Here is a 113,311-nt window from a genome sequence, read left to right on the forward strand (position 1 = left end):
GTGGGGTTTGGGGTGTTGCTGCAGCCGCTGGGGAGCGCCAGCGATTCCAGCAAAAACCCGTGTAATTCGTCGGCAGTGGCTTCCTGTTTGACGCGCATGGCATGCGAGCGGATGCGTGTCAGCACACGGGCGGTGAGCGCCTCGTCGTCCAGCACCACGCCCAGCAGGCTGTAGGCCTGGCGCACGGCTTGTGAGCCGGAATGCTTGCCCAGCACGGTGCGCCGCTGGCGACCCAGCTCGGACGGATCAAAACTCTCATAGGTCGACGCGTTCTTCAGTAGACCGTCGATGTGAATGCCAGACTCATGGGTAAACACGCCCTCGCCGACGATGCTTTTGTTGACGGCCACCTGGCGGCCAGACGCGCGGGCCACCAGCTGCGAGATGGGCAGCAGCGCCTGGGTGTCGATGCCGGTATCGGCATGGTGCAGGTGGCGCACCCCCATGACCACTTCTTCCAGTGCCGCGTTGCCAGCGCGCTCGCCCAGGCCATTGACCGTGGTGTTGACATGGGTGGCACCGGCGCGCAGCGCAGCCAGGGTGTTGGCGGTGGCCAGGCCCAAGTCGTTGTGGGCGTGGATTTCGATCTTTATGTCCACCGCATCACGCAGCCGTGCGATGGCGTCATAGGTGGTGAACGGGTCGAGCACGCCCAGCGTGTCGGCAAAGCGGATGCGGCTGGCACCGTTGGCCTGTGCCACGCGCGCCACCTGCGCCAGAAACAGGGGGTCTGCTCGCGAGGCATCTTCGGCACCCAGTGAAATCATGCGCCCGCTGCTGGCCGCCTTGCCAATCACCCGACTCACCTGCGCCAACACCCAGTCGCGCGACTGGCGCAGCTTGTATTGCAGGTGAATGTCAGACACCGGGATCGACAGGTGAATGATGTCCGCCTCGCAGCGCAGCGCGCTATCTAGGTCAACCTCGGTCAGGCGGCCCCAGACCATCAGCTTGGCGGGTAACGCCAGCGCAGCCAGGGTATGGATGCCAGCCATCTCTTCGTCGCCCATGGCAGGAATGCCAATCTCCATCTCTGGCACCCCAGCTGCGGCCAGTGCGCAGGCAATGGCGCACTTTTCCTCAACCGTGAACGCCACGCCTGCCGTTTGCTCGCCGTCGCGCAAGGTGGTGTCGTTGATGATCGGGTTCAGGGGCATGGTGGGCATCCTTTGCCGCTGGCTGATTGCAAGCAGCGTGCCACCTGTTTTTGGGGTATTTGGGCGGGTTTGTCGGACTCCAGGCCGCCAGCGCGGTGCCGTTGTGCGGCTGGCTTGTCAGGAATGTTTTGTTTCGAACAGATCGCCCTTGCTGGGGCATTCAAAGCGGTGTTGGTGCTCTTTTGTCTGGTGTGCCATGCGCCAGAGCCGTTGTCACAAAGCTATAGAAAATATAGCTGCTAGCGCTTTATTGACAAGGGCTAGAGGCATATTTTGTATACAAAACTAATGTTCCCAGGCGTGGTTGCGGGTATGGCGCGGCAGCTCGATAGTGATGTTTGTCGTGCCCAGCTTGACGCAGCAAGCCAGCCGTGACTGCGCGTCTAGGCCCCAGGCGTTGTCCAACTGGTCGTTCTCTTCGTCGTCAGTCTCGGTGAGAGAGGCGCTGCCCTCGCGCACATGTACATGGCAGGTGGCGCAGGCGCACACCATTTCGCAGGCGTGTTCAATCGCCACACCCGCTTTGAGCAGGCCCTCGCACAGAGATTTGCCGGTTTTGATCTCGATGTCCAGACCCCGCGGGCACAGATCGGGGTGGGGCAACAGGTGGACGATGGGCATGAAAAAGCGTCCGTGTCAGGCCAAACTGTCCATGGTTTGCCCAGCCAGCGCTTGGCTGATGGACGCGTTCATGCGCCGGGCGGCAAATTCGTCGGTGGCCGAGCCGAGTGCGGCGGTGGCGCGGCGCAGGTCAGCCAGCGGGGCTTCGGTTTCCAGCATGTCGCCCACCCGGTACATGGCGTGGTGAATGGCATGGATCTCAGGCGCTGCCAGCAGCGCGGCGTCGGCGTGCAAGGCGGCCTCAGTCGCGTCCAGCATGCGCCGGGCGTCCACCTGAGCTTCGCGCAGCGAGCGCAGTTGCATGTCTTCCTGCGTGGAGCCAATCGCATCCTGCAGCATGGCCGATATTTCGGTGTCTGCCAGGGCGTAGGTGGGTTTGACCTCAATGTGCGCTTCAATCCCACTGGCCGGGTCGCGCGCTGTCACTGACAACAAGCCATCCGCGTCAATCTGAAAACTCACCCGAATGTGCACCGACCCCGCCACCGCCGGTGGAATGCCGCGCAGCTCAAACCGCGCCAGCGAGCGGCAGTGCGCCACCGACTCGCGCTCGCCCTGCACCACATGCAGCGACATGGCGGTCTGGCCGTCTTTGAAGGTGGTGAACTCTTGCGCACGCGCCACCGGCAAGGTGGAGTTGCGCGGGATGATTTTCTCCACCAGGCCGCCCATGGTCTCAATGCCCAGAGACAGCGGGCACACGTCCAGCAGCAACCAGTCGTCGCCATGGCCGTTGCCCACCAGCACATTGGCTTGCAGTGCTGCGCCGATGGCCACCACCTGGTCAGGGTCGATATCAACCAACGGGTCGCGCTTGAAAAAGTCGCTCACCGCCTCCCGTGCAATGGGCATGCGGGTGGATCCGCCCACCAGCACCACGCCGGTGATGTCGTTTATGCTGAGCTTGGCATCACGCAGGGCGCGCCGGGTAGCGGCCACGGTGCGGGCAATCAGCGGGGCGCCAAGCTCCGTAAACTGCGCGCGCGACAAGATGGCTTGCAAAGAAGTGCCCGCCACGTCCGTCAGGGCGAGTGCTGCGGACTCGTGCTGCGACAGCACTTCTTTGGCTTGGCGTGAGGCCACCAGCAGGCTGCGCTGGGAGGTGGGTGGCAAAGCTGCCAGACCGATCATGCCGTGCTGGGTGCAAAACCACTCGGCAATCGCGTGGTCAAAATCGTCGCCACCCAAAGCCGAGTCACCGCCGGTGGAGAGCACCTCAAACACGCCTTTGCTGAGGTGCAGGATGGAAATATCAAAGGTGCCGCCGCCCAGGTCGTAGATGGCAAAGGTGCCCTCGGCGGCTTTGTCCAGCCCGTAGGCGATGGCCGCAGCGGTAGGTTCATTCAGCAGGCGCAAGACCGACAGGCCGGCCAGGCGCGCTGCGTCTTTGGTGGCCTGGCGTTGGGCGTCGTCAAAATACGCCGGCACGGTGATCACCACGCCAGCCAGCGGGCCGCCCAGTGACAGTTCGGCGCGCTCGCGCAAGGCGGTCAGAATTTCAGCCGACACTTGGACTGGCGAGCGTTCGCCAGCCACGGTCTGAATGCCAACCATGCCAGGGGCATCGGTAAAGCGGTAGGGCAAGCCCGCCGCACTGCTCAGGTCGGCCAGGCTGCGGCCCATAAAGCGCTTGACCGAGACGATGGTGTTTTCGGGGTCGTCTGTCTGGCTGTTTTGCGCCTCAGCGCCCACCACAATTGCGTTTCGCGGCAGGTAGCGCACCACCGACGGCAGCAGCAACGCGCCGTCTTCGTCTGGCAGCGCCCGCGCCACGGCACTTTGCACCGTGGCAATCAGCGAGTTGGTGGTGCCCAAGTCAATCCCCGCCGCCAGCCGGTGCTGGTGCGGTGCGCCGCTTTGACCGGGCTCGGCGATTTGCAGCAGTGCCATGCGCGCCTTACAGCGTGAAACTTTCGCCGCAGCCGCAGTTGGCGCTGGCGTTGGGGTTGTTGAACTTGAAGCCTTCGTTCAGGCCTTCGCGCACAAAGTCAAGCTCGGTGCCTGCCAACATGCTCAGGCTGCGCGGGTCAATGATGACTTTCACGCCATGGCTCTCGAAGCACTCGTCATCCGGATTGGTGCTGTCGACAAACTCCAGCCCGTAGGCAAAGCCGTTGCAGCCGCTGGTTTTGACCGCCAGGCGCAGCCCAAGGCCGCTGCCGCGCTTGGTGATGGATTTGGCGACATGGCGCGCCGCTGCAGGGGTGAGTGAGATGCCCATGATGTGCCCCTACATCGAAAACGAGCTGCCGCAGCCGCAGGTGGTCTGGGCGTTGGGGTTGTGAATGACAAAGCGCGAGCCTTCCAGCCCTTCTTCAAAGTCGACCCGGGCGCCCATCACATATTGCAGGCTGATGGTGTCTACCACCAGCGACACGCCTTCGGTCACGGTTTGCGTGTCGTCCTCGGCGATTTGGTCGTCAAAAGCAAAGCCGTAAGAAAAGCCGGAGCAGCCGCCACCGGTAACGTACAGGCGCAGTTTGAGCGCGGGGTTGCCCTCTTGCACAATCAATTCAGCCACCTTGGCTGCCGCCTGGGGGGTGAACTCCAGCAGGCTGGGCATGCCGTCTTGCGCCATGGGGAGGGAACTTGGACTGGTTAAAGCTGCTTCCATAGGGTTTCCTTCGTGGGTGGTGTGGATGGGTTGTGGGGGCTTTAGCGGGTGCTGGAGGCGCAGGCGACCTGCTCTGACACCAGCGTGCCACCGCCCGCTGCCGGGTGGCGCGAGCGGAAGTCGGCCACCGCGGCCTTGATGGCGTCTTCGGCCAGAATCGAGCAATGGATCTTGACCGGCGGCAGGGCCAGTTCTTCGGAGATGTCGGCGTTTTTGATGGCCAGGGCTTCGTCCAGCGTGCGCCCGCGTACCCATTCGGTGACCAGCGAGCTTGACGCAATGGCCGAGCCGCAGCCGTAGGTTTTGAACTTGGCGTCTTCAATCACGCCTGCAGCGTTGACGCGAATCTGCAAACGCATCACGTCACCGCAGGCGGGCGCGCCCACCATGCCGGTGCCCACGCTGTCGTCCCCTGTGTCAAACGAGCCGACGTTGCGTGGGTTTTCATAGTGGTCGACGACTTTTTCGCTGTAGGCCATGGTTTTCTCCGAAGCAGATGAGGGGGGTGATCAGTGCGCAGACCATTGGATGCTGGTCAAGTCCACGCCGGCTTGCACCATGTCCCATAGCGGGCTCATGGCGCGCAATTTGTTGACCACCAGGGTGACTTGACCGATCGTGAAATCAATGTCTTTCTCGGTGGTGAAGCGGCCAATGGAAAAGCGCACCGAGCTGTGCGCCAGCTCATCACTGCGGCCCATGGCGCGCAGCACATAGCTGGGCTCCAGGCTGGCCGAGGTGCAGGCCGAGCCGGAAGACACCGCCACGCCTTTGATGCCCATCAGCAAGGATTCGCCTTCCACATAGTTGAAGCTCACATTCAGATACTGCGGTGCGCTGGCGGCCTCGTCGCCATTGAGCACCACCGCGTCGAGTTTCTGAAAACCCGCCCACAGGCGTTCACGCAAGGTTTTGATGCGCGCGTTGTCGGCGGCCATGCTTTCGCGCGCCAGCCAAAAGGCCTCGCCCATGCCAACGATCTGGTGGGTGGGCAGCGTGCCAGAGCGCATGCCGCGTTCATGGCCACCACCGTGCATTTGTGCCTCAATGCGCACGCGCGGTTTGCGCCGCACATACAGCGCGCCAATGCCCTTGGGACCGTAGATTTTGTGCGCTGACAAAGACATCATGTCGATGGGCAACTGCGCCAGATCAATCGCCACCTTGCCCGCAGCTTGCGCCGCATCGACATGAAAAAGAACCCCTTTGGCGCGGCAGATGGCACCAAGAGCGGGCATGTCCTGAACCACGCCGGTTTCGTTATTGACATACATCACGGAAGCCAGCACCGTATCGGGGCGCAGGGCTGCTTCAAACACCGCCAGGTCCAATAAACCGCTGGGCAGCACCGGCAATACAGTCACCACATAACCCTCACGTTCCAGCTCGCGCATGCTGTCGAGCACCGCTTTGTGCTCGGTGGCCACGGTTACCAGATGCCGGCCTTTGTCTTTGTAAAAGTGCGCTGCGCCTTTGATGGCGAGGTTGTTGGATTCGGTGGCACCAGAGGTCCAGGCGATTTCGCGCGGGTCAGCGTTGATCAGCGCGCAGACTTGTTCGCGTGCCAGCTCCACCGCCTCGTCTGCGGCCCAGCCATAGGCGTGCGAGCGGCTGGCCGGGTTGCCAAAAATCTCGGTCAGGTAGGGCACCATCTTCACCGCCACGCGAGGGTCGACCGGCGTGGTCGCCGCGTAGTCAAGGTACACAGGCTGTGCAGCGCGGCCAGAAACCTGGGTGGGTGTGAAGTCTGACATGCAAAGCTCCTGAAAAGACGTTGACGCCTGTCAATTAAGACGTTGACGCCTGTCAATTCGCAATTTCAGTGCCATGCGTTTAAGCCCTTGTGGCGGCCTTTTCCTGCCCGATTTGTTGCCTTTGTCGCACCACCCAACTCGGGGGTGCGGTGCTTGTCGCATTTGTCGTGAATTCCGTTGCCCAGCCACCTTTTGTGCGCAACCCCACTTTCTTGGTGCGGTTTTTGCTTTGAAGTGTTTAGGGCGGCTATATCGAATCTGCAGGGGATAACCGGAGTTCTATATGGTGAACACACAAGTTTTTGAGTCGCAGCGTGAATTGAACGCCATTTACGAGGTCAGCAAAACGCTGGCCATGTCGCTGGACGTTTCCAAGACCTTTCGCGAAGCGCTGAACTATCTGTCGCATGCCTATGACTGGCGCCGCGCCTTTGTGGTGCTGGGCGAAACAGAAGGCAGCTTGCAGGGGCTGTGCGCCGTGGGGCTCACAAAGGAGGAGCAGCAGCGCCTGCGTTTCCAGTCTGGCGAAGGCATCGTCGGGCGCGTCTATGCCAATGGCATCCAGGTGATGGTGCCCAACGTGCACACCGAGCCGCTGTTTCTGAACCGTACCGGTGGTGCCGACCAGACCCCAGACGTCCCCATTGCGATGCTGGTGACCCCGATCAGCGCTGACCGCCGTACCGTGGGTGTGCTGGCGGTGGACTGCCTGAACCCAGGTGAGGCGCACAGCTTCTCGAATGATCTGCGGCTGCTCAAAATGGTCGCCACCCTGATGGGGCAGGCGCTGCTGCTGCACCGCAGCGTCAGCGCCGCGCACGACTCGCTGCAAGACGCGGTGCGCCGAATGAGCAAGGCGCTCAAGCCCGTTCACCAGATCGACCAGGTGGTAGGTGTTTCAAAACCGATGCAGCAGGTGTTTGAGCAGGTTCACCAGGTGGCACCGTCACGCACCACGGTGCTGTTGCGTGGTGAAAGCGGCACCGGCAAAGAGGTAATTGCCCGTGCGCTACACAACCTGTCGCCACGCAAGCGCGAAGCCTTTGTGCGTGTCAATTGCGCCGCGCTGACCGAGTCGCTGCTGGAAAGCGAATTGTTCGGCCACGAGAAAGGTGCGTTCACCGGCGCGCAGGGCCAGCGCAAGGGGCGTTTTGAGCTGTCACACGGTGGCACCCTGTTTCTGGACGAAATCGGTGACATTTCGCCATCGTTTCAGGCCAAGCTGCTGCGTGTGTTGCAAGAGCGCGAGTTTGAGCGCGTGGGTGGCACGGCCAGCGTGAAGGTGGATGTGCGGCTGATTCTGGCCACCAACCGCAACCTGGAGCGCATGGTGCAGGCCGGTGAATTCCGCGCCGACCTGTATTACCGCATCAACGTGGTGAGCATCCAGCTGCCGCCGTTGCGCCAGCGCCGCGAAGACATTCCGGCCATGGCCAATCTGTTTCTGGAGCGCTTTAACAAGGAAAACGGCCGCACCACCCATTTCAGCCCCGCTGCCATGCGGGTGCTGACCAGCTGCTACTGGCCTGGCAATGTGCGTGAGCTGGAAAACTGTGTAGAGCGCACTGCCACCATGGCGCATGACGACGTCATCGGCAACCTGGCTTTCCCCTGCCAGGGCAACGGCTGCCTGACCCAGGTGCTGCACCATATCGACCGGGTGGATGCGGTCAGCCCTGGGCGCATGATCGAGATCCCGGTGGTGCAAGGCCCGGTGCCGCCACGTGCTGTACCTGAACCCGAGGTGGATGACAGCCCAGAAGCCCAAGCGCCAGCACCCGCCAGTGAACCAGCGCCGCCCGCCGACACCGACGGCAAGCCCGAAGGCGAGCGTGAACGCCTGATCTGGGCCATGGAGCGCTGCGGCTGGGTGCAGGCCAAAGCCGCACGCCTGCTGAAAATTTCACCACGGCAAATGGGTTACGCCTTGCAAAAAAACGACATTGAGGTGCGAAAGTTTTGAGGTTGGGTCGTTGACACGGGCTTTCGTGTATTTATATAAGAAATGTGCCTCTAGCCTTTTCTAATATGCGCGAGCAGCTATATTTTATATAGTAACTTTGTTGGCTGACTGGCTGACTGGCTGACTGGCTGACTGGCTGACTGGCTGACTGGCTGACTGGCTGAATGGTGCGCGCGGCGCCCATGCGGGCGGTGGGTTTGGCGTTCTCCGGCTTGTAGAGACGGACGCAGACAAGATCCCCCTGTGTCAACTTTGTCGCATCACAGACAAGCCAGCTGAAAGCTGGGTCAAATGGCGGTGTATTCGGTGTGCCACATCCGACAAAAGCCAGACAAAACCGCGCGTTTTCGCGTGGCATGGAACTCGCTAATACAGCCTGAAGCGGTCAGTGTCGACCGTACAAAGGATGTCCATGCCAACAAGCGCGCCCACCGGATCCACACCCGGCACGACCTATGTCAGCATGGGTCAGCTCAAACCGCTGAAGTTCAAGCTCGAAGTCGCCTCCAGCGGCGGCTGTAACACCCAAGGTGGCGAGGGCCAAGCCAGTTGCGGCTCATCCGACGGCCCGCAGGACATGCCTGCCGCCATCTGGGACAAGGTCAAAGACCACCCTTGCTACTCTGAAGAGGCGCACCATCACTTTGCCCGCATGCATGTGGCGGTGGCGCCGGCTTGCAACATCCAGTGCAACTATTGCAACCGCAAGTACGACTGCAGCAACGAGTCGCGCCCCGGCGTGGTGTCGCAAAAGCTTACCCCCGAGCAGGCGGTGCGCAAAGTGGTAGCGGTGGCCAGCGCTATTCCGCAGATGACGGTGCTGGGCATCGCCGGCCCGGGTGATGCGCTGGCCAACCCTGCCAAAACCTTTGACACGTTTCGCATGCTGCAAGCGCAGGCGCCTGACATCAAGCTGTGCATTTCCACCAACGGACTGGCGCTGCCTGACCTGGTGGATGAAATCTGCAAATACAACGTCGATCACGTCACCATCACCATCAACATGGTCGATCCGGTCATTGGCGCGAAGATTTACCCCTGGATTTTCTGGAACCACCGGCGTGTGACCGGCATTGAAGCTGCCACCATCTTGCACCAGCGCCAGATGCTTGGGCTGGAGATGCTCACCGCCCGTGGCGTGCTGACCAAAATCAACTCGGTGCTGATCCCCGGCATCAATGACCAGCATTTGATGGACGTGAACCGCGAGGTGAAAAAACGCGGTGCTTTCCTGCACAACATCATGCCGCTGATCAGCGAGCCAGAGCACGGCACGGTGTTTGGCCTGACCGGTCAGCGCGGCCCCAGCGCGGCAGAACTCAAAGCCGTGCAAGACGCCTGCATGGGCGGCGCCAATTTGATGCGGCATTGCCGCCAGTGCCGCGCTGATGCGGTTGGCCTGCTCGGTGAAGACCGCAGCGAGGAATTCACCCTCGACAAGCTGGACCAGATGCAAGACGTGGTTTATGACCTGAACAAGCGCCAGGCCTACCAAGCCAAAGTGGCGCTGGAGCGTACCGCCCAGCAAGCTGCCAAGCAGCAGGCGCTGGCCAGCGCTGCGGCGCTCAAATCTGCGCAAAACCTCAAAGTGATGGTTGCTGTAGCCACTAAAGGCGGCGGTCGGGTCAACGAACACTTTGGCCATGTCACCGAGTTTCAGGTGTTTGAAGTCTCGGCCACCCAGGCCAAGTTCGTGGGCCACCGCCGGGTGGACCAGTATTGCCAGGGCGGCGCCGGCGACGACGAGCCATTGCCCTCGGTGGTGCGCGCCATCAACGACTGCCACGCGGTGCTGGTTGCCAAGATTGGCGCTTGCCCCCGCGACGAGCTGATGCAGGCCGGGGTGGAGCCGGTCGATGCTTATGTCGGCGAATTCATCGAAAAAGCCGCCCTCGGCTGGTTCAACGACTACCGCGCCCGTGTGGCCAGTGGTGCCGTGGTGCACCAGGCCCGGGGCGATGCCCAGATCCGCCAGGGCGCCTACACCACGCTGGCCGCCTGACCGTATTTCCTTCACCTTAACTTGACCGGAGAACCCCCATGACCCACAAGATCAACACCGAAATCTGTACCTCCTGCGACGCCTGCGAGCCGGTGTGCCCCAACGCCGCCATCCGCGTCAAAAGTGGCATCTACACCATTGACCCGAAAAAGTGCAACGACTGCGAGAGCCACTTTGACGACCCGCAGTGCGTCGCCATCTGCCCGGTGGACGACTGCATCACCGAGGTCTGATCATGCTGCCCACCGTCACAATCACCCCCGCTGCGGCGAAGTTCATCAACCGTGTTGTTCGCTTCTCAGGCATGGGCGCGGGCGCAGGTTTGCGCCTGGCCGTCACGCCCGGCGGCTGCTCCGGCTACTCGTCAGAATTCAGCGCCCAGGCCGCCCCGGCAGCCGACGAGAAGCTGCTGGAAGTGGGCGGCGTGCGCCTGTTTCTGGCGGCTGAGAGTCGCTTGCTGCTCAATGGTCTGATCATGGATTTCACCGAGACCGCCACCGAGTCCGGCCTGAGCTTCACCGACCCCAACAAGGAGGCTTGCGCCTGCAGCAGCGCCGCTGCCGCGCCCAAGCCGGGCGTGACCCGCATCGAGATCAGCGCCATCAGCCGTGGCCGCCCGGTTGCGCCGGTGCTCGCCACCTGAACCCGGACTCACCATGCATGCGGATGGCCTTCGCTTTGCCAATGACCTGGCGGCCTTTGCCGACGGCGTTATTGGCGCAGGCCTGAGCCCGCAGGTTGAGGCCTTGATCCAAGAAGCGGGACGCCTGCACCACCTGCCACAGCAGGCCTTGCCTTTGCTGGAGCAGGCACGCGCCGCAGCGCCGCGCCATCCGGCCCCGCTGATTGCGCTGTATCGCTACTATTTTTATAGTCATGATCTAGCCCTGGCAAGGGCTACAGGCGAAAACGCCTTGGCCATTGCCCGCACCGCCCTGGGCCCGAATTTTGGCGACCAGCCGCCAAGCCATGAAGCCACCCGAACCGACCCGGCGGTGCGCTTCTATTTGTTCACGCTCAAAGGCCTGGCCTACCTCAACATGCGCCTGGACGACATGGCCGAGGCCCGGCTGCTGCTGAGCGAGCTGCGCCGCCTGGACCCGCAAGACCATGTGAGCGGGGCGCTGCTGTTGCAGGTGCTCAACCGCCATGAAAACGGTCTGCCCGAGGGTGCCCCGGCAGATGACCCGGTGCGCGGCTGGGGCAGCGCAGGCACATGAGCCAAGCCGCCGTCGTCCAAAAAACACGCCTCAAACCAGGCGTTAGTCGCGTATGCGCCCCGTGACCCTGTCTGGAGTACCCCATGGCTGACATCAATCGTGACGAAAACGAAATCGAGCTGGCCAACCCGCCGCGCTTTGACTATGGCGAGCGCGTGGCATCACGCTCGGTGGTGCGCAACGACGGCACCTACCGGGGCTATGACGTTGGCGACGTGCTGGTGCACAAGGGCGACGTGGGCTACGTGACCAGCATCGGCACCTTTTTGCAGCAGTACTACATCTACGCGGTGGAGTTTGTCGAGTCTGGTAACCGCGTCGGTATGCGCGCCAAGGAACTCTGCACGCTCGACAACCTGCCCGACGAGGTGCTGGCGCAACTGGGCGACAAGGCGGCTGCCGTCGCCCGCCTCGGAACAGGCAAACCAGCACTTTCACCCACCGATTGAGGCCCACCATGACCACACCTGCCGTCACCCCCGTAATGCCCGGTCTTGAGCCCCGCGCACCCGCCTATGCCTGGGGCCAGCGCGTGATTGCGCTGGACGATCTGATCAATGACGGTAGCCACCCCGAGCGCGAGGCCTGCGCCCTGCTGGCAGCGCGTGGCTCGCTGGGTGAAATCGTCAACATTGGCCACGCGCCAGACCTGAATGAGCCGGTGTATCTGGTGCAGTTTGACGATTGTGTGGTGGGTTGCCTTGAAATTGAACTGGTGCCGGCGCCGCCGGGCTTGCTGCCTGAGACACCGGAGCCAGCGTGAGCCCAGCTGCCGCGTTCATGCCCGTGCCCAGTGGGCAAGTGCTAGACCTGATGCAGCACCGCCTGCAGCGTGCCCTGCGGGAGCGCCTGCGTTACCGCTATGTCAAACCTGTCGTGCGGGCGCAGGGCGACAACTTTCGCATCCAGAGCCCGTGCTGCTCGCGCAATGTGGACCCGCAGGGCGGCATGATTGATATTGCGCTGCTGGTGCCGCAGGCGTGTGGCCACTGGAGCTTGTGCGCGCGTGACCACGCCAGCGGCACCTGGATCACGCGGTTTGACAACCAGCCGCTGGACGCCGCGCTGGAACTGTTGTGTGTGGACACCGAGCGCCAGTTCTGGCCATGATTTACCTCGACCACAACGCCACCACGCCCCTGGCACCTGCGGTGATCGCGGCCATGCTGCCGGTGATGTCGGGCGTGTGGGCCAACACCTCGTCACAACACGGGCCAGGGCAAGAGGCCAAACGCCGCCTGGCTGGCGCGCGCGCCACGGTGGCGCGGCTGCTGGGTTGCAAACCGGCAGAAGTGATTTTTACCAGCGGTGCCACCGAGGCAAACCACCTAGCCGTGCGTGGCTTGCTGGCGGGGGCGCCCGCCAACCGCCAGCGGGTGTTGTTTGGCAGTGTGGAGCATGCTGGCCATCTGCGCCTGGCGCGCGCCTTGGCGGCGGCAGGTGTACAGGTGGATTACCTGCCGGTGCACCCAGACGGTACGCTGGACCTGGCTGCCGCGCAGGCATTGATCGGCCCGGACGTGGCGCTGGTGTCGCTGATGGCCGCCAACAACGAAACCGGCGTATTGATGCCGGTGGCAGACGTGGCGGCATGGGCTCACGCTGCAGGTGCGGTGATGCACGTGGATGCCACCCAGTTCATTGGCAAGCAAGTCTTTGACTTTGCCACCTGCGGTGCCGATGCGGTGTCGCTCTCTGCCCACAAGTTTCAGGGCCCCAAAGGCATCGGCGCGTTGCTGCTGCGCCAAGGTGTGCCGCTGCTGCCGCAAACCCTGGGTAGCCAGGAGCGTGGCCGCCGGGGTGGTACCGAGAATTTGCCTGGCATCGTCGGTTTGGCAGCGGCGCTAGAGGCGCTGGGTGACATCACTGCACAGGCCAAGCGCATCGCCGCCTTGCGTGACCGGCTGGAACGCGGCCTGCAAGCCGCCTTGCCAGACACCCACGTCTGGTGCCAGGGGGCGGCGCGCCTGCCCGGCACCAGTTGTCTGCGTTTTGGACAGCTATCGCAGGAGGTGGTGCTGCAGCGGCTGGACCGCCTGCAGGTGGCTGCTTCCAGCGGCGCGGCCTGCTCGTCGGGCGGTAGTGCGCCGTCGCATGTGCTCACCGCCATGGGCGTGTCTGCTGACGAGGCGCTGGCCACCGTGCGCTTTTCGCTGGGGGCAGGCACCACTGTTGAGGATGTGAACTACCTGCTGCGTGAGCTGCCGCCACTGCTGGCACCGCTGCTATGTGAAGACTTGCTGAGTGCGCCTTAAAGCCAATTGACCTACCCCATTTACCCACACAGGAGCCGACGATGAAATTAATGATCCGCAAAGACAGCAAGGGTGTCTTGACTGGTTATGTGCCCAAAAAAGACCTTGAAGAACCCATCATCGCCATGGTCAAGCCTGGCATGTGGGGCGGCTTGGTCACGCTGGGCAACGGCTGGCAGTTTGATCTGCCCGACATGCCTGCTGACACCCCGTTGCCGATCACGGTTGAGGCGCGTCGCATGGCCCTGACCGAAGACGCCGGAGACTGACCGTGGCCATTTCGCAAGACGAGTTGCACAGCGCGGGTGAGTTGCTGGCGGGCGCAGCCAGCGTGCGTGAGGCCGCCGCCACCTGGCGCGCTGCCCACCCTGAGCAGCGTGTGGTGGTGGTTGACGCGATGGACATGCGCGGTGAAACCGCTGCGCTGCGCTGCGGCACACGCAGCATCTACTTGGCCACCTCTGACGGCCATTGCTGGTCCATCACCGAGCAGCCCGGCGACGCCAGCGCGCTGGTGCTGACGCAAGACGACGCCTAATTTCAAAGGAACCCGCATGGACACCCAAGACCTGATTCAAGAGATTGCCCGCCAACTCGCCACCGATGCGGTCATTGCATACATGGGCCCCGAGATGCTGTCGCTGTGCAGCGATGTGGCTGTGCCCGCCACCCCGCTGGGGCTGGCCGAGAGCATGACCGCCAAGGTCAGCGTGCCGCACAAAATCCGTAAACGCCTGACGCAAACTGCCCAGTTCATCGAGAACTTCAAACACCGCAAATCTGTGGTGCACCTGATGAACGAGGCCTTCGCGGTCTCGCCAAAGCCCTCAGAATTGCAACTGGCGCTGGCCGCAAGCGGTGCCAAACTGTGGGTCGACACCTGGTACGACGACAGTTTTGCCAGCGCGCTGGCCCAAGGCAGCGAGCCCTGGGTCCAGGTGCAGGGTTTGTCGCAGTCTGAGCACTTCGGCCAGTGGACCGGTGCTTACGCTGCGAACGGCACGCCGCTGGCCGAGCTGTCCGCCAACCCGGGACGCATGCTCTACAAACCCTGGGGCGCCCACAGCCCAGCGGGCAATTACCTGGTGTCGGACAGTGACTATGTTGAAGTGCTGACCGAGATCGACATCCAGACCCCCATTCCGCAAGCGGTGCAAGCCTGGCGCAAAGACCGCCACTTTCTGTTTCTGGGCTGCCGCTTTGACGACCAGCTCACCCGCACCTTTGCCCGGCAGATCATGAAACGCTCCAGCGACCGGCATTGGGCTGTGCTGCCGGTGAAACCCACCCGCATGGAAGCGCGCTTTCTGGCGGTGCAAAACATCACCCGCATCGACATGCCGCTGGCGGCGTTCGCACCACTGCTGATCGGCGCCATGCAGTCCAGCCTGGCCGCGTGAGCCCGGTGGGTTTTATTGCGTTTGCATATCAATAGGATCTGTTGTTGCTTCGCCTTGCCGTGCGTCTGCACTGTCTGCGGCTTCGCGCCTAAGCTCCTATCGATTTGAAAATGGAATTAGGTGCTCTAATTGCTATTTATAAAATAGCTTCTCGCGCATATTACATAAGGGCTAGAGCCACTTTTTGCATATAAGCGCGTGGTATCACGGCACGCCCGCGCTGACGATCAGGTTAAACACCTCGCGCAGCAATAGCAGCTCGCTCATCGGGCAGCTGCGCAGCAGGCTGATCGGCTTGAACTCACCGCCCAGCGCTGCAATCGCGGCTTTGGGCGCGTCGCGCGTGGTGAAGCGCAGCAGGTGGATGCGCACCGGGCCGTCCTCTGTGTGCGCCCAGTGGTTGAATTCATTGACACGCTCCAGCGTGTCGGGCGAGAAGCCGCAGATGTCAATCACCGCCTGGCGCACTGCCTGGCCCGAAAACTCAGGGGTAACGACGGCGGCTGAGCGCATCGGCGTGGCGGTGGCAGGCAGGGCTGCGGGCCACAGCAAGGTCTGCTCCCAGCGTGGGAATAAAAGTGCCGCGCTGTAACTGTCAAAGTGGGTGAGGATCACCCGGTTGTGGGTAAAGAGGTCGGGTGGTGTCATGGTGGTGGGGTTGAAGGGGTGAGCGGTTGCAGGTTGCAGACAGGCGCATGCAAGCAAGAACTGTGGCAGGGCACTTTTGTTGGTTTCGTCCGTTCTGGCCCATTGCCCCGCCGCTTGAATAGGGCATGCCAGCTCAGGAATGCGACCCACCAAGCAGCACCTTCAGACCCCCCCCGACACACTCACCGCCGAGCCACAGACCTTGCCCGCTGAGCCACTGGACCCCGATGAGTTTGCTGAAATAAGTGTTGCGGCAAATAACTATAAATTAAATAGCATTTCGCGCTTTACCTATAAGGGCTAGAGCCCATTTTGTTATAAATATGACAAGCAATGCACGGCCTATGCAGAGGAGGGCACGGATAGCGTCAAAACCACGCAGCGCTGGCTGTTGCAGCCCCACAAACCTTAGCCAATCAGCGCTACCGCCTTGATCTGCACCCACACCTTGCTGCCGGGCTGCAGGCCGAGTTCGCAGGCAGAGCGCTGCGTTAGCCGGGCGATCAGCGGTGAGGCACCCACTTGCAGGCGCAGCAGCGCCAGCGCTGGATGCTCGTCTGCGGCCAGTTGGTCCACCGTGGCACTCAGGCAATTCAAAATGCTGGTGTCCAACACCGGATGCAAGGCAATGCTGACGTCACGCGCCAAAATGCGCACCCGCACCGGGCTGCCAAGCGCATGGCCGCCATCGCGTACCCACAAACTGCCGCCAGGAAAATCCACCCGTGCCAGATGCCAGTGCGCATCCCGCTCAGCCACCCGCGCTTGCAGCACCACACCCACGTCTTCGCCCAGGCGAATCGGCAAATCCAACCGCGCCAGGGTGTCGCGAAGCGGCCCGGTGGCAATGGCACGGCCGCCTTCCATCGCCACGATGTGATCGGCCAGCCGGGCGACTTCATCGGGCGCGTGGCTGACATACAGCACTGGAACGTCCAGCTCGCGGTGCAGCCGCTCCAGGTAGGGCAGGATCTCCTGCTTGCGTTTGAGGTCCAGCGCGGCCAGTGGCTCGTCCATCAGCAAGATGCGCGGGCTCAAGGCCAGGGCGCGGGCGATGCTCACCCGCTGGCGCTCGCCGCCAGACAAATGCTCAGGCTTGCGCGCCAGCAGCGCGTCGATGCCCAGCAGTGCAATGGCCTGGTCCAGGCTCGCCTGCTGTGCAGCCGCCACGCGGCGCATGCCGTAGCGCAGGTTGCCCAGCACCGTCAGGTGCGCGAACAGGCTGGCTTCCTGAAACACATAGCCCAGCGGGCGTTTGTGGGTGGGTAGCCAGTGGCCGTCGTCTTGCCAGACGTCGCCGTTGACCACCAGTCGGCCTTGTGGCGCGCGCTGCAGCCCGGCCACGCAACGCAGCAGGGTGGTTTTGCCTGAGCCTGAGTGGCCAAACAGCGCAGTCACGCCGCGCGCGGGCAAGTCTAAATTCACATCCAGCGTGAAGCCGGGCCAGTCGATGTGAAATTGCGCCTGAATACCCGCCATGTCAGGCTCCCTGCCCAAGCTTGGGGCGCCGGGTGTATAGCGCCAGCAGCACCAGGAACGAGAAGGCCAGCATCACCGCTGAAAGGCGGTGCGCGTCCGTGTACTCCATGGCTTCAACGTGGTCGTAAATCTGCACCGAAGCCACCCGGGACACGCCGGGGATGTTGCCGCCAATCATCAGCACCACACCAAACTCGCCCACGGTATGGGCAAAGGTCAGGATGCATGCGGTCACAAAGCCGGGGCGTGCCAGCGGCACCGCTACGCTAAAAAAAGCATCCAGTGGTGAGGCACGCAAGGTGGCCGCCACCTCCAGCGGGCGCTCACCAATGGACTCAAACGCAGTTTGCAGCGGCTGCACCATGAAAGGCAGCGAGTAAAACACCGAGGCCACCACCAAGCCCCAAAAGGTGAAGGGCAAGAGCCCGATGCCCAGCGACTGGGTGAGTTGCCCCACCGGGCCATTTGGCCCCATGGTCAGCAGCAGGTAAAAACCCAGAACCGACGGCGGCAGCACCAGCGGCAGCGCCACCACCGCGCCCACCGGGCCCTTCCACCAGGCCTTGCTGCGCGCCAGCCACCAGGCGATCGGCGTGCCAATCAGCAGCAGAATCAGCGTCACGATGCTGGCCAGGCGCACGGTCAGCCACAACGCCTGCAGATCATCGGGGGTCAAAAACATTCACGCTCCTCTGTTGTTCTTCAAAATGCCTGCTGTTGGTCAAAACTATTGCTCAGGTGCGAAACATTTGGCGTGATCCGCACATTCGCCACACGACGGTGCCGGGCACACGTAGATGCTCTCGGTGCTGCAGTAATGGCGGTAGAGGAACTTCTTCCACTTCATGTCGCCAACATTCAGCGCGGCCAGCGCGGGAAAGGCCACTGTCATCAAGACAGAAAGCTCACTCCGGTTGGCTAGGCCCAGGTCTTGCCAAAGGTGGTCGCGCCCACAGCAGGCGAAGGCCACGATCTGCGCCAGCCAGACCTCAGCCGCTGACTCTGCCGCACGGTATTGCAGCAACAGGTTGCGCAGGTCTTGCAGTTCCAGCGGCGCTTGGCCGGTGCCGCTGTGCAGACTCAGCCACTCACCTGGAAAGTGCTCGGCCCAAAGGTTTTGAAAATCGGTCTCGGGCAGCGCCAAGGTATCGGTCAACACCCCCTGGTTGAGGAAGCGCCCCACCAGCAAACTGGCCAACACCGGGCGCAGCAAGTCTTGTGCGGCGTGCGCCAGCGCGGGCCGACCTAGCAATTCGACCATCAATGAGGCCCGGTCATCGTGGGCGGCCATCAGGCGACTGTCCTGAAAACAACCTGTACATCCCTGGGTGGCGCCCAGTATGGCGAAGAGGTCACCAGAAAGTCAGCCCCGGCTCTCACATAGGCTGGCGCGTTGTCGGCGTGAATGCCGCCTGCCGCAGCGAGCAGCGGGCAGGCCAGCAAGCCGCTACTGTCCAATGTCAGGCGAAGACCCGCTACCGCTTCGGGTGTGAATTTTTCCAGTTGCAGCACGTCGGCACCAGCTTGCGCCCAGGCAAGGGCTTCTGCCAAGTCCGCCACCTCCACGGCGAGCTTCTTCTCAGGCTGACCCCGGCGCAGGCGTGTGATGGTGTCGGTTGGGGACTCGCTCAAGAAAAGCCGGTGTTCGGCAAACAGGAGGATCGATTCAGACAAGCCCAGCCGGTGCATGATGGCGCCGCCTGATCTGACGGCCTTGGCCGACAGCGCTTTGGCGCCCGGCACATTTTTGCGAGTGCAAGCCACGCTCACGCCGTTGGCGGCAGCGACGATGTTGGCGGTGGCTGTTGACAAACCGCTAGCCCATTCCATGAGTGTCTGAGCGACTTTCCAGCCGCGGTGCAGGCTGGTGACTGCGCCACAGGCGCGCAGCAGCAAGTCACCGGCTTGCACCGATGTGCCTGATGGCGTCACCGGGGTGGCGCTGGCACCGGCGAGCTCAAACAGGCGGCAGGCTTCTTCGGTGGCGCACACGGTCATGGCTTGACGTGCGTGAAAGGCGATGTGCGCTGGCTGCGCATCAATACCCAGGCTGTGCGTGGTCAGGTCACCGTAGGGGGCGTCGTCCTGCAGCAGGGCTTGTAGTTGGGAGTCGTTCAGTGCAGGCATGTAAAAGAGCATGTCAATGGCGCGAAAACAGGTCACGCAACTTGCACAAGGTGGTGGTGATGTCAAAACGGGTGTCGGTCAGGGCTTCACCCGCCAGGATTTTTTTCAGGGCGGTCAGCGGGTCGGTCTCACCGGTGAGTAGCACCTGCGCTCCCCACTTGGCCATGTGGCGGATGTAGCCGTCGCCCGCGCTGGCAGCCACCACCACTTCCACCCCATGCAGAGGGTGCGGGCCATCGTCTTGAAAATAGTGCGGCAGTTGTGCCCGGGTGAGTTCTATGCGCTGCGGTTCGGGCAAAGGCACACCTGGCTGGCAGTCAAACACCAGCCAGTTGGTGGCTTGCCCGGCATGGCCGGACACCTGGGTGCCGTTGGCTTTGGTGGCGATGGCAATTTTCATGGTGCGTGGCCCTGTACAGAAGTTCTTCAACCAGACCTAGCCAGATTCGTGCCTGCCACCATGGCCTGTTCAGGGCAGCTCGTAGCCAAAGGACTTGACGACGGCTGTGGCCGTGGCGGACTGCAGGTATTTCATCAGCGCCTCGGCCGCTGGCTTGCCTTTGCCGTTTTCCAGAATGACGACGTCCTGGCGAATTGGTGTGTACAGCTTGGCAGGCACGACCCAGGAAGAGCCTTCAATTTTCCCGTTAACCAGCACCTGCGACAGCGCCACAAAACCCAGCAAGGCATTGCCGGTGCTGACAAACTGGTGCGTCTGGGTGATGTTTTCACCGGTCACAAACTTCGGGCTCAAGCTGTCATACAGACCCAGCGCCTGCAGGGTTTGCACCGCCGCTGCGCCATACGGTGCTAGTTTTGGATTGGCCAGAGCGATATGCTTGAAGTCGCCGCTTTTCAGAACCAACCCCTGAGCGTCAACAACGGCGGGCCTGGATGACCAAAGCACCAGCTTGCCAAGTGCGTAGGTGAATTGGCTGCCACTAACCGCAGCGCCTTCTTTCACCAGCTTGGCGGGGATATCGTCGTCGGCAGACAACAGCACCTCAAAAGGCGCGCCGTTTTTGATCTGGGCGTAAAACTTGCCGGTCGCCCCATACGACACAAGCAGTTTGTGGCCGGTGTTCTTTTCAAAATCCGTGGCAATTTGCTTCATCGGCGCGGTGAAGTTGGCTGCTACTGCAACGGACAGATCGTCAGCACGGGCACCCCATGAGGCGCAGACCAGGCAGGCCAGCAAGACGGACAATAGACAAGAAGGTTTCATGGGTACTCCTGTGGAAAAAGCTAAAAATCAGTCCACAGCCGCCAGAAAAACGCTGGAGGCCTTGAACACTGCGGTTAAAGGCTGGCCTACCACCAGCGTGAGTCGCCTGACGCTGTCATCGGTGATGACGGCGGTAATCACGTGTTGTCCACCGGGCATCGCCAGGGTGACTTCGGCATTGACCGGCCCCTGGTGGATGTGGGTGATGGTGCCGGCAAACCGGTTGCGGGCAGAAATCTGACCGTCTTCACCGGCCATCAGTAAAACGGACGAGGCTTTGACGAAGGCGAGCACATCGCGGCCAATCGCCAACCCCAGGTTCTCTGCCGACTCGCGGGTCACGATAGCGGTCAGCAGCAGCTCTGGGGTCAGGCGCAGGGTGACCTCGCAGTCCACCACACCTTCCTTGACAGACGCCACGGGTCCGGCAAACTGGTTGCGGGCGCTGGTTTTCATGGACATTCTCCTGAGTACTTGGCGAAAGTCGTCCACATCGCAGACGCCGCTTTGTTTGAGGTTGCTGGTGAGTTTTTCCAGCGCCAGTTGCGATTCTTTTTCGAGCGCACGGTAAAACGCGATCAGGCGCCGGGCAAATGCGGTGAGTTCGGTGCCACCGCCATGGCGACCTCCGGTCGAGCGGTTCACCAGCGGCTGCGGGGCCACGTTGTTCATGTCGTCCACCGCGTCCCACGCGGCCTTGTACGACATGGGCACGGCTTTGGCAGCCTGCGAGATGGAGCCGCATTTGTCGATGGCTTCAAGCAGACGGATGCGCTTGTCGCCCAAAAAACTGCCCAACGCTGTATCAATGTGCAGCTTGCCGGTGAGTTGAGTGGGCGTAGGCGTCATCGGGGTGTGGTCGGCGGTTTGGGCTGGGGGCAGGTGGTGTGCATTCAAATTTCTTTCGTCAGTGTCATCGTTATGGTTCTATGCAAACAACGTACCAGATGCATATTGGTCAACCCGAAATAGCCGTCGATGCACGCCAAGTTTCAAGGCATCAGGACGCCCGGCCTCTGGTTTTTGACGCCAATTGCCGCCGACGGCATTATTTACGACGTTGTGTAGTTGCTTACATAGCGTCGTCAGAAATTGTCCGGTTTGTCGCAAATGGACGGACAAACGGCATCGACTGGCGAGTCATTCAAATTGCAACGCCCCGTGTGGCTATATCTGCTTGTCTACGACGACAGGGCTAGCGCATAACGACGTCGTCACCCACAAACCCACGTCACAGTGCAAGGCCTTTACCCGTGAAAACATCTATCTGTTTAACCACCGCGCCGGCCACTCCCGGTGCCAGCGTGCCCCTTTGTTGCGCACCCCTGACCCGGCGGCGGGCTTTGGGCGGCGCGGCCGCCGTCGTTGCCACGTGGATGGGTGTAACGAATGACCTGCGGGCGCAACCCGCGTCTGCAATGCTGATCATGGCCGACGCTGGCTACAAGCGGCCCGTCGAGGCCTTGTGCGCCGGCTTTACTAAGACCACGGGTGTGGTGGTGCAGCGCAGTTATGGCAATCTGCAGCAGATTTTTGCGCAGGCCAAAGCCAGTGGCGGGGTGGATGTGCTGGTGGGTGATGCCGAATTCATCAACAAGGCGCAGAACCTGCAGTTGCCCCGGCGCATCATTCTGGGCCAAGGCATTCTGGCGCTGGCCTGGCGGCACCAGTTGTCAGTGCCAGCCAATCTGGCGGGGACGCCGGGGGTGCGCGATTTGCTGGCAACAGCGCAGTGGTCGGTGGCCATGCCCAACCCGCAGCAGGCGATTTACGGCAACGCGGCCAGGCAACTGCTGCAGGCGCAAGGGCTGTGGGGTGGCGTGCAAGACCGCCTGAAAGTGGTGGGTACGGTGCCACAGGTCAGCGCGTACCTGACTTCGGGCGATGTAGACGTCGGCTTCGTGAACCTGACCGAGGCGCTGGCCGTCAAAGACCAGTTGGGCGGGTTCATACTTCTGGCCGCCTCGTTACTGGCTTGGGCGCTGGTGTTTGGTTTCAAGCGACCAGGCTCACCAATGCAGCTGCGGCAGATATGGGTTTGACTGAGGGCACGCCAGTGACCGTGCTGTCCAAGGCCAGCCATCTGTTTGTGGGTGTGCCGGTTTAGTTGAACAACCCCGAGCGTCGGCACATGCCTGAGCGGGGTCCCCATCAAGAAAGTGGGTTGATTCAGCGTGGCATGGTCTGCGTCACAAAAAAATGGGTGTTGGTCCCGCCGGGTTCGAGGCGGTTCAGGGTGGTTTGGCGCACCAGCCAGCGTCCGTCAAGCAGGCGCCATGAGGTGCGTGACTCGGCGTACACCGGGACTTCGTAAAACACCTCATCGTCGTCCGAACGCAGATGCGTCTGGACAGAATGAAATTCGCAGTAACAGGGCCGGCTGGTCGCATCGCATCCGGTGGTGCTGCCAGCCGTCAATTCGTAGTCTTCGTGCACCCGAAAGCGCACTGGAGCCACGACTAGGCCGTTTAGCCCAGCGGGTAAATTTTCTGACCAGGCCACTGCCGACCCGCAATGAAACGGGCAGTCGGCGCTGGTACCGTTATCTAACGTTGCACATAACGCACTGAACATTGAAACCTCCCATGTGATCTGAGCAGTTCTAACTTTTCTGGAATGCCATAACAACACGAACTTCGGCGCGTCGGATCCGACAAGACTGACAAATAGCTTTACCGCTATACAGATAAGCAACTAGCGCGCTGAGCCGCCCGCCCGTTGCACTTATGTCTCAAAATGCCTTGCAGCCCTTATGGAATAAGCGCGGACAGCTATCAAAATAGTGGCGTTTCAAAAACACTCGCATTCGAGTTGATCCAGCCAGGCCAGGCCTTGCTCGTCACCTTTGGCCTCCAGCAGTTCACGGATCTGGTTGACGAAACTCGACAACAACAGCTGGTCGTCACAGCGCATGCCTTGCGTAGCGTTGCGGCGCTTGAAAAAGTAGGCCCAAAACGGGTCGTCCGAGCCTTGGGTGTGGGCTTCGATGCGCTCAATCATGCGGCTCGCCTGGCCATCGAAATCAATGCCTTTGAAGCTGCGGTAACGGTCAACGGTGTGCATATCAAATGTTTTTCTTTCCTTGCAGGAGCTTGGCTTTGTCAGCGGGGCTGTAGTGGTCAAAGTGGCCCTGTGCGGCGGCGACGCGGCGGTGCGCCATGCGGATGGCTTCTATCTTGCCGGCAGGCGCAATCGGTGACACGCATTTGTCCAGCGCGGTGCTGGCGCACTGCGGGCAAGCAGGCGTTGAGCCGGATCGCACCAGCGCTTCAAAACGGTGGCCGCAGGCCGGGCAGTGGTAGTCATAAATCGGCATGGTGATCTCCCCTTCAAATCATGGATGTGCAATGGTCTTGGGCGTCGAGCTAGTGCGCCTTTTGCAACGCGTTGCCGCCAGACAGCGCCAGCAGGCCGCAAGTCTGGTTGGTGATGGCACTCGCAATTTCTGGGCGCAGGCGTCGCAGCCAGCGTGGCGGCAGTTTGGCGGCACCGCAGCGTGCGCCTGCCAGCATGCCGACCAGAGCGCCAGTGGTGTCAGCGTCGTCACCCTGGTTGACGGTGGCCACCATCGCGGCTTCAAAGTTGTCGTGCAGCGTCAGGTAGTGCAGCACGGTTTGTACCGTGTCGACCACATAGGCGGTGGCGCGGCCACGGTAGGGTGTGAAGCGAAAGCTCGGGTTGTCCAGCACCCACTGCGCCACCCATTGCTGGCAAGTGCTGTGATCTGTACCGTCCAGCAGCAGGCGCAGCAGGTGACCCAGGCCAAGTGTGGCCGCGTCTGAAAGTGGGTGGTGGTGCGTGAGCCGCGCCTGAGCCAATGAGAGGTGCTCAAACAGCGCCGCGTCGCCCAGCGTGGCCAGCACGGCGGGCAGGTTGCGCATCAGCGCGCCGTTGCCACCATCGCCGGGGTTGGGCAACCCCTCCAGCGTGCCATCACGCATGTAGCGCATGATGCCGCGCCGGCAGGTATTGCCACAGTCCACCGGTTTGGATTTGAACCACTTGACATAAGCGTCGCCAATGCTGCGCACCAGGGCCTCGTCGCCCTGGGCATGGCGGGCAAGAAAGGGGCTGCCGCCTTGCAGCAGGGCGTCGCCCAGCGCCAGGCTCATGGTGGTGTCGTCGGTGACCTGGCCGCGCGCCAGCTTGAGCCAGCCCCCGCCAATGATCTCGCGGTGCACGCCGTACGCCAGTTCGATCTCGCGCGGGCGCATGAATTCCACCGTGGCGCCCAGCGCGTCGCCAATCGCAAAGCCCAGGTAGGCGCCCAGAGCGCGGTCAAGTTTTTCACGCATAAAGCTCACGCATAACGCGCCATCACTTCATAGTCGCCACCCAGCGCCAGCACTTCCTGCTCGCCTTGCAGCACCTGGCCGGGCAGCAAACCCGGAAAAACCAGCACCTTGCAGATGGGCACCTGCACCTCAAAAACCCAATCGCCAAAACACGAGGCATCTTCGGCCGACAGGCTAAAAGACACCAGATTGTTCAACCGCACCGTGCAACGCCGGTTTTGCAGCCGCCCGGCAATCACCTGCTCATCACAGGGGTTGCTACCGCGCCAGAGGTGCAGGTGTTTGGCCGGTGGGGCGCTGCCTGCCAGATGGCCGTGTCGCAACGCCCACTGGCAAAATTCAAACAGCAGATCGAACTGTTGGTGGATGTTGTTGTTGTTGTGTCGACTGCTGGTCTTTTCTTGGAGATAGTTCACCCAGGCAGGCGACGGAAAACGCCCCAACGGCGCTTTGTGAAAGTTGGGCACCAGGCCAAAGCGGCTTTCCGCCCAACCTTTGAGCACCGCACCGGCCAGGCCATTGGCATCCATGCCCCAGCCCTGCAGCAACTTGCGCCAGCTGCTGTGCCAGCGCCGCTGCTCCGAGGCGCCCATGCCGCGCAGCTCATCGGCATCGGGCTTGCGCAGTCCGAAGGCTATGGACAGGTAGTGCACAAACATGTCTTGCGCCTCGCTCAGGTCCTGGCTGCGCTCCAGCAGCGCGAACAGGCCGTTGTGCGACTCGCGCGTGCCAGCAATCGCCAGCGGGACCGGGTTGGTATTGAACGTGGCACTGGCGAGCACCCGCGTTGGCACGCCCACCAGGTTGGTGCCGTACCAGCGCCGTGGCTGATCGAGTTCATCTGCTGCAACGTCCATAGCCAGTCACTTGCGTTTGAGTTTCAGATTCCGTCGCGAGCAGCCCAAGGCAGCATTGAGAAGCGCAGCCCCACTCCCGTAGGGCGAGCATCGCAAATGTGAAATTGGGTTGCGCAGCAGGAAGATGGAATTCAAACAGGCCGGTTTTCGTTGGGGTTGCGTACCGGCCCCATCAGCGCCAAGCCTTGTTCGTAGCTGATGCTCTCAAAGTTAGCGCTGAACTTGAGCGCGGCGTTGGCCACCGCATCCAGCTTGCCTGCGGTGTCTTTTTTCTTCAGATCGTTCTTTTCCAGGTAAAGCAGCTCCAGCAGTTCGTTGTAAACCGTGGACTCATCGATCGGCAGCACGTAGAAGGTGGCGTCGCCGTAGGGCACCTTGTATTTTTTCGACAGGTCGATGTTGTTGCAAAACAGGAAGTATTTGCCAGTGGCGCTCAAGCCGTCGCCAAGAACCTCGGCCACGTCTTTCAGGTGCTCAAAGCTCAGCAGGTAGCCGGCAAAAAACGGAATGTCTTTCTCTCCCACATTGGCAATGGCCATGGCCTGGGGGCACATCAGTTCAGGGGGGCGAGCCTCGTCTGCCAGCTTGGGCGCAAACCGCAAGGCCAGCTCGCCGCGAAAACCCACACGGCCTGGCTTGCTGGTGAGCGCTTTGTGCAGGGGGTTCAGCAGCCGCCCTTCGCTCTCAAGGCGCTGCAGCGCGGTGTCGTCGATTTCAGGCAGGGCGAGGGTGGCGGTCATGGAAGTTCCTTGTGTGGTGATTGAACGGGCGAGACAGGCGTCAGTAGGCTTGAAAGCAAGCCACCGTCTGATTGCAATGACCGTACCAACCTGAAACGGTACCTGCCACGCTGCAAAAGCGACACAAAGCACGACGGCGGGCAGGCAGAGGCGGATTTTTTGCGACACCCGCAAACCGTTTTGTCGGGAAATGGACAAACCGGCAGTGCCAGAATGCCAGAGGCCAGCTGATCCGAAACTTTATAAGTAATCTGGCTCTAACCCAAGCCGGATATGCGTTGATTGCTATGTATTTTTATTAATCATATGCTGCCCTTTGTTGGTCAGGCGGTATCTTTACAGAGGGCTTTGGGGTTTGTCGGAAATGGGGTCTGCTTCGGGTGTGATTCAAACTATGTGCCGTTTCAATGGATGAGACCTTGGATTCTTGGTGATTTGGCGCTGTTAGCCGACTGATTCTGCGAGCGGTTTTGGAACGCCGAAAGGGGTAAGTCAAAAGTTGTCTGTGTTGGCTACAGCGCGATTTGACGTGAATTGTTTGAGGCAGAAACACTGACCCAGACAGCGCCCGGCATGCGCATCACCCAGTCGCCGTGCCGGGTTTGAAACGAAGCATCAATCTCAAGAGACACCACAGCAGTTTGAACAGCGCTTTTCCAAATGAACCCCCGGATCGTTAAAACCGGCGCGCTGCAACTGAGCTTGTTTGCGCTGTCCGAATCTTCAGCCTGGACAAACTGCAAACCCGACACAACCCACAGCCAGAGCCAACATCTGGCGAATTTTTGCGACACGCGCTTATCTTTTGTCCGATTCCCGACACAAGCCATCGCACGCCTTCAACGGGTTTCAAAAAGACACTATTACCAACAAAAACAAAGGCTTAGAACCCATTGGGCAGGTACCAACAAGTATGGCACGGAAGCTGCGTTGGACAAGGAGCGCGGACTCAAATCCGGCCATACGTGACTATAAAAAGAAGACCATCGGACACGTCAGGCAGACACAAGTCGCGGCTACGCAACCTGGTTTTTCAACCCTTCCTGATTGGAGTACTGCAATGGCTAAACTTCGGCAAATCGCCTTCTACGGCAAAGGTGGCATCGGTAAATCGACCACTTCCCAAAACACCCTGGCAGCGCTGTCTGACCTGAATCAGAAAATTCTCATCGTCGGCTGCGACCCCAAAGCTGACTCCACCCGGCTGATCCTTCACGCCAAAGCCCAAGACACCATTCTGTCGCTTGCCGCAGAAGCTGGTTCTGTGGAGGACCTGGAGCTCGAAGACGTGATGAAGATTGGTTACAAAAACATCCGCTGCGTCGAATCCGGTGGCCCGGAGCCAGGCGTTGGCTGTGCTGGGCGTGGTGTGATCACCTCAATCAACTTCCTGGAAGAAAACGGCGCTTACGACAACATGGACTATGTGTCCTACGACGTGCTGGGTGACGTGGTGTGTGGCGGCTTTGCCATGCCCATCCGCGAAAACAAGGCGCAAGAAATCTACATCGTCATGTCCGGCGAAATGATGGCCATGTACGCTGCCAACAACATCTCCAAGGGCGTGCTGAAATACGCCAACTCGGGGGGGGTGCGTCTGGGTGGCTTGGTGTGTAACGAGCGCCAGACCGACAAGGAATACGAATTGGCTGACGCATTGGCTGGCATGCTGGGTAGCAAGCTGATCCACTTTGTGCCGCGCGACAACATCGTGCAACACGCTGAGCTGCGCCGCATGACGGTGATCGAGTACGCACCTGACTCCAAGCAGGCCGCCGAGTACCGCACGCTGGCCAGCAAGATCCACAACAACGCAGGCAACGGCACGATCCCCACTCCCATCACCATGGACCAGCTCGAAGACATGCTGATGGAGTTCGGGATCATGGACGTGATCGACGAAACCCAAGTCGGCAAAGCTGCCGCAGAGCTGGCAGCATCACAACTGGCCGCCGCCTAAGAGGTGTGAATTCCGGTCGGCGTTGCGCTACGTGACCATACCGGGTTTTCACCACACGACCTCACTTTACCTACTGGAGTTACCCCATGACCGCCACCGTTGAAGAGCGCAAGGCCACCAACAAGGCCCTGATCGATGAAGTGCTGAAGGCCTATCCCGAGAAGATGGCCAAGAGGCGCGCCAAGCACTTAAGTGCTTATGAGGGCGGCAAGCCCGATTGCGGCGTCAAGTCCAACATCAAGTCCTTGCCCGGCGTGATGACCATTCGCGGCTGCGCTTACGCTGGTTCCAAAGGCGTGGTGTGGGGCCCTATCAAGGACATGGTTCACATCAGCCATGGCCCGGTCGGCTGTGGCCAGTATTCCTGGGCCAATCGCCGCAACTATTACATCGGCACCACCGGCATCGACTCCTTTGTGACGATGCAGTTCACCTCTGACTTCCAAGAGAAAGACATTGTGTTTGGCGGTGACAAGAAGCTTGAAAAAATTGTGGATGAAATCCAGGTGCTATTCCCGCTGAACAAAGGCATCTCGATCCAGTCTGAATGCCCGATCGGTCTGATCGGCGACGACATCGAAGCGGTGTCGAAGAAAAAGAGCAAGCAATACCACGGCAAGACCATCGTGCCGGTGCGCTGCGAAGGTTTCCGTGGCGTGAGCCAGTCGCTCGGACACCACCTCGCCAACGACGCGATCCGCGACTGGGTGTTTGACAAAACCGACACCGGCCACACCTCCGAGTTTGAGTCGACTCCCTATGACGTGGCCATCATTGGTGACTACAACATTGGTGGTGACGCCTGGTCTAGCCGCATCCTGCTGGAAGAAATGGGTCTGCGCGTGATTTCGCAGTGGTCCGGTGACGGCACCATCGCTGAAATCGAGAACACCCCTAAAGCCAAGCTCAATGTGCTGCACTGTTACCGCTCAATGAACTACATCAGTCGGCACATGGAAGAAAAATACGGTACTCCATGGGTGGAATACAACTTCTTTGGTCCCAGCAAAATCGAAGCCAGCCTGCGCGAGATCGCCAGCCACTTTGACGACACCATCAAGGCCAAAGCCGAAGAAGTCATCGCCAAGTACAAGCCGCTGATGCAAGCCGTCATCGACAAGTACAAGCCGCGTCTGCAAGGCAAGCGGGTCATGCTGTACGTGGGTGGTTTGCGTCCGCGCCACGTGATCGGCGCTTACGAAGACCTGGGTATGGAAATCGTGGGCACCGGCTACGAGTTCGCCCACAACGACGATTACCAGCGCACCACCCACTACATCAAAGACAGCACGCTGATCTATGACGACGTGACAGGCTACGAGTTTGAGCACTTTGTGGAAGGCATCAAGCCTGATCTGGTGGGCTCGGGCATCAAGGAAAAGTACGTGTTCCAGAAGATGGGCGTGCCGTTCCGCCAGATGCACAGCTGGGACTATTCCGGCCCGTACCACGGCTATGACGGCTTTGCCATCTTTGCCCGTGACATGGACATGGCGATCAGTTCGCCGATCTGGGGCCTGACCAAGGCCCCCTGGAAAGCTTGATCCTCCCCGTTGCGCGCTCGCAAAGCAACGCCGCCTCCCCCTCAAGGGGCGCACCCAGCGGCCCGGTTTAGCCGGTTCCGCGGGTGCCCTGGCTAGGGCGTCGCTAAGCCGCCTGCCTTTAACTATTTTTTTTGGAGCCCACCATGCCTCAAGTCGCCGAAAAAGTCATTGACCACGAAATGCTGTTTCGTGAACCCGAATACCAAAGCCTTTTTGAGAAAAAGAAGGCGTTTGAGTTCAACCATTCCGATGCCACCATTGGGCAAACGGTGCAATGGACCAAAACCGAAGACTACAAACTGAAAAACTTCGCCCGCGACTCGCTGGTCGTGAATCCGGCCAAAGCTTGCCAGCCTCTGGGTGCCGTGTTTGCCGCCAACGGCTTCGCCAAAACGCTGAGCTTTGTGCACGGCAGCCAGGGCTGCGTGGCTTACTATCGCGCGCACTTCTCACGCCATTTCAAAGAGCCGACCAGCTGCGTGTCATCTTCCATGACCGAAGACGCTGCTGTGTTTGGCGGCCTGAACAACATGGTCGACGGCCTGGCCAACGCCTATAGCCTGTACAAGCCGGACATGATTGCGGTGTCTACCACCTGCATGGCTGAAGTGATTGGCGACGACATCGACGCTTTCATCAAGACCAGCAAGCAAAAAGGCAGCGTGCCGGATGACTTTGACGTGCCGTTTGCGCACACTCCGGCGTTTGTCGGCAGCCACATCACCGGCTACGACAATGCTCTGCTGGGTGTGTTGCGCCACTTCTGGGACGGCAAGGCCAAAACCACCGAACCGCTGGTGCGTGTGCCCGATGAGTCGATCAACTTCATTGGTGGCTTTGATGGCTTTGTCGTCGGCAACATGAAGGAAATTCGCCGCATCTTTAGCCTGTTTGACGTCAAGGTGAACATCATCTGTGACCCGTCCGAGAGTTGGAATACCCCCACCGACGGCGAGTTTCGTATGTACGCCGGTGGCACCACCAAGGAAGAAGTGATTGCCGGTTTGCACGCCAAGGCGACCATCGTGTTTCAGGAGTTCTGCTGCGAAAAAACCAGCAAATTCATCGCCGAACACGGCCAGGAAGTGGTCACCCTCAACGCCCCCGTGGGCGTGGCTGGCACCGACAAGTTTCTGATGGAAATCTCCCGCCTGACCGGTAAGCCGATCCCCGCCGAGCTGGAAAAAGAGCGCGGCCAGTTGGTCGACGCTTTGGCCGACAGCCAGGCCCATTTGCACGGCAAACGCTTTGCGCTGTATGGTGACCCGGACCAACTGCTGGGCTACGCCGCCTTCCTGCTGGAACTCGGTGCCGAACCGACCCACGTGTTGTCCACCAACGGCACCAACGACTGGGCCGCCAAGGTGCAGGCGCTGTTTGACTCCACGCCCTATGGCAAGGGCTGCAAGGTGTACCCCAAGCGCGATCTGTGGCACCTGCGTTCGCTGCTGTTCACCGAGCCGGTTGACTTCCTGATTGGCAACTCCTACGGCAAGTTCCTGGAACGTGACACCAAGGTGCCGCTGGTGCGTCTGGTGTTCCCGATCCATGACCGCCACCACCACCACCGTTACCCCACCTGGGGTTATGAAGGCGGCCTGCGCGTGCTGGTGATGTTGCTCGACGAGTTCTTTGAAGCACTCGATGCCAACACCATGGGCATCGGCAAGACCGACTACAGCTACGACATCGTGCGCTAAGGGGAAAAAGACATGGCCAATGTAACGTTCAGTTCCCCGCGTATGAAGAAAGACCTGACGGTGTATGCCGTTGCGGGTGACACCAAAACCCTGCTCGCTGTGGCCAAGGCCAATGGCGTGCCGGTGGCGTCTGAGTGCGAAAACGGTGAGTGCGGCTCTTGCCAGGTGCAGGTGTCGGTGTTGTCCGGCAAGACGCCCATCGGCGTTGCCCTGACGGAGAAAGAAAAACTGGTATTAAAGCTAGCGGGCAGGATCACCGCGCAGGAGATTGCCGATGCCGAGACCAAAGACCTGCCACCACCTTGGCGGCTGGCCTGCCAGATGGTGGTGCGTGATGAGGACATCTTAGTGAAGTTCTGACCAACTTATAAGACTTTTTGGGCTCTAGCCCTTATTCAATAAGCGCAAGTAGCTATGTAGTTGATAGCATTTCCAAAAGGCCAGTCTGTTGCCAGACTGGCCTTTTGCCGTCAAACCGTCGCTTGGGTCCAAGCCGGGTCAGGGTGCCAGTGGGTCACCCAGTCTGGTATGGCGTCTGCGGGCATCGGCCGAGCGATGCCGTAACCCTGCGCCAAGTCGCAGCCGAGCTGCAGCAGCGCAGTGCCATGCGGCACGGTTTCCACGCCCTCGGCAATCACCTCTCGCTTGAAGGCAGACGCCAACCCGATAACGCCTTGCAAAATCGCCAGATCGTCGGGGTCGCCGAGCATGTCGCGCACAAAACTCTGATCAATCTTCAGCAGCGCCACGCGCAGACGCCTCAGGTAAGTCAGCGACGAGTAGCCGGTGCCAAAGTCGTCTAGCGCAAATTTCACGCCAATTTGCTCGCAGGCCTCAATCACCTTGGAGACCTGGGTCATGTCGTTCAGCGCGCTGGTCTCGAGTATTTCAAGTTCCAGGCAGGTCGGGTCAACCAGCGGGTGGGCCGCCAGAATGGTCTTGAGCTGCATCACAAAGTCGGTCTGCTGCAACTGGCGCGCACCCACATTGACGCTCACCGCCAAGTTCAGCCCGGCGCGGCGCCAGGTCTCAATCTGGCTCAGCGCGGTGTCGATGACCCACTCCCCCAGAGTCACGGCCAGCGGGTGGTCTTCCACCACCGGCAAAAACAAGCCCGGTGCCAGCAGGCCCTTGTTGGGATGCTGCCAGCGGATCAGCGCCTCGACGCCGATCACCCGGCCGGTACGCATGTTCACTTTGGGCTGGTAATGCAGCACAAATTCGCCGTGCTTCAGCGCCAGCGCAATACCTGCCAGCGTCTCATGGCGGTCACGGATGCTGCTGTCTTGCTCGGCGTCAAACAGGTGGTAGCGGTTTTTGCCAGCGAGTTTGGCTTGGTACATGGCCTGATCGGCCTGGCGCAGCAGCTGGTCGGCGTCAAGCATCTGCGTCTGCGGGAAAAAAGTCACGCCCAGGCTGGCAGACACCTGCACAGTCAGGTCGCCCAGCTGCAGCGGTTGCGAGGCGGCACCCAGCAAGCGGGTCAGCATCGGCAGGGATGCCGCCACGCTGTCCTGTTCAATCAGTACCGCGACAAACTCGTCACCGCCGATGCGCGCCAGCGAGTCGCCCTCCTGCAAAGTCTCCTTGATGCGCCGGGCCAGCGCAATCAGCAACAGATCGCCGACGTCATGGCCATAGGTGTCATTGATGGACTTGAAATCATCCAGATCCAGGAAGGCCACAGCCAGCTGCTGGCCGCTGCGTTGTGCCTGATTCATCGCCTGTTGCAGGCGGTCGGTCAGCAGCCGGCGGTTGGGCAGATTGGTTAGTGCATCAAAGTGGGCTATGCGTTCGAGTTCGCTCTGGTGTTCCTTGAGTTGGGTGATGTCTGACAGCAGGGCCACAAACTGCGCGGTGCCGCCCTGGCTGTCGCGGATGGCGCTGACAGTCATCAGCTCTGCATACTCTTCGCCATTTTTGCGACGGTTCCAGATCTCACCGCTCCAGTAGCCGCGCTCCAGCAGGTCACGCCACAGCGCGGCATAAAAGCCTTTGCCCTGGCGTCCGGAACTCAGGAGGGAAGGGCGTTGGCCAACGGCTTCCTCGTGCGCGTAGCCGGTGATGCGGCTAAAAGCTTCATTCACGTCCACGATCACCCCGCTGGGGCTGGTGACCATGATGCCTTCGCGGGCATGGTCGAAAACGCGCCCTGCGAGCAGGAGCTTTTCGTCGCTAATCTTGCGCTGAGTGATGTCACGGGCGATGAAGATAAAGTGTCTGTCCGGCTCCTCTGCGTCGCGCAGGGGCGACACCGACAGCTCAAACCAGCGCTTGCCCTGGGGCAATTGCAGCGCATAGCTCTTGCCGCCGGAAAACCCGTGCTCGTCGGCTTCCCGCATAGCAGCAAAGCAAACCTCACTCACGTCTGGCGGCATGATGTCGGCAAACAACTTGCCCACAAACAGATCTGGCGGCGCCGCCAGCAAATTGTTGCAATGCGAGTGGTAGCGGTGGATGCGCCCGCTCTGACTCACTTCAAACAGCAGGTCGGGCAAGGCGTCCAGCGTCGCCTGGAGGCGGCTCTCGCTCTGACGCAGCTCTAGTTCGTGTTGCCTGACGGCGTCCATTGAGCGGTTGAGGCCGTCCACCAGCCGCTTGATCAGGCTGAACAAAAACAGCGACGTGACCCCGACAAACACCCAGCCCTTGAGCATACTGACCCAGGTCAGGGCGGCTACATCGGTGGTCAGCCAAGCCGCCACCTTGTCGGAAAGCAGAATCCACAGGCTGGCAACCCCGGCATACGCCAGCACGATGGGCGAGGCCGACTCCGCGCTGGTCTTGTCTTTAGGCAGGGGTTGACTGGGGAGGTTGGGTTTCATAGCCGTGCGGCCATCAAGACGCAGTTGCACCCAGGCGGGTCGCGGTGCTGGCTTCTGTGAGGGCACATTTTGTAGGTCTCCTACGCTCAGAAATAAGTCGTCAACGTGGATTTTATGGCCGCAGCGCGCGACTGACACAAGTATGGTTCATGCGGGCCAGACGGGTGCTTTCTGAACGCGGTTTTGTCGCAATTGCTTCAAACCGGCCACAGTTCAGCGGTTGTGGCGGCCAGATCGTGTTCAACCTGCGCCAAAGCCCCGACTTTTTGCCTGGCACCAAAAATGCTGTGATTGAGACAACCATTCCATCAGGAGTCCGCCATGTCCGTTGCGCTCAAGGCCAAAATTGCCGACCTGTTTGAGGAACCTGCTTGTGACAAGAACCAGGCCAAAAGCGAGAAAGACCGCAAAAAAGGCTGCGGTAAACAGCTCGCACCCGGTGCCGCCGCCGGGGGCTGCGCTTTTGACGGCGCCATGATCGCCCTGCAACCCATCACTGATGTGGCGCATCTGGTGCACGGGCCGATTGCCTGCTTGGGCAACGCTTGGGACAACCGGCACAGCGCATCCAGCGGCTCGCAGCTCTACCGCACCGGCTTCACCACCGACACCAACGAGCTTGATGTGATCTATGGTGGTGAAAAGCGCCTGTTCAAGTCGATCCGCGAAATCATTGAAAAATACGATCCGCCTGCGGTATTTGTCTACCAGACCTGCGTGCCCGCGCTGGTGGGCGACGACGTTGAAGCGGTGTGCCAGCGCGCCTGCGAGAAATTTGGCAAACCGGTCATTCCGGTCAACGCTCCGGGTTTTGCAGGCATCAAGAACCTGGGCAACAAGCTCGGTGCCGAGGCGCTGCTGGACTATGTGATTGGCACGGTCGAGCCAGAGTTCACCACGCCGTATGACATCAACATCATTGGCGAGTACAACCTGGTGGGTGAGCTGTGGCAAGTCAAGCCGCTGCTGGACGCCCTGGGCATTCGTATCCTGGCCTGTATTGCCGGTGACGGGCGTTACAACGAGATCGCCAGCGCCCACCGTGCCCGGGTGAACATGATGGTGTGCTCCAAGTCGATGATCAACGTGGCCACCAAAATGCAGCAGCGCTGGGGCATTCCGTATTTTGAAGGCTCGTTTTACGGCATTGGCGACATGAGCGACAGCCTGCGCCAGATCGCCCAACTGCTGGTGCAGCAAGGTGCGCCAGATGACCTGCTGGTGCGCACCGAGCAGCTGATTGCGGTGGAAGAAGCCCGCGCTTACCAGCGCATCGAACCCTTCAAACAACGCCTCACCGGCAAACGTGTGCTGTTGATCACCGGCGGCGTCAAGTCCTGGTCGGTGGTGGCGGCATTACAAGAGGCCGGGCTGGTGATTGTGGGTACCAGCGTCAAAAAGTCTACCCGGGAAGACAAGGAAAAGATCAAGGACATCATGGGCGACGATGCCCACATGATCGACAACATGACCCCGCGCGAGATGTACGACATGCTGCGCGAGGCGCGCGCCGACATCATGCTTTCGGGTGGGCGTAGCCAGTTTGTGGCGCTCAAGGCGCGCATGCCCTGGCTGGACATCAACCAGGAGCGCTTTTACGCCTATGCCGGGTATGAGGGTGTGATCGAACTGGTGCGCCAGATTGACCGCGCACTGTCCAACCCGGTCTGGCAGCAGGTGCGCATTCCGGCGCCCTGGGGCGACGACGGTGAAACTCTGGGCATGGTGTAAACAGCATGGCCCACGTGATTGAATCCAAAAAAGCTTGCGCGGTGAATCCGCTCAAAATGAGTCAGCCGCTGGGCGCCAGCCTGGCCTTTCTGGGCTTGGACGCTTGCATGCCGGTGATGCACGGTTCGCAAGGCTGCACCTCGTTTGCCCTGGTGCTGCTGGTGCGCCACTTCAAGGAAGCGATTGCGCTGCAGACCACCGCCATGAACGAGGTCACCTCGATTTTGGGTGGGTACGACAACATTGAGGCGGCGTTGCTCAATATCCGCAAGCGCGCTGCGCCCAAAATCATTGCCATCTGCTCCACCGGCCTGACCGAAACCAAGGGCGACGATGTGCATGGCTTTGTTGCCACCGTGCGCAAGCGCAAGCCTGAGCTCGATGACACCGCCATCGTCTACGCCTGCACGCCCGACTATGTAGGTGGTTTTGAAGACGGCTACCGCAACGCGTTGACCGCCATCGTGCGCACGCTGGTCAAGCCGCTGCCGGTCAAGGCGGATCAGCTCACGCTGCTGCCGGGCAGCCATTTGTCGCCAGGCGATATTGTGGAACTGCGCGAAATGATGGAAGCCTTTGGCCTGTCGGTGATCGTGCTGCCAGACATTTCTGGCTCGCTTGACGGGCATATTCCCCCGGACTGGCGCGGCACCACCTTGGGCGGCACCACGCTCGACGAGATTCGCGCCGCCGGTGCCTCTGCGCTGACGCTGGGCGTGGGCGAGCAAACGCGTGATGCGGCGCTGGCGCTGCAAGAGATCGTCGGCACCCCGCTGGAAATTTTTGACCGCCTGACCGGGCTGGAAGTCAACGACCGCCTTTTGCAGCGGCTGGCGCAACTCTCTGGCCAGCCGGTGCCCGCCAAATACCGCCGCCAGCGCAGCCAATTGCTTGACGCCATGCTGGACGGGCATTTCTACACCGGCGGCATCAAGGTGGCGATTGCCGCCGAGCCTGACCTGCTGCTGGCCGTGGGCAGTCTGCTGCATGAGATGGGGGCCGAGCTGCGCTGCTGCGTGAGCACCACCAAATCGGCCTCGCATGCGCTGCTGCCCGCCAAGACCGTTATTTTGGGCGACCTCGAAGACCTGGAGAACGGTGCCACAGACTGCGATCTGCTGGTCACCCATTCGCACGGCCGCCAGGCTGCAGCGCGGCTGAACAAGCCCTTGCTGCGCATCGGCTTTCCGGTGTTTGACCGGGTCGGCAATGCGCACCGCTGCCAGGTGGGTTATCGCGGCACCATGGCGCTGATTTTTGAGGTAGCCAACCTGATGATCGACCAGATCAAGCACCACCACGCCACAGACTGGCCAGTGAGCCCCGAGGCATTGCATGCAGCCTCAACCGTTATCGCCGCCCCCGAAATTTCCGCTTCACCCACCCAACCCAGCCTGGTAGTCGCCAGCGCCTGACCCGCCATAGGAGTGCCTTATGAAAATCGCCTTTACCACCCAGGACAAAGAGCGCGTCGATGCGCACTTTGGCTGGGCACCCAGCATTGTTGTGTATGACGTCACGCCCACCGGGCACCAATTTGTCGAGAGCTTCGAGTTTGGCGGCGAGCTTGAAGAAGACGGTGACGAAGACAAGTTGACCCCCAAGCTGGAAGCCATCGCGGACTGTGCCATCGTCTATGTGACGGCTATAGGCGGCTCGGCCGCCGCGCGCGTGGTGGCCATGAAGATCCATCCGGTCAAGGTGCCGCAACCTGAATCAATTGTGGGCATTCTGGATAAATTGCAAACCGTGCTGCAGGGCACACCACCCCCGTGGCTGCGCAAGGCGATGGCCAAAGACGGGGTGCGCAGCTTTGACTTTGAAGAAGACACGGTGACCCCATGAACGAACAAACCACCCTCGACGCGGTGTCCACTGCGGCCCTTGACGAAGACTACCTGGCGTCCCCGTTTGTGCAAGAGCTCATCAAGCAGCTGCGCGCACAAGACATGAACGGCACCTGGGACAGCAAGACCGACCTGCAGTTGCTCAAGCCCTACATCCACACCGCCGAGGAACGCCGCGCGTTGCCGATTCTGGGCGACCCGGACCCCGAAACCCTGTGGCACCTGGAGCTGTTTTACAACGCCATTGCAGTGGCCATCGAGCGTGAAACCGGGCAGATGGTCTCGCCCATGATGAAGATGAGCCACGAAGGCTTTGGCCGCATGGTGCTGCTGGCTGGCCGCCTGGTGGTGGTCAACAAGCAACTGCGTGATGTGCACCGCTTTGGTTTTTCGTCGCTGGGCAAGTTGTCTGAGGCAGGGACCAAGTTTTTGAACGAGGCGGTCAGCATGATCCGCACTTACCCCGAAGTTGCGCAATACGGAGCATGAGCATGAACATGGACACCGACGAGCTCAAGACGCGCCTGAAAAAACTCAACGCCCGCGCCACCCAGGCCAAGATGGACCTGCATGACCTGTCTGAAGAACTGCCCACCAACTGGGAATCCATTTTGCAGGTGGCCCAGCGCTGCCATGAAGCCCACGCCATGCTGATGGATGCGCGCAAGGCTGCGGCTGCGCCCGGCATGTAACCCAAGTACCTCTCAGGAGACATCAATGACTACGCCCTTTAGCGTGACGCTGCCCAGTGGCGAAACCTGGACCCCCACTTTTGTGACCGAACTGGACGACGAAAAATGCATCGGTTGCGGCCGCTGTTTCAAGGTGTGCGGGCGCGGGGTTCTGGAACTGGTCGGGCTCACCGAAGACGGCGAGCGCATCAGCGTGAATCCGGACGATGACGACGATGACGAGGAATACGAAAAAAAGGTGATGACCATCGCCCACCAGGAGCTGTGCATTGGCTGCATGGCGTGCGCCAGCATCTGCCCGAAAAAGTGTTATTCACACGCCAAAACCATGGTGTGAGCTGGGCCTGCAATGGCCGAAAAATTTATATCAAATTGGCCTCTAGCCCATATATAACAAGCGCTAGCAGCTATCAATAGTATATTTTCATACTGCCCTTGCGCGGTGTGCTGAAGAGCACAGCGCACACCAGCCGTGGCCGCTGGCGCCAACGCTGCAGCAGCCAGAGCGCCCGTTGGCGGGTTGCAAACATTTACAAATGCCGCCCAGAAATTAACCGGGACGACGTATCAGCGGCTCGCTGAGTCTTGATAATCCGTGGCTGTTTGTACCCTGCCGCTCCTGGCAGATTTGTCAGCCGGGCCCTGTTGGCCTCCTAGACCTTGAAGCCAATCCTCTCTGCCCGCCTTCTCCAACTGCTGCTGTTGTGTGCCCTGTGCTGGCCCATGGCGTTTGCTGCCACCCCGCTGGATTTGCCCAGCCTGGAGTCCCTGACCGACTACCGCCCCAAGATTCCGCTGCGGGTGTACACCAGTGACAAAGTGCTGATTGGTGAGTTTGGCCAGGAAAGACGAGACTTTGTTGCTATCAAAGACATTCCCCTGATACAGCGTCAGGCGCTGTTGGCCATTGAAGACTCGCGCTTTTACGAGCACGGTGGGGTGGACTACAAAGGGGTGGTACGCGCGGTGCTGGCCGACCTGAGTGGTGGCCTCAAGCAGGGGGCTTCAACCATCACCATGCAGCTGGCGCGAAACTTTTTTCTGACCCGCGAGAAGCTGTTCTCGCGCAAACTCACCGAGGTCATGCTGGCCTACAAGATTGAGCGGGAGCTGAGCAAAGACCAGATTCTGGAGCTCTACATGAACCAGATTTATCTGGGCCAGCGGGCTTACGGCTTCAGCAGCGCAGCGCGCATTTACTTCGGCAAGCCACTGAAAGACCTGAGCTTGGGGCAGGCGGCCATGCTGGCAGGCCTGCCGCAGGCGCCGTCAGGCATCAACCCGATCGTCAACCCCATTCGCGCCCGGGCGCGCCAGAAACTGGTGTTGAAGCGCATGCTGGCGCTGGGTTACATCACCGACGCGCAGTACAAGGCGGCCTTGAAGGAAAACCTGGGTGTGCTGGCTGAGGGACAGTCGGTGGGCAACCATGCGCAGTACGTTGCCGAGATGGTGCGCCAGGTGATTTATGCCCAGTTCAAGGACGAGGCCTATACCCGTGGCATCAACGTCACTACGACGCTGGTCAATGCGGATCAGCAGGCGGCTTATGACGCACTGCGCCGCCAGGTGCTGGCGTATGACCAGCGCCACGGCTACCGCGGGCCGGAGGCCCATGTGGTTTTGCCCGCCAATGCCGCTGAGCGCGAGAAGCTGATCGAGACCACGCTGCAACAGCACCCAGCCAGCGACACGCTGCTGTCTGCGATGGTGCTCTCGGCCAAGCCCGCTAGCGTGCAGGCGGTGCTGGTCGATGGTGACAAGATTGAGCTGCAGGCTGACGGCCTGCGCTGGGCGGCAGCAGCACTGGCCTCCAAGGCCTCTGCTGCGTTGAAGATCAAGCCGGGCGCGGTGATCCGGGTGGTGAAAAATAGCCGGGGCCGCTGGAGCATCGCGCAGTTGCCAGTGGTGGGCGCGGCTTTTGTCGCGCTGAACAACCAGACCGGCGCCTACCGCGCTCTGGTGGGCGGCTTTGATTTCAACGCCAGCGAGTTCAACCACGTCACCCAGGCCTGGCGCCAACCCGGCTCCGCCATGAAGCCGTTCATTTACTCGGCGGCGCTGGAAAAAGGCTACTCGCCAGGCACTTTGGTGAATGACGCACCGCTGACCCTGACCTCGGCTGAGACCGGTGGCCAGCCGTGGACGCCACAAAACGACGACAACGTGTACGACGGTGCCATCACCCTGCGCACCGCGCTGGCGCAGTCCAAAAACGTGGCGGCAGTGCGCCTGCTGCGTGCCATCACGCCGCAATACGCGCATGATTTTTTACCGCGTTTCGGCTTTGACGCGGCACGCCAGCCGGTCAACTACACGCTGGCGCTGGGCACCGGCGCCGTCACTCCGTTGCAGATGGCTGGCGCCTTTTCGGTGTTTGCCAACGGTGGATACCAGATCAACCCCTACCTGATCCAGAAGGTGGTGGACACCCGGGGTAACGTGCTGTTTGAAGCCAAGCCGGTGCTGCCCGGCCAAGAGAGTGCGCGCGTGCTGGATGCACGCAACGCCTTCATCACCGACAGCATGCTGCGCGAAGTTGTTGCCTCGGGAACTGGCGCGGCGGCTTCAAAAAAGCTGGCCCGGCAAGACCTGGCAGGCAAAACCGGCACCAGTAGCGACGCCTTTGACGGTTGGTTTGCAGGCTACGCAGGCACCACCACGGCGGTGGCCTGGATGGGCTTTGATGAACCGCGCTCGCTGGGCGCGCGCGAATTTGGCGCCACCGTAGCCCTACCAATCTGGATTGATTACATGCGCAGCAGCCCCTCTGGTCAGCCAGTGCATTACCAGCCCCAGCCCGCCGGGGTGGTGCAGGCACAGGGCGACTGGGTGTTTGAGGAGTTTCGAACGGCTGGGGCTGTGTGGCGTCTGGACCTGGACCCGCTGCAGTGGCTCAAAGGCCTTTTCGGCGCTTGACGGCACGCCGCCAAGCAGACAAGTGCTGGCCCAATTCAGCAAACGCATCCATCACTCGTCTGGGATCGGGTCGCTGCGCTGACTCTGGCTGATGGCAATCACTGCCAGCGTGAGGCTGTCCAGCCAGCACTCCCGGCTTGCCCATGGTGGCGGGCGCAGCCAGATGAAAATGCCCAAAAACACTACACTGACAACCTTTTCAAGCCATTTTTTGGCATTTAGCGGGGTTTCGATGTCGTCTGCTTCCCTACCGGCTGGTACCCCAGCGTACCGGCGACTGATGACGGTTCTGTTCATCGGCGTCTTTATGTCGGCGCTAGACACGGCCATCGTCGCGCCGGTCATCCCCGCCTTGCGCGAGGCCTTCCAGATTGACAACCGGCAGGTCGGCCTGGTGATGATTGCGTTCATCCTGGCCTCACTGAGCAGCACCGCGCCGCTGGCCAGCTTGGGCGACCGCTATGGACGCCGCCCGGTTTACCTGATCAGTATCTCGTTGTTTGCTCTGGGCTCGCTGGTGATTGCGCTGGCACCGGTTTTTTGGGCGGTCGTGCTCGGGCGTGTCATTCAGGGCATTGGCGGTGGCGGCATCATTCCGACGGCCAGCGCGGTGATTGCCGACGCGCTACCGCCCAAAGAACGCGGCCGTGCGCTGGGCCTGATTGGTGCCACCTATGGCATGGCATTTGTCCTCGGCCCGCCGCTGGCTGGTGTGGTGATGGTCTTCCTGAACTGGCACTGGATTTTTCTGGCCAACTTGCCGATAGCCGCCTACGTGCTGTACCTGGGCGCTAGCGCGCTGCCCACCCAGCGGGCCCAAACCAAGCTGCCGCCGCTGGACTGGCGCGGCATTGTGGTTTTGTTGCTGTTGCTGGTCTCGTTGGTGGCGACCGTGACGCAGATTGGCGACGAGATCACCGGCTGGACCGTGTGGCCTTACACGCTGGCAGCCATCATCGTGCTACTGCCGCTGTTTATCTGGGTGGAAAAACGCGCCTTGCAGCCGCTGATTCCGATGTCGATCTTTGCCAACCGGCAGCTTTCCTTAACCTACCTGCTGACATTGGGTGCCGGGTTTGGCATGGGCAGCGTGATTTTTCTCACCTCCATTGCCACCTTGGCCTACGGGGTAGCGCGTGAGAATGCCGGGTTTGTGTTGTTGCCGATGGTGGTGTGTTCCATTCTGGGCTCGATGGGCTCGGGGCGGTTGCTCAATCGCCTGGGTGCCCGCACGCTGATCGTGTTTGGCTTTGCCTTGCTGAGCGTGGGCTACGGCGCCAGCGCCTTCACCAGTATGGGCTTGTGGGGGTTTTTGCTGTCAACCATGCCGGTCGGGCTGGGGGTGGGCGTGGTGGTCAGTGGTGCGCTGCGCACCATCGCCATTGATGAGGCACCGCTGGCGCAGCGTGGCACGGCGCAAGGTTTGATCAATATTTTCACCAGCGTAGGCACATTGCTGTCTGCCACGGCGATTGGCGCCTTGGCCGACTTCAGCGGCCACGGGGCAGCAGGTTTTAGTGTGGCCTATGAGGTGGTGGCTGTTTTGATGGTGGTGATGTTGTTGCTGTCGCTGGGGTTGAATAAACACACCCCGACGATCGAGCCCCTCAGCGCCTGAGCTGACCGGTCAGCTTGTCCATGTTGTCGGTTTCCCTTGGCCCGCTGGCTTTGCCGGTAGCGCCCTTAATCTTGCTGCTGTCAGCCTGGGCGGCGGCCAGCGTGGCGGGCCGACAGGTGGCCAAAGACGACCGTACAAAAGCTGAAAACACAGTGTGGCTCGCGGTGCTGCTGGGGCTGCTGGCAGCCCGCATCGGTTATGTGCTGCCATATTTCGCCATTTATTTGGCAACCCCCTGGGCCTTGTTTGACCTGCGGGATGGTGGCTGGTTGGCATTGGCCGGGCTGGCCAGCGGTGCGGCGTGGCTGGCCTGGCGCGCTTGGCACTGGCCAGCCGCCAGAAGAGCGTTGGGGTTGGCGGCTTTGACTGGCGCCACGCTTTGGGGCGGGGCGAACGCCGCCGTTTGGTGGGCAGATGGCGGCGCGTTGCGCCCGCAGGCACCTGAAGTCATGCTGACAGACTTGAGCACCGGGCAAATGCGCAGTCTGCCCGAGGTCATTCGCGGCAAGCCAGCGGTGGTGAACCTGTGGGCCAGTTGGTGTGCGCCGTGCCGTATAGAAATGCCTGATCTGGCCGCCGCGCAACAACGCGAGCCCGGCATCCAGTTCATTTTTGTCAACCAGGGCGAGACTGTGGGGGCAGTTCAAACCTATTTGCAGCGCTCGGGTCTGGCGTTGCAAAACGTCTGGATTGACGCCAGCCGTAGCCTGGGCCCGGCAGTAGGTTCCCAGGGCTTGCCAACCACCTTGTTTTTCGATGCCAGTGGCCAGCAGGTGGACGCGCACTTTGGTGTGATTAACCCCGCCGCTCTGCAAGCCAGAGTGCAAGCGTTGCGGTAAGTCCGCAGCGTCAGACGGCTGGCCTGGCGGGCTGTCAATGGCCCTTGAGTCGCTCTTCAACGGCCCATGACAATCGAGATGCGCTGGCGCCCGAAATGACCCGCCTTGGCGGCAAAGCGCCCTGCCAGCGCTGTGCCGCAGTCTGGGCAGCAACCCTCGGCAGTGAGCCGGTAGCTGTTGATCTGATACCAGTCGCGCTGAATCAACGGCGCATGGCAGCCGGGGCAATAGGTGGTGTCGCCCTCGGCGTGATGCACATTGCCGGTGTAGACATAGTGCAGGCCCGCTTTCAGGGCGATGTTGCGGGCGCGCACCAGCGTGGCGGTGGGCGTGGCAGGCACGTCAGGCATTTTGTGATCGGGGTGAAAGGCCGAGAAGTGCAGCGGCACATCTGGCCCCAGCGCCTGCATCACCCAGCGTGACAGGGCTTCGAGTTCTTCGTTCGAGTCGTTGTGGCCAGGTATCAAAAGCGTGGTGATCTCAAACCAGACCTGGGTTTCATGCTTCAAATAAACGAGCGTGTCCAGCACCGGCTGCAAGTGGGAGCCAGTGAGCTGAAAGTAAAAGTCATCGGTAAACGCTTTCAGATCCACATTGGCGGCGTCCATCTTGGCGTAAAAGTCGCGCCGTGGCTGGGCGTGCATGTAGCCCGCGGTGACCGCTACGGTTTTGATGCCAACGGCGTGGCAAGCATCTGCCACGTCCATGGCGTATTCGGCAAAAATGACTGGGTCGTTGTAAGTGAAGGCGACGCTTGTGCAGTGGTATTCGAGGGCCTGCGCCGCAATCATCTCAGGCGAGGCCTGGTCCATCAGACGGTCCATGTCACGGGATTTGCTGATGTCCCAGTTCTGGCAAAACTTGCAGGCCAAGTTGCAGCCCGCCGTGCCGAAAGAGAGCACGCTGGAGCCGGGGTAGAAGTGATTCAGCGGCTTTTTTTCGATCGGGTCGATGCAAAAGCCCGAAGACCGCCCGTAGGTGGTCAGGATCATCTCGTCACCCTCGCGCATGCGCACAAAGCACGCGCCGCGTTGGCCCGCGTGCAGTTTGCAGTCGCGCGGGCACAGGTCGCACTGCATGCGTCCGTCGGGCAGGTTGTGCCAGTAGCGTGCCAGGTAGGGTGGGGCGTTAGTGGCGTGCATCAGGGGCTGCCGTCGCAGGGGGTCTCTTGCCAGGGGTGCACGCTGTAGCGCTGCAGGCGCACGCCAGCATCCCAAAAGTTTGCAGGCAGTCCGGCCTTGCGTTTGAGGTGCGCCATGAAGTCGCGCGCCTCTGGCAACTGCACCCACACCTGCGGCAAAAAAGTGCTGCGGTAGCGCCCAAACTCAAACACCACGCCGTCCACACCAGGGCGCAATTGGGCCAGCGCATCGGCCTCGCTGTCAAAGGGCAAGTCTTGCATGGGCGACAGCACCGACACCTCGATGTCAGTGACTGGCAGTTCTTTTAGGGTCAAGGGTGCAAACCGTGTGTCTTGCAGGGCAGCAGCCACCGCGTTGGCCTGCACATCGGCCAGCAAACTGCGCCGCGCTTGCAGCGAACCAATGCAGCCACGCAGTTGCCCGCGCTGCGTCAGGGTGACAAAACAGGCGCCTGGCGCCTGCAATGCGGCATTGTCCGCCTCTACTTTCGCGTCCACCCGTTGCCCCAGCGCGCTGGAAATACTGGCGCGGGCCAGATTCAGCAGGCTGGCACCCAACTGATCGCTGAGGGTGGCAGACGCGAACGGCGTGCCGGGTGTGGCGTCAGTGTGCATGGCTAGGCTCCTGTATGAATGCCACGGCGGCGTAGCCCACGACCCGGTCTTTGTCGCCCGCCGTGTCACCCGAATTGCACATCCCCAACAGATGCGGCTGCAGCCCATGCTGGCGGGCGGCCAGCAACAGGCCGTTGATGGGCGTGCCGCCGCAGGCTTGGTGGTGTGACACCGGGCCACGCAAGTCCAGGATCGCTTGCGCGGTCTGGCGGTCGACCTGCCGCGCCGTGCGGTAGGGTAAAAAATGCGACAAATCAGAGCTGATGACCAGCAGCGTTTCTGGTCCGCCCCACAGCAGCTCCAGCACCTCGGCCACCTCGGCCGGGCTGGCATCACCCACCACCAGCGGCACCAGTTTGAAGTCGTTCAGTACGGTCTGTAAAAACGGCAATTGAACCTCCAGGGAATGTTCCTGGGCGTGCACGCTGCGGCTCACCACCACCTGGGGCAGTTTGGCTAGTTGGGTCACTGCCGCCTGATCCACTTCAATCTCGCCCAGCGGTGTGGCCAGAAAGTCGTCACCGGGCAGCGCCAGACCGCGCAGCGCGACGCGGTGGGCGGGCCCCAGCAACACCACGCGCCGGATGCTGTGGCGTACCGCTGCCAGCTGGGCGTAGGCCAGCGCCGCGGTGCTGCCCGAGTAGATGTAACCCGCGTGCGGCACGATGATGGCTTTGGGCGTGGCGGCTGGGGTGTCGGCATCTGCCGGTACGCCAGCCAAAAAGGTGCGGATGTCCTGCGCCAGCACCGCCCCCTGTTGGGGGTAAAAAGCACCCGCCACAGCGGGTTGACGCACAGCATGCATAAAACCTCCATGTGTAAGGACTGGTCTTACAGGTCAGGCCGATGACCGCGATATCAAGTGTGGCGTGTCAAGTGCGCGGGCGCCAAATCAGCAGCACAATCATCGCCGCGAGCGCCTGCGCCCCAGCAATCGTCGCGACCGATCCGCTCCAGCCCCAGCCCTCAAAAGCCAGCCCCACGACCCAGGTGCCCGCCGCACCACCTGCGTAGTAGCTCATGTAATACAGGCCGGTGGCCAGCGAGCGTCCCTCGGTCACGTTGGTGGAAATGGCGCTGATGGTGGCCGATTGGCATAAAAACACACCGCTGGCGCACACCGCCAGCCCGACGATCACCACCCACAGGTTAGGTGCCAGCGTCAGCAGCAGGCCAGCAGCCGAGGTCGCCAGCGCCCACAACAGGGCTTTCATGAACCCCAGTCGCTCCATCGGCCGGGCGGCCAGCGGCGTGACCAGCACACCCACCAGATACACCGCAAACACATTCGCCAGCCCGGCTGCAGACAGCTGAAAAGGTGCCGCCACCAACAGAAAGTTGACGTAGGTGAAGGTGCCCACCAGCGAAAACAGCACACAAAAGCCCACCGCGCATGATGCCAGCAGCCGCTGGTTGTGCAGGTGCCGCCATAACATGTGCAGCCCGCCCGCCAGGTTCATCACCGCCAGCAGCACAAACGCGCTGCGCCAGCCCAGCCAGTGCCCCACATGCCCGGTGATGAAGCGCCCGCAAAAACCGCCCATCACCGTGCCGCCCACATAAATGGCCGTCATGCGCGCCATGCCGTTGCTGCGAAATTCCTCACCCAGGTAGGCAATCAGCACCACCACAATGCCCGGTACCGCCAGCCCCTGCAAAAAACGCAGGGCAATCAGCGCATTCAGGCTGTGGGTGAGCGGAATCAGCGCAGTGGGCAGCGTCATCGCGAAAAGAGAAACGGTCAACACGTTTTTACGTCCTACCGCATCTGACAACATGCCCATGAACGGCGAGATCAGCCCCACGGCGAGTACCGTGGCCCCCACGGTCAGCCCGGCTTGCAGCGGTGTGGCAGCAAAGTCAGTCATCACCATCGGCAGTACCGCCTGGATGGAATAGACGTTCAGAAACGCAAAGAACCCGATCAGCCAGACGATGGGCCGCGAGACCTGCACGCCATCACCCAAAAAGAAAAGAAGCAAGGGGTGGTCGCGCATGGGTAAATTCTAGACAGCGCCAGCCCCTTGCGCAGCGCGTATCGGGCAAGCTGGCTCGCTATCATCCCCCGATGACTTTGAATGACTCAAGTGCTGCGCCCACACCGCGCAGCTGGCTGGCCACCCTTGCGGTGTATCTGGAACCAGCCTCGGTGCGCATGCTGCTACTGGGCTTCTCAGCAGGCTTGCCTTTGCTGCTGGTGCTGGGCACGCTGAGCTTTTGGCTGCGCGAGGCGGGTGTTGACCGCACCACTATTGGCTACCTGAGCTGGGTCGGTCTGGCTTACGCCTTCAAATGGGTCTGGGCACCACTGGTGGATCGCTTGCCAATTCCTATTCTGACGCGCTGGCTGGGGCGCAGGCGCAGTTGGTTGCTGCTGTCGCAGTTGGCGATTCTGGCCGGGCTGGTGGCGATGAGTTTCAACGACCCGCAGGTGGCGCTGACCCCGGTGGTATGGGGCGCGCTAGCGGTAGCGTTTGGCTCCGCCACGCAGGATATTGCGCTGGATGCGTTTCGCATCGAGTCGGCTGATGTTGACCGGCAAGCGGCGCTGGCCGCGTCTTACCAGACCGGTTACCGCCTGGCGATGATCTGGGCTGGGGCCGGGGTACTGTGGGTGGCAGCGCGGGCGCAGGTGGAGGGCGTCATTGGCTACCAGCAAGGGGCCTGGCAAACCGCGTATCTGGTGATGGCGGCGAGCATGCTGCTGGGGGTGGTGACCGTGCTGCTGTCGCCCGAGCCACTGCGCCGCCCCATGCCACCCGCTAAAAACGCGCTGGACTGGCTGCGTGGCGCGCTGGTGGCGCCGTTTGCCGATTTTTTGAAGCGCTATGGCTCGCACGCCGTGCTGATCCTGGCGCTGATTGCCACCTACCGCATCAGCGACGTGGTGATGGGCATCATGGCCAACCCGTTTTATGTGGACATGGGTTACACCAAAGACGAGGTGGCAGCGGTGACCAAGGTGTTTGGCGTGATCATGACGCTGGCAGGGGCCTTTGTGGGCGGCGCGCTGGCCATGCGCTTTGGGGTGATGCGGGTGCTGATGTTGGGCGCGGTACTCAGTGCCGCAAGTAACCTGCTGTTTGCCGGTCTGGCCACGCGCGGTCATGACCTGACCGGGCTGGTGCTGGTGATTTCCGCCGATAACCTGGCGGGCGGCATTGCCTCGGCGGCGTTTATTGCCTACTTGTCGAGCCTGACCAATGTGAACTATTCGGCCACGCAATATGCCCTGTTCAGCTCAATGATGCTGCTTTTGCCGAAGTTTCTGGCGGGCTATTCGGGCAGTTATGTGGACAGCTTTGGCTACCAGAATTTCTTTACTGTGACCGCGTTTTTGGGGCTGCCAGTGCTCTTGCTTGTCTGGTTTGCTTCAAGACTCAAAACGGCCTCTAGCCCTTATGGAGAAAGCGCTGATAGCTCCTTAAAACAGAGCGATTGATGCGCTAGTTTTACCTAACTTTACGTGGGCTTCAAGCCTCTGAGGTATGCGCCCGCTAGACTGAAAACATGAACCAACAGCTGTTGATGATCGAAGACGACACCCGCCTGGCCCACATGGTGTGTGAATACCTGGGCCAGTCTGGCTACACCGTGGCCCACGCGGGCGACGCCAAGACCGGGCTGGCAGCTCTGCAAGACCAGCCTGCACAACTGGTCATCTTGGACCTGATGCTGCCCGACATGGACGGCCTAGAAGTGTGCCGGCGCATCCGCGCGCTGCCCGGTGCGCTGGCCGCCACGCCGGTGCTGATGCTCACCGCCAAGGGCGACCCGATGGACCGCATCATCGGCCTGGAAATCGGTGCCGACGATTATTTGCCCAAGCCATTTGAGCCGCGTGAACTGCTGGCGCGTATTCGCGCCGTGCTGCGCCGCCATGTGGAGGGTGCGCAGCCAGCGGCCACGCAGGCGCTGCATTTTGGCTCGCTGGAGATTGACCGTGACGCGCGGCTGGTGAGTGTGGCGGGCCAGGCCTGCGAGCTGACCTCTTACCAGTTTGACCTGCTGGTGGCCATGGCCGAGCGCGCTGGCCGGGTGCTGACGCGTGACCAGATCATGGAGGCCGTGCGTGGGCGCGAGCTCGATGCGTTTGACCGCTCTATCGACGTGCACATGGGCCGCATCCGCGCCGCTATCGAGGCAGACGCCAAAAGCCCGAAACGCATTTTGACCGTGCGCGGTGTCGGTTACGTCTTTGCCCGACTGCAGGACTAAGGGCTCGTTACGCAATAACATGCACATTTGTCTTGTCAGCTTTGGGCGCATTGCGTCGTTCCAAATCGTTTGTTTAGCAGAGCTAAACGGCACGCTTTGCGCCTAGCGCTGCATCCCAAAGCCGACACCCAAATGCACAGCTTATTACGTAACGAGCCCTAATGTTCCAAAAGCTCTACGTCCGCATCTGGCTGGCCGTTGTGCTGGCGCTGGCGGTGCTGATTTTGCTGGTGGGGTGGATTTGGCGGCTGGCTGCCGAGCCACCACCGCGTGAGGTGGTGGTGATTGACGAGGCGGGCCAAATCGTTGGCCGCGGGCAGCCGCATCGCCAGATGGACCATCTGCCAAGCCGCGAGCTGCGCGAGCAGCGGCGTGCCTCTCGCCAGGCCAGACACCAGGCTGAGCAGGCCGCAGCCGATCCCGATGCGGCCAATACCGCTCCTGCCAATGCGTCCAGTGCAGGCGGGGCAGACAGCGAGGGTGCGGCGCCTGAATCAACCGCCGTCGGCGTCGCAGCGCGCCCCGGTGGTTCTGAATTCTTGGTGCGTATGCAAGACGGCAAGACCGTGCGCCTGCGCCTGACCCGCCCGCCACCGTCGATCTGGAGCCGCCCGCCGTTTGGTTTTGCCTGGATGCTGGTGTGGGTGGGTTTGGCGGTAGCGCTGGCCACCTACCCCATTGTGCGAACACTCACCCGCCGTCTGGAACGCCTGCAACGCGGCGTACAGCAGTGGGGCGCGGGCGATTTGTCAGCCCGCATGCCCGAGACCGGTTCTGACGAGGTGGCATTTCTGGCCAAGCGCTTTAACCACGCCGCCGAACGCGTCGAGAGTCTGGTCAAGTCGCACGAGGTACTGCTGGCCTCGCAAAAGTCGCTGTTGGCCAATGCCTCGCACGAGCTGCGCTCGCCGCTCACCCGCATCCGCATGGGCTTGGAGCTGATGGGCCCCGGCGTGTCGCCCACTTCTCGGGCAGAGATCGCCCGCAACATTCATGAGTTGGACGAGCTGATCGAAGAAATTTTGCTCGCCAGCCGACTGGAAGCGTCCGAAACAGACATGGGCACCATCGAGTCGGTGGACCTGGTGGGCTTGGCCGCCGAGGAGTGCGCCCGGGTCGATGCCGAGCTACTGCTGCCCGCTGACCCTTCAGCGCCCGACAGTGGCCAGTTTGTCCACGAACTGGCCGTTCAGGGCGTGGCCAAACTGCTGCGCCGCGCGGTTCGCAACTTGTTGGAGAACGCGCGCCGCCATGCCGCAGGTGAGGTGAGCCTGCGCTTGTCACTGGTGGCGCAGCACGCCGAAATCAGGGTCTGTGACCGCGGGCCAGGCGTGCCGCCTGAGCTGATGGAACGCATTTTTGAGCCTTTTTACCGACTGCCCGGTGCCACCGAGCGTGCGGGTGGCGTCGGGCTGGGCCTAGCGTTGGTGAAATCCATCGCCCAGCGCCACGGCGGACGGGCTTTTTGTGAGAACCGGCCCGAGGGCGGGGCCTGCTTCATCATCGAATTGCCCCTGCCGTAGATCAAAGACTGAAGTTTTGTATCAAAAAAAGCAAAACTTTCTTCAAAAAACCCCTCAATATCCCCCAAATGGGGGATATCCAAACGGTCAGCGGGCCATTAAAGTTCTCCTAGCTGCTGTCACAGTGTTGAAGCAAAACTATCGGTAAAGGTATGCAAGGGTACTTTTGAGGTTTGCAAGGTTTCCAACGACGTTCCCCTCCGGGGGAACTTTTACAAGCCACCTTCGGGTGGCTTCTTTTTGCCTAAAATCAGCCGCTAGCCCTTATGCAATAAGCGTGAACAGCTATAAAAATGCTAACACCCGAGCCGCCCGGATGTCGTTCAAGCAGCGGGTATGACCCAGCGGGCAGACGCGCTCAAAGCAGGGCGCACAGTCCAGCGGCGGCTGGTAGCTGGGGTCGTTCTTTAGCCACACCACATGGGCTGCTGCATTGAGCGGTGGCGTGTGCAATGGGCTGCTGGAGCCAAACACCGCTACCTGGCGCACGCCAAACCCGGCGGCAACATGCATCAGGCCGGAGTCGTTGCTGACCATGCTTCTGGTCGCACTGATCACAGCCAGCGCCTGGGCCAAGGAGGTTTTTCCTGCCAAATTGAGGATCGGCGGCGGTGGCGTGCTGCTGAGGCCGGGGGTTTGGCAGCCTTGCTCAATTTCGGCGCACAAGTCAGCTTCTTTGGCCGAGCCCAGCAGCACCACGGGCAGGCTCAGCTGGCGCGCCAGTTCGGCAAAGTGGCGGGTGGGCCAGCGCTTGGCGGGGCCAAATTCGGCGCCGGGCGCCATCACCACATAGCCGCCGCGCTGCAGGCCCAGCACCTGCAAGACGGCGTCGGCTGCAGCTGGGTCGATGTGCAGCTGTGGCCGGTCGGCGTTGACATCGGCCTCGCCGCTGAGTGCGCAGTAAAACGCCACCATCGGCGGACGCTTACCCTTGGACGGGTTTTTCAGCCGGTGGGTAAGCAGGCCGACGCGCGCCTCGCCCAGGTAGCCCACCCGCTCTGGGATGCCCGCCAGAAACGGCAGCAGCGCGCTTTTCAGTGAGTTGGGGCAAATGTAGGCGACATCAAACTGGCCATCGACCTGCTGCGCCAGACGGCGCCGCTCGCGCAGTTGCAGGCCACCGTGGGCAAAAGGGAATTCAATAACTTCGGCCACCTGCGGCATGGCCCGGTAGACCGGCGCCACCCAGGGTAGGGCGCCAATGGTAAGACGCTCGCCGCGCGCCTGCAGGCGGCGCAGTAGCGGCTCGGTCATCACCGCGTCGCCAATCCACTGCGGCGCAATCACCAGTGCGCGCTTTGCGGCGTGTGTGGCAGCCAGACCCACCGCCATCAATGGCCCTGGAAGTGTTCGCCGTCTTTGAGCTTGTAAACCCTGCCGCAATACGGGCACTTGGCCTCACCGGTGGCGGCCACATCCAGATAGACCTTGGGGTGGGTGTCCTGAACGGTCATCTGGGCCAGTGGGCTGGGGCAAAAATACGCACCGTCATCGGTCAGGTCTTTGGCCAGCAGTTCGATGGGTGCTTTGGTCATGGTGTGTTCCATCTTTCCCCGTAGTTAAACCAAGGTCAGCCAGTGGGCGTATTTGGGGTTGCGGCCATTGACGATGTCAAAGAACGCGGTCTGGATTTTCTCGGTGATCGGGCCACGGCTGCCGACATAGTCGCCCTTGCCCAGCTCGATACGGTCAAGTTCGCGGATCGGGGTGATCTCGGCGGCTGTGCCGCTGAAGAAGGCCTCATCGGCAATGTATACCTCGTCACGGGTGATGCGTTTTTGCACCACTTCCAGCCCCAGGTCTTTGCAGATGTGCAGCACCGTGTTGCGAGTGATGCCGTTGAGCGCACCGGCCGACAGATCCGGGGTGTAGACCACGCCATCTTTCACCACAAACAGGTTTTCGCCAGCGCCTTCCGAGACAAAACCGCTGGCATCAAGCAGCATGGCTTCGTCATAACCATCGTCGGTGGCTTCCATATTCGCCAGGATCGAATTGGTGTAGTTGCTCACCGCCTTAGCCTGCGTCATGGTGATGTTGACATGGTGGCGGGTAAAGCTGGAAATCTTCACCCGGATGCCACGGCGCATACCTTCTTCGCCCAGATAAGCGCCCCAGGACCAGGCGGCCACCATCAGGTGGATGGTGTTGCCCTTGGGCGACACGCCAAGTTTTTTGTCACCAATCCAGGTGAGCGGGCGGATGTAGCCTGATTCAAGCTTATTGGCGCGAATGACGTCGCACTGCGCCTGCAGCACTTGCTCCATGGTGAACGGGATCTTCATGCGCAGGATCTTGGCGCTGTTGAACAGACGCTCGGTGTGCTCTTCCAGGCGGAAGATGGCCGTGCCGTTGACCGTGTTGTAAGCGCGCACGCCCTCAAAAGCGCCACAGCCGTAGTGCAAGGTGTGGCTCAGCACATGGATCTTGGCGTCGCGCCATTCCACCAACTGGCCGTCCATCCAGATTTTGCCGTCTCGGTCAGCCATTGAGGGGGGTAGGGGACTCATCGGTTATTCCTTAAAGTTCAGCGCGGCGCTGAGGGCCAAATCAGACATTTTAGAGGGCTGACCTGCCTGTGCTGGGCAAGGGGTGGGTGCGTGCGTTTACTCACACTGTCGGGATTGAAAACGGTTGCATCAGGAGTATCCTTTGCCTTTTTTTGCCGCTGCCCTTTGGCTGCCTAATTTGGAGGTTTTCATGGCTCGTACTTTGCGCTTTCAAGGTCTGTGGTTCGCCTTTGCTGTGTCATTTGCCGCCCTGAGCGGTCAAGCGCTGGCGCAAACCAGCTGGTCATCTGACCCCGCAGCCGTGCAAACCCAAAAGGAGGCCAAGACCCGCTACGAGGCCGACAAAAAACTCTGCGTCGACGAAGCGTCGTCAGAGGCGCGCATCCAGTGCCGTCGCGATGCCCTGGCGATTTACGACAAAACCCTGGCCGCGTTGCGCGTTGGCAAAGGCACCTACAGCACCCAGCCTGCTGCCAACAACTGTGCCGACTGCGGGCATGTGACGGCGGTGCATCTGGTGGACAAAGAAGGTGACAGTAACGCGGTTGGGCTGATCGCCGGTGGCGTAGCCGGAGCGGTGCTGGGCCGCCAGGTGGGTGGCGGCCTTGGCAAGGACCTAGCGACCATTGCAGGCGCAGCTGGCGGCGCCTATGCGGGCAAGAAAATTCAGGAAAACATGAACGCCAGCAAGGTCTGGCAGGTGAGTGTGAGCTACACCAACGGCGGCAGCGCCAAGTTCGATTTTGCGCAAGACCCAGGTCTCAAGGTGGGTGACAGTGTCAAAAAGTCTGGCAATACTTTCGTCCGCAATTAACGCCGTACCCGTCAAGGCGGCACAATTGAACTTTCACTTCAAGGCAATACACATGAATCGTTCCACTTTTGCTACCTCGAAAAACGCATTTATTCGCTGGGGCGCCCAGTTGACCTTGGGGTCTTTTTTGCTCTGCGGCGTCGCCACTGCCCAGGCTTCAGATTTTTCTGCCAGCCGCATTGGTTTTGTGAACCTTGAGCGCGTGCTGAAAGAGTCGGCACCCGCCAAAGCCAGCCAGGGCAAGCTGGAAAAAGAGTTTTCCACCCGCCAGAAAGACCTGGTCAAGCAGGAAAGCAGCTTCAAGACGGCAGTCACCAAATTCCAGACCGACGCCCCGGTGCTGGCGGAAACCAAGCGGGTGGAGCAGCAAAAGAAACTGATGGAGCAAGAGCGTGATCTGCAACGTTTAGCGCGCACTTTTCAGGAAGAGCTGAACAAGCGCAAGAGTGAAGAGCTGCAAACGCTGATCGCCAGCACCAACACGATCGTCAAGCAGTTGGCCGCCACTGAAAAGCTCGACATGGTGCTGCAAAACGCCGCGTTTGTGGACCCGAAGAACGACCTGACCGACCGCGTTTTGAAAATGCTCGAGTAGCCTGCGGCGCAATAAACCTGGCCACGCCCGACCAGGGCGGTGTCTCAGTTGAGACTAGCTCAGGCCGCGCACCACTTCCATCGCCTGCTCCACCCGCTCAACCGGGTGAATGGTCAAGCCCTCAAAGTCTCTCGATTTGAGGTTTTTGGGCAGATTCGCTTTGGGCACTACGGCCACGCTGAAACCCAGCTTGGCGGCTTCTTTCAGGCGCTCCTGCCCGCGCGGAGCCGGGCGCACCTCACCGGCTAGGCCCACTTCACCAAACGCAAAGAAGCCCTTGGGCAGCGGCTTGCCTCTGAGCGATGAAGTAATTGATAGCAATACAGCCAAGTCAGCGGCGGGCTCCGATATTTTGACGCCCCCAACCGCGTTGACAAACACATCCTGATCCATACACGCCACCCCGGCGTGGCGGTGCAGCACCGCCAGCAGCATGGCCAGCCGGTCCTTGTCCAGACCCACACTCAAACGCCTTGGCGACGGGCCGCCACTGTCCACCAGTGCCTGAATTTCCACCAGCATCGGCCGCGTGCCTTCCAGCGTGACCATGACACAACTGCCAGGCACTGGCTCGGCGTGTTGACTCAGAAAGATGGCGCTTGGGTTACTGACGCCTTTCAGACCCTTTTCGGTCATGGCAAACACGCCTATTTCATTCACAGCGCCAAAACGGTTTTTGATGGCGCGCACCAGCCTGAAGCTGCTGTGGGTATCGCCTTCAAAATACAGCACGGTATCGACCATGTGTTCCAGCACGCGCGGCCCGGCCAGCGCGCCTTCTTTGGTGACATGACCGACCAGCACGATGCTGGTGGCCCGGCCACGGCCCACGCCGTCCACCTGGCCGCTGGCTTTGGCAAAACGGGTCAAGTGTGCGGCGCATTCGCGCACCTGAGACACTGAGCCGGGAGCGGAGGTGAGTTGTTCGGAATACACCGTCTGGATCGAGTCGATCACCGCAATGTCGGGCCGGGTGGCCTCCAGCGTGGCGAGGATTTTTTCCAGCCCGATTTCTGCCAACACGCTCACCTGGGAGCCATCGAGCCCCAGGCGGCGCGCGCGCAGCGCCACTTGCGCGCCGCTTTCTTCACCGGTGACATACAACGTGCGCTGGCCGCTGCGCTGCAGCGAGTCGAGCGCTTGCAGCAGCAGCGTCGATTTACCAATACCGGGGTCCCCGCCGATCAGCACTACACCGCCTTCAACCATGCCGCCGCCCAGCACGCGGTCAAGTTCCTCCTGGCCGGTGGGCGTGCGGGCGAAGTCGATGGCCTCGATGTCGCCCAAAACGGTGACTTCAGCCGTTTTGGCCAGTGAGGCAAAGCGGTTTTTGGTGGGCGCGCTGCTGGTTTCAGCAACCGATTCGATCAGCGTGTTCCAGGCATGGCAGTGCGGGCATTTGCCCAGCCACTTCGGGCTGATGCCGCCGCAGTCGGAACATACATATTGGTTTTTGTCTTTGGCCATCGCAGGATGTTACTGTATAGAAATACAGATTATTCACGGCCGGTGCCATCTCTTGCCATTAGCCGGTTGACGTACAGACAGGCCAGGCATGAAGATGCATGATGCCAAGACTAGAAAGCTATATAAAAAATAGCTGCTACCGCAATACAGATAAGGGCTAGAGGTTGATATGTCCACTAAACCACCAGCGGTGTCAGATGGCCTAGCACCAGGCACTGCGCCAGGCGGTCTGAACACCGCGCAAGCTGCCCAGCAGTTGCAGCAAGACGGGCCCAACGTTTTGCCAGCCGACCAGCAGCGCGGCCTGCTGGCGATCGCCCGTGAGACCCTGTCAGACCCGATGTTTGCGCTGCTGCTGGGCGCGGCTGGTCTGTACCTGCTGCTTGGTGATCTGCAGGAAGGTTTGATCCTGCTGGCGCTGGTGCTGGTGGTGTTGACCCTCACGCTGTACCAGGAGGGCAAGACCGAGCATGCGCTGGCCAGCCTGCGTGACCTGACCAGCCCGCGCGCGCTGGTGCTGCGCGACGGCGCGCCCAAGCGCATTGCCGGACGCGAGGTGGTGGTGGGCGATGTGCTGGTGCTGGCCGAGGGTGATCGGGTGGCGGCAGACGCGGTATTGATCAGTGGTGTGGACCTGCAACTTGATGAGTCTTTGCTCACGGGCGAGCCTTTGCCTGTGGACAAGGTGGCTCGGACCGCGCTTGACGCACACGCTCTGGCAGACGCATTGCCTGCGTCTGAGAAGCTTTTCTGCGGCACGCTGCTGGTGCGCGGACACGGTCTGGCGCGGGTTCTCGCCACCGGCGAGCGCAGCGAAATTGGGCGCATAGGTGTGGCGCTGCAAGGTTTGACGACCGAGTCTTCGCCGCTGCGCCTGCAAGTCGCGAAACTGGTCAAGGTGCTGGCGCTTCTGGCAGGTGTGGCCAGTGTGCTGTTGGTGCTGGCTTTTGGTCTGATACGCGGTGACTGGATGGCGGCCTTGCTGGCGGGCATTGCGCTGGCCATGGCCTTGCTGCCGCAAGAGTTCAGTGTGGTGATGACGGTGATTCCCGCGCTGGGAGCCTGGCGACTGTCCAAACACCAGGTGCTCACCCGCCGTGTGAGCGCCATCGAAACTCTGGGTGCCACCAGCGTGCTGTGTGTGGACAAAACCGGCACACTGACTGAAAACCGCATGACGGTGGCACAGCTTTACGCCGAAGGGCCTGAGGCGCCTGCGGGCGACAGCCTGAGCATCGATTACGCCACCACCTCGGAGCTACCTGAGCGTTTTCACCCGCTGGTGGAGTACTCGATCCTGGCCAGCGTGGCCGAGCCGTTTGACCCGATGGAGAAAGCCTTTCATCGCCTGGGCCAACATTTCCTGAAAGACACCGAGCACCTGCACCGCGACTGGACGCTGATGCAGCAATACGGTCTGACGCCCGAGTTGCGGGCCATGTCGCATGTCTGGCGGGCACAGGTGGGCCAAGCCCATGTGGTGGCGGCCAAGGGCGCGCCAGAAGCAATTGTTGATCTGTGCCACATGCGCCCCGCCGACCAGGCGCGGGTGGCTGCAGCGGTAGAAGCCATGGCGGCGCAGGGCTTGCGGGTGCTGGGTGTGGCGCGTTCGCGCTTTGAAGGCATGGACTGGCCCGCCATTGAGCATGACTTCGAGTTCGAATTTGTCGGCCTGCTGGGCCTGGCCGACCCGCTGCGAGCCGAGATACCGGCGGCGGTGGCGCAGGCGCGCACGGCAGGCATCCGGGTGGTGATGATCACTGGCGACTACCCCACCACCGCGATGGCGATTGCCCGGCAGGCGCAACTTGATCTGGGCACCGGTGCGCAGGCCGACCCAGCGGCCGATAGTCCCAGGGTTTTGACCGGCGATGTGATGCAGCAGTTGGACGATGCCCAATTGCAGCAGCGTATGAAAACGGTCAGCGTCTGCGCGCGTATTGCGCCAACGCAAAAACTGCGCATCGTGCAAGCCCTCAAGGCGGATGGCGCGGTGGTGGCCATGACCGGTGATGGCGTCAACGACGCGCCAGCCCTCAAAGCCGCGCATGTGGGCGTGGCCATGGGCGGGCGTGGCACCGACGTGGCGCGCGAGGCGGCCTCTATCGTGCTGCTGGACGACAACTTTGCCGGGCTGGTGAAGGCGGTCGAACTCGGGCGACGCATTTTTGACAATCTGCGCAAATCCATGAGCTATATCCTGGCGGTGCACGTGCCTATTGCTGGCATGGCGCTGCTGCCCGTGTTGCTGGGCTGGCCTACGGTGCTGTTTCCGCTGCATATCGCGTTTTTGGAACTGGTGATTGACCCGGCGTGTTCGATGGTGTTTGAGAACGAACCCGCCGAGCCCGACCTGATGCAGCGTCCGCCGCGCAATGTCAACACGCCGCTGTTTGCTGGCGTGACGCTGCTGTGGGCGCTGCTGCAGGGCCTGGGCGCGTTGGCCGTGGTGCTGGGTGCCACCTGGTGGGGCATGGCGCACTTGAGCGAAGGCGCAGCGCGCGCCTTCGCGTTTGCCACCATCGTGGCGGGCAACCTGGCGCTGATTCTGGCGAACCGGGCGCGCACTGGCTCGCTCTTGCAAAGCCTGCGTGTGCCGAACCGGACCTTGTGGTGGGTGTGTGGTGCCGCATTGGCCTTGATGGCGCTGGCGCTGTATGTGCCGTGGCTGGCGGGTTTGTTCAAGTTTGAGCGGTTGCCGCTCACCTGGCTGGCTGCGGCGCTGGGGCTGGGCGTGTTGGTGATGCTGGTTTTTGAGCTAGTGAAACCCAAAAAATCCAAATTGGCTCCATAATGGCACCATTGTCTGTTTTGGAGCCATTATGCCCAATCTATCCGTCAAAGACGTGCCTGAAGCCTGGGCGCAGGCCCTTCGTGAGCGCGCTGCGCGCAACCATCGGTCGTTGCAAGGCGAGTTGATGGCCTTGATTCAGGGTGCGGTTGCGCCCGAGTCCAGCCCGCTTACCAGCACCAGCCCGGTGTCTGACGGCATTGCCAGAGCCCTGACCGCGCACACCCCAGGGGAGGCAGGCCGACGGGGAACGGTGGTAGGTGTCGACCGCTTTGGTCACCCGATTATTCGCCAGGGCTGGAAGACCGTAGAGCAAGTGGTCGCAGAGTTAAAAGCCAAATATCCTCTAGGCCCGGTACCCGGCCAAGGCTCCAGTATTGACATGATCCGCGAAGACCGGGACAGCCGATGAGTGCGCAGTCACCTGGCCCCAGCCCGACCCTTTACGTGGCGGAGCCACCAGCGCAGTATTTGGCGCGACCCCCCATGGTGATGGATTGCAGCGCCCTGGCGGGCATCGTGTTTCAGGAACCCTGGCAAGCCCAAGCCTTGCAGCGTATTGCGGGCCGCACCTTGCACGCGCCCGGCTTGCTGCCCTATGAAATAACCAGTGTTGCCCTGAAAAAACTGCGCCGTGGCGAGGCGCACGCTGCAGATGGCCTTGAACAGGCCTTGGGCATGGACATCGAACTTCATGACATGAATTTGCAGGAGGTTTGCGCGTTGGCCAACCGCTACCAACTCAGCGCCTACGACGCCGCTTACCTCTGGCTGGCCGCCGAGCTCAAAGCGCCGTTGGCGACATTTGACGAAAAATTAGGTACTGCAGCGCAAACCCACCTAAGCACCTTGGCGTAAATTCAGTCCCAAGCCCCCTTATCCAGCCACATCATTTATGACAACACCAACGCCGTCCAGCAGTCGTGCGGACAACTCATCCTAGGTCCGTTTCCTTGATTTGCTAAAGCAAGACATTCTCAAGCTTGATGCCGCCGACCTTGACTTTGGTATTTACCGCGTCCTGAATTACCGCCGAGCCCTGGTGCTGGCGTATCTGGAAGACGCCCTGCCTAGCCGTATTGCCCAATGGAGCGCCGAGTTGGCACTCGTCGGTGGCCAGGCTCTGGCCCACTCCGAGTCAGCCAATTGCTATTACCACCTGCACACGTTTTTCAACCGCTATTGGGACGAAGGCGACTTCATTCCCCGTGCTCGCCGCGGTGGTAGCGCCGCCTATGCCGTGCCCTATAACGGGCAAGACACCCACTTTCATTGGGCTACCAAAGGCAGTCACTACATCAAAAGCGGTGAGCTGTTCAGCCGTTTTGCTTACAAAGACGGCCCCGGCGATGTGCGTTTTAGCCTTGAGCGCGCTGACACTGAAAAGGACAACGCCAAAGGCAGTACCAAACACTTTTTCCCCGCCACCTTCAAAGCTGTAGCTGGTGGATTTGAACTGCAATGGCAATGGCGCGCCCCCACCGATCCGGAAGCCAGGCGCTATAAAAATAAGATCACGTCACGCAGCAAAGACGAGGGCTACGATGCCAATTCGTCTGAAAGCAACGATGCCACAGGGGCCGATGCCGATGCTGACACCAGCGCCGATTTCTCTACCGAAGGCAATACCTTGCAAGACCGCGTACTAAACGCCTGGCTGGAAGGCGTTGATTTCAAAGCCGCCCAAGCGCCCAAAGCCCTCGACCCCGACATGCTGGCCCGCAATGCCCGTCGCTTTGTGCGCAAAAACACCAGCGACTTCTTTGTTCACCCCCAGCTGGGCGATTTTTTGCGCGGCGAGTTGGAGGTCTACCTCAAGCATGAATTTGTGCAGGTCTGGGATGCGCAAGATGTGGATTTGCCACGTCTGCGCGCCAAGTTCAAGCTGGTGCGGCAAATTGCCCTGGACTTGATCACCTTCTTGAACCAGATCGAAACCTTTCAGGCCATCCTGTTTGAAAAGCGCAAGTTTGTGCTGCAGGCCGACTACCTTGTCCAATGCAGTTGGCTCCTGCGTGAAGCTGGCGCAGCGGGTCAAAAACTGGTCGATGAGGCCTGCGCCAATGCAGCACTGGTCAAAGAGTGGGCTGGCTGGGTTGGGGACAAAACCAAACAGCCCAGCGGTAAAAGGCTGCTGGCTGCCTACCCCCATTTGCCCCTGCACACCCAGCACTTTGCCCCAGCCTTCAAAGCCCGCGTGCTGGCCTGCTTTGACGACATCGAAGCCGCACTCGCTGGTGAACTGGTGCATGCCGACAACTACGCCGCGCTGCGCACGTTGGAGCCAGCCTACCGCGAGCGGGTGAAGTGCATCTATATTGATCCGCCCTACAACACCGATGCCTCACCCATTGACTACAAAAACGGCTTTCGGGAATCGAGTTGGCTGTCCTTGATGGACCGCCGGGTGCATTGCGCCATGGGCATCCTGCACCAAACGGGCGTTCTCTGTATTGCCATTGACGACGCAGAAAACGCCGCACTGCGTTTGCAGTTGGAGCACGACTACCCAGAAACCGTTTTGGGAACAGTGGCTGTGCGCGCCAATCCGTCAGGCCGGCCTACCAAGGCAGGGTTTTCCGTTTCACACGAATATGTGCATTTTGTGGGCCGAAGCGCCGAAGCCACCGTTGGGAAAATGAACCCGACTGAAGACCAGGTCGCACGCTTCTCGGAGTTGGACGCTGATGGGGCTTTTGAGTGGCGCAATCTGCGGCGTGAGGGGTCTAACTCAGACCGAAGCGCGCGGCGCGCCTTGCACTACCCACTTTACGTATCGGACACAAAAGTTCGCATTCCAACTTTGACTTGGGATGACGAAATGCAAGAGTGGGTGGTAAGCGATTCACCGTTAGAGACCGAAGTAACGACTTGGCCGATTGACGATAAAGGTAATGAGAAAACATGGCGCTGGAGTCACGAAAAAGTTCGTGATTGCATGAAAGAGATCGAAGTCCGCAAAGACCGTAGCGGCAAGAACTATGTCTATTACAAACGCCGCCCCAACGAAGAAGGTGTGGTTGCAGTCACCACCTGGTTTGATGCCAAGTACAGCGCCACCGAGCACGGCACAGCTTTGCTGAAAAAGATGTTTGGCAAACCGCCATTCTCTTACCCCAAATCCATCCATGCGGTGCAAGACAGCATCTATGTGGGCGGCGCCAATCGGTCAGATTCCATTACCCTCGATTTCTTCGCTGGCAGTGCCACCACCGGCCATGCCGTCATCAACCTCAACCGCGAAGACGGTGGTGCACGCAAGTTCCTGCTGGTGGAGCAGGGCGAATACTTTGACACTGTCACGCTCCCGCGCATCGCCAAAGTCATGACTTCGCCTGAATGGAAAGACGGTGCGCCCAAAGACAGTGTGCAGCACACCGCCGCTGACAAGATGGACAAAGCCGGTGCCATGTTGGAGGCCGTTGGTGAACACTGGAGCCGTCGCACCCTGCCCCTGGTCCGGGTGCTGCGGCTGGAGCGCTATGAAGACAGCCTCAACGCGTTGGACTTAGAGGAAAATCGGCCTCTAGCCCAATTAGAACAAGCGCAAGCAGCTATGAACTTGGTAGCGAATGATGCTGGCGAACACCTGCTGCGCTACTGGCTGGTGGACAGCGTGAGTGGCGACGGCACCACTGCGGCCAACGCCCATGCGGTTCGCCTGTCCACCAGCGAACTTACCCATCCGTTTGACTACCAGCTCACGCTGCACGAGCCCACGGGCGAGCGCGTTGTGGCTGTGGACATGCTGGAAACGGCCCGCCTGCTGCTGGGGCTGGTGCCCAAGCGCCAGATAGAGCTGCTGGACGCACACGGCCAGCGCCACCAGCTCATGCACGCCGCGATGGCCGCTGAATTGGTCCTAGAGCAAAGCCGCAGCGGCACCGGTACGCCGCTGGCCGCCAAGCCCGTGCTACTGTGGTTGCGCACGGCCGACGACGAGCGCACAGCCGAGGCGGCCCAAGCCGAGTACGAGTGGCTGCAGGGCCAGGTGCAACGGGTGTGGGGGCTGGGTTTGAGTGATTTTGGCAACATCTTTCACAACCGTTCGGCGTTTTGGCCAGCGGGTGTGCGCGCCACCAGCCTCGACGGCTTGTTGGCGCAGCGCATGATGGCGCGGGCACGGGGCACCAGCCATGGCTAAGCCAGCCAAAGCCATCAAATCAACCAAATCGCCCAGCGTTCGTGGTCAGCGGTTTGACCGCAGCCTGCTGTTGGTGCGCTGGCTGGCCCACGAATTTGGCGGCAGATACAACGATTTGCTGGAGCGGGTGAAGGACTCGCCTGATACCGGCGCACCAGGGGCGTCTGCGCGTCTGGCTGCGGTGCTTTCACGCAATGGCCTTCGCGCACCGCCAGACGTGCTGGCCCAGCACGAGAACGCATTCATGGCCGACTGGTCAGGTATTGCCAGGGCGCGGGAGGCGGCCACAGGCCAGCGGTTTGCGCTGACGCATTTCCAGTGGCTGGCCGCGCTGTTTGTCGAGCACTACCTGTACCGTTTGGCGGCACCCCTTGGACGTGCTGATATGGTGACTGAGCTCAACGCCCTGCGTGAGTTGGAGTTGCCCTTTTTGCCAGAAGTTGTCGGCCCGGAGTTAAACCGGTTGGCCTTGTGGATGGCCACGGGCAGCGGCAAAACACTCATGCTGCACCTGAACACCCTGCAGTTTTTGCGCCACGCCAAGGGTGTTTTGGGTCGTGCGCCGCAGCGTGTGCTGCTGCTCACGCCCAACGAGACGCTATCAGCCCAGCACCGTACCGAGTTGGGCTTGAGTGGGCTGGACGAGATTGCGCTGGAGCGGTCTTTAGAGGTGACAGAGCTCACCAAGCTGTATTTGCCCGAAGACAAAGACGGCCAGCGGGTGCGGGTGAAGGCGGGCGTGTCGGTTAGCACTGATCAGTATCCAGGCCCCAACCTGTTGATGGTGGATGAGGGGCACAAAGGCGGCAAGAGCAATTCGGGCGATGAGTCGGCTTTTCGAGAGCGCCGCCAGGCCCTGGTAGGCACCCACAGCCTGCACCCGGTGGAGGGCGGCGCAGGTTTCGAGTTTGAATACTCGGCCACATTTGCCCAAATTGCCGATGGTGATGCAGGCTTTTTCAACGACTACGCCCGCTGCACGGTGTTTGATTACGGCTACCGCCGTTTTCATGAGGATGGTTTTGGCAAAAGCCCCAAGAGCTTGGTCACGCGGGACGCGCATGCACAAGACGTGGTGTTGGCGGCGGCGCTGATTGCCTTTTGGCGGCAGGTGCGTTACCACGGTGCTGATGCAGCCCGCGCACAAACCTACCGACTAAGCCCCCCATTGGCCGTTTTTGTAGGCCAAAGCGTGACTGGCAAAAGTCAGGACGTGGTGCAAGTAGTGGTATTTTTGGCCCGGTTTGCGCACGATGTGCCCTTTGCACAGGGGTTGCTCGCGCAGGTGCTGGATGCTGCCAACCCGATTCAGCAAGCGCTGTTTGCCGCGCAGCTTGACTTGCGCGCTGAACGCGACCTGGGTGTGGCAGCATTGCATGTGCAAATGTGCACAGATTTGTTCGGTGGGCGAGGTCAGTTGGCAGTGCGTGCGCTGTCCAAAGACGAGTTGGGCTTGCGCCTGCCCGGTGCACCCAAAGACCATTGGTTTGGCACGGCCTATGTGGGTGACGCGCCCAAGCTAGCCGCAGTCTTGAAGGCGGCGGGCCTGGTGGTGGAGGAGGCAGATGCCGTCACCGGGTCGCTGTTCGCCCGGCTCGATCAGAGCCCGGAGCTGAAATTTTTGATCGGCTCACGTAAATTTATTGAAGGCTGGTCGAGCTTTCGGGTGAGTACTCTGGGGCTGATGCAAATTGGGCGCAATGCGGGCACCCAGGTGATTCAATTGTTTGGGCGCGGTGTGCGCCTAGCGGGTGTGGGCGGACAACTCAAGCGCGCTAACCATGTGCCCGCCATGGGGCCGCACCCGGCAGGTATTGCACTGGCTGAAACGCTGTATGTGTTTGGCGTAAAGGCAGAGTACATCCAGACCTGGCTTGAATCACTTGGACGTGAGGGCCTGCCTGCGCAAAGTGCTGTCCTACCTGTGACCATGAACGCGGATTTGACAACTTTGGGCCTGCACGTGCCAAGACATGACGATGCACGGATAGCGGCTTTTGGTCGGCGCATAGTCAATTTTGTAGCGAGCGAGCATGGTGGGGTGCAACTGGATTTGTCCAGCCACTTGATGTTGCAAGACGGCGTGGGTGCCGCGCAGGCTTTGGAGTCAGCGGTGCAGAGCTATTGCGCTAGTGATTTGTTGGATGGGGCTTTGACTGCCGAGTCCCTCTTTCAGCACGCGATGAAATGCAAGCGCCAGCAAAATTTACAACAGGTGTGGGTGACGCCCCAAAGTGCGCACATCTGGTTGAGAGCCATCCGGGTGAGTGTCCCCGGTGTGTTGTTGCCGGTGTCTGTGGCGCTACAACTACGTTTGCGCCATGAGGTGCTCGCGCAGTGGGAGGCCGCGCTGGGGCGGTGTTTGCGTCGAGCGAGGCTGGCCTTTTTGACGGAACAGCCGCAGTCGGAGCTGATCACCGCAGCGCATGCCAACTTTCCCATGCAAACCATGCCCGATGGCACGACCAGGATGGGCTATCGCATAGAGGCCATGCTCGTTGAACCGGTGATGAAGGCGGCATTGGACGCGCTGCAAAAAGGCCTGAAAGGCGCGCAGATCAGGCCGCGAGGTTGGGAGCGTATGGTGGGTTTGTTGCGGGAAGAGGTTGGTGAAATTGACCTGCGCGACACTTTGGCCCAGGTGCTGACAGCGTTGGCTGAAGGAACAGATACCGATGACTTGTCTTTGCCCTTGCCTCGCCTGCACATTCCAGAGCATTTATACGCGCCGTTGTTATTGGCGTCGCCTGCTGTGGTGGTGCAGGCTGGCGCGCAGCTGAGCTTGCTTGACGACCAGCCGATCAGCCTGCGCATATCGCCCCCGGCATTGGAAAACAGTGAAGCCCGACTGGTTTGGGATCTGCGACGTGTTTGGGAGCGCATGCATCAGGAGGCGCAATGGGCGGGCATCGAAGTCGCGTTGTTGCGCAATTTGTCAGGCGTCGGTGTTGGTCTGTTTGCTGCAGAAGGGTTTTATCCTGACTTTTTGCTGTGGCTCAAGTGTGGCGACGCCCAAGCACTGGCCTTTGTAGAGCCTAAAGGCTTGCGCCACCAATGGCCTGCCGACAAGTTCTATCTGCTTGAAAAAGTGGTCCCCAACTGGAAATTCTCGGTGCCAGTCTGTGGCTTTGTGTTGAGCGGCAACAGTGAACAAGAGCTGCAAACGCATCAAGCGGGTTTTACCTGGGCAAGCGCGCCATCGGTTTTGCTGCATCAGGATGTTGATGGGCTCTACATTGACCAGCTATTGAGCCACTTGCTTTCATTGATTACACCCCGTGCAATTGGCGCAGGCGCTTCACTTTGTCCGGGTTCACCTTGACATGAAGGGTGTGTTCGGCCACTGGTGCTGTCACGGTCAGCCCGGATGTGCTGGTGTCGCGGTAGTTGTAGGTGCTCAACGGCATGCCGTTGGCATTGATGATGCTGGCCACATGCGGGCTGTTGGCACGCGCGCCGCGGCAAATGACCACGGCGGTTTCACCATTGGCCAGATGCACATAGGTGCCGGGCGGGTAAAAACCCAGCGCTGCGGCCATGGCTTGGCGCAGTTGGACGGTGTCTGGGGAGCTTTGCATCACCAACATTTTGGTGGCGGCCAGCGGCAACATGGCGTGGCGCACCTGGCGCGGCGCCATTTTGGCGATCAGCGCGTCGGCCAGATTCATCAGGCGCACCAGCATCAAAGGGGCACCCTCACCTTCGAGGAGATCGGGTGTGTGGTGCCATTGCACGATGACCAGCAAGCTTGGGTCTAGCACGCCCAGACGCTGCAAGATGGTCACGCCCAACGCTGCGTGGTCATCAATGTCTTGGCGCTGAGCCGGGTTGGGGGCGGTTTTTTGGCGCGCCAGGTTGTCTTGCAGGCGAGCCATGCCAATGTTCATCACCAGCGCGGCGCGCATCAGGGTGGCGCGTGCACTAGGCTTTAAAGCCAGCTTGTCGGCGGTGAGCGAGCACACCAGCCCCGACAGCAGCGCGTGGGTGGCACAGTAGCCCAGGCTCAGGTCAGGCAGCGCCTGAAACAAGGTGAACAGGCCTTCGTCGGGGTTGCTTTGCAGCAGCGCCAGGGCGCGGTCTTCCAGCGCGTCAAGCCTCGGCAAGGGGCTAACCGCGGATACCCCTTGGTACAGCAGGCCGCGCAGCACATCTTGCACATCCATCCAGCCGCCACTCACTTCGTGGCCGGGCAGAAAGTCGTCCTCGGCGATCTCGCTGGGCAGCGGCATCTGGGCCAGCAGCGACAGATCGGCACCCTCGTTGTAAAACCTGCGCATCTGGCGGTCTAGGCTGCGCTGCCAGGCTTGGGCATCGGCTTCGGTCATGCAGGCCTGGCGCTCGGCGAGCATGTCGCGGTGCGCTTCAGTGCTCAGAATTTGCTGGCGGCGCAGCAGTAACTGCCCGCCGGGGCTCCAGATATCCACCGGCAGAGGTTTGCCCAGTTGCACCCGCTCCAGCGGCACCGGCACATATTTGGGCATCAGTCTTGCACCTGTGCCGGCACACGCCGTGCCAGTGCGCACATCAGCTCGTAACCCAAGGTGCCTGCGGCGTACGCTACCTCGTCAATGCTCAGTACCGCAGCGTTGCTGGCGCGGCCCCAGAGCGTCACTTCGGTGCCAAAACCAACGCTTAGGCCCGCACGGAGCAGCGGCGTGAGGTCGACGGCGAGCATGTCCATGCTGACGCGCCCGAGCGTGCGGGTGCGCTGGCCTGCCACCAGAATGGGTGTGCCGGTGGGGCAGACGCGCGGGTAGCCGTCGGCATAACCGCAGGCCACCACGCCTATCGTCATCGGCTTGTCCGCCACAAAATTTGAGCCATAACCGACGCTAGCCCCCGTATCTATTGCCTGAGTAGCTATTATCTTTGATGATAACGTCATGGTCGGCAGCAGGCCCCAATCTGCGCTGGTGTGCTGCGGATGGTCTGGCGAACTGCCGTACAGCAAGATACCCGGGCGGATCCAGTCAGACACCAGGCTGTCTTGCGGGTCTGAATCTGTCGCCGCATGGTCTGTCATGTGGCGCAAGGTGGCGGCGCTGTTGCTTAAAGTGCGCTCGCCGGGCAAATCGCGAGTGACCTCGTTGAACACCCGCGTCTGGTGAATGATGCCGCGCGCACCGTCGGCGTCGCTGAAGTGCGTCATCAGCGAGATTTCATCCACCTGCGCCAGCGCATTGAGCCGCGCCCAGGCACTGCGAAAGCGCTCTGGCGTGAAACCCAGCCGGTTCATGCCGGAATTCAGTTTCAGGAAAACGCGGTGCGGCAGATTGGTCTTGTGCGCGGCCAGCATGTCAATCTGCTCGTCGCAATGCACCGTGTGCCACAGGTCCAGGCGCGAGCACAGTTCCAGGTCACGCGTTTCAAACACGCCTTCCAGGAGCAGGATCGGGCCACGCCAGCCCAAAGCGCGCACCCGCTGGGCTTCCTCCAGATCCAGCAGGGCAAAACCATCGGCGCTGCGCAAGCCCTCAAACGCCCGCTCAATGCCGTGACCATAGGCATTGGCCTTGACCACTGCCCAGGTTTTGGCGTCAGGGGCGGCCTGGCGCGCGCGCGCCAAATTGTGCTGCAGTGCAGCAGAGTGAATGGTGGCGAGGATCGGGCGGGGCATGGTGTGATGCGCTTTGAGACAATAAGAATGAGCGGATTTTGACACTGCCGTGCCGTGCTATAACCCCGCCCTGTTCGGAGACAAATAACATCGATTGGAGCCTGGTTCACAGGCGTGTCTTTTTTCCTGATGAAACGCGGCTTTTACACCATCATGGCAGCGCAGTTTTTTAGCTCGCTGGCAGACAACGCATTATTTGTGGCCGCCGTGCAGTTGCTGCGTTCCAATCAGTCCCCTGATTGGCAGCAGGCGGCGCTGGTGCCAATGTTTGCGCTGTTTTATGTGGTGCTGGCGCCGTATGTTGGCGCGCTGGCGGACTCCATGCCCAAGGGCCGGGTCATGCTGATCAGCAATTTCATCAAGGTGGCGGGTTGCCTGTTCATGCTGTTTGGCTCGCACCCGCTGCTCGCTTATGCGGTGGTGGGCCTGGGCGCAGCGGCCTATTCACCTGCCAAATACGGCATCCTGACCGAATTACTGCCCGCCTCGCAGTTGGTCAAGGCCAATGGCTGGATTGAGGGGCTGACCATTGGCTCGATCATTCTGGGTGTGTTGCTGGGCGGCCAACTGGTCGCACCGATCGTGGCCAACAAGATTTTGGCGGTGCAGCCCCTGGGTTACCTGGGCATCGTGACCCAAGCTGAAGCAGCGATTGCGATGCTGATTTTTGTCTACCTGCTGGCTGCCTGGTTCAACACCCGTATACCGCTCACAGGCGTGTTGATGCGCCCGTTGCCCAAAAAGATGAGCTCGTTGCTGCCCGATTTCTGGTCGTGCAACACCCGTTTGTGGCGTGACAAGCTGGGCCAGATCTCGCTGGCGGCCACCACCTTGATCTGGGGTGTAGCGGGCAATTTGCGCTTTATTGTGCTGGCCTGGGCCTCGGCGGCGCTGGGTTACGGGGTGACGCAAGCGTCGGCTTTGCAGGGTGTGGTGGCGATTGGCATGGCGGCTGGTGCGGTGCTGGCGTCGATGCGCATGCGCCTAGAAGACGGGCCACGGGTCATCACGCTGGGCATTGGCATGGGCCTGCTGATCATCATGCTGATTTTTATCACCAACGTCTGGGTGGCGGCACCGTTCTTGATTCTGCTGGGCGCTTTGGGTGGTTTTCTGGTGGTGCCGATGAATGCGCTGTTGCAGCATCGGGGCCACAACCTGATGGGCGCCGGGCGCTCGATTGCGGTGCAAAACTTCAACGAGCAGGCCTGCATTCTGGTGCTAGGTGCGTTCTACAGCCTGTCTACCGGGCTGGGTTTGCCCACCTTTGGCGCTATCACCATGTTTGGGCTGACCATTGCCGGGTTCATGTGGGTGATCAAGCGCTGGCACGCGCGCAATTGCCGCGAGCACAGCGCCGAGGTGGAGCGCTTGCTGGACATAGCCCGCAACGACAAAGCTCACGGCTAATTTCAAGGTTGATTCGCTGCGATATGTCGTTGCACCGCTTTGCCGTGCTAAAGCACTGTCTGCAGCGGTGCGCCTAATCTCGCAGCGAATCAACCTTGAAATTGTGTGGTTCTACAAACTGCCGTGCTAAAGCACTGTCTGCAGCGGTGCGCCTAATCTCGCAGCGAATCAACCTTGAAATTGTGTGGTTCTACAAACTGCCGTGCTAAAGCACTGTCTGCAGCGGTGCGCCTAATCTCGCAGCGAATCAACCTTGAAATTGTGTGGTTCTACAAACTGCCGTGCTAAAGCACTGTCTGCAGCGGTGCGCCTAATCTCGCAGCGAATCAACCTTGAAATTGTGTGGTTCTACAAACTGCCGTGCTAAAGCACTGTCTGCAGCGGTGCGCCTAATCTCGCAGCGAATCAACCTTGAAATTGTGTGGTTCTACAAACTTTTTTGGAGGAGCACTGTCTGCAGCGGTGCGCCTAATCTCGCAGTAGGGGGAACCTTGAAATTGTGTGGTTCTACAAACTGCCGTGCTAAAGCACTGTCTGCAGCGGTACGCCTAATCTCGCAGCGAATAAGCCTTGAAATTGTGTGGTTCTACAAACATGAGAGATTACGCCCATGACTACTATTTACGACTTTGACGCGCTGTCCATCGATGGCAAACCGGTGCCTTTGAAAAATTTCGAGGGCAAAGCCATGTTGATCGTCAACACCGCCAGCGCCTGTGGCTTTACGCCGCAGTTTGCCGGGCTGGAAACGCTGCATGAAACCTATGGCGCCAAAGGGCTGGTGGTGCTGGGCTTTCCGTGCAACCAGTTTGGCGCCCAGGACTCAGGCACCAACGGCGAGATTGCCCAATTTTGCCAGCGCAACTATGGTGTGAGTTTCCCGATGATGGCCAAGATCGAGGTCAACGGCAGCGCCGCGCACCCGTTGTACCAGTGGCTCAGCGCTGAAGCGCCCGGCCTGCTGGGCAGCAAGTCGATCAAGTGGAATTTCACCAAGTTTCTGGTGGGTAAAAACGGCGCGGTGATCAAGCGTTATGCGCCGACGGACACGCCCGCTGGCATGGCCAAAGACATCAAGGCGGCGCTGGCGCTTTAGTGCGCCTGGGTGCGCAGCCGCTCAGCGGCTTCGCGCAAACCCGCTTCGGTAGCCTCCCAACTCAGGCAGGCGTCGGTGATCGACACGCCGTACTTCAGGTCTTCAGGCTTGCCGAGTTTCTGGTTGCCCTCGAACAGGTTGGATTCGAGCATCACGCCCTTGATGGCGCGGTTGCCGTCCATCACTTGCCCGACCACATCCTTGAGCACCAGGCTTTGCAGGTTGTGATTTTTGCGGGAGTTGGCGTGGCTGCAATCCACCACAATGTTCACGGGCAGTTTGGCGGCTGCCAGTTCGTCAGCCGCTTGGGCCACCGACACTGAGTCGTAATTGGGCACACTGCCGCCGCGCAGAATCAGGTGAACAAAGGCGTTGCCCCGGGTGTGGGTGAGCGCTACCTGGCCGTGTTCGTTGATGCCCAAAAAAGCGTGCCGCTGGGCCGCTGAGAGCATGGCGTTGACCGCCACGTCCAGGTTGCCGTCGGTGCCGTTTTTGAAACCCACCGGACTGGACAAGCCGCTGGCGAGTTCGCGGTGGGTCTGGCTCTCGGTGGTGCGCGCGCCAATGGCGCTCCAGGCGATCAGGTCACCCAGGTACTGCGGGGTGATCGGGTCCAGCGCCTCGGTGCCGCAGGGCAGCCCCATGTCGTTGAGGTCGACTAGCAGCTTGCGGGCAATGTGCAGGCCGTCTTCGATACGAAAAGAGTCGTCCATGCGCGGGTCGTTGATCAGCCCCTTCCAGCCCACCGTGGTGCGCGGCTTCTCGAAATACACCCGCATGACGATGAACAACACGTCTGACACCTCGTCGGCCAGGGCTTTCAGGCGCTGCGCGTAAGCCATGGCGGCGCTGATGTCGTGGATGGAACATGGCCCCACAACCACCAGCAAGCGATGATCGGTGCCCCGCAGAATGTTGCCCAGTGTCTTGCGGGCGCTGCTGACCGTGCGTGTGGCGCGCTCGCTGGCGGGCACTGCATCGTGCAGCGCGGACGGTGGCAACAAGGTTTGCTGCGACAGTACATTCAGGTTTTCAAAGGCGTTGGGAAATGGCATGATGATGTGATAAAAATAGTGCTCTAGCCCTTATTTTATATGCGCTAGTAGCTATATTTAATGTAGTGTGACTGCTGCCATGACAGCAAAGGGTTGGCGTTCAGTATCAGGCCTGCAAGGTCTCTTCACAAGTTTTTGCAAAACATGCGAGCACCCGGGGGAACGCATTAAGGGCTCTTTGAGATCGATGCATTCTGTGACAGAAATTGGACTGCAGCCCGTTTTCTACAAAGTTTCCCAACTACTTTTAGCATAGCGTCCGTGTCTGCTGATTCTGCGTTCATTGGGCGCTAGCGCACAGAATACACGCGCCAAAGCGTCCACAGTCGGGCTCTGACCACCACACTGAAGGAAGCGCTATGTTGCGAAGCATGAAGGATCTCAAGGGCTACACCATTGGCGCCACCGATGGTGAAATTGGGCATGTGACCGATTTTTTCTTTGACGACCAGCGCTGGACCGTCCGCTTTTTGGTGGTGGAAACCGGCTCTTGGCTGTTGAGCCGCAAGGTGCTGATCTCGCCGTATTCGCTTTTGAAGGCCGATTGGGAACACAAGCGCCTGCCGGTGCGTATCACCCGCGATGAGGTCAAAAACAGCCCCGACATCGACACCAATCAACCGGTGTCGCGCCAGCATGAGGTGCAATACGCCGACTACTATGGGTACCCCTATTACTGGGGCGGTGACGGCCTATGGGGCACCGGCTTGTATAACCCGGGAATGGCACCACCGCCAGGACTGGACCCCGAGACCCTGGCCGAGGTCAGGACCGAAGTGGCTGACGTCTACGCGCGCGCCGAATCCACCCTGCGGCAAAACGACGACCCGCATTTGCGCAGCTGCCAGGCGGTGCTCGGGAACCACTTGGAAGCCACTGACGGTGACATCGGCCATGTGCAAGGCATGCTGGTGGAAGAAGATAGTTGGAGCATCCGTTATCTGGTGGCCGACACCAGCAACTGGTGGCTCGGACACCAAGTGCTGATCCCGCCGGACTGGGTCAGTGACATTCGCTGGGCCGACTCTCGCGTGAGTGTGAACCTCACCCGTGAGTTGATCCAGGACAGCCCGCGCTACGATCCCGCGACCGAGTTCACTCGCCAGCAGGAGCACGATCTGTACCGCCATTACGAACGCCCGAACTATTGGGAGCGGGAGCACAACAGCGCGCCGCACGGGTCTTAGGCGCCGTTGTATCGTGCGTTGCTCTGATTCCGGAGTGATGCAAACCTATGCATCAAAATTGCCTCTAGCCCTTGTTCTATAAGCGCCAATAGCTATTCTAATAGTAGCTGCTGATGCGATCAAGAGCTATGGAGGCCTCAGGGCCGGGGTTGCAAAGCCTCGTCTAACAGTTCGATCCAATGCCGCACTGGCGTGGTAGTCCCGCTTTGCAAATGGGTGACGCAGCCGACGTTGGCTGAGACGATTTGGTCGGGCTTCTTGCCGTCAAAAGTCTCGTTCAGATGCCCTAGCTTGCGGTCGCGCAGCTGGGTGGCGATCTTGGGGTTGAGCACACTGTAGGTGCCCGCCGAGCCGCAGCACAAGTGAGCCTCACAGCCGGTAATTTTGAGGTTAAAGCCCAGCTCCACCATGTATTTTTCTACAACGCCCGTCAATTTCTGACCGTGTTGCAGCGAGCAAGGAGGGTGCCAAGCAATCCGGCCGGCGCTGGGTTGCACTTGTTGGCGCAACTTTTCGCTGAATTCGGGCAACCATTCGCAGATGTCTTGGGTGAGTTCGCTGACACGCTTTGCTTTGACGGCGTGGGTTGGATCGTCGCGCAGCACGAAACCATAGTCTTTCACCGTTTTGCCGCAGCCCGACACGTTCATCACAATGCCTTCAACGCCCGGTTTGCCGTCCATGCCTTCGATAGAGGGCCACCAGGCATCAATGTTGGCGCGCATCTCGGCTTTGGCGCCGTCATGGTCGTTCAGGTGGAACTTGACCGCGCCGCAGCAACCGGCCTTGGGCGCGATCACCGTCTGGATGCCAGCTGCGTCCAGCACGCGGGCGGTGGCGCTGTTGATGTTCGGGCTCATGGCAGGTTGCACGCAGCCTGCCAGCATCAGCACCTGGCGGGCATGCTGGCGCGTGGGCCAAGCGCCCGCATGTTGTTTGGCGGGCACGTTCGCTTTCAAACTCTCTGGCAGCAAAGGGCGCACGGCCTGTCCTAAAGCCATCGCCGGGCCGAACAGCGGTGAGGTCAAGCCTTCTTTCAGCACCCAGCGCAGCGCCTTGTCGCCGGCGGGGCGCGGCACCAGGTCTTCCACCATCTTGCGGCCAATGTCCAGCAAATGGCCGTATTGCACGCCGCTGGGGCAGGTGGTTTCGCAGTTGCGGCAGGTCAGGCAGCGGTCCAGGTGCAGCTGAGTTTTGCACGTGGGTGTCACGCCTTGCAGCACCTGTTTGATCAGGTAGATGCGCCCACGTGGGCCATCGAGCTCGTCGCCGAGCAGCTGGTAGGTGGGGCAGGTGGCGGTGCAAAAGCCGCAGTGCACGCAGTTGCGCACAATCGCTTCGGCGGCCATGGCGTCAGAGGTGCCCTGGTATTGGGGGGCGAGTTGGATTTGCATGGGGCAGCGTCCGCCGGCTTAGAGTGACGACACCAGGCGCCCGGGGTTGAAGATGTGCGCCGGGTCAAACTCGGCTTTCAGGCGGACGTGAATCTGGTTATTAGGCTTTTCTAAAGGCTCAAAATGGCCTGTAACCCTTATGGTGCTTGCGCTAGCAGCTCTGAAAAGCGTAGTAAATCCTTCTGCCGCTTGGGTTAGGTCACGCAGCCTCTGAAGCTCCGACTCGGGTGCCCAGACCCAGCGCAGGCCGCCGTGCCACTCCATCAGCTGCGGCCAGGGCAGGTTCAGCGCCGGGCCAGTTTGCGGCAGGCTTAGGCGCCACAGGGCCTCGTCCGGGTGATCTGCGGCGTTGAAAAACGCCAGCGTCTGGTCGCGCCAGGCGCTCCAGTCGGGCCCGGCTTGGGCGTTGTCCACGAGCTCGCCGGGCAGGTCTTGCGTCATTTTGCTGATGGCCGCGTTCACCGCCGCTGCGGCACCGCGCAGGCGCACATACAGCTGCCCTGATTCTCCCGGCGGCGCATCACCCTGCGCCCAGCGACTGGCATTGAGCGGCAAGGGTTGTGCACCCCAGGCGTTGAGCTGGTCCAGCGCTTGCCCGTGGTCAATCTCAAAGACCAGCGTGGCCTCAGCAGGCATCACCGGCATCACTTTCAGCGACACCTCGGTGAGCACGCCCAGAATGCCCAGACTGCCCACGGTCAGGCGTGTTACGTCATAACCGGCCACATTTTTCATCACCTGGCCGCCAAAGGTCAGGTGCTCGGCGCGGCCATTGATCAGCTGCATCCCCAGCACGTAGTCACGCACACCGCCCACACTGGCGCGCGATGGGCCGCTCAAACCGGCAGCCACCATGCCGCCCACGGTGCCGCGCCCGCCGAAGCGCGGTGGCTCAAACGCTAGGCATTGGCCCTTTTCTGCTAGGGCAGCTTCCAGTTCGGCCAGCGGTGTGCCGGCGCGGGCGGTGATCACCAGTTCGGTGGGTTCATAGCTGACGATACCGCTGTGCGCGGTGGTATCGAGCACCGTGCCTTGCAGCGACCCGCCATAAAAGTCCTTGCTGCCATGGCCACGGATGCGCAGTGGCCTCTTGGCGGCGATGGCATCGCGCACGGCGTCGATCAGGGCTTGCAGGGTGTCGGTCATGTCAGCGTCTTCCAGGGCTTCAGGTAACGGGCCGCCATGTTACGACCTGCACGCGCGCAACAGATTGAATTATTTGAAAGCCCTGTGTTCAAAAAATGCTGGGCCCAGCAATGCGCATAACAACGCGCCTAGACCGCCAGCTGCGCCTACATCACATTAGACAGATAAGTACCCAAGCGTCCGTCCGTGGTCAGGATGTGTTCGGTGAGCCAGCGCTCCAGAAACTGTACGTGTTCGTCGGTGAAGGGGTTGTCCGACTGGAGAATTTCCTGCTGCAACTCCCGGGCGCTTTGGATCAGCTCCTGGTGCTCGGCTTTGTGCTCGGCACGCTGCTGGTAACGGTGCTTGAGCATCAAGCGTTCTTCATGGCTGAAGTGCCAGACCGTGCAGTTGATCAGCTCGTCCAAAGTGGCCGCAAGGTATTCCTTGGATTCCTTTTCCCTGATGGCACGGTTGAGGATGTTGAAGATGTGGATCAGCTTTTTATGATCGTCATCAATCTCATCGATACCGACGCTGAGTATGTTGTCCCAAACCAGATCTTTCACAAGCTTTCTCCCCGGTTAAAGCCCAAGCCCGACATGGGCTGGGCTTGATACGCGTCCCTCAGCGTCAGAAGATAGCTCCGGGCCGAGGGCGATGGTCGCTTTGGTCAACCGCTGGCCACCACACAAAATGATTCTACGACCGGCTACCCCGGCGGCCAGTCCTGAAAGACATTCACCGGCAGCCCGGCAGTCTTGACCCGGGTGCTCAGCACGCAGCCAGACAAGGGGTAGGCCGCTTGCTCGGCGGCGCTTGGGCTCAGACCGGCGCTGGTGACATACAGGGTTTTCAGGTCTTCACCGCCCAGACAGACCATGGTTGGGCACAGCAGCGGAGTCGTTAGGCTGGCCAGCAGCGTGCCGTTGGGCGCGAACTGGCACACCCGCTGGCCCTCATACATGGCCACCCAATAATTGCCCTGCGCATCAACCGTAGCGCCGTCCGGACGCCCGCCATAGACGCCATGCCCGCCGTTGTCTGGGGCGGCAGACTTCCACTGCCAACCCTCGGGTTTCGGGGCAAAGCGGGCAAACACCCGCTGTGCGCTCATGTCAGCCGTCAGCGGGTCAAAGTCCCAGGCCCACACGGTGTGGCTGGGGGTGTCGGCCCAGTACAGGGTGCGGCTGTTGGCGCTGAAGGCCAGGCCATTGGCGGTGCTCATGCCACTTCGCGGACTGATTTTGCAAGCCACATGCGCCTCACCCGAGCCGCGCGCGTCGATACAGTACAGCGCGGCATTCTGAAGGCTGCGTGTCTCATCCACGGTGCCAACCCAGAACCGGCCCTGCGCATCGCACTTGCCATCGTTGGTGCGCATGTGGGCCGGGTCGTAATCCAGTGTCGCCAAGCGCACCAGCGGCTCGCCCCAATCGGCAGCACGAAACACGCCATCGCGCAGCGCGATCACCAGTCCACCGTCTTTGGCCGGCGCCATGCAACCAGGTTCGCTGGGCATGTTCCAGGTTTCAACGCTGCCCATGTAGGTGTTGGCGCGAAAAATCTGTTTACCGGGAATGTCGAGCCAATACAGCGTTTGCTCCTGCGGGTGCCAAAACGGCGACTCACCCAGTTGGCAGCGGTGCGGGCTAACGGTTTGCCAAAGCGTGTCGGCAAGGGAGGCGGTGGTCGTCATGGCGGCTCCAGCGGTCAGGATGTAGGCTTTGCATTGTGCCCACAGGCCTGTGACTCAGGTCAAAGCGCTAGCAAAGAGGGTGTCTTGTAAGAGAAATCGGCCTCTTGCCCTTGTTCCATAAGCGCTAACAGCTATGAATAAAATAGCTACTGTGATGTGCACCAGCGCTGTGCCAGTAAAAACCCACCCGAGCCGCAAAGCCCTGGTGGGTGAACGCTTAAACAAACAGACCCTTGAACCAGCTTGCAGACCCGTAGGCCCGCAAGCTGGCTTCTGATCACCTGCCGTAAGCCGTTTCGCCGTGGGAGGTGATGTCCAGGCCTTCGCGCTCGGACTCTTCTGACACACGAAGGCCAATCACCAGGTCAACAATCTTGTAGGCAACAAAGGCCACCACGCCAGACCAGACGATGGTGATCAACACACCTTCAGCCTGAATCAGCAATTGGCTGACGATCGAGTAGTCGTCGCCCTTGACGCCGCCGAGTGATCCCGCCGAGAACACACCGGTCAGCAAAGCGCCCAGAATGCCGCCCACGCCGTGCACCCCGAACACATCGAGTGAATCGTCTGCGCCCAGCATGGACTTCAGCCCCGTTACACCCCACAGGCACAGGAAGCCAGCGAGCAGGCCAATGACAATGGCGCCCATCGGGCCGACCGTTCCGCATGCTGGGGTGATGGCCACCAAACCAGCCACAGCGCCTGACGCGGCACCCAACATCGACGCCTTGCCCTTCGTCACGGCTTCACCCACATTCCAAGACAGCACAGCGGCCGCCGTGGCGAACAAGGTGTTGATGAAGGCCAGCGTGGTGCCGCCATTGGCTTCCAGGTTGGAGCCCGCGTTAAAGCCGAACCAGCCCACCCACAGCAGTGCGGCGCCCACCATGGTCAATGTCAGGCTGTGTGGCGCCATGGCTTCCTTGCCGTAGCCGATGCGTTTGCCAATGACATAGGCACCCACCAAACCTGCCATGGCCGCGTTGATGTGCACGACGGTACCGCCGGCAAAGTCCAATGCGCCCTTGGCGAACAGGTAGCCGCCGCCGCCCCAGACCATGTGCGCGATCGGCAGGTAGCTGAAAGTGAACCAGAGGGCGCAGAACAGCAGGACGGCGGCAAACTTGATGCGCTCAGCAAAAGAGCCGACGATCAAGGCACAGGTGATGCCCGCGAAAGTGCATTGGAAGGCAATAAAGATGTACTCGGGAATCATGACACCTGGCGTGAAGGTGGCAGCAAGAGAGTCCACCGTGACGCCTTTGAGGAACAACTTGTCGAAGTTGCCGATGATCAAGCCATCACCACCGAAGGCCAAGCTGTAGCCGTAGATGGCCCAGAGTACCGAGATCAGCGAGAAGACCACCATCACCTGCATGAGAACCGACAGCATGTTCTTGCTGCGAACCAAGCCGCCGTAGAACAGCGACAAGCCCGGGATGATCATCAAGATCACCAGCACGGTGGAAACCATCATCCAGGCTACATCGCCTTTGTCGACGGTTTCTTTGACTGCTGCGCCAGCAGCGGGTTCGGCTTCTGCCTCTGCAGGCGCTGCGGCCTGGGTTGACGCAGCCAAAGCTTCAACCGTTATTGCGACAGGTGTTGAGTGCATGGCGCCTGTGTCGACAGCAGCGGCGGCGGCGGGGGCCGCAGGCGTGTCGGTATCTTGGGCCATGACCACCGTGCCGCCGAGCAACAAGCTCATGCCCAACGCAAGGGATACAAGTAGTTTTTTCATAGGAGTGATCTCGTGTGATGTGTTGAAAGGCTCAGAGCGCCTCGGCGCCGGTCTCGCCGGTGCGGATGCGGATCACTTGCTCAACGGTGGTGACAAAAATCTTGCCGTCGCCAATCTTGCCAGTGCGCGCGGCAGCTTCGATGGCTTCGATGACCTGGTCGACCAACTCGTCAGCGACAGCGGCTTCAAGCTTGACCTTGGGCAGAAAGTCCACCACATATTCCGCACCCCGATACAGTTCGGTGTGCCCCTTTTGCCGACCGAAGCCTTTGACTTCAGTGACGGTGATGCCCTGCACGCCGATGCTGGAGAGCGCTTCACGCACCTCATCGAGCTTAAAGGGTTTGACAATGGCGGTGACAAGTTTCATGGGTTCTCCTTGGGCTTGGAAAGAGTGGGTCACACTCGGCGGGTTCTGGGTCATTGGCCTAGCCAACAATTGGGTTGACGAACCGATTAAGCAGGGTTCGTGCCAGCGATCCGTGTGATGTGGCTTGGGGCGGGTCAAACCCGCAGGAAATCTGTGGGGTAACATATCTGTATAAATAAACAGTTGACACCAAAATAGTGCACGTTTCAAGCGCCGCCTCAGAGCTGCGCACCTTTTTAGCTAGGGAGTCTTATGAGTCTGTCTTTGGTACAAAGTCGCGCCCTGCTGGGCCTGGAAGCGGCGTCTGTCACGGTCGAAGTTCATCTGGCCAACGGCTTGCCCAGCTTCACAAAGGTTGCAACATAAATGTTGAGTAGTTGGGGTCCACTGGGGGTTGGCAGCCCACAAAGTGGGCACGGCTGGGCATGCAGGCCGCAGGACGGAAAAGTCAGAGTGCAAACCAAAAAAAAGCCCTACGAATGGTAGGGCTTTTAGAGTCGGTTTTGTCCGTAAAAATATGACCACCATCGCCACCAACCCGCCAAGGTTGGTTTGTCGTTCATGAAGCCGCCAAGCTCCATGAAAAGCACCCTACAAATGAGCCGCCAAGCTCCTCCCCGAAAGGGGACACACTACTTTCCACTGCCGTCAACTTTCACCTGAACTTTCGTTCTCGCTTACCGCTTGCATGATTAGTGCTCGAAGTTTGCTCAAAGGCTAGTCATCAACTCTCCCCCTCTTTTGTCACCTTCAGTCGCCAAACTGAATCTCGGTTTCCCGAAGACACGAAGAGGTTCCCACGTTAGCTAATTGTGTCGAAACCACGATTTAAGCCATGTCACCTAAAAGTCAACGCATCGCATACGCTTACTCTGGCAGGAGCCAGATTTCAGCCTCTCGATGTTCCATAGCGAAGGCTTACCCGCGCTGACTTCGTCATCAGTGAATCACTCCCGAAGGAGCATGACCAAGGTTTCTTACCGCGATAAAGGGGACTCACACCCCTATTTACGTGCTTGAGCTATCCAGCGACCCGTCCATTACGACGGTGCCAAGTGTTCCAGGTTTCCCCTCACACCCCTGACGCATTTCTACGCCCTCAGCAGCCCACACGCGCGGAATCTGTCGCGCCGTTCTTATTCCAAACGCCCCAGACTTGGGATTTACACCCATTCACAATTAACAGGGTTAGAGCTTGTTACCAAGCCGCCCGTTTCCGTGTCGCCCATCACCGCCCTTTTTAGGGATTGGGTCGAAAGAATGCTGTCGCACTCTAGCGCCCGTCTCAGCCGCGCCAGCCAGGGTTACCCGGCACGCAGCTAAAGCAGTGTGCAAACGACTTGGCGAGTCGCTGCGATGTCTTTCGACATAGCGTGTGTTTTTCGTAGTTGGCGGACTACGCAAAGCGATCTGTCGCTCAAAGCGCTTTAAGTAGTCCGCCGTGCACGCGAAAACTGCGAGAGCTTGCGCTCTCTCATTTTCCTGCCCACATCGTCTTCCTCGCTTATGTATAGCTCGGCTGCGCGTGAATTCCAGGAACATCAATTAATACAAACCCCCAAAAGCCACTCACATAGCCAGCAAGGCAGTTTTTGAGTGAGCACCAGCCTGCGTGGTGGCGCCCCTCAGACACTGGCACCGCAACCGTCACCCCGCGCGCCAGGAATACCCAACAGCCGTGCCTGGGTGTAAATAATCTGCGTGGCGGTGTAAAACTCGCTTCCTGCCGGTGTATTTACACTATTTACATTTACACCTGTAATTACAGCTATACCTAGTATCTCAACCAAAAAAGGATACCTGTGATTACTTCACCCAACCCACCTACCCAACCTACCTCAACCACTTCAGCGGTAACACCTGTCGACTCTGCGGCATGGAGCTCAGAAAGCACCAGTATCATCTCCACCGGGCCAATCACCATTGATGACGTTCGGTTAGCACTGGGAGGCCATGACCCAATGGGTACGAATGCAGGCGCCCTACGCGTCATCATCGGCCGCGGTTCGATGCAGACAATCCAAAAGCACCTGGGCACGCTGCGCGCGGAGCTTGCACCTGCTGCTGCCGTTGAGCCAGGCAGCGTGCCACCTGCTCCAGTTGACGCTGTGCAGCAAATTTGGGCTGCAGCCTTCAATATTGCACAGTCGACCACTCTTCACCGCATCGACATGCTGGTCGGTCTGCGAGATGCTGCACTTGCTGTTGTTCAAACTCAATCCCAAGACTTAACTGCCTTCGCAGCCAATATCGACTTTCTAACCGATGAATTGTCTAAAGCTGATTCTGCTCAACTAGCGCATCTAGTCGAAATAGAGAAGTCACGCGAGCTTGAGCAGAAGAATGCAAACGCAGCTTTAGAGCAGCTCGAAGCATTGCAAAAAGAGCATGACCAGCTCAAGCATCAGGCACAGCTTGATGAGCGCGACCGCCTCACCGAGCGCTTGTCACAGCAGTCAACCATCGACCGACTCGTCAATCAGCTAAGTGAAGTCAAGAGCCTTCTGCACACCCGGAACGCGCAGACGCCAATTAACGTCATAAAGCAAATATTGCCGCTCAATGCTGATTCGACGGTGAATTTGGCTCAATAGCCTGAAGTTGCTAAAAATGAGGCGGGGGTGCTCCTATACGGTTATTCATAACCACAAGGAGCACCCTATGCCTATTTCAACCCCAATCGCTCGCTCCAAGACTTCGGCACTCGCGAGAGTTTTGGATGCCATCCCCAAGGGATACACCCGCACTACCCAAGGCGCCGTCAAGCCTGCCAAAGCGTTGGCCTTGATTCGCAAGTTCCACGAGCTGTACGGTATCGGCTGCACACCTGGCCAGCGCCTGGTCCGAAAGGCTGCTGGTAAAGCGAACTGCCTTCTGGTCATCTACTGGCCTGAAGGCGCGGTCTCCGTCGAGTGGCTGATGCTGGCAACGCCCGGCACAGGGATTGAGGCTGAGCGACTCCAGCCCGTAGACGGTACACCACGGGCTCACTGGCTGGGCTACGAGCTGGTGCGCCGCCCCAATGAGCGCGGCAATGCAAGCTGGACCTGGCGCAGGCCCAAGGCCGAGATGGCCGAGCACCATGCCTTGATTGCCGAACTCTCGAACCAACATCACCAAAACGCCCTGGCCGCGCTGCTGCAGCGCATCGCCCACCAGCCGGGCTTCAATGGCGTGAGGACCCAAGGCCGTGAACTCTTCAACGAAGCCGTGCGCCGGGGGCACAAGTCAGAAGAACTGCCGATGCTCTTCTGGTTGACAAAGCCCACGCATGGGGAGCGCTACCTGATACCCAGCTGACCCTTCCGCCACCAAAAACTGCCGTCTTCTGACGGCGTTTTTACGAGCTGACCTGGTAGCTGCAAATTCGTCGGGATTTGAGGTCGAGAAATGCTTCGCCGGTGCTATACGGTGAATGTCATCATCACCAAATCCCTCAGTCACCTCAACCGCAGCCGGTCCGTTGCGCTCCCCGCTGGGGGTTCAAGACCTGATTGCCCGAGCCACAAAGAGCTTCGAGACGGCCGAGCTCAAGCGGACCTTCGCCACACCCCCCGCTGCGCCTCCCCTGGTCAGCGAGTCACCAGTTGACGCCCTCGGGCTCCTGAAGCGGCTCTGCGCCATTCAGTCTGCGGTCAGTAGCTACCGGTCATCACTCACCGCCTCAGCAGGCGAGCTCTCTGTGTGGCTCGATGCAAACGATGACGACATTAGAGACGTTGCGATGAACTTCTCGCGTCTGGACCTCACCGGCACGCCGGACCTCTCGCGGCTGTCCTACGCAGAACTGCTTCCCGACCTTCCCTGTCAGGACCAGTTTCCAGGACTTTTGAAGTTCCTGATGCAGCCTGGCTTACCGGCCTGCCCCGTCCACAAGAAGCGCCTGTGGGCCGAGTCCGTCCTGGGCGTCAAGGTGCCTGGCGATAGCCTTACAAAACAGATGGCTCGGCTGTCTGATGCCCGGTTTTGGCGCCGTGCGTTGCGAGTGCGTCTGGCTAGAGAGCGCGAGCACTTCCATTTGCGCCTTCGACTGGTCGGCCGCTCAGCAGAGCCCTACGTGTCAGATGTTCAACTTGCAGCGCGCAAGGCGCAGCTCAAGCGCCAGCTGCAGTGGATGACCGACACCGTGTTGGTGCCGCGCTACCTCGACCCCGAGCAGAAAAACGACACTTTGCTCTCGCTCGCAGACGTTTCAAGCTCTGCGAGCTCGCGCTTCGCGAAGACGTACGCGTTCTTGTGCGCCATGGACTCGATTGCTTCGGACGCGGGCCTCGCGGCAGGGATGTTGACGCTGACGCTTGAGCCGGAGTGGCACGCCAACCCCAGCCATGGCGCCAGCAGCTGGAATGGCGCCAGCCCGCGCGCTGCGCATGAGTCACTGGCCAAGCGTTGGCAGTCTGTGCTGCGCGACCTCAACAACCTTGGTGTTGGCATCTCTGGCCTGCGGGTGGTGGAGCCTCACAAGGATGCGTGCCCGCACTGGCACGTGTGGCTGCTGTACCGCCCTGAATCGGAGCAAGCCATCTTGGAGACGGTGATGAAGTATTTCCCGCACAAGCTCAAAGTGCGCAATCCGAGCGCCAAGCGCAGCAAGTCTGATGCAAAAAGCGCAGCAACTTTGTCGACGCCGGCGAACGCTTGCGATGTCATCTTTGACACGTTGGCCGAACTGAAGGCGAACGCTGGGCGTGCGCCAACTCTTGCAAAAGAAGGCGCGCAGGTGGAGCTGGCCCGCATCGACCGCAGCATCAGCAGCGGTGCCGGCTACGCAATGAAATATTTGCTCAAAACGGTAGACGGCGGCGACAAGCTCAATCAGCAAACCGGTCTGTTTCCCGAGTCACCAGAAGGCGAAACGCTCACGCAGCGGCAGCTGGAGAAGCAAGCGCAGCGCCGCGCGGCGCATCAGGCGAATGCAAGGCGGGTGGATGCCTTTCGCGGCGTGTGGGGCATCAACTCCGGACAACTGTTTGGCGTTTCGAAGTGCCTTACCGCCTGGGACACGCTTCGCCGCTTGGGTACTGCACCGTCCAACCCAATGCTGTGCAAGCTCTGGAGCCTCGCGCGCGGAGGCCTCAAAAAAGGCCGTATCCAGGCGAACTCTGGCATTCGCGGCGACGCCAAGGGCTTCCTCACAGCGCTTGGTGGGCTTGCTGCCTGTGGCAAACCGCCGAAGGGCGCCGTGACTGTGTCAATTGGACGGCTGACGAAAGAAGCGATGAACGGCTATGGAGAAGAAATCAAGCGCACAGTGGGCGTCACCCTGGTTCAGCGCACCCGAGTGATGAAGGTCACTGGCGCTCGCACCTCTAAAGTCACTGGCGAAGTCAAATGCGTCAAGGCTTGGCGGTCGGTCAAGACGGTGCTCGCCGAAATCAACATCCGTGCGAAAGAATGGATGCTGGTGCCTCTCAAAAATGCAGCGCAGGCGATGGAACAATTGAAGAAACGAACCGAGGCGGAGCATGCGGAATTCGGTTCGGCTCACCTAAGCCTTCTTGCGGTGCGCACCTTCTGGTCTGGGGTGTGGGACGGCGTGGCGCAGCACAACGCCGAGCCTCAGCCAGCACCGTTGCCTTGGTTGCTGTCCACTGCCTAGCCACCCTCTGGTCTCAAGCAAAACACACCTGCCGCACTTGCGGCGGGTTAAGTGCGTCCGACTGATTTACGCACAATTTTTTGAGAAGAAAAACGACGAAAAAAAAGCCCCGGCGAGGGGGCTTTTGGGTGAGCTAATGGGTTTCTTGCGTCTAGATGGTCACCAGGATCGCGTCCTTCGGACGCGGTCCAGGCCCGTTGAGCTAGAAAACTTTACTTAGTTATCCAAGGTAAGACTTAAACCACCTGCCCAAAACATTGTTCTGGCATACTTCGAAGCCAAGCTGAAAGCAGGTCGACTAGTTGTCGAGAATTTAGCTAATGTCTAGTGACCGAATTATTTGTGCAGGATTAGAAATGAAAAGACCGGTGGCCGTCGACTTGTTTGCGGGTTGTGGCGGGATGTCGTTGGGTCTGGAGGCTGCTGGTTTTGATGTGGCTGTTTCAGTGGAGTACGATGCCGTTCACTCTGTTGTGCATCACTTCAACTTCCCATATGGAACAACCATGTGCAGGGATGTATCGACTGTGTCAGGCTCCGAAATTCTTCAAGCACTTAGTAAGAATGGGTACAGCATTGATGTTGACTTAGTTGCAGGTGGGCCCCCTTGCCAAGGTTTTTCGCAAATGGGAAAGCGTCAACTAGACGACCCCAGAAATTCATTAGTTTTTGAGTATGTTCGGATAATATCTGAAATCAGGCCAAAATATTTTGTATTTGAAAATGTTCCCGGGATTGCTTCTGGTGCTCATCGAAAGTTCTTGGATGAACTTATTGAGGAGTTTGAGGGGTTGGGATATAAAATCGAAAAGCCCGTTCAAATTCTAGACGCGAGTTTATTCGGAGCACCGCAAAAAAGGAAACGATTGATAATTATGGGTAGCCGCGGTGATGTCGAAATGGCATACTATCCGAAGCCCAAGTACATTGAAGATATGAAAGGTACTTCCGACTTAATTAATGATGCTGAAGGGTCATTAAATACCGTTGGTGACGCCATATCGAATATTGCGAGCGTCGACGTATTTACCCACGAAGACTATGGTATACCACCAGAAATGATATCCTATTCTGGATATTCTGCAAATTTTGCATTGAAGTCAACTGGTTTGTTCAGGCTTTGTCATGTCCGCACTGGAATTGATAAAATATGGGGACATTTGGGTTCCGTTCATACTCAAATTTCGATGGACCGTTTTGCTGAGACAGTCCCGGGTGAGATAGAACCTAAAAGCCGATTTCTTAGATTGAAGAAAGACGGGCTTTGCAACACATTGCGTGCAGGCACAAATAGCGACAAGGGTGCCTTTACCGCTCCTCGACCTATTCACTTCAGCTTATCTAGATGTATTTCAATTCGAGAAGCTGCGAGACTTCACACTTATCCAGATTGGTTTCAGTTTCACAGAACAATTTGGCATGGCTTTAGAGAGATTGGTAATTCAGTTATACCAATGCTCGCCAAAGAGTTAGGAAACTCAATTATTGCTGCATTGAACATCGATGTAAATGAATTGGAGATAAAATCTCTCGTGGCGATTGATGATAAATTGCTACGTTTAACCATGTCAAAAGCTTCAGCATACTGGGGAGTCAATGACGATTTAATTGCAAAAAGAAAACGTTTAATTTAGTAAACCGGATAATCTTACTATGACTGATAACATTGGAACAATTGATGCCGTAATCGAAAAGGCTTTGTCGAAATATGACAAAATTATAGAGCATGTATTCAATAAAAATTTCAAAGAGGGTGACAAGGTTATCTCAATAACAAGGGAGCAACTTGCCGAAGCATGCACCTCTTTAGATATTGGTAGAATAAAAAACTTAGGTGATATTCCTTATTCCTATAGATTTAGACGAAATTTACCTACCTCAGTTGTAGGTCATGCTCCAACTGATTCTGAATGGATTATTGTTGGTAGCGGTGTCGGAAAGTACGAGTTCAGATTGGCATCGCCTGCCAAAATATCACCATCCGACAATAGACAACGCATAAGAATTCCTGACGCAACGCCTGAAATCGTAAAAAAGTATGCTCCAGGTACTGACGAACAGGCCCTCCTTACCAAAGTACGCTACAACAGGTTAGTCGATTTGTTCACTGGCCTTACCTGTTATTCAATTCAAAATCACTTGAGAACGACCGTTACGAACATTGGCCAAATTGAAATCGATGAAATCTATTTAGGAATTAGCAAGAAGGGGGCTCATTATGTCATACCTTGCCAAGCAAAATCACCAGGCGATAGGTTTGGTATTGTTCAGGTTATGCAGGATATAGCATTCTGTAGAGCCCGTTATCCTAACGCCATTTGCAAACCGATTGCACTTCAGTTTTTAACGGAATGTGATGTAGCAATGCTGGAACTTGCTGTCCAGGTTGATAAAGATGTTTTCAGACTTTCAGTCGTTGATGAAAAACACTACCAATTAACTACTAAGGATGGCATTGTAGATACCGACATCACAGCTTACCGAGATAGCGAACAAGAATGACCTACATTTTGCCGGAGAGGTGAAATTATATTTCACTACTTGGGCGATTAATTTAAATGAGCTCTATAATTTTACTTAGGAAGCAACGGACGGACGCAATGGAAAATGCCAGTGGATGTTTTTTCTAAGATAACTCCAGTGTCGCTTGCAATAATTAGGTGCGGTTCCTTTGTATCTTTAAATACAACATACGCCAAACCTTCCCGTCCGTATAAATAGACTTTACTGACATATCGTTGAAGGGTTAGTCGGAGTCCATCGCGAGCTTCTGGGCTTTTGTCCAATGTAACAAGTGCATCCGAAATTGCGTCATATACCGAATCGAAATCCAAAGTATGACTGGATGAAGCGCTAATTCTATGGTGTACTTGATGAAGCGCTTCAGTAGCTTCTTCGAGCTGTTTTTCAACAGCAGCCAGTCGAGGTGCCAATGTTTTAGGCGGAGCATCAGAATACTCTATAGCGTCCAGTATTCGAGCGTGACGTTCGGTGACTTTTATGAGCACAGACCGAGCGGTCTCCAGTTCTTCATTTTGCCTTGACAGTTCATCATCAGAAGTAATGCTATCGGCGATTAATCGATAGACACCGGTAATCAAATTTCTTTGTGTTTCCCGTGCTCCAGGTCGGCATTTGCAAGTCGTTGTTGCTTTTCTGACATGAGCTGAACAATAATAGCGTCTCGTCTCCCCCATTTGGTGATTCTCTTTCTTTCCATGGTCCCGATAGCCCATTGTGGCGCCACAGTACCCGCAGAATATTAAACCCTGAAAAAGATTGAAGCGCGTATTATCGCGTCTACGTGGGAAACTAGCCCTGCTATCAGCGGTTACTTGAGCGCGTGCAAATTCGCCATAAGATAATACAGCAGGAAAGAAGTCGGGGTGTTCTTCCCCGTTGCGCTCCACGTAAAGGCCAGTTACAGCTGGGTTCTTCAGCACTCGACGCACAAGCGAAACATGCCAACCGTTTGAGTGTGCGGAGCGCATTGAAGGTAGTGGCCAAGCTTCGGCATTCGCGGTTTGACAAATGGAATGTGCACTAGTACCCGCCAAATAAAGACCGAAAACTCGTTTTACTGACTCCGACTTTGCCTCGTCCAATAACCAGCATTTAGCAATTTTGTCTTTGAGGAGCCAGCCTGGGGCAATGTTGCAAATGATTTTGGAGCCCGCAAGTCTGCGTCCAGCATATGACGCGGCGATTAACTCGCTCTTACGTTTGCTTTCACCATGGCCGCGAGCGAAAAGCATCACGCTATAAAAGAGTTCTCTGTCATCTTGCAGCGATTCAGCCGTGTAGACCATTTTGTCACTAAGGGTAACGACTGTGACCCCTGACTCGACCAACTCCCCGAGAAGTGCAACCGCTTTGTAAGTGGCTGTACGCGTGAGCCTGTCTAAGTTCTCAACCAGCAACAATGAACCCCGCTTAACGCGACCTTCTCTAACTGCGCGCAGGAATATCGACAAAGCGCCCTTTTCGAGGTTAGAGCGGTCATATGCTGAGACGCCCAAGTCACGAAAACTGAAGTCATCGCGGAGTGTCAAGTTGTTTAGCGTTGCGTATTCGTAGGCTGCCTTCATCTGGCGGCGTAACGAATCTCCCAGAGTTTGGGCATAGCTTGAAAATCGGATGTAAGAGTATGCGTCAGTCATTTGACAATTATGCATCAAGCTTCACCCTGGTAGGCCTGGCTGACGTGGAGGTGAAAGAGGCGCGTGAGCGGGTGCGATCGGCCATCCAGAACTCCGGCTTGGAGTTTCCTAACAACAAAAAAATCGTCGTCAATCTGGCCCCGGCTGATTTGCCCAAGGATTCTGGCCGGTTTGACCTGCCGATTGCGCTGGGCATTCTGGCGGCCAGCGGGCAGATTGATGCTGGCGCCTTGGCGGGCTGGGAGTTTGCTGGCGAGCTGTCGCTATCGGGCGAATTGCGCCCGGTACGGGGTGCACTCGCCATGAGCTTGGCGCTGTATGGCAGCGGTGTGGTGACGCAACTGGTGTTGCCACCAGACAGCGCCGAGGAGGCCGCCCTGGTGCCCACCGCGCAGGTGTACCGTGCCCGGCATCTGCTGGATGTGGTGCAGCAGTTCTTGCCAGCCACTTCCGAAAGCATAGCTACTAGCACAGGTGAGGGCTGGGAGCGCATTGATTCTGCCCCACTTTTAAAAGCCGCCAGCTACCCCGATCTCGCTGATGTCAAAGGCCAACTGGGGGCCAAGCGGGCGCTGGAAATTGCCGCGGCAGGCGGCCACAGTGTTTTGTTGGTGGGCCCGCCCGGCTCGGGCAAGTCCATGCTGGCGCAGCGTTTTGTGGGCCTATTGCCGCCCATGACCACTGATGAGGCCTTGCAAAGTGCGGCCGTGGCAAGTCTGGGTGGACGCTTTTCGCTGGACTCCTGGGCGCGTCGGCCCACTTGTCATCCGCACCACACCGCCAGCGCGGTCGCATTAGTGGGCGGTGGCTCGCCGCCGCGGCCTGGTGAAATATCGCTGGCGCACCACGGTGTGCTGTTTTTGGACGAGTTTCCCGAGTTTCCCCGCGCCGCGCTGGAAGCTTTGCGCGAGCCGCTGGAGACCGGCACCATCACCATCTCACGGGCGGCGCGGCGCAGCGAGTTTCCGGCACGCTTCCAACTGATTGGGGCGATGAACCCGTGTCCGTGCGGCTATTTGGGCTCCAGCCAGAAAGCTTGCCGCTGCACGCCAGACCAGGTGGCGCGTTACCAAGGCAAGCTCAGCGGCCCGCTGGTGGACCGGATTGATCTGCATGTGGAAGTGCCCGCCGTTGCGGCCCCCGAGCTGATGCAAGCCCCGCCTGGCGAGCCCAGCGCGGTCATTCAGGCGCGCTGCGTGGCGGCACGAGCGCGCGCCATCACCCGCCAAGGCAAGTCAAATCACGCGCTACAGGGGCAGGAGATTGACCAGTTTGTGCTGCTGGACGAGGCCGCCGTCAAATTCCTGAACGTGGCCGCCACCCGCCTCGGTTGGTCGGCGCGCAGCACCCACCGTGCCTTGAAAGTCGCCCGCACCATTGCTGACCTGGCGGGTGCGCGCACCACCCAGGTCACCCACGTGGCCGAGGCCATGCAATACCGGCGGGCGTTAAAGACGGCGTGACGGATCTGTGGCCACGCGACGCTGCTCAATCGGGCTTGAAGGTCCGGATGCCTGCGACGATGCGTGTCACGGTGGTCAACGCGCACAAGGCCGCAAAACCGTAGGCCAGGGCCGCAAACCATGTCGGCCACAGGCACATCAGCGTGAACACCAGCAGGGTTTCAAAACTCTCGGTCAACCCCCCCAGGTAATAAAAACCTTTGCCTGGGTAGGCGGTGCTGCTCAGACCGCGTTTGGCGGCCAGCACGGCAAACGCCAGAAAGGTGCCTGCCGTGCCAATAAAGCTGTAGATCAGCACCGCAGCAGCGAGCGCGTTGTTGGCTGGGTCGGCCAGCGCAAAGGCCAGCGGAATGCTGGCGTAAAACAAGAAGTCCAGCGAAATGTCCAGAAACGCACCGCGATCAGTGGGCTGGGTCAAGCGTGCTATTGCGCCGTCCAGCCCATCGGCCAGGCGGTTTAGCGCCATGGCCAGCAGCGCCCAGGGGGCGTGGCCCAGCGCAATCAGTGGTACGGCCAGCAAACCCAGCGCAAAGCCCACCCAGGTCACTTGGTCGGCGCGCCAGCCGCGGCGCACCATCACACCGGCCATGCTTTTCAGCGGGCGTTGCAGAGCGGCGTTCAGGGCGCGGTCAAACATGCTGTGGCTGCCAGGTACCGATGTCAAAGACACGACCACCAGGCGGCACGTCGGCCAGGTCGTGGGTGACCAGCAGGGTGGGAATGCGCAGGCGTGCAATCTGCTCAAACACAAAGCTGCGAAATTGCACCTTTAGGGCGGCATCCAGCCTGGAAAACGGCTCGTCCAGCAGCAGCGCCTGCGGCTGGGCCAAGAGCGCGCGCATCAGGCTCACGCGGGCGCGCTGCCCGCCTGAGAGGGTGGCCGGGTCGCGTTCTGCAAAACCCTCCAAACCGATCTCGGCCAGGGTTTGCGCAACGCGTTGTCGCCGCTGGGCACCCTTCACCGCAGCAGGCAGGGCAAAGGCCAGGTTTTGCCCCACGCTCAGGTGCGCAAACAGCAGGTCGTCCTGAAACAGGATGCCAATACAGCGCGCCTCAATCGCCAGGCCGTCCAGCGAGCGCCCATTCAGTTGTGCCGAGCCGCTGGCCTGAAAAGCGGCGTCCAGATGGCCCAAGAGCCAGTTCAACAGCGTGGATTTGCCGCAGCCGGAGGGGCCGGTGAGGGTGACGATCTCGCCGGGGCCAATCTCCAGGCTCAGGTGCTCCAGCAGCGTTTGGCTGCCGCAGCGCAGGGTGAAATTCTTGATGCTAAGCATGTCAGCGCAGCCCTAGCCGGTTGCGCCTGCGCAGTCGCACCCAGCTAAAGGCTAAGGCAAACGCCGCCAGTGGCAGCAGCACTTGCAGCAGCGCCTGCACCGCCAGCACCTGGCGGCTGCCACCGGCGCTCAGGGCGACGGCTTCGGTCGTCACCGTGGCAAAACGCCCGCCACCGGCAAACAGTGTCGGCAGGTATTGCGCCACACTCACCGCAAAACCCACCGCCCACGCCAACAGCAGGGGGCGCAGCAGCAGCGGCCACTTCACGCGCAGACAGGCTTGCAACTGCGAGCAACCGAGTGCGCGGGCGCTGGTCATCAGCCGCGCATCAAACGCGCGGTAAGCACCCACCAGCGTCAGCAGCATATAGGGCAGCACCCACAGCAGATGGCTCCACACCAGCGCCAGCTTGGAGGCATCGAGCCGCAGGTGCAACAGCACCGCGTATTGCGCTGCCACCAGCGGCAGCGCCGGCAGAATCAGCGGCGCATAGAGCACGGCATTGAGCTGCTTGGGCCCCCACTCCAGCCAGATCAGCACCACCGGCAGGCACAGCAGGCTCACCGCCAGCGCCAGCCAGAGCGTCGTCCAGAACGGGGTTGCATCAGCATAGCGCCAGTTGTCCCAGGTAACGGCGTCTGGCCACAGTGCCGGGAAAAACCAGCTTTGCGCGACTGACCAAACCACCAGCGCGCCCAGCGCCGCGTAGCCAACACCCAGCACGGGAGCCTGCCACGGCCAAGGCCGCTGAACTGCAGGTAAACGCTGACCAGTGGGGTAGGCGCGCCGCTGCACCCAGGCGCGCCAGCCGCTATAGGCCAGCGCGGCACTAACTGAGAACAGCGCCAGCAGCACCATTGACGCGGCGCCGCCCTGCGTTTGCAGCCGCGCATCGGGGTTGCTGAGCCAGTGCCAAGTCAGCACCGCCAGCGTGGGCGGGTTACCTGGCCCCAGAATCAACGCCATATCCACCACCGACAAGCTGTAGGCAAAGGCCGCCGCCACCGGCCAGCCCAGGCGCGGTGCCACTTGCGGCCACAGCACCAGCCGCCAGGTTTGTGCGGCGCTGTAACCCAGCGAGCGCGCCACGGCCATCTGCCGCGCCACCGCCTGCTCGCCCAGCACGCCAGCCAGCACCCACAGCAAAAACCAGCTCTCTTTGAAGGCCAGCGCCAGCGCCAAGCTCAGGCCATACGGGTCTTGCACGGTGACCCACTCCGGGGGGCTGGCCCATGATAAAAAATAGCCTGTAGCCCTTGCCAGCCAACCGGAGGGTGCTATCAAAAAAAACAAACCCACCGCAAACGCCGCGTGTGGCACCGACAGCAGCAAGGGCAGGCGTTGCTGCAAGCGCTGCCAGGCTGGGCTGGGGTAGAGCCTTGTGGCCAGCCCGGCCGCCATCAGGCAGGCCAGCAGCGTGCCGAACAGTGAAGAGACCAGGGTGGCCAGCAAGGCCTGCGCAAACTGCGGGTCGGTCAGCAGCGCCTGCCAGACGGAAGCGCTCAGGCTGGGGCCCATCGCCCAGAGCAGGCCCGGCAGCAAAGGCACAAAGACCAGCCCGACGAGTGCTAACGCCAGCGTAGCGCCCAGCGGGTGTCGCTCAGCGTGCGCCATAACGCTTGAGCCATTCGGTCTCCAGCGCTTCTACCCAGCTGGCGTGGGGTTCGGCCAGGGTGGGTACTGACTCGGTGAGCGCGCCGGGCGCTTTGTTGCGCATCAACGCCTGCAAATCCGGGGGCAGCTTGCTGACATCCAGCACCGAGCCGTCGCCCCACACCCGGGTGTCGGCCTTGTGCGCCTGCGCGGGGGCCGAGAGCAAAAAGTTGGCAAACACCTGCGCCCCGGCTTTGGCGCGGGCGTTTGCCGGAATGGCGACAAAGTGCACGTTACCAATGGTGCCTTGGGTCCAGCCAAAGCTGTAGGCGCTGCTGGGTAACTGGCGGCTGGCGATCAGATTGGCGGCCTCATTGGGGTTGAAGGTGAGTGACATCTTCAGCTCGCCATCGGCCAACATGCGGTGCATGGCTGCAGCACTTGCAGGGAAGGCAATGCCTGCGCGCCACAAGGAGGGGTGCAACCGGTCCAGATAGGCCCAAAGGGCGGGAGTGGCGCTGGCAAACGCTTGTGGGGTTACGGGTTGCTGCAGCAGGGCGGGCGCGGGCGTGAGGTTCAGCAGCAACTGCTTGAGGAAAGTGGTGCCATGAAAATCCGGCGGCTTCGGGTAGCTGACTCGGCCCGGGTTGGCCTTGGCAAAGGTCAACAGCTCGGCGGCTGAGCGTGGTGGCACGGGCGTGACCGCTTTGTTGGCAATAAAGGTCAGCTGCGCGGTGCCCCAGGGCGCTTCAAACCCCTCAGTGGGTACCGAGAAGTCACTGCGCACCGGTTTTTTCAGGTCCACCAGGCCCCAGCTTGGCAGCGCTTCGGCCCACGGGCCATACAGCAGGCCATTACTTTTAAGGTTGCGAAAATTCTCGCCATTCACCCACATCAGGTCCACCGAGCCGTCTGTGGTGCGGCCAGCGGCCATTTCGGTCTGTACGCGTTTGACAACCTCGGCCGCGTCGGTGATCTTCACGTGTTGCACCGTCACGCCGTAGCGGGCCTGCACCTCTTTGGCCGCCCAGGCAATGTAGGCGTTGATGGCCTCGCCGCCGCCCCAGGCGTTGAAATACACGGTTTGGCCCTTGGCTTGGGCTTCGATTTGCGGCCAGTCCAGTGCTTTGGCGGCGCTGGCGGGCAGCGCCCAGCTGAGGCTGAAGGCGAGCGCCGCCAAGACGGTAGTGGTTTTGGAAAACTTCATGCAAGCTGGCTCCAATAGGTGGCAATAACGAGTCTGACACAGCTTGGTCAAACGTGGCTCACCAAGCTTACAGCCTGCCGCTCAGCTTGCCTGTCGCGGCAGGATTTATGGGACGCTTACAAGTTGGGTGCTAGCAGACGCTGCAGGTCTTTCACCTCCACACCACGCCGCTGCGCCATATCCTGCAACTGGTCTTCGCCAATCTTGCCCACGCTGAAATAGCTGGCCTGCGGGTGGGCCAACATGAAGCCGCTGACACTGGCCGCTGGCGCCATGGCCATGCTGTCGGTCAGGGTCATGCCGATCTCTTCGCATTGCAGCAGCGCAAACAGGGCACGCTTGGCGCTGTGGTCCGGGCAGGCCGGGTAGCCGGGGGCTGGGCGAATGCCCTGGTATTTTTCGGCTATCAGCTGCTGCGGGCTCAATTGCTCGTCAGGCGCGTAGCCCCACAGATCAGTGCGCACCTTGGCGTGCAGGCATTCAGCAAAAGCCTCGGCCAGACGGTCCGCCAGGGCCTTGAACATGATCGCGCTGTAGTCGTCATGGGCGGCTAGAAACTGGGCTTCTTTCTTCTCCACGCCAAGACCAGCGGTCACGGCGAAGAGGCCGATGTAGTCTTGATTTTGTAAGCTTTTTGGGCCTCTAGCCCTTGTACCTTCTGCGTGAGCAGCTACGTGATCGATAGCAATTGATTTGGGAGCCACAAAGTCGGCCAGACAGCGGTTGGGCAGAAAACTGCCATCGTCCTCGGCCTCGCGCACGTTTTGCTGGCGCAGGCCGTACCAGGTCATGGCCACGCTGCTGCGGGACTCATCGGTGTAGAGCTCAATGTCATCACCCACCGCGTTGGCCGGGTACAGGCCCAGCACCGCGTTGGCGCTGAGCCAGCGGCCTTCGATGATCTTTTTCAGCATAGCCTGCGCATCGGCGTAGACCTTTTTGGCTTCCACGCCGACCACCTCGTCTTGCAGAATCGCCGGAAACGGCCCGGCCAGGTCCCAGGTCTGGAAAAACGGGCCCCAGTCGATGAAGCCAGCCAGCTCGCTCAGGTCAAAGTTCTTGAAGACACGCCGGCCGATGAATTTGGGCTTGATCGGTAGCGCCAGCGTCCAGTCGATGGGGGTTTTGTGGCCGCGGGCTTTGGCCAGCGGCCACAGTGGCACCTGCTTTTTATTGGCGTGCTGCTGGCGTACCTTGTCATAGTCGGACTGCAACTCGGCAATATAGGCGCTGGCTTGCTCGCCCAGCAGACTTTGCGCCACGCCCACGCTGCGCGAAGCATCGGGCACATACACCACCGGGCCATCGTAATGCGGCGCAATTTTCACCGCAGTGTGTACCCGGCTGCAGGTGGCACCGCCGATGAGCAGCGGAATCTTTTTGATGCGGAAGTAGTCGTCCTTTTGCATCTCGCCGGCCACATATTGCATCTCTTCGAGGCTGGGCGTGATCAACCCCGAGAGGCCGATGATGTCAGCACCTTCGACCTTGGCGCGCGCCAGAATCTCGTGGCAGGGCACCATCACCCCCATGTTGACCACGTCAAAGTTGTTGCATTGCAGCACCACGGTGACGATGTTCTTGCCAATATCGTGCACGTCGCCCTTGACGGTGGCGATGATGATCTTGCCCTTGGTCTGCACGTCGCGCCCGGCGGCCTCAAAGCGCAGCTTTTCTTCTTCAATGTACGGAATCAGGTGCGCCACAGCCTGTTTCATCACCCGCGCACTCTTCACCACTTGCGGCAAAAACATCTTGCCCTGGCCAAACAGGTCGCCGACGATGCTCATGCCGGCCATCAGTGGGCCTTCAATCACGTGCAGGGGCCGCCCGCCTTTGGCGACGATGGCTTGGTACGCCTCTTCGGTGTCAGCCACGATGAAGTCGGTGATGCCGTGCACCATGGCGTGGCTCAGGCGCTGCTCAACGCTGACGGGCTGCTCGGGCATGCCGCGCCATTCGAGCTTTTTGCTCTCGTCTTTGGCACCGCTTTTGGCGCTGTCGGCAATCTCGACCAGGCGCTCACCCGCAGACAACAGCGGCTCGCCCGGCTTGTAGAAAGGCGTTCTGTTGAGCACCACGTCTTCAACGCGCTCGCGCAGGGTGGGCTCCAGGTCGTCATACACGCCGACCATGCCCGCGTTGACGATGCCCATGTCCATGCCGGCTTTGATCGCGTGGTACAGAAACACGGTGTGAATGGCTTCGCGCACCGGGTCGTTGCCGCGGAAGCTGAAGCTCACATTGCTCACCCCGCCGCTGACCTTGGCACCGGGCAGGTGGGTCTTGATCCAGCGCGTGGCATTGATGAAGTCAACCGCGTAGTTGTTGTGCTCGTCGATGCCGGTGGCAATGGCGAAGATGTTCGGGTCAAAAATGATGTCTTCTGGCGGAAAGCCAACTTCATCCACCAGGATGCGGTAGGCGCGCTCGCAAATGGCAATCTTTCGCTCATAGGTATCGGCCTGGCCCTGCTCGTCAAACGCCATGACCACCGCTGCGGCACCGTAGCGGCGCAACAATTTGGCCTGGTGTTTGAAGGCATCGATGCCTTCTTTCATGCTGATCGAATTGACGACAGCTTTGCCCTGGACGCAGCGCAGACCAGCTTCGATCACACTCCACTTGCTGGAGTCAATCATCACCGGAACCCTTGATATGTCTGGCTCAGAAGCTATCAAATTTAAAAAGCGCACCATGGCCGCCTGGCTGTCAAGCATGGCCTCATCCATATTGATGTCGATGATCTGCGCGCCGTTTTCAACCTGCTGGCGCGCCACGCTCAGCGCTTGGTCAAAGTCGCCGTTCAGAATCATCCGGGCAAACGCTTTGGAACCGGTCACGTTGGTGCGCTCGCCAATGTTGACAAAGGTGGCACTAGGGGCTGCGTCGGCGGCTGCGGCAACGCCAATGCTTAGCGGCTCAAGCCCGGACAACTTCATGGGGGGAACGAGAATTTCAGACATACAACTCACCTGTGGTTTTTAAAAAGCAGGTGAGCGTCGTTGCGGCGGTCTCAAACACATTCCAAGCCTGACGAAATCTTGGTTTCGCTGCAACGCTCCTTGGAGGGCAAGATTTTACCGAAGGCCAGGCGATGGTGATGACCGTGGTGGTATCGACTGCCGCAGCCCGCACTGGAGGCCGGAAACAAGAAAGCCCATCACGTGGACGGACTTTTTAGCAATTTCTGCTGCCCTGGGGCGGAATCGAAACACCGAAACAAGGATTTTCAATTCAAAACACGCCCGAGTTGTCTAGTACGAAAACTTGTAACAGCTTTTTTTAGCGGTTGACCCGCCAAACCCCGTCACGACGTCAATGACAATCCAGCCCATGAGAATCAACCTGACCACCCCGTTCGCAGAGAAGGACCAAGTCAAGGCACTTGGCGCACGTTGGGACGCAAGTAAGAAGCTTTGGTATATCCAGGACGTTGCTGATCTTGAGCCGTTCCGGCGCTGGATACCGAACGGAGCCCCAAATGAAGCCGTGCTGAATATACAGGCTGTAACCGTAACTGGCCCGGCTGGTGTTGCGGATTGCGGCTGCACTGTCCTGCCATGGGACGATTGCGTTCACACGGCTGGCAAACTGTAATGGCACTAAAAATAGACTTCGAGCTTACTGGAACTTAGAGGGCACCGACAACAAAGCCCACCGAACTGCGGCCGAACCCCTACCCCGCTAGTCACTGCTAGTCACTTCGCTATGACCTATCTGGCCATGAAAAAAGCCCCACTCGAAAAAACAAGTGGGGCTTCAATACTGGTGGCCTGGGGCGGAATCGAACCACCGACACAAGGATTTTCAATCCGTACCCAAGCCCTGCAATATGACTGCATTGTCAGCAAATCAACAGCTTAGAGCGGTCTGAACAGCATTAAAACCGCATTATCCCGCTATGCCGTTGACACTTGGTTGACGCTAAACGGGGAACTGCTGGCGAGCATGCAGCACGCGAAGAACCTTGATCGAATCGGCTCCCACCTGGTACACAACAATAAAATTAGGATGCACCACAACCTCCCGACAACCAGGCATGCGCTCGCTTTGGCGATAAAGGTAGGGATGGTCTGAGAGCGGTAGTACGCTATCTTGGATCAACTGCCAAATTCTCTGTGCAGCTATTGGGTTACGCTGCCAAATAAAATCGGTGATTTCTTCCAGATCCGCGTCGGCAGTAGGTGCCCAGATGATGGACAGCATCAGTTGGTCGTGATGCTTTGTTGGCGCAGTCTGGCAAAACGCTCTTGCATACGTCGAGCAACTTCATCGTGTGGGATACCTGGCCGAGTGTCATCCAAGGCTTCTTGAACCTTGGCTCGAAACCACTGGTCATAGCTATCGGCGGCTTCCTGAGTCTCAAACTCAGAAACGATGGGCGACAGAACTGCATTCATAGAAATATGCTAGCACAAACACCCAAAGACGGTGTTGTTCAACGGTTTTTGGTTCACGCATGCAAAGAAGGGCTTCTTCAAGCGAAATTGTCGTTTCAATAATGGATAAAACTTCGGTTGACACTTCGTTCACACCACAAAGAAAAACGGGTTACGCATGACACGTAACCCGTTGATTTCATTACTAATTTTGGTGGCCTGGGGCGGAATCGAACCACCGACACAAGGATTTTCAATCCTCTGCTCTACCGACTGAGCTACCGGGCCTAAGCCGGTCAGTATAGCAGGCTCAGAGGCGATTTCTCAACGAAACAATTTCTGCACAGGCATTGATTGTCAGCTGCGCTTGGTGCGCGCCAAGCTGACGCCGAGTTGTTTGAGTTTGCGGTACAGATGGGTGCGTTCCAGACCTGTTTTTTCGGCAACACGGGTCATCGAGCCGTTTTCCTTGAGCAGATGGAATTCGAAATAGGCTTTTTCGTACTCGTCGCGGCCCTCGCGCAAGGGTTTGTCCAGCATGAAGCTCTGGGTGGCCTGTGGCCCGAGATCGGACGGATTCTCAAACGGCAGTCTGGACGCTTCATCTGCTATGACGTAGCTGTCAGTCCGCTGGATAGCAGCGTCGAAGGGTGGTGCAATAGTTTTGCGCAGCGAGCTACGTGCCAAAGCTTGTTCCACGGCCTTGAGAAGTTTTTGCAAAGTGATGGGTTTTTCCAAAAACGCAATCGCACCGATGCGGGTGGCTTCCACGGCAGTGTCGATGGTGGCGTGCCCGCTCATCATGATCACGGGCATGGTGAGCGTGCCCGCGGCCAACCATTCCTTGAGCAGGGTGACGCCGTCGGTGTCAGGCATCCAGATGTCCAGCAGCACCAGGTCAGGCCGCTCCCGCACGCGTGCTGCGCGGGCTTGCGCTGCGTTTTCGGCCACTTCAACAGTGTGCCCTTCATCGTTGAGGATTTCGCACAACAGATCACGAATACCAAGCTCGTCATCCACCACCAAAATGTTTGCCATGTTGTGCTGCGTCCCTTTAAATGTCAGCCTTTTCCAGCTTCAAACCGATCGTTGCTCCGGTGCACGTTCTATGCCGAATGATAACGACACTTGCGCACCCACCGACTGGCCATCCAGTTGGCGGTTACTGATATCGACCCGTGTACCGTGCTCGTCCGCTATCTTTTTTACAACTGCCAGCCCAAGCCCGGTTCCTTTGTCCTTGGTGGTGACGTAGGGCTCGAAGGCGCGCTTGAGGATGTGATCCGGAAATCCTGTGCCGTTGTCTTGTACCGTCAGACGCACGCGCTGGGAACTGGCCAGCCACTGGGTTTTCAACACCACAGCGCGATCCGGGTCAGCGCGTCCAGCACTCACGGTGGCGTCCTGGGCGTTCTGTAACAGGTTGTGCAGTACTTGGCGCAACTGCTGAGGGTCACCTTGGATTTGTGGGCAAACCGGGTCAAGCTCGGCCAGGATGGGAACTTCGGTGTGCTCATGGGCATACAGAGCGAGCACGTCCTGCGCCAAGGCATTCAGATCGACAGCTTTCAACTCGGCAGCGGGCAGGCGGGCGTAATCGCGAAACTCGTTGACCAGGCGTTTCATGGCGTCCACTTGGTCCACGATGGTTTTGACGGACTTGGTCAGCAGCGCCTGCTCTTGTGCAGCGAGCTTGCCAGTAAGTTTCATCTCCAGCCGCTCGGCAGAGAGTTGAATCGGGGTCAGGGGGTTTTTGATTTCATGCGCCAAACGGCGCGCCACCTCGCCCCAGGCCTGGGCGCGCTGGGCTGAGACGATTTCGGAGATGTCATCAAACACCAGTAGATACTGGTTGCCCGGCAACTCGGCACCGCGGGCGATCAGGGTAAGCGTGTTGTTGCTCGGACGGCCGATGCCGTCCAGGCTGGCGTTACCCAGTTCAAAGGACTGCTGCCAGTGGTCAAGACTGCGTTCCCTGTCAGGCGCGAGAAAGGCGTCAAACTGTTGCTGCACACCTTCGCCAAACGCTGTCAAGCCAGTGATCTCGGCCAGTCTCTGACCCTCGCAAGCGGTCATCGGCAGCTTCAGGATCCGGGTGGCACCCGGGTTCGATGAGATCACGGTGCCATCGGCTTCCAGCACCATGACGCCGGTGGTCAGGTTGTCCAGAATGGTCTGCAGGTTGGCCCGCGCCGCGTTGGTTTGCGACATGCTGACTTGAACCGCCTGGCGAGCATCAAACAGCTGTTGTGTCATGTCTGCAAACGAGCGCGTCAGGCCGTCAAGTTCATCTCTGCCGCGCAGCGACGCTTTGGGCGAGAGGTCGCCAGCCGCCACTTCACGCACACCATCGGCCAGTACCAGCAGCGGGCGCACGATCTGGTTGCCGAGCACCACTGCTAACAGCACACCGCCAAAGACCGCCAAAAACAGGCTGAGTGTGAGTGTGCCGATGTACATACGGCGTAACCCGTCGCGCGCCAGCGCGCGCTCCTGGTACTCGCGGTTGGCTTGGGTCACGGCCAGGGCGTTGTCCACCAATGAGGCGGGTAACTGCTTGGTGGCCAGCAGATAGCGCGCCTCACCCAGACTGCCGACCCCGATGCTGTTGAGCAGGGCTAGGACCTTGATGCGCGCCAGCGCTGGTTGCCCCGCCACGCTTTCCTCCAGGCCCTCGACCCATGAGATGACACGCTGGCCACGTGCAGTACGAAATTGCTGGGGAGACGGTGTGTCTGGTGTCAGCAGGTATCGCGATTGCCCGGCCGCAGCAATCAGCCGCCCGCTAGCGCCCCACAACTGGAGTTCTTCGGCTCCCATGGCATCACGTGCGCGTTCCAGTGGCAGGGCGATGCTGACATCAGCCCGGTCTGCCAATTGCGCTGCGGCTAAACGCGTTTTGCCCACCAGATCGGCAGAAAGTGCTTCCAGTGTGGTTCGCCCGAGATTCAGTCCAGCATCCAGCGCGCCTTCGACTTTGACATCAAACCAGCTTTCAATCGAGCGCGACACAAACTGGTACGAGACCACATAAATCAGTACGCCCGGCATGAATCCCGCCAGGGCAAATACCGCCGCCAGTTTGAGCAGCAAACGGCTGCCGAACTTTTTCTGCCGCAGTCGCTTGATTAAACGGTAAGCAATCCAGCCGATGGCGATTAGTAGCAGGGAGGCTACGACCACGTTGATAGCAAACAGCAGGGTGTAATTGCGCTCGTACAGATCCCGGTTACTGGTGGCTTCAGTCAATAAGAACAGGAGCACCAAACCTATAGCCACCATGGCCGTTAGGCCAAACCCAACGCCCCATCGCATGGCGCGCGATTTCCTTTGCGGGCTGGGGGCGCTCACTTGCTGCGCTCCGGCTCCAGCGGCTGGGAGAGGTTCACGTCCAGCGCCCAGTCGGACTGCCCCAGGGTGCCGATCTGCAGCGGCCGGGGAAGCTGTGAGGTGTCGAGTTCAAAACTAAAGGTGACAAGGTGTTTGACACCGGATTCGATGTTGGTGTCTTCGGCGATCTTCCAGCGCGAGATGCCACGTACAGCGGCCATCGCGTCGTCCAGGCTTTCAAAGTTCTGGCCGAGCGTGAGCCCCTGGGTGGCCTCGGTCATGTCGCCCGAACCCGTGGTGAGGCGCCAGCGGCGCGTGAGCGGGTGGTAGGCCAGGCGAGTTCGCCGTTGCGCGGTGGTGACACTGCGTTTGGTCCAGTACCAGCGCTCGCGCAGCAATTCAGCGCGCGCCAAAAAATAAATGGGGATGCCTTTTTGCAAGGCATCCTCGACCACGGTGGGCAGGGCCAGTCTGAAGCGCGCGGTCAGCAGCAGGTTGCCATCCGAGCGCTCCAGCGTCAGCGAAGGTGTGGTGAAGGCTTCTGACGCGTCGGTTGTAGCCTCGGCAGCCCAGCCCACACCCTGCGTCAGCCACAGCAGAGCCACTGTCAGCAGCCAGCAGTGCAGGCTAGGGAGCAGTCTTTTCGAGAAGGGCATAAAAAAAGCCATCATGGTCATTGCCCGGATTGTCGGTGGGCTCGCCTGACTTCGAGATGGGCGTGGGCAACAAATGTCCCGGGGATGCCAACATTTTGGCCGTGCTGTTGTCGGCAAGAAACGCTGCCACCTGCTCATCGCCCTCGGCGCGGAACACCGAGCAGGTGCAATAGAGCAATCTGCCACCCGGTTTGAGCAAGGGCCACAGGCGTTGCAGGAGGCGCGCCTGAAGGCTTGCCAATTGGGCGATGTCAGTCGCGCGGCGCAGCCAGCGGATGTCAGGGTGGCGGCGCACGATGCCCGATGCAGAGCAGGGTGCATCCAGCAAAATGGCATCGAAGAGTTGGCCGTCCCACCAGCCAGGCACATCGGCGGCGTCCGCCGCAACCACGCGCGCTTGCAGGCCCAGGCGTTGCAGGGTTTGGTGGATGCGCTCACAGCGCACAAGGTCGACATCCAGTGCGGTGACGTCAATATCGGCAATCTCCAGCAGATGGGCTGTTTTTCCGCCCGGTGCAGCGCAGGCATCGAGCACGCGCAGGCCGGACGTGATGGGGAACCCTTGTAGCAGCAAAGGCGCAGCAAGTTGCGCCGCACCGTCTTGTACCGACACCCAGCCCATGCCAAACCCGGGCAACCGCCCAACCGGGCAAGCGCTGGCCAACTGCACACTAAAAGGGCCGACGGCTCTGGCTGCCAACCCGGCATCACGCAGTTTGGCAAGATAGTCTTGCGGTGTGCCATAGCGATCGTTGACGCGCAGCACCATGGGTGCAGGGTGCTCGGCTGCGCTGAGGATGTCTTGCCAATCCTGTGGCCAATCGGCTTTGAGGCGCTCGATCCACCAGACAGGATGGTTCCAGCGTGCAACCGGATCGCGCCCGGACTGCGCCATCAGCGCCTCACGCTCACGCAAAAATCGTCGCAGGCAGGCGTTGACAAAAGCGGCCTGCGGTTTGATGGGGAGGGTTTTTTTGGCGGCCTCCACAGTTTGATTGACCAGCGTGAAAGCGTCGTAGGTGGCGTTCTCCTCGCAACTCAGCAGTGCCAGGGCGGTACACAAGAGCGCATCAACCATGGGGGGCGGGTTGCGCGGTGCCAGCAGCTTGCGCAAAGCCTGGGCACGGCCGAGCGAGCGCAGCACTTCAAAACTCAGGGCTTGCACGCCCGGGCGCAGCGCTGCCTCCACAGCGGCCACCGCCGCCGTGCCAGACTGGCCTTGGCGGATGGCGTATAGCACTTTGGTGGTCGCTTGCAGTTGCCGCCAAAGTGGCTGTCGCTGCTCGTCATTCATAGTGGAAATATCATAAAAAAACGCCTCAAGCCCTTATGTATCGGGCGTGAGGCGCTCTATTTTAAGGAGCATTCAGCTTATTCAGCTGCAGCTCCCTCGCCCAGCTCGGCTTCGCTTTCGCCGGCCAGTTCAGCGGCTTCGGCTTCGGCAATGGCACGGCGCTCGGCGTCGTCCATATTTTCCCGAATGTCGCGTGCTTCGTGGTACGCCATGCCAGTACCGGCCGGAATCAGGCGACCCACAATCACGTTCTCCTTCAGGCCACGCAACTCGTCGCGCTTGCCCATGATGGCCGCCTCGGTCAGCACGCGGGTGGTTTCCTGGAAGGAAGCCGCAGAGATGAACGAATCGGTCGACAACGATGCCTTGGTGATACCCAGCAGCAGGTTGGTGAAGGCGGCAGGCACTTTACCGTCGGCACGCAAGGCGTCGTTGGTATTGAGCATCTCAGAGCGTTCCACCTGTTCACCCTTGATGTAGTTGGAGTCACCCGAGGCCTCGACCACCACGCGGCGCAGCATTTGGCGCACGATCACTTCAATGTGCTTGTCATTGATCTTCACGCCCTGCAAGCGGTACACGTCCTGAACTTCGTCAACTATGTAGCGCGCCAACTCTTCGGCGCCTAGCAGGCGCAGGATGTCTTGCGGGTCAGCCGGGCCGTCGACCACGGACTCGCCTTTGTTGACGATCTGGCCTTCATGCACCAAGATGTTCTTCTCCTTGGGCACCAGTTCTTCCCAGACCTTGCCCTCGGGGTCGGTGATCTGCATGCGAATCTTGCCTTTGGTCTCCTTGCCGAAAGAAATGGTGCCGGTCATCTCGGCCAGCAAACCCTTGTCCTTGGGTGAGCGGGCTTCGAACAACTCGGCCACACGAGGCAAACCGCCGGTGATGTCGCGGGTCTTCTGGCCTTCAACCGGAATGCGCGCCAGCACTTCGCCGGGGCCGACATCCATACCGTCGCGGACCTGCACCAGCGCGCCAATCGGGAAGCCGATCGTCACCGAGTGATCGGTGCCCGGGATCTTGACCTCGTTACCCGAGGCGTCAATCAGCTTGACTTGCGGACGCACCACCTTGGCAGAACCGCGGCGTTTTGGATCAATCACCACCAGGGTCGACAAGCCGGTGACTTCGTCGACTTGCTTAGCCACCGTCAGACCTTCTTCCACATTTTCGAAACGCGCCTTGCCGGCGAATTCGGTAATGATGGGGCGTGTCAGCGGATCCCAGTTGGCCAGAATCGTGCCGGCCTTGATGGCTTGATCGGCTTTGATGGTCAGAATCGCGCCGTAAGGCACTTTATGACGTTCACGCTCACGGCCATGTTCGTCGTGGAGGATGATTTCGCCAGAGCGGGAAATCACCACCAGCTCGCCCTTGCCATTGGTCACATAACGCATGGTGGAGTTGAAGCCGATATTGCCGCTGGACTTCGCTTCCACGCTAGAGGCAATGGCAGCGCGTGAGGCTGCACCGCCAATGTGGAAGGTACGCATGGTCAGCTGGGTGCCGGGTTCACCAATGGACTGAGCGGCAATCACACCGACCGCTTCACCACCGTTCACCAAGCCGCCACGGCCCAGATCGCGGCCGTAGCAGCGGGCACAAATACCAAAGCGGGTTTCGCAGGTGAGCGCGGTGCGCACCTTGACCTCGTCCACGCCAGCAGCTTCGAGCACATCAATCATGTCTTCATCAAGCATGGTGCCAGCCGGGGCCACCACTGACCGGTTTTCCGGATGCAGAATGTCCTCGGCAGCGGTACGGCCCAGAACACGGTCGCGCAGCGACTCAATGGTCTCACCGCCTTCGACTATGGCGCGCATCAGGTAACCGTTGTGTGTGCCGCAGTCTTGCTCGGTCACCACCAGATCTTGCGTCACGTCCACCAGACGACGTGTCAGGTAACCCGAGTTGGCGGTTTTCAACGCAGTGTCGGCCAAGCCCTTACGCGCACCGTGGGTGGAGATGAAGTACTCCAGCACGTTCAGACCTTCACGGAAGTTGGCGGTGATGGGTGTCTCGATGATCGAGCCGTCCGGCTTGGCCATCAAACCGCGCATGCCGGCCACCTGACGAATCTGCGCTGCAGAACCCCGAGCGCCAGAATCGGCCATCATATAGATGGAGTTAAACGACTCCTGCGGCACCTGGTTGCCATGGCGGTCAATGACGGTTTCCTTGGAGAGTTGGCCCATCATTACCTTGGAGACTTCGTCACCCGCTTTGCCCCAGATGTCAACCACCTTGTTGTAGCGCTCACCAGCGGTCACCAGACCTGAGGTGTATTGCTGGGCAATTTCTTTCACCTCTTTTTCAGCGCGCTCGATGATGCCGGGTTTCTCGGTAGGCACCAACATGTCTTCGATCGAGATCGAAATACCGGCACGGGTCGCCAGACGGAAGCCGTATTGCAGCAGCTTGTCGGCAAAAATCACTGTTTCTTTCAAGCCGCACTTGCGGAATGAGGCATTGATCAGGCGCGAGATTTCTTTCTTCTTCAGCGTCTTGTTGATCAACTCGAAAGGCAGACCCTTGGGCAGAATCTCGGACAGTAGGGCGCGCCCAGCAGTGGTTTCCCACAACTTGGTCGACGGCACCAATTCACCGGTTTCCTTGTTCTTGGTGTACTCTGTGAGGCGCACGTTGATGCGTGCACTCATCTCGACTTCACCCGCGTCAAAGGCGCGCTGGACTTCGCTCACGTCCGAGAAGATCAGCCCTTCACCCTTGCCGTTGATACGGTCACGGGTGGTGTAGTACAAACCCAGCACCACGTCTTGCGATGGCACGATAGACGGCTCGCCGTTAGACGGGAACAGCACATTGTTGGAGGCCAGCATCAGCGTGCGGGCTTCCATTTGTGCTTCAACCGACAACGGCACGTGAACGGCCATCTGGTCACCGTCAAAGTCGGCGTTGAAAGCCGCACACACCAGTGGGTGTAACTGAATTGCCTTGCCTTCGATCAGGATCGGCTCAAATGCCTGGATGCCCAAACGGTGCAGGGTAGGCGCACGGTTCAACATCACCGGATGCTCTTTGATGACCTCTTCCAGAATGTCCCACACCACCGGCGTGCCGGTTTCCACTTCCTTCTTGGCGGCCTTGATGGTGGTCGCAATGCCCATGGCTTCCAGGCGCGCAAAGATGAAGGGCTTGAACAACTCAAGCGCCATCAGTTTGGGCAAGCCGCACTGATGCAGCTTGAGCGTTGGGCCGACCACGATGACCGAACGGCCAGAGTAGTCAACGCGTTTGCCCAGCAAGTTCTGACGGAAGCGACCGCCTTTGCCCTTGATCATGTCGGCCAAGGACTTGAGTGCCCGCTTGTTGGCGCCGGTCATGGCTTTGCCGCGACGACCGTTGTCCAGCAAGCTGTCTACCGATTCCTGCAACATGCGCTTTTCATTGCGCGCAATAATTTCTGGTGCTTTGAGTTCCAGCAAACGGCGCAGACGGCTGTTGCGGTTGATCACGCGACGGTACAGGTCGTTCAGGTCGGAGGTCGCAAAGCGGCCACCATCCAGCGGCACCAGCGGACGCAGGTCGGGTGGCAGCACCGGCAACACGTCCAGTACCATCCACTCGGGCTTGATGCCCGATTTTTTGAAGGCTTCCAGCAGCTTGAGGCGCTTGGTGTTTTTCTTGATCTTGAGTTCGGAGCCGCTCGGGTCGTTGCGCAGCTTCTCGATTTCGGACTCGATGTCGAGGTTTTGCAACAGTTCCTTGACGCCTTCGGCACCCATCTTGGCCTGGAATTCGTCGCCGTATTCTTTGAACTTGGCATCGAAGTCATCCTCACTCATGATGCTGAATTTCTTCAGTGGGGTCATGCCGGGATCGGTCACCACGTAAGCTTCAAAGTAAAGCACGCGTTCGATGTCACGCAGGGTCATGTCCAGAACCAAGCCCAAACGGCTGGGCAGGGATTTCAAAAACCAGATGTGCGCGCAAGGTGCCGCTAGGTCTATGTGACCCATGCGCTCACGGCGCACCTTGGTCTGGGTGACTTCAACGCCGCATTTTTCGCAAATCACACCACGGTGCTTCAGGCGCTTGTACTTGCCGCATAAGCATTCGTAATCTTTGATGGGGCCGAAGATCTTGGCACAGAAAAGACCATCACGCTCGGGCTTGAAGGTTCGGTAGTTGATAGTTTCCGGTTTTTTGACTTCGCCAAAAGACCAGGAACGGATCTTCTCGGGCGAGGCCATGCCGATGCGGATCGCATCAAAGTGTTCGTCGGGCGTGAATTGCTTGAACAGGTCGAGTAATGATTTCATGTGGATCAATCCTTAAATGGGGTTCAAACAATCAAGAGCGTTCCAATTCAATGTCCAGACCCAAGGAACGGATTTCCTTGACCAGCACATTGAACGACTCGGGCATACCTGCCTCGATGGAATGTTCGCCCTTGACGATGCTTTCATAAACCTTGGTACGGCCTTGCACGTCGTCTGACTTGACGGTCAGCATTTCCTGCAGTGTGTAGGCAGCACCGTAGGCTTCCAGTGCCCAAACTTCCATTTCGCCGAAACGCTGGCCACCAAACTGGGCCTTACCACCCAGCGGTTGCTGCGTGACCAAGCTGTACGGGCCAGTGGAGCGGGCGTGCATCTTGTCGTCCACCAAGTGGTGCAGTTTCAGGTAATGCATGTAGCCGATGGTGGTGGGGCGCTCAAAGCGGTCACCGGTGCGGCCGTCGTACAGATAAGCCTGTGTACGGGTCTCGGTCAAACCCTTGAGCTTGACGAGGTCGTCCGGGAATGCCAGTGTCAACATCGCACGGATATCTTCCTCAGTCGCACCATCAAACACCGGTGTGGCGAACGGCATGCCAGTCGTCAGGTTTTGTGCCATTTCAAGCAACTGATCGTCGCTCAATTGACTCAGGTCTTCCTTGCGGCCAGTGGTGTTGTAGATTTCTTCGAGGAACTTGCGAAGTTCAGCCACACGCGACTCAGCTTGCAACATGTCGCCAATACGTTGGCCAATGCCCTTGCCAGCCCAGCCCAAGTGAACTTCCAGCACCTGACCTACGTTCATCCGTGACGGCACGCCCAGCGGGTTGAGGACGATATCGCACGGTGTGCCGTCAGCCATATGCGGCATGTCTTCTACCGGCACAATCTTCGAGACCACACCCTTGTTACCGTGGCGGCCGGCCATCTTGTCACCGGGTTGCAGGTGGCGCTTCACCGCCACATACACCTTGACCATCTTCAGCACGCCAGCAGGCAAGTCGTCACCTTGGGTGAGTTTCTTGCGCTTTTCTTCAAAAGCCAAATCGAAGCTGTGGCGGGTTTGCTCATTGGAGTTCTTGATGCTTTCCAACTGCGCTGATACATCATCATCCGCCGGGCGAATATCAAACCAGTGATAGCGGTCCACCGAGGCCAAGTAGGCCTTGTCAATCTTGGTGCCCTTGGCCAGTTTCTGCGGGCCTCCGTTGGCAGCTTTGCCAATCAACAGTTTTTCGATCCGGTCATAAGCATCGTTTTCAACAATGCGCAACTGATCGTTCAAATCGAGACGAAAGCGTTTGAGTTCGTCGTCAATGATCTGCTGGGCGCGGCGGTCACGCACAATGCCCTCACGAGTGAATACCTGCACGTCGATAACGGTGCCTTGTGAGCCTTGGTCGACGCGCAGCGAGGTGTCTTTCACATCGCTGGCTTTTTCGCCAAAAATGGCGCGCAACAGCTTTTCTTCAGGTGTCAGTGTGGTCTCGCCCTTGGGGGTGACCTTGCCCACCAGCACATCGCCGGGTTGCACTTCGGCACCCACGTAAATGATGCCGGATTCGTCCAGACGGTTGAGTTGTTGCTCGCTCAGGTTCGGAATGTCACGGGTGATTTCTTCTGCGCCAAGCTTGGTGTCGCGTGCCATCACCACCAGTTCTTCAATGTGGATCGAGGTGTAGCGGTCTTCCGCCACCACGCGCTCACTGATCAAAATCGAGTCTTCAAAGTTGTAGCCGTTCCAGGTCATGAAACCAATCAGCATGTTCTGGCCCAGAGCCAGTTCACCCAGATCGGTGGAGGCACCATCGGCAATCACATCACCCTTGTCGAGTTTGTCGCCCTTTTTGACGATGGGACGCTGGTGGATGTTGGTGTTCTGATTAGAACGCTGGTATTTGATAAGGTTGTAAATGTCCACGCCGACTTCGCCAGCTTGTGCCTCAGCATCATTCACCCGAACCACCACCCGGGTTGCATCGACATAGTCGACCACACCACCGCGGTTGGCTGTCACCACGGTGCCGGAGTCAGTGGCGGCAACGCGCTCAATGCCCGTGCCAACCATGGGCTTTTCCGGACGCAATACCGGCACAGCCTGACGTGACATGTTGGCACCCATCAAGGCGCGGTTGGCGTCATCGTGCTCCAGGAACGGCACCAGGGAGGCAGCTACCGAGACGATCTGCGCGGGGGAAACGTCCATGTACTGTACGCGCTCGGCACTCACCAAAATGGATTCACCATCTTCACGCGCGGAAATGAGGTCACCCGTCAGGCAGCCTTCCTTGTCAAGAGCGGCATTCGCTTGGGCGATGACGTACTTGCCCTCCTCAATGGCTGACAGGTAGTCAATGTCCATGGTCACTTTGCCGTCGACCACGCGGCGGTACGGCGTCTCGATGAACCCATAGTCATTCAAGCGGGCATACAGTGCCAGCGAGTTGATCAGGCCGATATTCGGGCCTTCGGGCGTCTCAATGGGGCAAACACGACCGTAGTGGGTGACGTGCACGTCACGCACCTCGAAGCCGGCACGTTCACGTGTCAAACCACCTGGGCCAAGAGCCGATACGCGGCGCTTGTGGGTGATTTCAGACAACGGGTTGGTCTGGTCCATGAACTGCGACAGCTGCGACGCACCAAAAAATTCCTTGAGCGCGGCAGAGATCGGCTTGCTGTTGATCAGATCATGCGGCATCAGGGGCTCTTGTTCCGCCTGACCCAGACGCTCTTTCACCGCCTTTTCGATCCGGGCCAAGCCCATGCGGTACTGGTTTTCGGCGAGTTCACCCACGCAGCGCACGCGACGGTTACCCAGATGGTCAATGTCATCGACTTCACCATGGCCGTTGCGCAGATCCACCAGAATCTTGACCACAGCCAGGATGTCTTCGTTGGTGAGAACCATCGGGCCGGTGGACTCAGGACGGCCCATCTTGGCGTTGAACTTCATACGACCCACGCGGGACAGATCGTAGGTGTCGGGGTTGTAAAACAGGCGCTGAAACAGCGCTTGCACTGCGTCTTCCGTGGGCGGCTCGCCGGGGCGCATCATGCGGTAGATGGCAACTCGCGCAGCAAATTCGTCAGCTGTTTCATCTGTACGCAGGGTCTGCGAGATATACGCACCCTGGTCCAGTTCATTGGTGTAGATGCAGGCCAGATCCTGCACGCCAGAGGTGCGCAGCTTCTTCAGCAGTGCTTCGGTCAACTCCTCATTGGCCTTGGCCAGAATTTCGCCGGTCTCACCATCGACCACGCTGCGTGCTACCACGCGACCGATCAGGAAGTCTTCCGGCACCGACACATGTGTCGTTTCGCTTTGCTCCATCTCTCGGGTATGGCGGGCGGTGATGCGCTTATCTTTGGCCACAATGACCTTGCCGCTCTTGTCGGTGATGTCGAAGCGGGCGATTTCACCCCGCAGACGCTCGGCCACAAATTCCATTTGGGCGCCGCTGTCCATCAGACGGAAGTTGTCGTTGACGAAGAAGTTGGCCAGAATCGATTCATGGTTCAGACCAATGGCCTTCAGCAGGATCGTCACCGGCA

102 protein-coding genes, 1 tRNA gene and 1 riboswitch (2 of these 104 cut by a window edge) are annotated in these 113,311 nt (G+C 59.7%); of the genes, 48 read left to right on the forward strand and 55 right to left on the reverse strand.

The window, feature by feature from the left end:
- The 7 genes from nifV to BLL52_RS07300 form a co-directional block, all read right to left on the reverse strand.
- Positions 1-1,157, reverse strand: the 5' portion of a protein-coding gene (gene nifV / locus BLL52_RS07270) for a homocitrate synthase (protein ID WP_075586262.1). The gene continues 4 nt to the left of window position 1, outside the view; only the first 1,157 of its 1,161 coding nucleotides appear in the window; its start codon is at positions 1,155-1,157; the stop codon falls past the left edge of the window.
- A gap of 285 nt (positions 1,158-1,442) precedes the next feature.
- Entirely contained in the window at positions 1,443-1,778 is a 336-nt protein-coding gene (gene fdx, locus BLL52_RS07275; RefSeq protein WP_075586039.1) for an ISC system 2Fe-2S type ferredoxin, read from the reverse strand.
- Between the two features lie 15 nt (positions 1,779-1,793).
- Entirely contained in the window at positions 1,794-3,668 is a 1,875-nt protein-coding gene (hscA, locus tag BLL52_RS07280) for a Fe-S protein assembly chaperone HscA (RefSeq protein ID WP_075586040.1), read from the reverse strand.
- 7 nt (positions 3,669-3,675) lie between these two features.
- A complete protein-coding gene (iscA, locus tag BLL52_RS07285) occupies positions 3,676-3,999 on the reverse strand; it encodes an iron-sulfur cluster assembly protein IscA (protein WP_075586041.1) in 324 nt (107 codons plus the stop codon).
- Between the two features lie 9 nt (positions 4,000-4,008).
- Positions 4,009-4,392, reverse strand: coding sequence for an iron-sulfur cluster insertion protein ErpA (gene erpA, locus BLL52_RS07290; protein ID WP_075586042.1), 384 nt, complete (start codon positions 4,390-4,392; stop codon positions 4,009-4,011).
- Between the two features lie 41 nt (positions 4,393-4,433).
- Entirely contained in the window at positions 4,434-4,871 is a 438-nt protein-coding gene (gene iscU / locus BLL52_RS07295) for a Fe-S cluster assembly scaffold IscU (protein ID WP_075586043.1), read from the reverse strand.
- 30 nt (positions 4,872-4,901) lie between these two features.
- Entirely contained in the window at positions 4,902-6,146 is a 1,245-nt protein-coding gene (locus tag BLL52_RS07300) for an IscS subfamily cysteine desulfurase (RefSeq protein WP_075586044.1), read from the reverse strand.
- Between the two features lie 283 nt (positions 6,147-6,429).
- Here BLL52_RS07300 and nifA point away from each other — a divergent pair, with 283 nt between their 5' ends.
- The 12 genes from nifA (at position 6,430) to BLL52_RS07360 (ending at position 14,986) form a co-directional block, all read left to right on the forward strand.
- Complete coding sequence (nifA, locus tag BLL52_RS07305) at positions 6,430-8,109, forward strand: nif-specific transcriptional activator NifA (protein WP_075586045.1); 1,680 nt, start codon at positions 6,430-6,432, stop codon at positions 8,107-8,109.
- A 463-nt stretch (positions 8,110-8,572) separates the two neighbouring features.
- Positions 8,573-10,111 carry a nitrogenase cofactor biosynthesis protein NifB gene (nifB, locus tag BLL52_RS07310; protein WP_406681819.1) on the forward strand — a complete coding sequence of 513 codons (1,539 nt, stop codon included), beginning with the start codon at positions 8,573-8,575 and terminating at the stop codon, positions 10,109-10,111.
- A gap of 38 nt (positions 10,112-10,149) precedes the next feature.
- Positions 10,150-10,344, forward strand: a complete 195-nt coding sequence (locus tag BLL52_RS07315; protein ID WP_075586047.1) for a 4Fe-4S binding protein — start codon at positions 10,150-10,152, stop codon at positions 10,342-10,344.
- A gap of 2 nt (positions 10,345-10,346) precedes the next feature.
- Positions 10,347-10,754 carry a HesB/IscA family protein gene (locus BLL52_RS07320; protein WP_075586048.1) on the forward strand — a complete coding sequence of 136 codons (408 nt, stop codon included), beginning with the start codon at positions 10,347-10,349 and terminating at the stop codon, positions 10,752-10,754.
- Positions 10,755-10,767: 13 nt separating this feature from the next.
- The gene (locus tag BLL52_RS07325) at positions 10,768-11,331 is read left to right on the forward strand and encodes a hypothetical protein (protein ID WP_075586049.1); all 564 of its coding nucleotides are present in this window, start codon (positions 10,768-10,770) and stop codon (positions 11,329-11,331) included.
- An 83-nt stretch (positions 11,332-11,414) separates the two neighbouring features.
- Positions 11,415-11,780 carry a nitrogen fixation protein NifZ gene (locus BLL52_RS07330; protein WP_075586050.1) on the forward strand — a complete coding sequence of 122 codons (366 nt, stop codon included), beginning with the start codon at positions 11,415-11,417 and terminating at the stop codon, positions 11,778-11,780.
- An 8-nt stretch (positions 11,781-11,788) separates the two neighbouring features.
- Complete coding sequence (locus BLL52_RS07335; protein ID WP_083633839.1) at positions 11,789-12,094, forward strand: nitrogen fixation protein NifZ; 306 nt, start codon at positions 11,789-11,791, stop codon at positions 12,092-12,094.
- Positions 12,091-12,441 (forward strand): DUF3024 domain-containing protein, encoded by a 351-nt coding sequence (locus BLL52_RS07340; RefSeq protein ID WP_241839065.1) that lies wholly within the window; start codon positions 12,091-12,093, stop codon positions 12,439-12,441. Before BLL52_RS07335 ends, BLL52_RS07340 begins: the two co-directional genes overlap by 4 nt.
- Positions 12,438-13,586, forward strand: a complete 1,149-nt coding sequence (locus BLL52_RS07345; RefSeq protein WP_075586051.1) for a cysteine desulfurase family protein — start codon at positions 12,438-12,440, stop codon at positions 13,584-13,586. Before BLL52_RS07340 ends, BLL52_RS07345 begins: the two co-directional genes overlap by 4 nt.
- A gap of 41 nt (positions 13,587-13,627) precedes the next feature.
- Positions 13,628-13,855 carry a putative nitrogen fixation protein NifT gene (nifT, locus tag BLL52_RS07350; RefSeq protein ID WP_075586052.1) on the forward strand — a complete coding sequence of 76 codons (228 nt, stop codon included), beginning with the start codon at positions 13,628-13,630 and terminating at the stop codon, positions 13,853-13,855.
- Positions 13,856-13,857: 2 nt separating this feature from the next.
- Positions 13,858-14,124: a hypothetical protein gene (locus BLL52_RS07355; protein WP_075586053.1), complete on the forward strand. Its 267-nt coding sequence runs from the start codon at positions 13,858-13,860 to the stop codon at positions 14,122-14,124.
- Positions 14,125-14,140: 16 nt separating this feature from the next.
- Positions 14,141-14,986, forward strand: a complete 846-nt coding sequence (locus BLL52_RS07360; protein ID WP_075586054.1) for an SIR2 family NAD-dependent protein deacylase — start codon at positions 14,141-14,143, stop codon at positions 14,984-14,986.
- 204 nt (positions 14,987-15,190) lie between these two features.
- Here BLL52_RS07360 and BLL52_RS07365 read toward each other — a convergent pair whose 3' ends face one another.
- From BLL52_RS07365 to BLL52_RS07400, 8 genes are all read right to left on the reverse strand, one after another.
- A complete protein-coding gene (locus BLL52_RS07365; RefSeq protein ID WP_075586265.1) occupies positions 15,191-15,634 on the reverse strand; it encodes a hypothetical protein in 444 nt (147 codons plus the stop codon).
- A 408-nt stretch (positions 15,635-16,042) separates the two neighbouring features.
- Positions 16,043-17,113 carry a molybdenum ABC transporter ATP-binding protein gene (gene modC / locus BLL52_RS07370; RefSeq protein WP_075586055.1) on the reverse strand — a complete coding sequence of 357 codons (1,071 nt, stop codon included), beginning with the start codon at positions 17,111-17,113 and terminating at the stop codon, positions 16,043-16,045.
- Position 17,114: 1 nt separating this feature from the next.
- Complete coding sequence (gene modB, locus BLL52_RS07375; protein WP_075586056.1) at positions 17,115-17,795, reverse strand: molybdate ABC transporter permease subunit; 681 nt, start codon at positions 17,793-17,795, stop codon at positions 17,115-17,117.
- A gap of 45 nt (positions 17,796-17,840) precedes the next feature.
- Positions 17,841-18,404: a nitrogen fixation protein NifQ gene (locus tag BLL52_RS07380; protein ID WP_139313336.1), complete on the reverse strand. Its 564-nt coding sequence runs from the start codon at positions 18,402-18,404 to the stop codon at positions 17,841-17,843.
- Positions 18,404-19,276: a ModD protein gene (gene modD, locus BLL52_RS07385; RefSeq protein ID WP_241839066.1), complete on the reverse strand. Its 873-nt coding sequence runs from the start codon at positions 19,274-19,276 to the stop codon at positions 18,404-18,406. Before modD ends, BLL52_RS07380 begins: the two co-directional genes overlap by 1 nt.
- On the reverse strand, positions 19,254-19,640 hold the full coding sequence (locus BLL52_RS07390; protein WP_075586057.1) for a NifB/NifX family molybdenum-iron cluster-binding protein: 387 nt from the start codon (positions 19,638-19,640) through the stop codon (positions 19,254-19,256). Before BLL52_RS07390 ends, modD begins: the two co-directional genes overlap by 23 nt.
- A 69-nt stretch (positions 19,641-19,709) precedes the next feature.
- Positions 19,710-20,465: a molybdate ABC transporter substrate-binding protein gene (gene modA / locus BLL52_RS07395; protein WP_075586058.1), complete on the reverse strand. Its 756-nt coding sequence runs from the start codon at positions 20,463-20,465 to the stop codon at positions 19,710-19,712.
- A gap of 27 nt (positions 20,466-20,492) precedes the next feature.
- Positions 20,493-21,362: a TOBE domain-containing protein gene (locus BLL52_RS07400; RefSeq protein ID WP_241839067.1), complete on the reverse strand. Its 870-nt coding sequence runs from the start codon at positions 21,360-21,362 to the stop codon at positions 20,493-20,495.
- Positions 21,363-21,718: 356 nt separating this feature from the next.
- Between BLL52_RS07400 and BLL52_RS07405 the strand changes: the two genes are divergently transcribed.
- Positions 21,719-22,507, forward strand: coding sequence for a molybdate ABC transporter substrate-binding protein (locus tag BLL52_RS07405; protein ID WP_241839069.1), 789 nt, complete (start codon positions 21,719-21,721; stop codon positions 22,505-22,507).
- A gap of 127 nt (positions 22,508-22,634) precedes the next feature.
- On the opposite strand, the gene BLL52_RS07410 is transcribed toward BLL52_RS07405, so the two are convergent.
- The 6 genes from BLL52_RS07410 to BLL52_RS07435 form a co-directional block, all read right to left on the reverse strand.
- The gene (locus tag BLL52_RS07410) at positions 22,635-23,039 is read right to left on the reverse strand and encodes a hypothetical protein (protein WP_139313337.1); all 405 of its coding nucleotides are present in this window, start codon (positions 23,037-23,039) and stop codon (positions 22,635-22,637) included.
- A gap of 216 nt (positions 23,040-23,255) precedes the next feature.
- Positions 23,256-23,528, reverse strand: coding sequence for a N(2)-fixation sustaining protein CowN (gene cowN, locus BLL52_RS07415; protein ID WP_075586061.1), 273 nt, complete (start codon positions 23,526-23,528; stop codon positions 23,256-23,258).
- Between the two features lies 1 nt (position 23,529).
- A complete protein-coding gene (locus BLL52_RS07420; RefSeq protein WP_075586062.1) occupies positions 23,530-23,781 on the reverse strand; it encodes an FmdB family zinc ribbon protein in 252 nt (83 codons plus the stop codon).
- Between the two features lie 49 nt (positions 23,782-23,830).
- Entirely contained in the window at positions 23,831-24,760 is a 930-nt protein-coding gene (draG, locus tag BLL52_RS07425; RefSeq protein WP_075586063.1) for an ADP-ribosyl-[dinitrogen reductase] hydrolase, read from the reverse strand.
- A gap of 5 nt (positions 24,761-24,765) precedes the next feature.
- The gene (locus BLL52_RS07430) at positions 24,766-25,617 is read right to left on the reverse strand and encodes an NAD(+)--dinitrogen-reductase ADP-D-ribosyltransferase (protein WP_075586064.1); all 852 of its coding nucleotides are present in this window, start codon (positions 25,615-25,617) and stop codon (positions 24,766-24,768) included.
- A 131-nt stretch (positions 25,618-25,748) separates the two neighbouring features.
- A complete protein-coding gene (locus tag BLL52_RS07435; protein WP_075586065.1) occupies positions 25,749-26,357 on the reverse strand; it encodes a hypothetical protein in 609 nt (202 codons plus the stop codon).
- 660 nt (positions 26,358-27,017) lie between these two features.
- Here BLL52_RS07435 and BLL52_RS20325 point away from each other — a divergent pair.
- The 5 genes from BLL52_RS20325 to BLL52_RS07460 all read left to right on the forward strand — a co-directional run bounded on the left by BLL52_RS20325 (position 27,018) and on the right by BLL52_RS07460 (position 31,921).
- Entirely contained in the window at positions 27,018-27,326 is a 309-nt protein-coding gene (locus BLL52_RS20325; protein ID WP_139313338.1) for a hypothetical protein, read from the forward strand.
- 91 nt (positions 27,327-27,417) lie between these two features.
- Entirely contained in the window at positions 27,418-28,317 is a 900-nt protein-coding gene (gene nifH, locus BLL52_RS07445; protein WP_075586067.1) for a nitrogenase iron protein, read from the forward strand.
- A gap of 86 nt (positions 28,318-28,403) precedes the next feature.
- On the forward strand, positions 28,404-29,861 hold the full coding sequence (gene nifD, locus BLL52_RS07450) for a nitrogenase molybdenum-iron protein alpha chain (RefSeq protein WP_075586068.1): 1,458 nt from the start codon (positions 28,404-28,406) through the stop codon (positions 29,859-29,861).
- Between the two features lie 143 nt (positions 29,862-30,004).
- Positions 30,005-31,561, forward strand: coding sequence for a nitrogenase molybdenum-iron protein subunit beta (gene nifK / locus BLL52_RS07455; protein ID WP_075586069.1), 1,557 nt, complete (start codon positions 30,005-30,007; stop codon positions 31,559-31,561).
- Positions 31,562-31,573: 12 nt separating this feature from the next.
- Entirely contained in the window at positions 31,574-31,921 is a 348-nt protein-coding gene (locus BLL52_RS07460; RefSeq protein WP_075586070.1) for a 2Fe-2S iron-sulfur cluster-binding protein, read from the forward strand.
- A 110-nt stretch (positions 31,922-32,031) separates the two neighbouring features.
- Here BLL52_RS07460 and BLL52_RS07465 read toward each other — a convergent pair whose 3' ends face one another.
- Positions 32,032-34,386: a putative bifunctional diguanylate cyclase/phosphodiesterase gene (locus BLL52_RS07465; RefSeq protein WP_075586071.1), complete on the reverse strand. Its 2,355-nt coding sequence runs from the start codon at positions 34,384-34,386 to the stop codon at positions 32,032-32,034.
- Between the two features lie 321 nt (positions 34,387-34,707).
- Here BLL52_RS07465 and nifE point away from each other — a divergent pair, with 321 nt between their 5' ends.
- The 7 genes from nifE (at position 34,708) to BLL52_RS07500 (ending at position 41,575) form a co-directional block, all read left to right on the forward strand.
- A complete protein-coding gene (nifE, locus tag BLL52_RS07470) occupies positions 34,708-36,117 on the forward strand; it encodes a nitrogenase iron-molybdenum cofactor biosynthesis protein NifE (protein ID WP_075586072.1) in 1,410 nt (469 codons plus the stop codon).
- A gap of 5 nt (positions 36,118-36,122) precedes the next feature.
- The gene (nifN, locus tag BLL52_RS07475) at positions 36,123-37,532 is read left to right on the forward strand and encodes a nitrogenase iron-molybdenum cofactor biosynthesis protein NifN (RefSeq protein WP_075586073.1); all 1,410 of its coding nucleotides are present in this window, start codon (positions 36,123-36,125) and stop codon (positions 37,530-37,532) included.
- 19 nt (positions 37,533-37,551) lie between these two features.
- Entirely contained in the window at positions 37,552-37,962 is a 411-nt protein-coding gene (gene nifX / locus BLL52_RS07480) for a nitrogen fixation protein NifX (protein WP_075586074.1), read from the forward strand.
- A complete protein-coding gene (locus BLL52_RS07485; RefSeq protein WP_075586075.1) occupies positions 37,959-38,453 on the forward strand; it encodes a NifX-associated nitrogen fixation protein in 495 nt (164 codons plus the stop codon). The genes nifX and BLL52_RS07485 overlap by 4 nt, the downstream gene beginning before the upstream one ends.
- A 2-nt stretch (positions 38,454-38,455) precedes the next feature.
- Positions 38,456-38,656: a CCE_0567 family metalloprotein gene (locus tag BLL52_RS07490; RefSeq protein ID WP_075586076.1), complete on the forward strand. Its 201-nt coding sequence runs from the start codon at positions 38,456-38,458 to the stop codon at positions 38,654-38,656.
- Between the two features lie 25 nt (positions 38,657-38,681).
- Positions 38,682-38,993 (forward strand): ferredoxin III, nif-specific, encoded by a 312-nt coding sequence (gene fdxB / locus BLL52_RS07495; RefSeq protein ID WP_075586077.1) that lies wholly within the window; start codon positions 38,682-38,684, stop codon positions 38,991-38,993.
- Between the two features lie 386 nt (positions 38,994-39,379).
- On the forward strand, positions 39,380-41,575 hold the full coding sequence (locus BLL52_RS07500) for a penicillin-binding protein 1A (protein ID WP_083633841.1): 2,196 nt from the start codon (positions 39,380-39,382) through the stop codon (positions 41,573-41,575).
- A 51-nt stretch (positions 41,576-41,626) separates the two neighbouring features.
- Here the strand turns inward: BLL52_RS07500 and BLL52_RS20955 are convergent, their stop codons facing one another.
- Positions 41,627-41,872 carry a hypothetical protein gene (locus BLL52_RS20955; protein ID WP_162274831.1) on the reverse strand — a complete coding sequence of 82 codons (246 nt, stop codon included), beginning with the start codon at positions 41,870-41,872 and terminating at the stop codon, positions 41,627-41,629.
- On the opposite strand from BLL52_RS20955, the gene BLL52_RS07505 reads away from it, so the two are divergent.
- Both BLL52_RS07505 and BLL52_RS07510 read left to right on the forward strand, forming a co-directional pair.
- A complete protein-coding gene (locus BLL52_RS07505; RefSeq protein WP_198930611.1) occupies positions 41,856-43,193 on the forward strand; it encodes an MFS transporter in 1,338 nt (445 codons plus the stop codon). The genes BLL52_RS20955 and BLL52_RS07505 overlap by 17 nt on opposite strands.
- A 20-nt stretch (positions 43,194-43,213) precedes the next feature.
- The gene (locus tag BLL52_RS07510; protein WP_075586080.1) at positions 43,214-44,032 is read left to right on the forward strand and encodes a TlpA family protein disulfide reductase; all 819 of its coding nucleotides are present in this window, start codon (positions 43,214-43,216) and stop codon (positions 44,030-44,032) included.
- Between the two features lie 56 nt (positions 44,033-44,088).
- Here the strand turns inward: BLL52_RS07510 and amrS are convergent, their stop codons facing one another.
- From amrS to BLL52_RS07530, 4 genes are all read right to left on the reverse strand, one after another.
- Entirely contained in the window at positions 44,089-45,174 is a 1,086-nt protein-coding gene (gene amrS, locus BLL52_RS07515) for an AmmeMemoRadiSam system radical SAM enzyme (RefSeq protein WP_075586081.1), read from the reverse strand.
- Positions 45,174-45,788: an AmmeMemoRadiSam system protein A gene (gene amrA / locus BLL52_RS07520; RefSeq protein WP_075586082.1), complete on the reverse strand. Its 615-nt coding sequence runs from the start codon at positions 45,786-45,788 to the stop codon at positions 45,174-45,176. Before amrA ends, amrS begins: the two co-directional genes overlap by 1 nt.
- Positions 45,778-46,593, reverse strand: coding sequence for an AmmeMemoRadiSam system protein B (gene amrB / locus BLL52_RS07525; RefSeq protein WP_075586083.1), 816 nt, complete (start codon positions 46,591-46,593; stop codon positions 45,778-45,780). Before amrB ends, amrA begins: the two co-directional genes overlap by 11 nt.
- A gap of 67 nt (positions 46,594-46,660) precedes the next feature.
- Positions 46,661-47,785, reverse strand: coding sequence for an MFS transporter (locus tag BLL52_RS07530; RefSeq protein ID WP_083633842.1), 1,125 nt, complete (start codon positions 47,783-47,785; stop codon positions 46,661-46,663).
- Between the two features lie 71 nt (positions 47,786-47,856).
- Between BLL52_RS07530 and BLL52_RS07535 the strand changes: the two genes are divergently transcribed.
- The 3 genes from BLL52_RS07535 to BLL52_RS07545 all read left to right on the forward strand — a co-directional run bounded on the left by BLL52_RS07535 (position 47,857) and on the right by BLL52_RS07545 (position 51,529).
- Positions 47,857-49,230, forward strand: coding sequence for an AmpG family muropeptide MFS transporter (locus tag BLL52_RS07535; protein ID WP_075586084.1), 1,374 nt, complete (start codon positions 47,857-47,859; stop codon positions 49,228-49,230).
- 68 nt (positions 49,231-49,298) lie between these two features.
- The gene (locus BLL52_RS07540) at positions 49,299-50,006 is read left to right on the forward strand and encodes a response regulator (RefSeq protein ID WP_075586085.1); all 708 of its coding nucleotides are present in this window, start codon (positions 49,299-49,301) and stop codon (positions 50,004-50,006) included.
- 161 nt (positions 50,007-50,167) lie between these two features.
- Positions 50,168-51,529 (forward strand): HAMP domain-containing sensor histidine kinase, encoded by a 1,362-nt coding sequence (locus tag BLL52_RS07545; protein ID WP_075586086.1) that lies wholly within the window; start codon positions 50,168-50,170, stop codon positions 51,527-51,529.
- 285 nt (positions 51,530-51,814) lie between these two features.
- Here BLL52_RS07545 and waaF read toward each other — a convergent pair whose 3' ends face one another.
- The 3 genes from waaF to BLL52_RS07560 are packed head-to-tail and all read right to left on the reverse strand — an operon-like array spanning position 51,815 to position 54,039.
- Entirely contained in the window at positions 51,815-52,861 is a 1,047-nt protein-coding gene (waaF, locus tag BLL52_RS07550) for a lipopolysaccharide heptosyltransferase II (RefSeq protein WP_075586087.1), read from the reverse strand.
- Positions 52,861-53,064, reverse strand: a complete 204-nt coding sequence (locus BLL52_RS07555) for a zinc-finger domain-containing protein (protein WP_075586270.1) — start codon at positions 53,062-53,064, stop codon at positions 52,861-52,863. The genes waaF and BLL52_RS07555 overlap by 1 nt, the downstream gene beginning before the upstream one ends.
- Positions 53,065-53,088: 24 nt before the next feature.
- Positions 53,089-54,039: a branched-chain amino acid transaminase gene (locus tag BLL52_RS07560; RefSeq protein WP_075586088.1), complete on the reverse strand. Its 951-nt coding sequence runs from the start codon at positions 54,037-54,039 to the stop codon at positions 53,089-53,091.
- 190 nt (positions 54,040-54,229) lie between these two features.
- On the opposite strand from BLL52_RS07560, the gene BLL52_RS07565 reads away from it, so the two are divergent.
- Complete coding sequence (locus BLL52_RS07565) at positions 54,230-54,853, forward strand: glycine zipper 2TM domain-containing protein (protein ID WP_075586271.1); 624 nt, start codon at positions 54,230-54,232, stop codon at positions 54,851-54,853.
- Positions 54,854-54,905: 52 nt separating this feature from the next.
- Positions 54,906-55,448, forward strand: a complete 543-nt coding sequence (locus tag BLL52_RS07570) for an OmpH/Skp family outer membrane protein (RefSeq protein WP_083633843.1) — start codon at positions 54,906-54,908, stop codon at positions 55,446-55,448.
- A gap of 54 nt (positions 55,449-55,502) precedes the next feature.
- Here BLL52_RS07570 and radA read toward each other — a convergent pair whose 3' ends face one another.
- Positions 55,503-56,915, reverse strand: coding sequence for a DNA repair protein RadA (radA, locus tag BLL52_RS07575; protein ID WP_075586089.1), 1,413 nt, complete (start codon positions 56,913-56,915; stop codon positions 55,503-55,505).
- A 169-nt stretch (positions 56,916-57,084) separates the two neighbouring features.
- Here radA and BLL52_RS07580 point away from each other — a divergent pair, with 169 nt between their 5' ends.
- From BLL52_RS07580 to BLL52_RS07600, 5 genes are all read left to right on the forward strand, one after another.
- Complete coding sequence (locus BLL52_RS07580; RefSeq protein WP_075586090.1) at positions 57,085-59,709, forward strand: cation-translocating P-type ATPase; 2,625 nt, start codon at positions 57,085-57,087, stop codon at positions 59,707-59,709.
- Positions 59,710-59,737: 28 nt separating this feature from the next.
- Positions 59,738-60,118, forward strand: a complete 381-nt coding sequence (locus BLL52_RS07585; protein WP_075586091.1) for a FitA-like ribbon-helix-helix domain-containing protein — start codon at positions 59,738-59,740, stop codon at positions 60,116-60,118.
- The gene (locus BLL52_RS07590; RefSeq protein WP_075586092.1) at positions 60,115-60,564 is read left to right on the forward strand and encodes a type II toxin-antitoxin system VapC family toxin; all 450 of its coding nucleotides are present in this window, start codon (positions 60,115-60,117) and stop codon (positions 60,562-60,564) included. Before BLL52_RS07585 ends, BLL52_RS07590 begins: the two co-directional genes overlap by 4 nt.
- A 100-nt stretch (positions 60,565-60,664) precedes the next feature.
- The gene (locus BLL52_RS07595) at positions 60,665-63,850 is read left to right on the forward strand and encodes a site-specific DNA-methyltransferase (RefSeq protein ID WP_075586093.1); all 3,186 of its coding nucleotides are present in this window, start codon (positions 60,665-60,667) and stop codon (positions 63,848-63,850) included.
- Positions 63,843-67,172 carry a DEAD/DEAH box helicase family protein gene (locus tag BLL52_RS07600; protein ID WP_075586094.1) on the forward strand — a complete coding sequence of 1,110 codons (3,330 nt, stop codon included), beginning with the start codon at positions 63,843-63,845 and terminating at the stop codon, positions 67,170-67,172. Before BLL52_RS07595 ends, BLL52_RS07600 begins: the two co-directional genes overlap by 8 nt.
- On the opposite strand, the gene BLL52_RS07605 is transcribed toward BLL52_RS07600, so the two are convergent.
- Positions 67,120-68,331: an HD-GYP domain-containing protein gene (locus tag BLL52_RS07605; RefSeq protein ID WP_075586095.1), complete on the reverse strand. Its 1,212-nt coding sequence runs from the start codon at positions 68,329-68,331 to the stop codon at positions 67,120-67,122. The two genes, BLL52_RS07600 and BLL52_RS07605, sit on opposite strands and share 53 nt — an antisense overlap.
- On the reverse strand, positions 68,331-69,467 hold the full coding sequence (gene alr / locus BLL52_RS07610) for an alanine racemase (protein WP_075586096.1): 1,137 nt from the start codon (positions 69,465-69,467) through the stop codon (positions 68,331-68,333). The genes BLL52_RS07605 and alr overlap by 1 nt, the downstream gene beginning before the upstream one ends.
- A gap of 129 nt (positions 69,468-69,596) precedes the next feature.
- Here alr and lplT point away from each other — a divergent pair, with 129 nt between their 5' ends.
- Positions 69,597-70,877 carry a lysophospholipid transporter LplT gene (gene lplT / locus BLL52_RS07615; protein WP_075586097.1) on the forward strand — a complete coding sequence of 427 codons (1,281 nt, stop codon included), beginning with the start codon at positions 69,597-69,599 and terminating at the stop codon, positions 70,875-70,877.
- 610 nt (positions 70,878-71,487) lie between these two features.
- Positions 71,488-71,973 (forward strand): glutathione peroxidase, encoded by a 486-nt coding sequence (locus BLL52_RS07620; RefSeq protein WP_075586098.1) that lies wholly within the window; start codon positions 71,488-71,490, stop codon positions 71,971-71,973.
- Here BLL52_RS07620 and BLL52_RS07625 read toward each other — a convergent pair.
- The gene (locus tag BLL52_RS07625; RefSeq protein ID WP_075586099.1) at positions 71,970-73,028 is read right to left on the reverse strand and encodes a 3-deoxy-7-phosphoheptulonate synthase; all 1,059 of its coding nucleotides are present in this window, start codon (positions 73,026-73,028) and stop codon (positions 71,970-71,972) included. The two genes, BLL52_RS07620 and BLL52_RS07625, sit on opposite strands and share 4 nt — an antisense overlap.
- A 359-nt stretch (positions 73,029-73,387) precedes the next feature.
- Between BLL52_RS07625 and BLL52_RS07630 the strand changes: the two genes are divergently transcribed.
- Positions 73,388-74,215, forward strand: a complete 828-nt coding sequence (locus tag BLL52_RS07630; protein WP_075586100.1) for a PRC-barrel domain-containing protein — start codon at positions 73,388-73,390, stop codon at positions 74,213-74,215.
- A gap of 137 nt (positions 74,216-74,352) precedes the next feature.
- On the opposite strand, the gene glcF is transcribed toward BLL52_RS07630, so the two are convergent.
- The 6 genes from glcF to glnK all read right to left on the reverse strand — a co-directional run bounded on the left by glcF (position 74,353) and on the right by glnK (position 80,547).
- Complete coding sequence (gene glcF, locus BLL52_RS07635; protein ID WP_075586101.1) at positions 74,353-75,609, reverse strand: glycolate oxidase subunit GlcF; 1,257 nt, start codon at positions 75,607-75,609, stop codon at positions 74,353-74,355.
- A gap of 18 nt (positions 75,610-75,627) precedes the next feature.
- Positions 75,628-76,755, reverse strand: a complete 1,128-nt coding sequence (glcE, locus tag BLL52_RS07640) for a glycolate oxidase subunit GlcE (protein ID WP_075586102.1) — start codon at positions 76,753-76,755, stop codon at positions 75,628-75,630.
- Positions 76,756-76,901: 146 nt separating this feature from the next.
- The gene (locus BLL52_RS07645) at positions 76,902-77,303 is read right to left on the reverse strand and encodes a bacteriohemerythrin (RefSeq protein ID WP_075586103.1); all 402 of its coding nucleotides are present in this window, start codon (positions 77,301-77,303) and stop codon (positions 76,902-76,904) included.
- A 143-nt stretch (positions 77,304-77,446) separates the two neighbouring features.
- Positions 77,447-78,433: an SMP-30/gluconolactonase/LRE family protein gene (locus tag BLL52_RS07650; protein ID WP_075586104.1), complete on the reverse strand. Its 987-nt coding sequence runs from the start codon at positions 78,431-78,433 to the stop codon at positions 77,447-77,449.
- A 277-nt stretch (positions 78,434-78,710) separates the two neighbouring features.
- Entirely contained in the window at positions 78,711-80,177 is a 1,467-nt protein-coding gene (locus tag BLL52_RS07655) for an ammonium transporter (protein WP_075586105.1), read from the reverse strand.
- Positions 80,178-80,208: 31 nt separating this feature from the next.
- A complete protein-coding gene (glnK, locus tag BLL52_RS07660) occupies positions 80,209-80,547 on the reverse strand; it encodes a P-II family nitrogen regulator (RefSeq protein WP_075586106.1) in 339 nt (112 codons plus the stop codon).
- A 1,802-nt stretch (positions 80,548-82,349) separates the two neighbouring features.
- Here glnK and BLL52_RS07665 point away from each other — a divergent pair.
- From BLL52_RS07665 to BLL52_RS07685, 5 genes are all read left to right on the forward strand, one after another.
- Entirely contained in the window at positions 82,350-83,141 is a 792-nt protein-coding gene (locus tag BLL52_RS07665; protein WP_139313339.1) for a DNA-binding protein, read from the forward strand.
- A gap of 67 nt (positions 83,142-83,208) precedes the next feature.
- Positions 83,209-83,847, forward strand: a complete 639-nt coding sequence (locus tag BLL52_RS07670) for a hypothetical protein (RefSeq protein ID WP_075586108.1) — start codon at positions 83,209-83,211, stop codon at positions 83,845-83,847.
- 163 nt (positions 83,848-84,010) lie between these two features.
- On the forward strand, positions 84,011-86,146 hold the full coding sequence (locus BLL52_RS07675) for a replication endonuclease (protein ID WP_158025684.1): 2,136 nt from the start codon (positions 84,011-84,013) through the stop codon (positions 86,144-86,146).
- Positions 86,147-86,466: 320 nt separating this feature from the next.
- Positions 86,467-87,780: a DNA cytosine methyltransferase gene (locus BLL52_RS07680; protein ID WP_198930612.1), complete on the forward strand. Its 1,314-nt coding sequence runs from the start codon at positions 86,467-86,469 to the stop codon at positions 87,778-87,780.
- Positions 87,781-87,799: 19 nt separating this feature from the next.
- Positions 87,800-88,648: an endonuclease gene (locus tag BLL52_RS07685; protein ID WP_075586111.1), complete on the forward strand. Its 849-nt coding sequence runs from the start codon at positions 87,800-87,802 to the stop codon at positions 88,646-88,648.
- 71 nt (positions 88,649-88,719) lie between these two features.
- Here BLL52_RS07685 and BLL52_RS07690 read toward each other — a convergent pair whose 3' ends face one another.
- Positions 88,720-90,306, reverse strand: coding sequence for a recombinase family protein (locus tag BLL52_RS07690; RefSeq protein ID WP_075586112.1), 1,587 nt, complete (start codon positions 90,304-90,306; stop codon positions 88,720-88,722).
- Between BLL52_RS07690 and BLL52_RS07695 the strand changes: the two genes are divergently transcribed.
- Positions 90,294-91,769, forward strand: coding sequence for a YifB family Mg chelatase-like AAA ATPase (locus tag BLL52_RS07695; protein ID WP_075586113.1), 1,476 nt, complete (start codon positions 90,294-90,296; stop codon positions 91,767-91,769). The genes BLL52_RS07690 and BLL52_RS07695 overlap by 13 nt on opposite strands.
- A gap of 25 nt (positions 91,770-91,794) precedes the next feature.
- Here the strand turns inward: BLL52_RS07695 and BLL52_RS07700 are convergent, their stop codons facing one another.
- The 5 genes from BLL52_RS07700 to metH form a co-directional block, all read right to left on the reverse strand.
- Positions 91,795-92,406 (reverse strand): CDP-alcohol phosphatidyltransferase family protein, encoded by a 612-nt coding sequence (locus tag BLL52_RS07700; RefSeq protein WP_075586114.1) that lies wholly within the window; start codon positions 92,404-92,406, stop codon positions 91,795-91,797.
- The gene (locus BLL52_RS07705; RefSeq protein ID WP_075586115.1) at positions 92,399-93,043 is read right to left on the reverse strand and encodes an ATP-binding cassette domain-containing protein; all 645 of its coding nucleotides are present in this window, start codon (positions 93,041-93,043) and stop codon (positions 92,399-92,401) included. Before BLL52_RS07705 ends, BLL52_RS07700 begins: the two co-directional genes overlap by 8 nt.
- 1 nt (position 93,044) lies before the next feature.
- Entirely contained in the window at positions 93,045-94,658 is a 1,614-nt protein-coding gene (locus BLL52_RS07710) for an ABC transporter permease (protein WP_075586116.1), read from the reverse strand.
- Positions 94,645-95,844: an ABC transporter substrate-binding protein gene (locus BLL52_RS07715; protein ID WP_075586117.1), complete on the reverse strand. Its 1,200-nt coding sequence runs from the start codon at positions 95,842-95,844 to the stop codon at positions 94,645-94,647. The genes BLL52_RS07710 and BLL52_RS07715 overlap by 14 nt, the downstream gene beginning before the upstream one ends.
- A gap of 116 nt (positions 95,845-95,960) precedes the next feature.
- A complete protein-coding gene (metH, locus tag BLL52_RS07720) occupies positions 95,961-98,810 on the reverse strand; it encodes a methionine synthase (RefSeq protein ID WP_075586118.1) in 2,850 nt (949 codons plus the stop codon).
- Between the two features lie 24 nt (positions 98,811-98,834).
- Positions 98,835-98,917: riboswitch (S-adenosyl-L-homocysteine riboswitch) on the reverse strand.
- A 263-nt stretch (positions 98,918-99,180) separates the two neighbouring features.
- On the opposite strand from metH, the gene BLL52_RS07725 reads away from it, so the two are divergent.
- Positions 99,181-99,444, forward strand: a complete 264-nt coding sequence (locus BLL52_RS07725; RefSeq protein ID WP_139313340.1) for a DUF5710 domain-containing protein — start codon at positions 99,181-99,183, stop codon at positions 99,442-99,444.
- Positions 99,445-99,555: 111 nt separating this feature from the next.
- Positions 99,556-99,711, forward strand: a complete 156-nt coding sequence (locus tag BLL52_RS20740; RefSeq protein WP_156876193.1) for a hypothetical protein — start codon at positions 99,556-99,558, stop codon at positions 99,709-99,711.
- A gap of 60 nt (positions 99,712-99,771) precedes the next feature.
- On the opposite strand, the gene BLL52_RS07730 is transcribed toward BLL52_RS20740, so the two are convergent.
- From BLL52_RS07730 to rpoB, 9 genes are all read right to left on the reverse strand, one after another.
- On the reverse strand, positions 99,772-100,053 hold the full coding sequence (locus BLL52_RS07730; RefSeq protein WP_075586120.1) for a type II toxin-antitoxin system RelE/ParE family toxin: 282 nt from the start codon (positions 100,051-100,053) through the stop codon (positions 99,772-99,774).
- Complete coding sequence (relB, locus tag BLL52_RS07735) at positions 100,053-100,247, reverse strand: type II toxin-antitoxin system RelB family antitoxin (RefSeq protein ID WP_075586121.1); 195 nt, start codon at positions 100,245-100,247, stop codon at positions 100,053-100,055. Before relB ends, BLL52_RS07730 begins: the two co-directional genes overlap by 1 nt.
- 191 nt (positions 100,248-100,438) lie before the next feature.
- A tRNA-Phe gene (locus BLL52_RS07740) sits at positions 100,439-100,514 on the reverse strand.
- Positions 100,515-100,583: 69 nt separating this feature from the next.
- Positions 100,584-101,264 carry a response regulator gene (locus BLL52_RS07745; RefSeq protein WP_075586122.1) on the reverse strand — a complete coding sequence of 227 codons (681 nt, stop codon included), beginning with the start codon at positions 101,262-101,264 and terminating at the stop codon, positions 100,584-100,586.
- Positions 101,265-101,303: 39 nt separating this feature from the next.
- Positions 101,304-103,541: a sensor histidine kinase gene (locus BLL52_RS07750; protein ID WP_075586273.1), complete on the reverse strand. Its 2,238-nt coding sequence runs from the start codon at positions 103,539-103,541 to the stop codon at positions 101,304-101,306.
- A 32-nt stretch (positions 103,542-103,573) separates the two neighbouring features.
- Positions 103,574-104,161, reverse strand: a complete 588-nt coding sequence (locus BLL52_RS07755) for a DUF4390 domain-containing protein (protein WP_241839071.1) — start codon at positions 104,159-104,161, stop codon at positions 103,574-103,576.
- A gap of 22 nt (positions 104,162-104,183) precedes the next feature.
- Complete coding sequence (gene rsmB, locus BLL52_RS07760; RefSeq protein ID WP_075586124.1) at positions 104,184-105,506, reverse strand: 16S rRNA (cytosine(967)-C(5))-methyltransferase RsmB; 1,323 nt, start codon at positions 105,504-105,506, stop codon at positions 104,184-104,186.
- 77 nt (positions 105,507-105,583) lie between these two features.
- On the reverse strand, positions 105,584-109,798 hold the full coding sequence (rpoC, locus tag BLL52_RS07765) for a DNA-directed RNA polymerase subunit beta' (RefSeq protein WP_075586125.1): 4,215 nt from the start codon (positions 109,796-109,798) through the stop codon (positions 105,584-105,586).
- 31 nt (positions 109,799-109,829) lie between these two features.
- A protein-coding gene (gene rpoB, locus BLL52_RS07770; protein WP_075586126.1) for a DNA-directed RNA polymerase subunit beta crosses the window boundary here: on the reverse strand, positions 109,830-113,311 show its 3' portion. The gene runs 631 nt beyond the window's last position; only the last 3,482 of its 4,113 coding nucleotides appear in the window; its start codon lies beyond the right edge, outside the window; its stop codon occupies positions 109,830-109,832.

The organism is Rhodoferax antarcticus ANT.BR, assembly GCF_001938565.1.
Classification (GTDB): Bacteria; Pseudomonadota; Gammaproteobacteria; order Burkholderiales; family Burkholderiaceae_C; genus Rhodoferax; species Rhodoferax antarcticus.

What these genes read in the sequence shown, in the direction of transcription:
- BLL52_RS07685 (WP_075586111.1), top strand. Translation starts at nt 87,800, where the DNA reads ATGACTGATAACATTGGAACAATTGATGCCGTAATCGAAAAGGCTTTG.
- BLL52_RS07365 (WP_075586265.1), bottom strand. Translation starts at nt 15,634, where the DNA reads ATGACACCACCCGACCTCTTTACCCACAACCGGGTGATCCTCACCCAC.
- BLL52_RS07465 (WP_075586071.1), bottom strand. Translation starts at nt 34,386, where the DNA reads ATGAAACCCAACCTCCCCAGTCAACCCCTGCCTAAAGACAAGACCAGC.
- BLL52_RS20740 (WP_156876193.1), top strand. Translation starts at nt 99,556, where the DNA reads ATGACCTATCTGGCCATGAAAAAAGCCCCACTCGAAAAAACAAGTGGG.
- nifX (WP_075586074.1), top strand. Translation starts at nt 37,552, where the DNA reads ATGAAAATCGCCTTTACCACCCAGGACAAAGAGCGCGTCGATGCGCAC.
- glcF (WP_075586101.1), bottom strand. Translation starts at nt 75,609, where the DNA reads ATGCAAATCCAACTCGCCCCCCAATACCAGGGCACCTCTGACGCCATG.
- metH (WP_075586118.1), bottom strand. Translation starts at nt 98,810, where the DNA reads ATGTCTGAAATTCTCGTTCCCCCCATGAAGTTGTCCGGGCTTGAGCCG.
- BLL52_RS07410 (WP_139313337.1), bottom strand. Translation starts at nt 23,039, where the DNA reads ATGTTCAGTGCGTTATGTGCAACGTTAGATAACGGTACCAGCGCCGAC.
- BLL52_RS07500 (WP_083633841.1), top strand. Translation starts at nt 39,380, where the DNA reads ATGGCGTTTGCTGCCACCCCGCTGGATTTGCCCAGCCTGGAGTCCCTG.
- glcE (WP_075586102.1), bottom strand. Translation starts at nt 76,755, where the DNA reads ATGACCGACACCCTGCAAGCCCTGATCGACGCCGTGCGCGATGCCATC.
- BLL52_RS07345 (WP_075586051.1), top strand. Translation starts at nt 12,438, where the DNA reads ATGATTTACCTCGACCACAACGCCACCACGCCCCTGGCACCTGCGGTG.
- relB (WP_075586121.1), bottom strand. Translation starts at nt 100,247, where the DNA reads ATGAATGCAGTTCTGTCGCCCATCGTTTCTGAGTTTGAGACTCAGGAA.
- modC (WP_075586055.1), bottom strand. Translation starts at nt 17,113, where the DNA reads ATGGCGGGTATTCAGGCGCAATTTCACATCGACTGGCCCGGCTTCACG.
- BLL52_RS20955 (WP_162274831.1), bottom strand. Translation starts at nt 41,872, where the DNA reads ATGAACAGAACCGTCATCAGTCGCCGGTACGCTGGGGTACCAGCCGGT.
- BLL52_RS07560 (WP_075586088.1), bottom strand. Translation starts at nt 54,039, where the DNA reads ATGAGTCCCCTACCCCCCTCAATGGCTGACCGAGACGGCAAAATCTGG.
- BLL52_RS07700 (WP_075586114.1), bottom strand. Translation starts at nt 92,406, where the DNA reads ATGTTTGACCGCGCCCTGAACGCCGCTCTGCAACGCCCGCTGAAAAGC.
- nifE (WP_075586072.1), top strand. Translation starts at nt 34,708, where the DNA reads ATGTCCGTTGCGCTCAAGGCCAAAATTGCCGACCTGTTTGAGGAACCT.
- BLL52_RS07710 (WP_075586116.1), bottom strand. Translation starts at nt 94,658, where the DNA reads ATGGCGCACGCTGAGCGACACCCGCTGGGCGCTACGCTGGCGTTAGCA.
- hscA (WP_075586040.1), bottom strand. Translation starts at nt 3,668, where the DNA reads ATGGCACTGCTGCAAATCGCCGAGCCCGGTCAAAGCGGCGCACCGCAC.
- BLL52_RS07360 (WP_075586054.1), top strand. Translation starts at nt 14,141, where the DNA reads ATGGACACCCAAGACCTGATTCAAGAGATTGCCCGCCAACTCGCCACC.
- BLL52_RS07300 (WP_075586044.1), bottom strand. Translation starts at nt 6,146, where the DNA reads ATGTCAGACTTCACACCCACCCAGGTTTCTGGCCGCGCTGCACAGCCT.
- BLL52_RS07570 (WP_083633843.1), top strand. Translation starts at nt 54,906, where the DNA reads ATGAATCGTTCCACTTTTGCTACCTCGAAAAACGCATTTATTCGCTGG.
- nifB (WP_406681819.1), top strand. Translation starts at nt 8,573, where the DNA reads ATGGGTCAGCTCAAACCGCTGAAGTTCAAGCTCGAAGTCGCCTCCAGC.
- amrB (WP_075586083.1), bottom strand. Translation starts at nt 46,593, where the DNA reads ATGCATGCTGTGCGTCAACCCGCTGTGGCGGGTGCTTTTTACCCCCAA.
- nifN (WP_075586073.1), top strand. Translation starts at nt 36,123, where the DNA reads ATGGCCCACGTGATTGAATCCAAAAAAGCTTGCGCGGTGAATCCGCTC.
- BLL52_RS07380 (WP_139313336.1), bottom strand. Translation starts at nt 18,404, where the DNA reads ATGGCCGCCCACGATGACCGGGCCTCATTGATGGTCGAATTGCTAGGT.
- modB (WP_075586056.1), bottom strand. Translation starts at nt 17,795, where the DNA reads ATGTTTTTGACCCCCGATGATCTGCAGGCGTTGTGGCTGACCGTGCGC.
- BLL52_RS07335 (WP_083633839.1), top strand. Translation starts at nt 11,789, where the DNA reads ATGACCACACCTGCCGTCACCCCCGTAATGCCCGGTCTTGAGCCCCGC.
- BLL52_RS07630 (WP_075586100.1), top strand. Translation starts at nt 73,388, where the DNA reads ATGTTGCGAAGCATGAAGGATCTCAAGGGCTACACCATTGGCGCCACC.
- BLL52_RS07655 (WP_075586105.1), bottom strand. Translation starts at nt 80,177, where the DNA reads ATGAAAAAACTACTTGTATCCCTTGCGTTGGGCATGAGCTTGTTGCTC.
- BLL52_RS07510 (WP_075586080.1), top strand. Translation starts at nt 43,214, where the DNA reads ATGTTGTCGGTTTCCCTTGGCCCGCTGGCTTTGCCGGTAGCGCCCTTA.
- BLL52_RS07725 (WP_139313340.1), top strand. Translation starts at nt 99,181, where the DNA reads ATGAGAATCAACCTGACCACCCCGTTCGCAGAGAAGGACCAAGTCAAG.
- rsmB (WP_075586124.1), bottom strand. Translation starts at nt 105,506, where the DNA reads ATGAATGACGAGCAGCGACAGCCACTTTGGCGGCAACTGCAAGCGACC.
- BLL52_RS07485 (WP_075586075.1), top strand. Translation starts at nt 37,959, where the DNA reads ATGAACGAACAAACCACCCTCGACGCGGTGTCCACTGCGGCCCTTGAC.
- BLL52_RS07585 (WP_075586091.1), top strand. Translation starts at nt 59,738, where the DNA reads ATGCCCAATCTATCCGTCAAAGACGTGCCTGAAGCCTGGGCGCAGGCC.
- nifD (WP_075586068.1), top strand. Translation starts at nt 28,404, where the DNA reads ATGACCGCCACCGTTGAAGAGCGCAAGGCCACCAACAAGGCCCTGATC.
- BLL52_RS07565 (WP_075586271.1), top strand. Translation starts at nt 54,230, where the DNA reads ATGGCTCGTACTTTGCGCTTTCAAGGTCTGTGGTTCGCCTTTGCTGTG.
- BLL52_RS07705 (WP_075586115.1), bottom strand. Translation starts at nt 93,043, where the DNA reads ATGCTTAGCATCAAGAATTTCACCCTGCGCTGCGGCAGCCAAACGCTG.
- iscA (WP_075586041.1), bottom strand. Translation starts at nt 3,999, where the DNA reads ATGGGCATCTCACTCACCCCTGCAGCGGCGCGCCATGTCGCCAAATCC.
- BLL52_RS07330 (WP_075586050.1), top strand. Translation starts at nt 11,415, where the DNA reads ATGGCTGACATCAATCGTGACGAAAACGAAATCGAGCTGGCCAACCCG.
- BLL52_RS07315 (WP_075586047.1), top strand. Translation starts at nt 10,150, where the DNA reads ATGACCCACAAGATCAACACCGAAATCTGTACCTCCTGCGACGCCTGC.
- BLL52_RS07420 (WP_075586062.1), bottom strand. Translation starts at nt 23,781, where the DNA reads ATGCCGATTTATGACTACCACTGCCCGGCCTGCGGCCACCGTTTTGAA.
- BLL52_RS07670 (WP_075586108.1), top strand. Translation starts at nt 83,209, where the DNA reads ATGCCTATTTCAACCCCAATCGCTCGCTCCAAGACTTCGGCACTCGCG.
- BLL52_RS07625 (WP_075586099.1), bottom strand. Translation starts at nt 73,028, where the DNA reads ATGCCATTTCCCAACGCCTTTGAAAACCTGAATGTACTGTCGCAGCAA.
- BLL52_RS07750 (WP_075586273.1), bottom strand. Translation starts at nt 103,541, where the DNA reads ATGCGATGGGGCGTTGGGTTTGGCCTAACGGCCATGGTGGCTATAGGT.
- BLL52_RS07535 (WP_075586084.1), top strand. Translation starts at nt 47,857, where the DNA reads ATGACTTTGAATGACTCAAGTGCTGCGCCCACACCGCGCAGCTGGCTG.
- BLL52_RS07435 (WP_075586065.1), bottom strand. Translation starts at nt 26,357, where the DNA reads ATGACCGCCACCCTCGCCCTGCCTGAAATCGACGACACCGCGCTGCAG.
- amrA (WP_075586082.1), bottom strand. Translation starts at nt 45,788, where the DNA reads ATGCACACTGACGCCACACCCGGCACGCCGTTCGCGTCTGCCACCCTC.
- BLL52_RS07540 (WP_075586085.1), top strand. Translation starts at nt 49,299, where the DNA reads ATGAACCAACAGCTGTTGATGATCGAAGACGACACCCGCCTGGCCCAC.
- modA (WP_075586058.1), bottom strand. Translation starts at nt 20,465, where the DNA reads ATGAAACCTTCTTGTCTATTGTCCGTCTTGCTGGCCTGCCTGGTCTGC.
- draG (WP_075586063.1), bottom strand. Translation starts at nt 24,760, where the DNA reads ATGCGTGAAAAACTTGACCGCGCTCTGGGCGCCTACCTGGGCTTTGCG.
- cowN (WP_075586061.1), bottom strand. Translation starts at nt 23,528, where the DNA reads ATGCACACCGTTGACCGTTACCGCAGCTTCAAAGGCATTGATTTCGAT.
- nifT (WP_075586052.1), top strand. Translation starts at nt 13,628, where the DNA reads ATGAAATTAATGATCCGCAAAGACAGCAAGGGTGTCTTGACTGGTTAT.
- BLL52_RS20325 (WP_139313338.1), top strand. Translation starts at nt 27,018, where the DNA reads ATGAACCCCCGGATCGTTAAAACCGGCGCGCTGCAACTGAGCTTGTTT.
- BLL52_RS07580 (WP_075586090.1), top strand. Translation starts at nt 57,085, where the DNA reads ATGTCCACTAAACCACCAGCGGTGTCAGATGGCCTAGCACCAGGCACT.
- nifK (WP_075586069.1), top strand. Translation starts at nt 30,005, where the DNA reads ATGCCTCAAGTCGCCGAAAAAGTCATTGACCACGAAATGCTGTTTCGT.
- nifA (WP_075586045.1), top strand. Translation starts at nt 6,430, where the DNA reads ATGGTGAACACACAAGTTTTTGAGTCGCAGCGTGAATTGAACGCCATT.
- BLL52_RS07490 (WP_075586076.1), top strand. Translation starts at nt 38,456, where the DNA reads ATGAACATGGACACCGACGAGCTCAAGACGCGCCTGAAAAAACTCAAC.
- BLL52_RS07605 (WP_075586095.1), bottom strand. Translation starts at nt 68,331, where the DNA reads ATGCCCAAATATGTGCCGGTGCCGCTGGAGCGGGTGCAACTGGGCAAA.
- rpoC (WP_075586125.1), bottom strand. Translation starts at nt 109,798, where the DNA reads ATGAAATCATTACTCGACCTGTTCAAGCAATTCACGCCCGACGAACAC.
- BLL52_RS07325 (WP_075586049.1), top strand. Translation starts at nt 10,768, where the DNA reads ATGCATGCGGATGGCCTTCGCTTTGCCAATGACCTGGCGGCCTTTGCC.
- BLL52_RS07530 (WP_083633842.1), bottom strand. Translation starts at nt 47,785, where the DNA reads ATGCGCGACCACCCCTTGCTTCTTTTCTTTTTGGGTGATGGCGTGCAG.
- erpA (WP_075586042.1), bottom strand. Translation starts at nt 4,392, where the DNA reads ATGGAAGCAGCTTTAACCAGTCCAAGTTCCCTCCCCATGGCGCAAGAC.
- BLL52_RS07320 (WP_075586048.1), top strand. Translation starts at nt 10,347, where the DNA reads ATGCTGCCCACCGTCACAATCACCCCCGCTGCGGCGAAGTTCATCAAC.
- radA (WP_075586089.1), bottom strand. Translation starts at nt 56,915, where the DNA reads ATGGCCAAAGACAAAAACCAATATGTATGTTCCGACTGCGGCGGCATC.
- amrS (WP_075586081.1), bottom strand. Translation starts at nt 45,174, where the DNA reads ATGCACGCCACTAACGCCCCACCCTACCTGGCACGCTACTGGCACAAC.
- BLL52_RS07690 (WP_075586112.1), bottom strand. Translation starts at nt 90,306, where the DNA reads ATGACTGACGCATACTCTTACATCCGATTTTCAAGCTATGCCCAAACT.
- BLL52_RS07745 (WP_075586122.1), bottom strand. Translation starts at nt 101,264, where the DNA reads ATGGCAAACATTTTGGTGGTGGATGACGAGCTTGGTATTCGTGATCTG.
- BLL52_RS07505 (WP_198930611.1), top strand. Translation starts at nt 41,856, where the DNA reads ATGACGGTTCTGTTCATCGGCGTCTTTATGTCGGCGCTAGACACGGCC.
- waaF (WP_075586087.1), bottom strand. Translation starts at nt 52,861, where the DNA reads ATGGCGGTGGGTCTGGCTGCCACACACGCCGCAAAGCGCGCACTGGTG.
- BLL52_RS07600 (WP_075586094.1), top strand. Translation starts at nt 63,843, where the DNA reads ATGGCTAAGCCAGCCAAAGCCATCAAATCAACCAAATCGCCCAGCGTT.
- fdxB (WP_075586077.1), top strand. Translation starts at nt 38,682, where the DNA reads ATGACTACGCCCTTTAGCGTGACGCTGCCCAGTGGCGAAACCTGGACC.
- BLL52_RS07460 (WP_075586070.1), top strand. Translation starts at nt 31,574, where the DNA reads ATGGCCAATGTAACGTTCAGTTCCCCGCGTATGAAGAAAGACCTGACG.
- BLL52_RS07545 (WP_075586086.1), top strand. Translation starts at nt 50,168, where the DNA reads ATGTTCCAAAAGCTCTACGTCCGCATCTGGCTGGCCGTTGTGCTGGCG.
- glnK (WP_075586106.1), bottom strand. Translation starts at nt 80,547, where the DNA reads ATGAAACTTGTCACCGCCATTGTCAAACCCTTTAAGCTCGATGAGGTG.
- BLL52_RS07590 (WP_075586092.1), top strand. Translation starts at nt 60,115, where the DNA reads ATGAGTGCGCAGTCACCTGGCCCCAGCCCGACCCTTTACGTGGCGGAG.
- BLL52_RS07730 (WP_075586120.1), bottom strand. Translation starts at nt 100,053, where the DNA reads ATGCTGTCCATCATCTGGGCACCTACTGCCGACGCGGATCTGGAAGAA.
- BLL52_RS07695 (WP_075586113.1), top strand. Translation starts at nt 90,294, where the DNA reads ATGCGTCAGTCATTTGACAATTATGCATCAAGCTTCACCCTGGTAGGC.
- BLL52_RS07650 (WP_075586104.1), bottom strand. Translation starts at nt 78,433, where the DNA reads ATGACGACCACCGCCTCCCTTGCCGACACGCTTTGGCAAACCGTTAGC.
- BLL52_RS07620 (WP_075586098.1), top strand. Translation starts at nt 71,488, where the DNA reads ATGACTACTATTTACGACTTTGACGCGCTGTCCATCGATGGCAAACCG.
- nifH (WP_075586067.1), top strand. Translation starts at nt 27,418, where the DNA reads ATGGCTAAACTTCGGCAAATCGCCTTCTACGGCAAAGGTGGCATCGGT.
- alr (WP_075586096.1), bottom strand. Translation starts at nt 69,467, where the DNA reads ATGCCCCGCCCGATCCTCGCCACCATTCACTCTGCTGCACTGCAGCAC.
- BLL52_RS07430 (WP_075586064.1), bottom strand. Translation starts at nt 25,617, where the DNA reads ATGGACGTTGCAGCAGATGAACTCGATCAGCCACGGCGCTGGTACGGC.
- iscU (WP_075586043.1), bottom strand. Translation starts at nt 4,871, where the DNA reads ATGGCCTACAGCGAAAAAGTCGTCGACCACTATGAAAACCCACGCAAC.
- BLL52_RS07555 (WP_075586270.1), bottom strand. Translation starts at nt 53,064, where the DNA reads ATGACCAAAGCACCCATCGAACTGCTGGCCAAAGACCTGACCGATGAC.
- fdx (WP_075586039.1), bottom strand. Translation starts at nt 1,778, where the DNA reads ATGCCCATCGTCCACCTGTTGCCCCACCCCGATCTGTGCCCGCGGGGT.
- lplT (WP_075586097.1), top strand. Translation starts at nt 69,597, where the DNA reads ATGAAACGCGGCTTTTACACCATCATGGCAGCGCAGTTTTTTAGCTCG.
- BLL52_RS07390 (WP_075586057.1), bottom strand. Translation starts at nt 19,640, where the DNA reads ATGAAAATTGCCATCGCCACCAAAGCCAACGGCACCCAGGTGTCCGGC.
- BLL52_RS07715 (WP_075586117.1), bottom strand. Translation starts at nt 95,844, where the DNA reads ATGAAGTTTTCCAAAACCACTACCGTCTTGGCGGCGCTCGCCTTCAGC.
- BLL52_RS07680 (WP_198930612.1), top strand. Translation starts at nt 86,467, where the DNA reads ATGTCTAGTGACCGAATTATTTGTGCAGGATTAGAAATGAAAAGACCG.